We start from the raw sequence: 114199 nt of genomic DNA, 5'->3' as shown, positions 1-114199 counted from the left end.
GACGAGATTTTATGCGCGGTGGAAAGATTGCTGGATGTGATGGAGCGCCCGCTGGATGCGCGGATTCTGGGAAAACAAATTATTCGCGAAATTCTTTATCATGTGCTGATGGGGCCGCGCGGCGGGGCGCTGCTTGCACTGGTTAGTCGCCAGACGCACTTTAGCCTGATCAGTCGCGTACTTAAACAGATCGAAATGAAATACACCGAGAACCTGAATGTTGAGCAACTGGCGGCAGAAGCGAACATGAGCGTGTCGGCGTTTCACCATAATTTTAAGGCGGTCACCAGCACCTCGCCGTTGCAGTATTTAAAAAGCTACCGACTGCATAAAGCGCGGATGATGATGATTCACGACGGTATGAAGGCCAGCGCCGCGGCGATGCGGGTCGGCTATGAGAGCGCATCGCAGTTTAGCCGGGAGTTTAAACGTTATTTTGGCGTTACGCCGGGCGAAGATGCGGCAAGAATGCGGACAATGCAAGGGAGCTAAGTGGGGCATCCCGCCACGGGGCAACGAAGCGTAACCGGGCCATCCTGGCCGATTATGGATACGTCAGGCGTTACAGTATTTCTTTTTAATCACCACGACCAGCGTACCTAACAGCCCGGCGACCAGTAGCGCGACGGGAAGGATCATTAAAAATGTCATTACCTGGTCTTCATGGCGCTTAACAAACGGGATCATACTGAGCGCGTAGCCGAAGCTGGTCACGACAGTCACCCACAGCAGGCCGCTTAACCAGTTAAAAAACTGAAACCGGCGGTTGGACAGGCCGGAAATACCCGCCATTGTTGGCAGCAGAGTGCGGACAAACGCCAGAAAGCGCCCGGCAAGCAACGCTAACAAACCGTGACGGTCAAACATGCAGGTGGCGCGCTGATGATATTTTGCCGGAAGCTGCGCCAGCCAGCCTTTGACGGTACGCGTATTACCGAGCCAGCGTCCCTGGATATAACTTAGCCAGCAGCCGAGACTGGCCGCGGCGGTGAGAATGCCAATCGTCGGCAAAAAATGCATCACATCCTGGGCGATCAACGCGCCTGCCAGTAGTAGCAGACTATCGCCGGGTAAGAATGACGCTGGCAGCAGACCGTTTTCTAAAAATAGCGTGGCGAACATGACAAAGTAGACGACGCTAACAACGTGTGGATTCGCCAGCGCGGCAAAATCATGTTGCCAGAGCGCAGCGATAATATCTTGAATGACAGCCATGAACTTTCCTGTGGAACAGCATTTACGCTTTTATCTGCCTATTGTACTCCTGAATCGTCCGGGATGCCTTGATCCCGGACGCAACAAACGCAGACTTTTCCACGGAAATTGTCTGCATATATGTCCATCCCCGGCAACTTTACACAATTCTGGCGAAGCCGGCGGCTAAATCAGCGATCAAATCATCAACACTCTCTAAACCAATATGCACCCGAACCAGCGTACCGGTAAAATCTACGCCGCCTGCGGGACGAATCGCGGCGATCTGTTCCGGCTGATTAGCAATAATCAGCGATTCGTAGCCTCCCCAGGAGTAGGCCATACTGAACAGCGAAAAGTTATCCAGATAGGCTGATAATTCAGCCTCGGTCAGCTTTTTATTGAGCACAAAGGAGAACAGGCCGCTGCTGCCTGTAAAGTCTCGTTTCCAGAAGGCATGACCTTTGCTACCCGGCAGGGCCGGATGATTAACGCGCGCGACCTGAGGATGGTTCGCCAGCCATGCGGCGATTTTGAGGCTGCTTTCTTGATGCTGGCGCAGTCGGACACCGAGCGTGCGCAGACCGCGGCTGGTCATATAAGCCGTGTCGGCGTCGAGCATTTGCCCCATCAGATAGGCGTTTTCCCGCAATTGTTCCCAGCAGCGCGCATTTGCAACGGCAGTCCCGACCATCGCATCAGAATGACCAATCAGATATTTAGTGCCCGCCTGGATAGAGATATCAATATCGAATTCCAGAGCTTTGAACAGAACGCCAGCCGCCCAGGTATTATCAATCATGATGACGGCTTCTGGCGCGACGCGTCTGACCGCACTGACAATGGTCGGAATATCATGTACCTCCATGGTAATAGAACCGGGGGATTCCAGAAATACGACTTTCGTGTTCGGCTGAATATGTTGCGTGATATCAGCGCCGATGAGCGGGTCGAACCAGCTTGTCGTCACGCCCAGTTTGCCGAGAATTTTGCTGCAGAAATCCTGGCTGGGTTCATAGGCTGTGTTGGTCATCAGGATGTGGTCGCCCTGCTCAACGAACGCCAGAATGGTGTTGGCGACCGCCGCCGCGCCGCACGGGAAGAGCGCGCATCCGGCGCCGCCTTCCAGTTCACACATGGCTTCCTGGAGCGAAAAGTGGGTCAGCGTTCCCCGGCGTCCGTAAAATAATTCGCCGTTGGCGCGATTGCGGGTAGCGTGTTTTTTGGCCTCGACGGTGTCAAACACCAGTGAAGAAGCGCGTTGAATCACACTATTCACTGAGCCAAGCGTGTATTTTCTGCTGCGTCCTGCATTTACCAGTTTGGTATCCAACTGTTTATCCGTCATGTTGCGTTTCCTGATTTTAACCGTCTGGATGTCTAAACTAGCATGAATATAACCATCTGCACCCTGGCGACGTGTGATACAGATGAAAATTTTGCCAAAATAAAAACAGGTGGCTTTTTTAATGCGTAAGCGCAAAGAAAAAGCAGTAAAGGTGCGGCAGTATGTAAATAGTAATGAGAACGACTATCAATTCGACGTCGTTTTGATATTATTATGCTCAGATTTTGTGATTTGCGTCCTGGAGATACAGAGTGGGTAATAATTTGATGCAGACGGATCTCTCCGTCTGGGGTATGTATCAGCACGCCGATATTGTCGTGAAGTGCGTGATGATTGGTCTGATTCTGGCGTCAGTCGTCACCTGGGCTATCTTCTTCAGTAAAAGTGTTGAATTTTTCACTCAAAAGCGCCGCTTAAAGCGCGAACAACTGCAATTAGCCGATGCGCGCTCTTTAGATCAGGCTTCTGACATTGCGGCAGGTTTCAGCGCAAAAAGCCTCAGCGCACAGCTCATCAATGAAGCGCAGAATGAACTGGAACTCTCTCAGGGCAGCGAAGATAACGAAGGGATTAAAGAACGTACCGGCTTCCGTCTGGAACGTCGCGTCGCTGCGGTTGGCCGCTACATGGGACGAGGCAACGGTTATCTGGCGACGATCGGCGCCATTTCCCCCTTCGTCGGGTTGTTTGGCACCGTATGGGGCATTATGAATAGCTTCATCGGTATTGCGCAAACGCAGACCACCAACCTGGCGGTGGTTGCTCCTGGTATTGCGGAAGCGCTGCTGGCGACGGCGATTGGGCTGGTAGCCGCGATCCCGGCGGTCGTCATTTACAACATCTTCGCACGTCAGATAGGCAGTTACAAAGCAACGCTGGGCGACGTGGCGGCGCAGGTATTGCTGCTGCAAAGCCGCGATCTCGATCTGAATGCGAGCGCCAGTGCGCAGCCGGTACGCGCCGCGCAGAAATTACGGGTAGGGTAATGCGTCATGGCAATGCGTCTTAACGAGAACCTGGATGACAACGGCGAAATGCATGAAATCAACGTGACGCCGTTTATCGATGTCATGTTGGTTCTGCTGATTATCTTTATGGTGGCTGCGCCGCTGGCGACGGTGGACGTCAAGGTGAATCTGCCCGCTTCTACCAGTACGCCACAGCCGCGCCCGGAAAAACCGGTTTATCTGTCGGTGAAAGCGGATAACACCATGTTTATCGGTAACGAGCCGGTGACGGATGATACGATGATTGCCGAGCTAACGGCCCTGACGGAAGGGAAAAAGGATACTACGATTTTCTTCCGTGCGGATAAAACCGTAGAGTATGAAACCCTGATGAAAGTGATGGATATGCTGCATCAGGCGGGCTATCTCAAGATTGGTCTGGTCGGCGAAGAGACCGCGAAAGCGAAATAAGAATTCTGCTGACGCTGTAGGCCGGGTAAGGCGAAGTCGCCACCCGGCTTTTTTATTGCCTAAGATGGCGCCTTGCTTAACAGAAGTGCGCCATCTTAATCGACTTCATGCGTTAGCCTAAATGTTCCCCGCCGCACACGCCGTGCACTTCTGCGGTAACGTAACTGGATTCCTGGCTTGCCAGATAGACATACACCGGCGCCAGCTCTGCCGGTTGGCCGGCCCGCTTCATTGGCGTCTGCTGACCAAACTGCGGAATTTTATCCTGTGTTTGACCGCCGGAAATTTGCAGCGCTGTCCAGATAGGACCAGGCGCGACAATATTCACACGGATTCCTTTTTCCGCCACCTGTTTCGCCAGGCCACGGCTGTAATTGAGGATTGCCGCCTTGGTTGCCGCATAATCCAGCAGGTGCGGACTGGGCTGATACGCCTGGATAGACGACGTTGTGATAATACTGGCGCCTTTTGGCAGCAGCGGAATTGCTTCCTGGGTTATCCAGAACAGGGCAAAAACGTTAACGGCGAAGGTTTGCTGAAATTGCTCGCTGGTCAGATCTTTTATCTCCGGGATTGCCGTCTGTTTACCGGCCACCAGCGCCAGAATGTCCAGCCCGCCCAGCGCTTCACGCGCCTTATGGACCAGCGAACGGGCGAAAGATTCGTCGCTAAGATCGCCTGGCAATAACACCGCTTTACGGCCGCACTCCTCAATCAGCGCTTTAACCTGCTGGGCGTCCTCTTCTTCCGCTGGCAGATAGTTGATCGCGACATCCGCGCCTTCACGCGCGTAAGCGATAGCTGCAGCGCGCCCAATCCCGGAGTCGCCCCCTGTCACCAGCGCCTTACGATCTGTAAGCCGACCACTGCCGACATAACTTTTTTCGCCACAGTCAGGAACAGGCGTCATTTTCGCCTGGACGCCGGGCGCCGGCTGTTTTTGCTTAGGATATTCGCCGGTGTAATACTGCGTGGTAGGGTCGTATAGATGAGACATTGAGCTTCTCCCTTCAGGTTGAACACCCTTTAAGCGTAGACACTTTTACTACCGTAAGAGGGAGAATCAGAACGATCCTTATGCTTCGCCCGTATTCACAACAGAGTTAACTAGCCATGAAGGTTATTTTTCTTGCCGTGCGACGGTGGTGACGTTGCGCGTCCGGTAGTCGCCATCGGAAAGCTTACGCGTCAGACGTAGGGTTGCCGTCTCGCGAGCCAGCAGATGCTGCCAGTCACTTTCAAGACGAGACATAATTTTGTCTCGTAATTCAGGATGCTGCTCGATAATGGCATTGATGGTCGCGCCATAAATCTCCTCTTTGACCTGTAACGCATACATCTCCCGTCGGTTTTGCCACTTCAGGCGTACTAACGCCGCCGGTATGGATACCACCTCCTGCGTTACCTTTTCCAGGGTGGCATTTTTACTGGCGATTAGCGCTGCAAGATTTTGCTTTAAGATAAATTCATCACTTTTATGGTTGTCTAAAGCCAAATAAACGTTATTGTCTTCAACTTCTTTCATCTTTATCTTCCAGTGAATAAAATAGCGGCATATTGGTTTCGCGAGTGATTAAATTAAGCCAAATGGCATTGCCTTTTTCATTTATCATTGCGGTTTTATCCGCCAGTATTTTACTTAGCGTTTGGGCATCAATATCGCCTTCTGCCTGTAGTGCGTTTATCAGGCGGGCAAATGTTTCAATTTTAGCCACACAATACAGACGTTCTTTAATATGACGGTCGCGTTCTTCAAATAATACGTTTCTGTGTTGCCCGGCAGCGTTAGCGCTAATTAAAATATCGGGCTCGTAATCGCTGAGTTTTGTCTTTCCCTTAGGCAAATTTTTACTGTTTTCTGTGGCTTCAGGGGGCGGCGATGACAGGCGAAAATGAGAGGAAACCAGATGCTCAGGAAGCATGACTAAATATCCTTTACGATCAGTGGTATACTATTTTTAATAGTGTAGGTTTCGTTGACAATAACATGGTGTAATTTTAAAATCAAAAAAAATGGAGCCTGCTATGAACAGTATTTTTTATTCTGTTATTATATTGCTATTACTGACCGGCGCGATACTCTTCCTGATGTGGGAGGTTAATAAAAAACGTCCTGGTGGAAAAATCGTAAATTTAAATCAAACTGAACCCATGACAAAGGAAGAGGGCGAAGATCATTTCTCAGTATTAATGAATTCGATAACGCCGGTATGGTACTGGCGCGTTAACCATGAATATATCGATTTCCTTCATGCAACGATAAAACGAATGACAATGACTGAGTTGAATGAAACGCCTGGATTATTTGACGCACAGCGTCGTTGCAGCGACCTTAACTCTGCCGTTTATAAGTATTACGACAATATTAAGAAGCGTTGTCTGAACGGAGAAAAGGTGCCGTATTCGGATTTGGACGTCCTTAATTTACGCCAGTGTTTTCGTGAGTTCAGTCTTGAAGCCTACCCGGCGTTGGTCGCGCTGGTATGGCCGGAATATCAGCGTCCACAGGTTAAAGCGGATGAGATTTAGAGCCTATCCCATTAGGGCTATTTTACTTGCCATTTTGGACCTGGGCAGTGCTCAAAATCCTCACGTACTACGTGTACGCTCCGGTTTTTGCGCGCTGTCCGTGTCCAAACTGGCTGCGCCAATAACGCCTGGTGGGATAGGCTCTTAACTGCATGTTGATCTGATGTTGCATGGTTGAGATATACTGTTGCTGATTTTAGTTACCTGACAGGTCCCTATGGAACGCTTTCTTGAAAATGTAATGTATGCGTCTCGCTGGCTGCTCGCGCCAGTGTATTTTGGCCTCTCTTTGGCGCTGATCGCTTTAGCGCTAAAATTTTTCCAGGAAATTCTACACGTTCTGCCGAACGTTTTTGCCCTGGCGGAGGCCGATCTGATCCTGGTGCTGTTATCGCTGGTTGATATGACTCTGGTTGGCGGATTGCTGGTAATGGTCATGTTCTCCGGGTATGAAAACTTTGTCTCTCAGCTGGATATCTCTGCGGGCAAGGAGAAGCTGAACTGGCTGGGGAAAATGGATGCGACTTCGCTAAAAAATAAGGTGGCGGCATCGATAGTCGCTATCTCTTCCATTCACCTGTTACGCGTGTTTATGGACGCGAAAAACGTCCCGGATAACAAATTAATGTGGTATGTCATCATCCATCTGACCTTTGTCCTGTCGGCGTTCGTGATGGGCTATCTGGACAGATTGACGCGGCATAACCATTGAGCCGCCGTCAACGGCGGGGCAGTCGGGCAAAGGACACTGAGCCCGGCTGTAAAACAGCACTTCTTTAACGGCGGATAACCGCCTCCCTGCAGCCTTACGCAATATTTTTACTACATCTATTCATTTACCCAGTAATAAGACTAAAAGATTTTCTCTGCGTTCACAGATATATAACATCTGCGGGTACGTGAACGGCGATAACTGTAAAAAAATGGAGAATGCATTATATATTCTCCGCGCCTTGCCGATAACGAGAGTGCGTCATCGTCTGATGACTAATCTCTTATATTCAGCAAGGAAATTCATATGCGTTTGCTGCAAAACTTTACTATTCGTATGGTCATGCTGACGATACTGGGACTTTTTTGTCTACTCTGGTCGGGGGTGGGGTTATACAGCGTCCATGCTTTATCCGAAGTTTCGGAAGGAAATGATATTGACCGGCATCTTGTGCGGCAAATGACGGTGCTAAGCCAGGGTAACGATCAATATTTCCGCTTTGTTACCCGCCTTAGCCGCGCGATGGATGTAAAAATCGGCGGCGGCACGCCCGATTTTGCGCCCGCCCGGCAGTCGCTCGAGAATATGCGTCAGAAGCTGGAGGAGATGAAAGCGCTATCGCCAGGGCCGATGAACCCTGATATCTCAAGGGAGGTCTTGTCCAACTGGCAGGCCTTGCTGGAGAAAGGCGTCGTTCCTCAAATGCAACTGGCGCAGCAAGGATCGCTGGCCGCCTGGAGCGAACATGCCAGTACGGTCACGCCCGCACTCAGTCGCGCGTTCGGCGCCAGCGCGGAACGGTTTAGTCATGAAGCTGGCGCCATGCTGGATAACACCCGCGTAATGGTCGATGGTAAAACCTATACCATCCGCATCCTGCTTATCACGGCGGTGATTCTGGGCATTGCCATCCTGATTTTTACCGATCGCTATCTGGTTGCAATGATGGTGAAACCGCTGGAGCGCATCCGCCAGCAATTTCAGCGCATCGCGCAAGGCGATCTTAGCCAGCCGATTGAAGCGTTGGGGCGTAACTGCGTAGGCCGGTTGGTGCCGCTACTGCGCGCGATGCAGGACAGTTTACGCGAAGCCGTGAGTACGATCCGCGCCGGAAGTGACAATATCTGGCGCGGCGCGACGGAAATTTCTACCGGTAATAACGATCTCTCTTCCCGAACGGAAGAACAGGCCGCCGCGCTGGAAGAAACTGCCGCCAGCATGGAACAGCTTACCGCAACGGTGAAAATGAACGCCGAACACGCCCGCCAGGCGAGTCAGCTTGCGGATGCCGCCTCGCTAACGGCAGGAAAAGGCGGTGAACTGGTTTCCGATGTGGTAGAAACAATGGACGGCATTTCCGCCAGTTCGCAGCAGATCGCCGAAATTACTACCGTGATTAATAGTATTGCTTTCCAGACCAATATTCTGGCCTTGAACGCAGCGGTAGAAGCGGCCAGAGCGGGCGAGCAGGGACGCGGCTTCGCGGTGGTCGCCGGTGAGGTACGTAACCTGGCCAGCCGCAGCGCGGGGGCGGCGAAAGAAATTGAAGCCTTAATTGGCGAATCGGTACGTCGCGTAGCGCAGGGCGCGCAGTTGGTCCAGGAGACCGGCGCGACGATGGACGCCATCCTGCGCGGCGTCACGGAAGTGACGACGATTATGAAACAGATCGCGTCCGCCTCCGAAGAGCAGAGTAAAGGTATCTCTCAGGTTGGCGTGGCGATCACGCAAATGGATAGCGTTACGCAACAAAACGCCGCGCTGGTTGAGCAGGTTTCCGCGGCGGCGGCGGCGCTGGAACGGCAGACGGAGGATTTGCAACGCTCCGTACAGCAGTTCCGGCTTTCCGCTAGTGAGCCGCAACAATGCGTAACGGCGAAAGCGGCGCCTGGCGTTCAGAGAATGGCGTCGGCTCCCGCACAGTCTACTGATGAATGGGTTTCCTTCTGATGTGAAGCAAAAAAGCGCGTAATGCGCTGGCCTTCATTTAATCAGTCGCTATATAATTTATTATATAGCGACTAAGGAGGTCAGATGAATAATCATTTTGGGAAAGGGTTAATGGCCGGGTTGCACGCGCCATATGCATATAGCGCGCATCATGCGGTGAATTTCTGTTCTGAGTATAAACGTGGCTTTGTATTGGGTTTTACACACCGTATGTTCGAAAAGACCGGCGATCGTCAACTTAGCGCGTGGGAGGCCGGAATTCTGACGCGTCGCTATGGTCTGGATAAAGAAATGGTGATGGATTTCTTTAAAGAGAATCATTCCGGGATGGCGGTTCGCTTCTTTATGGCCGGTTATCGACTCGAAGGTTGATCCAACAGGGGTATTATCTTGCTTTAATTAATTACACTATCGCCTCTTCCCTTCGTTTTACTGTTCCGTCGAAGTATTATGGCGCACATAACCATAAAAAAAGTGTGGTAAATGGCGTACCGATCGCAATAACTTCTTCGCGAACAGTGCAAAATAAAAGCCAGGTCTTCGTAACGGAATAACTATAAAATGACTGGAGATAATACTCTCATCACTTCTCACGGCATTAACCGTCGTGATTTCATGAAGCTTTGTGCAGCACTGGCCGCTACTATGGGGCTCAGTAGCAAAGCCGCCGCAGAAATGGCAGAATCGGTATCCAATCCACAGCGTCCGCCCGTTATCTGGATTGGCGCTCAGGAGTGTACCGGTTGTACCGAATCACTGCTTCGTGCTACACACCCAACCGTTGAAAACCTCGTTCTGGAGACCATCTCTCTGGAATACCACGAGGTACTTTCCGCCGCATTCGGTCACCAGGTCGAAGAAAACAAACATAACGCTCTGGAGAAGTATAAAGGGCAATATGTTCTGGTGGTGGATGGTTCTATCCCACTAAAAGATAACGGTATCTACTGCATGGTTGCCGGCGAGCCGATCGTGGATCACATCCGCAAAGCCGCCGACGGCGCAGCTGCGATTATCGCTATCGGTTCCTGCTCGGCATGGGGCGGCGTTGCTGCGGCTGGCGTAAACCCAACCGGCGCTGTCAGTCTGCAGGAAGTCTTACCGGGCAAAACGGTTATCAATATTCCAGGTTGTCCGCCAAACCCGCATAACTTCCTGGCGACCGTCGCGCATATCATCACTTACGGCACGCCGCCGAAGCTGGATGCGAAAAATCGTCCAACCTTTGCCTATGGCCGTCTGATTCATGAGCATTGCGAACGTCGTCCACACTTCGACGCAGGCCGTTTTGCCAAAGAATTTGGCGACGAAGGCCACCGTCAGGGCTGGTGTCTCTACCATCTTGGCTGTAAAGGGCCGGAAACCTGGGGCAACTGTTCTACGTTACAGTTCTGTGACGTTGGCGGCGTCTGGCCAGTGGCGATCGGTCATCCTTGCTATGGCTGTAACGAAGAAGGTATCGGCTTCCATAAGGGCATTCACCAGCTTGCTCATGTCGAAAACCAAACTCCGCGTTCAGAGAAACCTGACGTCAATATGAAAGAAGGCGGCAATATCTCTGCGGGCGCTGTCGGTCTGCTTGGCGGCGTAGTCGGTCTGGTTGCCGGCGTCAGCGTGATGGCGGTACGTGAACTGGGGCGTCAGCAAAAGAAAGATAACGCTGACTCACGGGGAGAATAACCGTGAACAGACGTGACTTTATTAAAGCAGCCTCCGGTGGAGCATTGCTGTTGGGCGCCGCGCCGTCTGTCAGCCATGCGGCTGCAGAAAACCGTCCGCCGATTCCAGGTTCGCTGGGCATGCTGTATGACTCCACTCTGTGCGTGGGCTGTCAGGCCTGCGTCACAAAGTGTCAGGATATCAACTTCCCGGCGCGTAACCCGGAAGGGGAGCAGACCTGGTCGAACAACGACAAGCTGTCGCCGTATACCAATAACATTATCCAGGTATGGCGTAGCGGCACGGGCGTGAACAAAGATCAGGAAGAGAACGGCTATGCCTACATCAAGAAACAGTGTATGCACTGCGTTGATCCTAACTGCGTTTCCGTTTGCCCGGTGTCGGCGCTGAAAAAAGATCCGAAAACCGGCATCGTCCACTATGACAAAGATGTCTGCACCGGCTGCCGTTACTGTATGGTTGCCTGCCCGTACAACGTACCTAAGTACGACTACAACAACCCGTTTGGCGCGCTTCACAAGTGTGAGTTGTGTAACCAGAAAGGCGTTGAGCGTCTGGATAAAGGCGGTTTGCCTGGGTGTGTGGAAGTTTGTCCGGCAGGGGCCGTCATTTTCGGTACTCGTGAAGAGCTGATGGCGGAAGCGAAAAAACGTCTGGCCCTCAAACCAGGCAGTGAATATAACTATCCGCGCCAGACGTTGAAAACGGACGACACCTATCTGCATACGGTGCCTAAATACTACCCACACCTCTACGGTGAAAAAGAGGGCGGTGGTACTCAGGTGCTGGTGCTGACAGGCGTTCCTTATGAAGATCTGGATCTGCCGAAGCTGGATGACCTTTCAACCGGAGCGCGCTCCGAGCATGTTCAACACACGCTTTATAAAGGCATGATACTACCCCTGGCTGCGCTGGCGGGCTTAACCGTGCTGGTTCGTCGTAATAGCAAAAACGACCATCACGATGGAGGAGACGATCATGAGTCATGATCCAAAACCGCTGGGCGGAAAAATCATCAGTAAACCGGTCATTATTTTTGGACCGTTAATCGTCCTGTGTATGCTCCTTATCGTGAAGCGTCTGGTCTTCGGGTTGGGCTCCGTTTCCGACCTGAACGGCGGTTTCCCGTGGGGCGTCTGGATTGCCTTTGACCTGTTGATCGGCACCGGCTTTGCCTGCGGTGGTTGGGCGTTGGCATGGGCGGTGTATGTCTTTAACCGTGGGCAATACCATCCGTTGGTGCGCCCGGCGTTGCTGGCAAGCTTGTTTGGTTACTCGCTGGGCGGCCTGTCGATCACTATCGACGTCGGTCGTTACTGGAACCTGCCGTACTTCTACATTCCAGGTCACTTCAACGTGAACTCGGTACTGTTTGAGACGGCGGTCTGTATGACCATCTACATCGGCGTGATGGCGCTGGAGTTTGCGCCTGCCCTGTTTGAACGTCTGGGCTGGAAAGTGTCGCTCAAGCGTCTGAATAAGGTGATGTTCTTTATTATCGCGCTGGGCGCGCTGCTGCCGACGATGCACCAGTCCTCAATGGGGTCATTGATGATCTCGGCGGGCTATAAAGTGCATCCGCTATGGCAAAGCTATGAAATGCTGCCGCTGTTCTCGGTTCTGACCGCGTTTATCATGGGCTTCTCTATTGTCATATTTGAGGGTTCGCTGGTTCAGGCAGGCCTGAAAGGAAACGGTCCGGATGAGAAAAATTTGTTTGTTAAGCTGACGAATACCATCAGCGTGCTGCTGGCGATTTTCGTCGTCCTGCGCTTTGGCGAACTGATTTATCGCGACAAGCTGTCCTATGCGTTTGCCGGCGATTTTTACTCCGTCATGTTCTGGATTGAAGTCGTCCTGATGGTCTTCCCGTTAGTGGTGCTGCGTGTGGCGAAACTGCGTAATGACTCTCGTATGCTGTACCTGTCGGCGCTGAGCGCGCTGTTGGGCTGCGCGACGTGGCGTCTGACCTATTCGCTGGTGGCATTCAACCCGGGTGGCGGCTACCACTACTTCCCAACCTGGGAAGAATTGTTGATTTCTATTGGTTTTGTGGCTATTGAGATTTGTGCATACATCGTACTCATTCGTCTACTGCCGATACTTCCTCCTTTAAAACAAAACGATCATAATCGTCATGAGGCGAGCAAAGCATGAGCCAGAGAATTACTATTGATCCGGTAACCCGTATTGAGGGTCATTTACGCATTGACTGCGAAATTGAGAACGGCGTCGTATCCAAAGCATGGGCGTCCGGCACCATGTGGCGCGGTATGGAAGAGATCGTGAAGAACCGCGATCCGCGCGATGCGTGGATGATTGTGCAGCGTATTTGCGGCGTTTGTACGACAACTCACGCGATCTCCTCCGTTCGTGCGGCAGAAAGCGCGCTGAATATTGATGTTCCCGTCAACGCGCAGTATATCCGTAATATTATTCTGGCGGCGCATACCACCCATGACCACATTGTCCATTTCTACCAGCTCTCTGCGCTGGACTGGGTGGACATTACCTCTGCGCTGAAAGCCGATCCGGAAAAAGCTTCTGCGATGCTGGATGGCGTGTCGAGCTGGCACCTGAACAGCGCGCAAGAGTTCACGAAAGTTCAGAACAAGATCAAGGATCTTGTCGCCAGCGGTCAATTAGGTATTTTCGCCAATGGCTACTGGGGGCACCCGGCAATGCAGTTACCGCCGGAGGTCAACCTGATTGCGGTCGCCCACTATCTGCAGGCGCTGGAATGTCAGCGTGACGCTAACCGCGTGGTGGCGTTGCTGGGCGGTAAATCGCCGCATATCCAGAACCTGGCGGTCGGTGGGGTGGCGAACCCGATCAATCTCGACAGCATCGGTACGTTGAACCTTGAACGCCTGATGTACATCAAATCGTTTATCGATAAGCTGAGCGATTTTGTCGAGCAGGTGTATAAAGTGGATACCGCAGTCATCGCGGCCTACTATCCGGAATGGCTGGAGCGCGGCAAAGGCGCGGTGAACTACCTGAGCGCGCCGGAATTCCCGACCGACGGTAAAAACGGCAGTTTCCTGTTCCCGGGCGGTTACATTACCAATGCCGATCTGTCGACATACCGTCCGATCACCTCTCACTCCGACGAGTTCCTGATTAAAGGTATTCAGGAGAGCGCGAAGCACGCCTGGTACAAAGATGAAGCGCCGCAGGCGCCGTGGGAAGGCACCACGATCCCGGCTTACGACGGTTGGTCGGATGACGGTAAATACTCGTGGGTCAAGTCGCCGACATTCTACGGCAAAACCGTTGAAGTCGGGCCGCTGGCGAACATGCTGTGTAAACTGGCTGCAGGCCGTGAATCCACGCAGACCAAGCTCAATGAAATCATTGCGCTTTATCAGAAGCTGACCGGCAAAACGCTGGAAATGGCGCAACTTCACTCTACGCTGGGTCGTATCATCGGGCGTACCGTTCACTGTTGTGAACTGCAAAACGTATTGCAGGATCAATACAACGCGCTGATTGTAAATATCGGCAAAGGCGATTACACCACGTTTGTGAAGCCGAACATTCCGGCGACGGGCGAGTTCAAAGGCGTGGGCTTCCTGGAGGCGCCGCGCGGTATGCTGTCTCACTGGATGGTGATTAAAGACGGCATTATCAGTAACTATCAGGCGGTGGTGCCATCGACCTGGAACTCAGGTCCGCGTAACTTCAACGATGACGTGGGGCCGTACGAACAGTCGCTGGTCGGTACGCCGATCGCCGATCCGGCGAAGCCGCTGGAAGTGGTACGTACCATCCACTCCTTCGACCCTTGCATGGCGTGCGCGGTACACGTGGTGGACGCCGATGGCAATGAAGTGGTCTCGGTGAAGGTTTTGTAATGCGGATATTAGTCTTAGGGGTCGGCAATATTTTGCTGACCGATGAAGCCATCGGGGTGCGTATTGTTGAAGCGTTAGAGCAACGATACACCCTGCCGGATTTCGTTGAGATTCTGGATGGCGGTACGGCGGGAATGGAACTTCTTGGCGATATGGCGAGTCGGGATCATTTGATCATTGCCGACGCCATCGTGTCGAAAAAGAACGCGCCGGGAACCATTATGGTACTGCGCGACGATGAAGTTCCGGCGCTGTTCACCAACAAAATCTCCCCCCATCAGCTTGGACTGGCCGACGTATTGTCGGCCCTCCGCTTTACCGGCGAGTTTCCGAAGAAACTGACCCTGGTCGGCGTTATTCCACAGTCGCTGGAACCGCACATCGGCTTAACGCCAACCGTCGAGGCGATGATTGAACCTGCGCTTGAGCAGGTTCTTGCTGCGCTGCGTGAATCCGGCGTCGAAGCAATTCCTAAGGAGACGGCGCATGTCTGAAACGTTTTCCGGATTCGACACGGCGCCCGTCGCCCGGGTTCAGGCGGCGTTTGAAGAGATAGCCCATCGTTCGATGCACGATCTTTCGTTTCTGCATCCGACTATGCCTGTGCATGTCTCTGATTTTACGTTGTTTGAAGGACAATGGACGGGCACGGTAATTACGCCGTGGATGTTAAGCGCATTAATCTTCCCTGGCCCGGACCAGATCTGGCCCGGGCGTACCGTCGGTGAAAAACTCGGTCTGCAACTGCCTTATGGCACGATGACCTTTACCGTTGGCGAACTGGAAGGCGTTTCGCAATATCTTGCCTGCTCGTTGATGTCACCGCTTTCCCGTAGCCTGTCGCCGGAAGAGGGCGTCCGGCTGGCGGATGACTGCGCGCGGATGCTGTTATCCCTGCCGGTAAGCAATCCTGATGCGCCGCAGACAAGCCGGCGCGCGTTGCTGTTTGGCCGTTCGGAGCTGTGAGAATGCATGAGCTGTCTCTTTGCCAAAGCGCCGTTGAAATTATTCAGCAGCAGGCAGAACAGCACGGCGTGGCGCGCGTCACCGGCGTATGGCTGGAGATAGGCGCGCTTTCGTGCGTTGAAGAGCGCGCGGTTCGTTTCAGCTTTGACATCGCCTGCCAGGGGACTTTAGCGCAAGGGTGCGAATTGCACATCGACTACAGACCGGCCCAGGCCTGGTGCTGGGATTGCAGTCAGGTGGTGGAAATTCTCAGGCATGACGCGCAATGTCCGCATTGTCATGGCGATCGCCTGCGGGTGGATACCGGCGATTCGTTGAAAGTAAAAAGTATTGAGGTCGAATAACCCGCATTTTATTTCAGGTGGTTAATTATGTGTATTGGCGTCCCCGGTCAGGTGCTGGCCGTCGGAGATGATATTCACCAGCTTGCGCAGGTGGAAGTGTGTGGCATCAAACGTGATGTCAATATTGCTCTGATTTGTGAAGGTAAGCCAGCCGAGCTAATAGGGCAATGGGTATTGGTACACGTTGGCTTTGCGATGAGCATCATTGACGAAGACGAAGCGAAAGCCACGTTAGATGCGCTGCGCCGCATGGAGTACGACATCACCAGCGCGTGATCCCTTAATCACCTCTGTTATATCGCTCTATAATCGTTGTATAATTATTTATATATCGATTATGGGGCGAAACCTATGAATAAATTTTTGCGCCAGCTCTCTCTGCTGGCGTTGCTTTTTTGCTGGCCGTTAATGTCACAGGCGGCACGTACTTTTACCGATCAACTTGGCCGCCAGGTCACGGTTCCCGACACCGTCGACAGAGTGGTGGTGCTCCAGCATCAAACGCTCAATCTCCTTGTACAGATGAATGCCACTGACAAAATCGTTGGGGTCATGGCGAACTGGAAACAGCAATTAGGCGACGGCTATGCGCGTCTGGCACCGGAACTGGCGCAAAAAGCCTCGCTGGGCGATCTAACGCACGTTGATCCTGAAAAACTGGTGGCGCTGCGCCCGCAGGTGGTGTTTGTCACGAATTACGCTCCACAGGAGATGATCGACAAGATCAGCCGTCTTGGCATTCCGGTGGTGGCGATTTCGCTGCGCCATGATGTTGCTGGCGAGCAGGCTAAAATGAACCCGACCCTGGCCGATGAAGAGCAGGCTTACAACCGCGGGCTGCGTGAAGGAATAACGCTGATTGGCGATATCGTCAATAAACCGCAGGAGGCGAAAGCGCTGATTGAGGCGATGGATAAAGGTCGCAAAATGGTCAGCGACCGTTTGCAGTCGGTTCCTGAAAATGAGCGGGTTCGCGCCTATATGGCGAATCCGGAGCTGACCACCTACGGTTCCGGTAAATATACCGGTCTGATGATGGCCCATGCGGGGGCGCTGAATGTAGCGGCATCCTCGGTGAAAGGCTTTAAGCAGGTGACAATGGAGCAGGTGATCGCCTGGGATCCACAGGTGATCTTTGTCCAGAATCGCTATCCGAAGGTCGTCAATGAGATCCTGCACAATCCCCAGTGGCAGGTCATTGACGCGGTGAAGCATCATCGGGTTTACCTGATGCCGGATTATGCCAAAGCCTGGGGATATCCGATGCCGGAGGCGGTGGGAATCGGCGAACTGTGGATGGCGAAAAAACTCTATCCGGAAAAATTCCACGATATTGACATGCAAAAGGCCGCTAACGACTGGTATCAACGTTTTTACCGTACTGACTATCAGGGCGTACAGTGATGCGAATACTGGCTGCGGGGAGCTTGCGTGTCGTTTGGCCGCAGCTAATGGCGGCGTTTCAGGCGGATGCGGTATGTGATTTCGGTCCGGCGGGGTTGTTACGTGAACGCATCGAAGCGGGCGAAGCGTGCGACTTTTTTGCTTCGGCGAACCTGGCGCATCCGCAGGCGCTGCTGGAAAGCGGGCGGGCGCTGCGGGTCGCGCCTTTTACGACGAACCGTTTGTGTCTGAGCGTGCGGGCACAGGCGATGCGTGAAGGCGAGGACTGGCTGTCGCTGTTAACCCGGCGGGATCTGCGGATCGGCACCTCAACAGCAGGTTGCGATCCTTCCGGCGATTATACGCAGCAGCTTTTTTCGCGGATGGGCAAGGAGGGCGAAGCGGTCCGAAAACGCGCGGTAGCGCTGGTTGGCGGCAGGCAGACTTTGCCGTTACCGGCGGGTCGGCTGGCGGCGGAATGGCTCATCAATCATGATTACACCGATATCTTTATTGGCTATGCCAGCTATGCTCCAAGGCTACGGTTGGTTAATTCGCTGCGAGTGGTTGATATCCCGGAACCTTATAATCCCGTGGCTGAATATGGCTTTGCCTGCCTGAGCGAGCAGGGAAAAACGCTTGCCGACTTTTTACTATCAGCACGGGCGAGGTTGATTCTCATGCAACATGGGTTTAGTGAAGCGCCGCATATGACACACTCGCAGAACTGATAAGCGAAGCGTCAGCAGGGAATACCATGCCGGATGACGACATTACTACCTCATCCGGCATTATGGTTTAACTTTGACGTTTATCTTCGGTATGGTTTTCGAAGTCGCTGGCGTCATGGCGTTCGTGAAGCTGTTCGTTCAATGGGCCGTTGGTCCGGTTGACAATGCGCCCCCGCTTTACCGCCGGACGTTCGGCTACCTGTTTCGCCCAGCGTTGTACGTTTTGATAACTTCCGGCATCCAGAAACTCCGCTGCATCATAGACATTCCCCAGCACCACGTTGCCGAACCACGGCCAGATGGCCATATCGGCAATAGTGTACTCTTCTCCCGCGACATACGGGTGATGAGCTAACTGCTTATCCAGCACGTCCAGCAGACGCTTGGCTTCCATGGTGAAGCGATTAATGGCGTACTCAATTTTTACCGGCGCATAATGATAGAAATGACCGAAACCGCCACCGAGGAACGGCGCCGCGCCCTGTAGCCAGAACAACCAGTTAAGGGTTTCTGTGCGCTTAGCCAGATCCTGCGGCAGGAAATGGCCAAACTTATCCGCCAGATAAACAAGAATTGCGCCCGACTCAAAAACTCGAATCGGCGGGTTGTGTGAGTTATCGCGCAGCGCCGGGATTTTTGAGTTCGGATTGATGTCAACAAAGCCGCTGGAGAACTGATCGCCCTCGCCGATGCGAATCAACCAGGCGTCATATTCGGCGCCGGTCACGCCCAGCGCCAGGAGCTCTTCCAGCATAATGGTCACTTTCTGGCCGTTAGGCGTCCCCAGCGAATAAAGCTGTAACGGATGTTTGCCGACGGGCAGCGTTTTGTCGTGCGTCGGGCCGGAAACCGGGCGATTAATGTTAGCGAACGCGCCGCCGCCGGATTTATCCCACGTCCAGACTTTTGCGGGTTGATAAGTATTATCTGCCATATTGACCTGCCTTCACAGTGGTGGTGTTGAAGCAGTGTAGCAGCTTGCTAACCGGACATTTAACCGATTGGGACATTCCGGCGAGTGAAATTTTAACCTTCTGGCCTCAGTGTGCCTTATTGAGGTGTATGATTATGTCGACCTCTGTCCGGTTAGTGTCACAGAGCAGACAATCAGAGCGAAATTACGCCAGGCTGCTCAGGCGGTCTTGTTTTGAGGTAAGTGCATGAGCAAAGGAACCACCAGTCAGGATGCCCCCTTCGGGACATTATTGGGTTACGCCCCCGGCGGCGTAGCGATCTACTCTTCAGATTACAATTCCCTCGATCCGTGGGACGACGACGACGCAGCTTTTCGTAGCTACATCGACGATGAATACATGGGGCATAAATGGCAGTGCGTGGAATTTGCCCGCCGTTTTCTCTTTCTGAATTATGGCGTTGTTTTTACTGACGTCGGCATGGCCTGGGAAATCTTCTCGCTGCGTTTTCTGCGCGAGGTCGTGAATGACAATATTTTGCCTTTGCAGGCCTTCCCGAACGGTTCGCCGCGCGCGCCGGAGGCCGGGGCGCTGCTCATCTGGCAAAAGGGCGGCGAGTTTAACGAAACCGGGCACGTCGCGATTATCACCCAACTCCTGGATAACAAAATTCGTATTGCTGAGCAAAACGTTATCCACACGCCATTGCCGCCAGGGCAGCAGTGGACTCGCGAACTGGAAATGGTCGTAGAAAACGGGTGTTACACCCTGCGCGACACCTTTGATGACACGACGATTTTAGGCTGGATGATCCAGACCGACGACACGCAATACAGTTTGTCACAGCCTGACATCGCGAATCAGTCGCTGGCGATTCGCGGCGCAAGACTGCCAGAGAAAGGTCAGTTTGACGGTCAGTGGCTGGATGAGCGCGATCCGTTACAAAAAGCCTATGTACAGGCGAACGGACACGTTATCAATCAGGACCCGTACCAGTATTATACCATCACCGAGAGCGCTGAACAGGAGCTTATCAAAGCGACCAATGAGTTGCATTTGATGTACCTGCACGCTACGGACAAAGTTTTAAAAGACGATAATCTGCTGGCGCTATTCGATATCCCCAAAATTCTTTGGCCGCGTCTGCGCCTCTCCTGGCAGCGCCGTCGTCACCATATGATCACCGGTCGTATGGATTTCTGCATGGATGAACGCGGGCTGAAAGTCTATGAATACAATGCCGATTCCGCATCATGCCATACCGAAGCGGGATTAATTCTCGAAAAATGGGCTGAGCAGGGCTATACCGGTAAAGGGCATAACCCGGCAGAGGGCTTAATTAACGAGCTGGCAGGCGCCTGGAAACACAGTAAAGCGCGTCCTTTCGTCCATATCATGCAGGATGATGATATCGAGGAGGACTATCACGCGCAGTTTATGCAGCAGGCGCTGCATCAGGCCGGCTTCGCGAGCAAAATTCTCCGCGGGCTGGGCGAGTTGCGCTGGGATGACGCCGGGCAGTTGATCGATGGCGACGGACGGCTGGTGAATTGTGTCTGGAAAACCTGGGCGTGGGAAACGGCGATGGAGCAGATACGCGAAGTCAGCGAGACGGAGTACGCCGCAGTGCCTATTCGTACCGGGCACCCGGAAAATGAAGTCCGGCTGATTGATGTATTACTGCGCCCGGAAGTGTTGGTGTTTGAACCGCTGTGGACGGTGATCCCGGGTAACAAAGCGATCCTGCCCATCCTGTGGTCGCTCTTCCCACATCATCGCTATTTGCTCGACACGGATTTTACCGTTAACGATGAGCTGGTGCAGACCGGCTATGCGGTAAAACCGATTGCCGGACGTTGCGGTAGTAATATTGATTTGGTGAGTCATCAGGAAGAACTCCTGGATAAAACCAGTGGCAAGTTCGCCACGCAGAAAAATATCTATCAGCAGTTGTGGTGCCTGCCGAAGGTCGCCGGGAAGTATATTCAGGTCTGTACGTTTACCGTGGGCGGTAACTACGGCGGTACGTGCCTGCGCGGCGATGATTCATTAGTCATTAAAAAAGAGAGCGATATTGAACCGTTAATCGTCATCAAAGCGTAACGGGGTCATTCTCGTCGGGATATCGGCGTTGGTGCCGATATCCCGCCTGTTGTGTTTACCAGCGAACGGCTGTCAGCCTGACATTTACTGGTAACATATGAGAAATAATATCACAAATTATTCTTAACTTTTCTGACGCAGGCGGTGACGCTCGCCGCGTTGGCGCATCCGTTTCCTGATTTTCGACTACTCGATACTTTTTGCGGCTGGTTACGCCGCCCCTATCCCTTTGGATTTAGGTCATGCCTGTTTGGTTGGTAAACGGACAGCATAATATATTGATGAGTCCAAATGATATTATTGGTCATATAAAAAGTTTACGTTAGGTTATTTTTCTATTGCAAAAGTTTGCGTTTAAACCCTGTCTGCAATCTTCGGGCTGAGATATAGATACACCTAAGTAAATGCAGTTAATTATTATTCAACTATTATTGTCAGCCTTGTAAATAATATTTCCGTATAAAGTGAAGCGACTTCCATTATGACTATTAATAGTATTGTTGAATAGTTTACTCTGTAATTATTTAAGTTTAGTGGACGTTTTGTCTTATTCTGGTGAGTGGATGGTTATGGCAGATGACAGCCGATTTTTCATTATGTTAGCATGAGTTGATAATACTTTATCCAGGCATAGATCAGGATGTCCACATATAATAAGGAGAATGGTATATGTTTAAAAAAGTATTAGGCTTGCGCCACTGGAATAATAATGTTGTAAAAATACCGCCGCCAGCAGAATCCGGCGCTAATGCGTCTGACGTGGTGGTGGATACTCCTGAGCCTTATGAGCGGATATTGTGTCAAAAAATTCTGATGGGGATCTCGACGATCGATATCATTCGTAATGCCATCATTAAGTCCTGTGAGCAGCTCAACATTGAAAAAGAACGCATTAATGAACTTAACGAACAGAATGATAAAGCCAGAAGTTCATTAAAATCGCTCGTGGAATTTATCACCGAAATTGGCACGACTTCATCGGATATTGGCTGTCGTATGGGCGACTTAAATACCTCCTTAACGCAAATTAATGCGTGTATTAAAGAGATACAGAAGATCGCTAACCAGACCAATTTGATAGCGATTAACTCCGCGATCGAGGCCGCGCGCGTAGGGGATGCCGGGCGTGGTTTTAGCGTTATTTCGAAAGAGGTGAAAAACCTGTCCGAAGATGTTAAACACAGTTCGAAAAGCGTCAGTACGTTAACCTCTGTAATCAAAGATAATACGGCCAGAGTGAGTGAGGTGCTGGATAACCAACAGCCGGTTATTGATAATATTACGACTAACATAAATCAAATTGTGGAGTCTATTGGCATCGTCATCGATAAATCGCTGAGCATGAAATCGGTCATGCAGTACATCTCTACGGTGCAGTTTTTGAATATTGTCAAAGTTGACCATGTTATCTGGAAAATGGAAGTCTACAAATTACTCTTAAATAAAGACATAAACAGTAAAATAACGATGCACGATCAGTGTCGGCTGGGGAAATGGTACTATGGTTTCGAAGGGCAGCAGTTTAGCAATTACTACAGTTTCCGTAGTCTGGAAGCGCCGCATAAAGAGGTGCATACCGCTGGTCACTCTGCGCTGAACTATTTTGCCGCAGGCGATATGAATGCGATGTCGCAAGAACTTGACAGAATGGAGCGATCCAGTAATGAGGTGGTTAACCAGCTGGAAATGCTGGCTGTCGATTTGTTAAAAGAAACCACACTGTGAAGTCATGAGTTATTACCGTATAACCAACTGGAGCCATCATCAACAGGACTGATGTATCACACTTTCTGCACTGGAGTTATTCCGGACAGAGAAAAAAAAGCATGACGCAGAAGATGGCTGTGTTTGTTCACCCGAATCACTTACCTTAGTAAGTGATTCGGGATTAATCAGCAACCTCTTTGCTTTTTATCGGCGGCCAGACTTTGGCTGGAAAAGTGCGTTACTGCTAAATTTCTCACTCTCTTACCGCCTTCCTGCCCCTCGGAATACCTGAAACCTGTGCTCACAGATTAATAGCGATTATTTAATCGTGAAATAACGTTGGGCATTATTGAAGCAGATATCCTGAACCATACGGCTTAGCATCGCTTCATCATCAGGAATCTCTCCGTCCTGCGCCCACTGTCCCAGCAGGTTACAGAGAATACGACGGAAATATTCATGTCGCGTATAAGAAAGGAAACTGCGGGAGTCGGTCAGCATCCCGACAAACTGACTTAACAGTCCCATTTGCGACAGTTGCTCCAGTTGGCGCAGCATCCCGTCTTTCTGATCGTTAAACCACCAGCCGGAACCAAACTGCACTTTTCCGGCAATTCCCGGCCCCTGGAAGTTACCGATCATGGTCGCCAGGACTTCGTTATCACGTGGGTTCAGGCAATAGAGGATAGTCTTGGGCAGTTCATTGGTCACATCCATACTGTCGAGCAAACGGGAGAGCGCCCAGCTAATGTTATTATCGCCAATGGAGTCAAAGCCGGTATCCGGCCCCAGCAGGCGGAACATACGGGTATTATTGTTACGGATCGCGCCAATATGTAGCTGCATCACCCAGCCGCGCGCAGCGTACTGACGGCCCAGCCAGACCAGCACCGCCGTGGTAAACTGGGCGATCTCAAGTTCGCTCAGCGTTTCGCCAGCCAGACGTTTGCCCAGAATGGCGTCAAGCTGCACGTCGTCGGGCACCGGCGCAAATCGCAGCGTTTCAATGCCATGATCGGACGCGCGGCAGCCGCAGGCGGCGAAATGGTCGAGACGGCGAGTGAGCGCCTGACGTAAATCGTCGAAACGGGTAATGCTGACATCTGCCGCCGCTTCCAGTTTCCTCAGGTAATCGACAAAGCCGTCCAGTTCAATTTTGAAAACTTTGTCGGGGCGCCAGCTTGGCGCGACTTCAATATCAATGCTGTCGTCGGCGGCTATCTGGCGGTGATATTCCAGAGAATCTATCGGGTCGTCGGTGGTTCCGACCATCCGCACATTCATCTGCTGCATAATACCGCGCGCGGAAAAGGCCGGCGTCGCCAGTTTCTCATTACACTGCGTCCAGATACTTTCCGCGGTATCCGGTCCGAACAGCGTACCTGTAATGCCAAATGGACGGCGTAGTTCAAGGTGCGTCCAGTGATACAGCGGATTGCCCAGCGTTTTTGGTACGGTATTGGCCCAGGCCATATATTTTTCATAATCGCTGGTCTCTTTGCCGGTGATCAGCGACTCATCCACGCCTGCGCTTCGTAGCGCTCGCCATTTATAGTGGTCGCCTTCCAGCCAGATCTGACCGAGGTTATCGAAACGGCGATCGTCGGCGATTTCCTGCGGACTTAAATGGCAGTGGAAGTCATAAATCGGCATGGGCGCGGCGTATTTATGGTACAGCGTGCGGGCAATGTCGTTTTTAAGTAGAAAATCTTCAGTCATAAACGTAGCCATGATTTATCTCCTTACTTAGCCAGCGCTTCTACCGTGGCTTTCGCGCCGTTCTGCAATAGCTGTTGGTAAGCGTCGGTAACGGCTTGCACAAATTCGTGGTTCTTCGGCAGGTCGTTGCCAAAGATAGACTCGATGGCCAGTAGCCCGCGAACGCGTTCTTCCGGCGTCTGATATTGCTGATGAATCGCCTGATACTGTGCAAGCAGCGGATCGACGACATCAATGGTTTTACCTTGTTCATCGACACCGCCGACGTAACGCATCCATCCGGCGACGCCCAGCGTCAGGCGGCGATAGTCATCGCCCTGTTGCAAGTGCAGACGTACCGGGTCCAACAAACGCTGCGGCAGTTTCTGACTGCCATCCATCGCGATCTGCCAGGTGCGGTGTTTCAACGAGGGGTTAGTGAAACGCGCGATCAACAAATTCGCATACCCTTCCAGATCGGTGCCTTCCGGCATTGACAACGTCGGCGCTTGTTCATCAAGCATCAGCGCTAGCGCCGCGCGACGGTAAGCCGGGTTGGTCATGGTATCGGCGATAGTGTCATACCCGCCGAGATAACCCAGATAGGCGAGGAAAGAGTGACTGCCGTTAAGCATACGCAGCTTCATCATTTCAAACGGTACGACGTCTGCAACGAATTGCGCGCCGACGGTGTCCCAGTCCGGGCGACCATTCACAAAGTTATCTTCGATGACCCACTGGCGGAAGGGTTCGCAGGCGATAGCGCAGGGATCATAAACCCCTAACTGGTCGGCAACCAGTTGTAGCGTCTCTTCGGTCGCTGCCGGAACAATGCGGTCAACCATGGTGCAGGGGAAGGTCACATTGTCGGCAATCCATGCGGCGAGGGCGGCATCGCGAGCTTTTGCCAGACCGAGGACGGCAGCCTTCGCGACGTGACCATTCTCGCGCACGTTATCACACGACAGCACAGTAAAAGCTTTCAGTCCTTGCTCCCGGCGCATGTTTAGCGCTTCGACAATATAGCCAATGGCGGATTTAGGCTGCTGTGGATGGGCAAGATCGTTTTGGATCAGCGGGTTATTAACATCAAGCTCGCCGCTGGCGGGGTCGGTGCAGTAGCCTTTTTCGGTCACGGTTAAGGAGACGATGGCGGTTTCCGGGCGCGCCATTGCCGCCAGAATCCCTGCATGACCGTCGAATTCAGGGTGTAGCGCTTCTTTCATTGAACCGATAATTTTCAGTTCGGTGCTTTCTGCGCCGCGTTCTGCAACGGTGTACAGCAGATTTTGCGCTTTCAGGTTCGCGATCAGCCGCGCGTCGTTACCCGGCATCAGGTTCACTTCACAAATGCCCCAGTCGCTGTCGCTCTTTTCCAGTAGATGATGAGTAAAGAGCGCCTGGTGCGCGCGGTGAAACGCCCCGCAGCCCAGATGCACAATACGGGATACCAGACGTGATTTGTCCCAGTTTGGGCGGGCGACGGAAACCTGGGCGGTGGCGATATTCTGTTCCATTGCAAACTCCTGTCATTCGACGTCTTCGCCCGCGATCTCCGGGGCGAGGCATGTTGCTATTGCATTGAGTAGGGGAAATCGCATGACGCGTCGCGCCATGCGAAAGAAGGTTATTTGCTAAAGAAAGCGCGCTGGATAGCCAGTTCGACGCCGCGGACTTCCGCAAGCCCTTTCAGACGGCCAATGGCGGAATAACCCGGATTCGTTTTCTTCTTCAGATCGTCCAGCATCTGATGACCGTGGTCCGGGCGCATCGGGATCAGATCGTCGCTACCTTCGGCTTTACGACGGTGCTCTTCTTCCACAATCGCTTTAACGACTTCATACATATCCACATCGCCGTGCAAATGGGCGGCCTCGTGGAAGGTCTTCGGATTCTCTTCGCGCAGCGTAGAACGCAGATGCGTAAAGTAGATGCGCGGACCAAATTGCTTGATCATATCAACCAGATCGTTGTCGGCGCGCACGCCGTAAGATCCGGTACACATGGTGAAGCCGTTCGCCATGCTATTAACGGTTTCCACCATCCATTGCATATCTTCAATGGTAGAGACAATGCGCGGCAGGCCGAGAATAGGGCGCGGCGGATCGTCAGGGTGAACGGCCATACGCACGCCAACCTCGTCGGCAACCGGAATAATGGCTTTCAGGAAATAGGCAAAATGTTCACGCAGTTTTGCTTTATCAATATCTTTATACGTCGCCAGGTGTTGACGGAACTGCTCCAGCGTATAGCCTTCTTCCGCGCCAGGTAAACCGGCAATAATGTTGCGGGTCAGACGTGCTTTGTCTTCCTCGCTCATGGTGGCGAAACGCCGCTCTGCCTGAGCAATCTCTTCTGCCGTATAGTCGGCTTCTGCTCCCGGACGCTTCAGGATGTGCAGTTCGAACGCGGCGAATTCAATCTGGTCAAAACGCAACGCTTTGGAACCATCCGGTAATACGTATTCCAGATCCGTACGTGTCCAGTCCAGCACCGGCATAAAGTTATAACAAACCGTATAGATACCGCATTGCGCCAGGTTACGTAGCGTTTGCTGGTAGTTTTTGATCCATAAATCGTACTGACCGGTGTGGGTTTTGATGTCTTCGTGGATAGGTACGCTCTCTACCACAGACCACTCCAGACCCGCCTCTTCAACGATTGCTTTACGTTTCTGGATCTCGTCTACCGACCAAATTTCTCCATTCGGGATATGGTGTAACGCCGTTACCACGCCGGTTGCGCCAGCCTGGCGTACATCTGACAGCGTTACCGGGTCGTTAGGTCCGTACCAGCGCCAGGTTTGTTTCATATCTCGTTTCCTCTTCTTGCGATAACGTCTTCGTGGTTGACCCATTGCCAGCCAACATCGAAACGTGCTTTGTAAACCCGTTCTGGCTCCTAAATTCAACCAAAAATTTTCTCATGTCAACCTTATTGTCTAAATTGGCTAACCAAATCACAAATATCATCATTCACGGTCTGCCAATTTTATTTATTTGATCTGTGTCAATTTTTGCTGGGTGAAAAGCATTCACCATTCAACTTGAAATGAGTTGATGTATTTATTTCAAGAATACTAAGTGCGGGAGTTGCCGCCAGATTTTGACCGGTCCGGATGAGAAAATATTGATTGGTCAACCAATTTTTGTGATTTCAGTTTTCCCGCTACAGGTCAGACGGCGCGGAGCTAATGTTTTTTAACGAGGCTTTATCATGAAGATGACAAAATTAAGATGGTGGATTATCGGCCTGGTCTGCGTAGGGACCATCGTAAACTACCTGTCCCGTAGCTCGCTTAGCGTTGCGGCGCCAGCGATGATGAAAGAACTCCATTTTGATGAGCAACAATATTCCTGGGTGGTGAGCGCCTTCCAGCTTTGTTACACCATTGCGCAGCCGATCACCGGCTATTTGATGGATGTCATCGGACTGAAAATCGGCTTCTTTATCTTTGCCTTGTTGTGGTCGCTGATCAACATGGCGCACGCGCTGGCCGGCGGCTGGATAAGCCTGGCATTTCTGCGTGGTCTGATGGGGCTAACCGAAGCGTCGGCGATTCCGGCCGGGATTAAAGCCAGCGCCGAATGGTTCCCGACGAAAGAACGCGGTATTGCGGGGGGGCTGTTTAATATCGGTACTTCGATTGGCGCGATGCTGGCGCCGCCGCTGGTGGTCTGGGCGATGCTGACCTTTGCTGATAGCGGCATCGGTACTGAAATGGCGTTTGTGATTACCGGTGGGATCGGCGTGCTGTTCGCCATCACCTGGTTCCTGATTTATAACTCGCCAAATAAACACCCGTGGATCACCCACAAAGAGCTGCGTTATATCGAAGACGGCCAGGAAAGCTATCTCCAGGACGATAACAAAAAACCGGCCGTTAAAGAGATCGTTAAAAAGCGTAACTTCTGGGCGTTGGCGATTACCCGTTTTCTGGCTGACCCGGCATGGGGAACGCTGAGTTTCTGGATGCCGCTGTATCTGATTAACGTGATGCATCTGCCGTTAAAAGAGATCGCCATGTTTGCCTGGTTGCCGTTCCTGGCGGCGGACTTTGGCTGCGTTGCAGGCGGTTTCCTGGCGAAGTTCTTCATGGAAAAGATGCACATGACCACGATCAATGCGCGTCGTTGTAGCTTTACCATCGGCGCTGTTTTGATGATTTCGATCGGTTTTGTCAGCATTACGACTAACCCGTATGTCGCCATTGCATTGATGAGTATTGGCGGTTTTGCGCACCAGACGCTGTCTACCGTCGTGATTACCATGAGCGCTGACCTGTTCAAGAAAAATGAGGTCGCGACGGTTGCCGGTCTGGCAGGATCTGCGGCGTGGATGGGACAGTTAAGCTTCAACCTGTTTATGGGGGCGTTGGTCGCTATTATCGGTTACGGCCCGTTCTTCATTGCACTCAGTCTGTTCGATATTATCGGCGCCATCATCCTGTGGGTACTGATTAAAGATCCGGAAAAGCACCACCCGCCAATGACGGAACAGCCGCTGGCGTCTCACCGCTAAAGCTGTCTCGGTTTCACAGGCCTGATAAGCGAAGCGCTACCGGGTTCTAACGGCCACCTTCGGGTGGCCGTCTTCATCTTACCTGAGCATAAAATCATACTGGATGCTCATCTTCACATCCCAGTAATTCAAGCGATCGCCCAGCGCGCTACCGTCGCGTTTTTCGCGCCCTTTGTCAGCGGCAAGAAAAATGTTCATGCCCTCTAGCGGCCCCTCTTCAATACGATAATTTATGGCTCCCAGCAGACCCAACCCCTTAATTTGAACAGCGCGCTGGCTGGACTCATAACCGCGCGTGACGACAGGCGCGAATGTCATGGTGAGCTGTGGCGTAACACGGTAATTAACGCCCGCCTGCCAGGACTGCATGCCTTCCCGGTTGCGATCGAGGCTTAAAGAGAAGGGATAACCAATATCGGTATCGACCACTGCGCCGTTCATGGCGTGTTGCAGATAGCCGCCGCTGGCAAACAGGCTGCCCCAGGGGGCGCTCCAGGTAAACTGAGCGCTAACCAACCCGGTCTCATTAGGCTGGGTGGATGAACGACTTAGCCCCTCCAGCCGGGCGTAAAAACCGAGCAGCTCGCCTTTCAGGGCATACCCATCGTCTAGTGGTATCCGTTTTTCAAAGATACCCTGTACCTGACGGGAGACATCGTTTTGCTGCGAGCCGCCTATGGAATAGCGGCTGCTCTCGTCGTGCCAGCTGGCGGCGAAAAATGCGCGTGGACGATGATGATCATATTGACCCGTTTTACTGTTGTAGACGCCTTCATTGCGAATACCGGTCGTTGAGTCTGTCCACTGAAAAACGCGGGTACGCCACATTGCCCAGAACTCTACATTTGGCGTCAGCGCCAGGTAGCCCAGCGCGCCTTCGGAAGCGGTCGGTAGCGTGCGTTGTGAGCTGCTGGCGATGAGTGGAATTCGCCAGGGGAGGCTGCCATAACTATAATCGGTGCCAAAACGACCTATTTTTAAGCGGCTATTTTCTGTTGGCTTTATTTTTATTGCGCCAAGCACATAGCCGAAACTCTCGTGTCCGTCTAAGTACCAGCGCGTACTCATATTATCGCGAGCACCGAGTTTATAAACATAATACGCGCTACCCTCGACGCCGATCCGTTGTGAATAATAGCTGCTATTAAAATCAATTAACCCACCCTGAACCCAGGCATAAATATCTCTGCCTGCGCCCGCGCTGGGCTTATCAGCTCTTCGTAACTCATTTTTCAGTCTAAAACGTAAGGCGGACTCATCATCAGAAATTTGTAGGGCCAGGGCAGAAGGACAGGCCGCGACTACTGCTATTGGAATAGCCGCTATCTTCACGAATTTTTTCATTGTTTAACCTGTTGTATATTATTGTTATCGAAAAGCTATTTATTAAAATCTTTAATAAGTTGTTGCTGTGACTGTTTTCGTTTATCTATCTCCTGAACAATCTCCTTAAATTTATTATCCGTTAATGGGTAAAACCAAATAATAATAAAAGCCAGTAACATAAAGCCGCACGGTATGAGCGATATAGACATCCGGATACCGGTAATGACTTCCGGCGTCTGCGTCTGATTGGCGATATAGCCACTTAACCCAAGAATAAAGGCCGGAATAGAACCGCCGATAGCCTGGCCGCATTTACGGGTAAAAGAAAATAGCGAGTAAGTCAGACCTTCTATGCGCACGCCCGTGAGATATTCGCCGTACTCCACGGTATCCGCCTCCAGCGCCCACATTACCGTCATGGTGATCCCCTGGCCAATAGCGGCAATCGCCAGAGCGGTTAAGGCCACGGGCACTGAATGGTCAGACATATAAAAGAAAAGCAAATACCCAAGGGTGCCCATTAAGGCGCCCGCCAGGAAGGTATTCTTCTTACCTATCTTCGCCACCAGACGGGGAACCAGAGGTGCTGACGCCACAGAACCTACCAGCATTTGTACCAGCACGATAACCGAGAAAAGGGCGGTATCATTCAAAACATAGCGTACATAGAACAGTGACGATGCGCTGACGGCGAAGGTCGAGATCAGAATGCATAGCGCGCCGGTACAAAGCATCATTAGCGGGCGGTTCTGTTTAAGCGTTTGCAGACTGATTTTTAACGACGGCTGCGCGACGATACGCACCACGTTTTCGCGGGTAGATTTAAAACAGATGAAATACAGCGCCATACCGGCAATGGCCAGGATAATGGTCCAGAAGAGGTAGACCGACGCCATTTCTGTCGGGCCGGAATGAGTAATACGCGGCCCGATCAGGAAGGCCAGACAGACAAACGTTAGCGAGGCCGCAATACTGCGCGCCGCGCCGAGACGGGCGCGCGAACGCGGTTCCTGAGTCATTGCCGTCGCCAGCGATCCATAGGGAATATTGACCATGCTATAGCAGAACCCAAGTCCCATATAGGTGAGATATGCGTAAATAACTTTGTTGCTATGACTCCACTCTGCCGGGACGCAGAATACCAGTACGCTAAACAGCATTAACGGCGCCGATCCGAACAGCAGGAACGGGCGAAATTTCCCCCAGCGGGTATTTACACTATCTACTATGCGTCCCGCCACCACATCGGCGAAGGCGTCAAATATTCGTACCAGTAAGAGCATCGTACCGGCAGCGGCGGCACCGACGCCTGCGACGTCGGTGTAATAACTTAGCAGGAACAGCGCCCCCATGGCGAAGGCGAAATTATTGGCAACATCACCCAGGCTGTAGCCTACGATAACGCGCCAGGAAAGCGGCTGGTTCATAATTTCTCTCCCTGCTGTGGCTTTTCGCCGAAGGTCATACCGGTCCAGCGTTTTTGCAGTATAAAGGCCGCCGATTTTGGTCTTCTGTCGCGGGTAAAAATCCCTTTTCGATTACCGCCGACGCGCATAATGCCCTGTGAAGTCGCGAAATCGGCAAAGTTCCAGACCTGCTCGCCGACAACGGCGCTAACGCGATCGAATACTCGGTGATACATCTCCAGCCAGGCGCACTGGTACTCTTCGCTCCACATGTCGCTGTACATCGAATGCAGCCCTGCCAGCGTATCGACGCCATATTCCGTCATGATGATGGGGCGGTGGAGTTTCTCCTGCCAGGCCAGTAACTCTTTCTCCAGCACTTTTTCTGCTTTCGCAAGATCGCCGCTTTGTACATACCAACCGTAATAGCGGTTCAGGCACACCACATCGAAGAGGTCGGTGATGGTGTCGGTTTCCACATCGCAAAACATGACGTTCACGCAGGTTATAGGGCGGGTCGGGTCCAGTTCGCGCGTGGCCTGCGCCAGTGGCGCAAAATAGTCTCTGGCGCCTTCTGGACGGGTATCCGGCTCATTCGCGATACTCCACATCACCACGCTGGGATGGTTTTTATCGCGGGCGATCAATTCCTGAATAGCCTTGAGATGCGCCCGCTGTGTTTCATCATTGACGCCTTCCTCGCTGTATAGCGCCTTCGGTTTTTCGCAGGAATCAAAGCCGATACCTAAAGAGAGATTGAAACCAACAGCTGCTGTTTCATCAATGACGACAATGCCATGCTCGTCCGCCCAGTCGAGCATCTCTTCGGCGTAAGGATAGTGCGACGTGCGATAAGAGTTGGCACCAATCCACGACATTAGCGCGTGATCGTGTACCATCAGCACGTTATCAAATCCTTTCCCTCGTAGATCGGCATCTTCATGGCGACCGAAGCCGGTAAAATAAAAAGGTTTATGATTTATCAGAAACTGTTCGCCTTTTACCGCTACGCTACGGATTCCTACCCGAAGCGGATAGTCATCACGTTCGTCCTGATGCTGTGCGATAACCCGCAGCTCGTACAGATATCCTTCGCCCGGTTGCCATAATCGTGGCGCTGCTATCTGTAATTCGCCCTTTGCCCCTTCGCCGTAGGCGACAATATGCTGCCCGGCATCCCGCAGTTCTACGCGTACTTCACCGTTGGCCTCCACCCGCCAGCTCAGTGTGGCCCGGGAGAGATCGTTCGCGACCTCCGTCGTCACCGTAATATCCTGAACAAACGTTTTTGGTGTGGTGTAGAGCATGACGCTACGGTGGATACCGGCGTAATTAAAGAAATCATGGAAGTATGATTGCTGCCTTTTCCCCGTTTCATCACGGGTCACCACCCCCGGAGGGATAGTCTGCCAGCTCAGCTCGTTATTGACGCATACTGTGATACGTATGCTCTCTCCGGCTGCCGCCAGGTGGCTGATATCCGCTTCGAAAGGTGTATAGCCTCCCTGGTGTTCCATCACGGCGTGGTCATTTACCCATACCTTTCCATAATGCGTGACGGCATCAAAACGTAGAACGATGCGTTGATGCTCCCAGCCTTTGGGGATGCGGACGTTGAGCTGATACCAGACATTGCCGACATAGTTGCGGATCTCTGCATCGGCAAACTGATCGTTATAACTACCCGGTACGGCGATAGCGCGGCTTTGGGGGAGCGGTTGTCGCCACCATTGTTGCGCGATACCGCAATCGTCTGCATCCGTGCAAAACGACCACAGTCCATCAAGTTTTTTGATTTCGCGGCTCTGGGTTTCTACGGGACGTAACATTGTTCACTCCTTAATCCTGATGAATTTTCATTGGTCAACCAGCAATAAAACAAGTTAACCAGTTGTCTGAGGCAATAGTTATCACGCAGCGATCGAGAGGGAAAATGCAGAAAGGAAGGATCTTAAGGCGGATCAAAAAAAACAGGATTGCAACCTGATTTTTGTTTCTTTTGTCACATAAAACCATTTTCATCCGTTGACATATGGCAAAAAATGTTCAATCGAACGTTCGTTCTACTGTTTTTTATACAGGAAGTGAGGGGGAGGGGGCGGGAGGGATATCATGAGGATCAAAGAAAATAGGATGAAGAGTAGGCGCCTGAAGTGCGCCCGGGTACACTGCCACCACGCAGAGTGAAAAATGGGTCAACGTAATGGAGAATAAACTTACCGAATCACTACCGACGCGGATGCGAATTTTACGCGCCGCCAGGCAGTGTTTTGCTGAAAACGGTTTTCACAGTACATCAATGAAAACGATCTGTAAGGCCAGCGACATGAGCCCCGGCACACTCTATCATCACTTCCCCTCTAAAGAGGCCCTGATTGAAGCCATTATTTTAGAAGATCAGGAAAGAGCACTAACCCATTTTCGTGAGCCGCTGGAGGGCGTTGGGCTGGTGGATTATCTGGTGGAGTCAACTATTGCCGTCACGCGTGAAGACTGCGCGCAGCGGGCGTTGGTCGTAGAGATTATGGCTGAAGGGATGCGTAATCCTCAGGTCGCGGAAATGCTAACCAATAAATACCACACTATTATCGCCTCGCTGGTTGCACGTTTTAACGATGCGCAGGCGAAGGGGGAAATTGGCGCCGATGTGGATAAAGAAATGGCGGCAAGGCTATTATTAGCTACCACGTATGGTGTTTTATCGGATAGCAGCTCTGCTGAGAATGCCCGGCACGTCAGTTTTGCGACGACGTTAAGAACTATGTTAACCGGGCTACTAAAATGCAACTCTGCAAGCTAGTGTCGGTAAAAATACGCGTTCGTTTTATACGAGCGCGTTATCATTTAGTTTGCCTGATTATTTTTAGATGATGAAAATAATATTGTGGTAAGGGTTATTGTTTTTCGCCTGGATTTTTATCGACTCTCTGTCTCGCTGCGATCATCGATAAAGTCCCCTTTATGTAAATAAAGCTTCAATGCTTCTACTCTTTTCTCCATATATTTTGCGTAGCTTCACAAAAAATAACCTGATGTCGTAATGCCCACTCCCTAATATTCTCCATGCGCTATACGTTAATTTAAGTTTAAATTTCATGCCGGGGATATCACGATGTCACGTAATTTTACTGTTTCAGCCTGTCAGTATATTGTTACTGAAATAAACACTTTTGAAGATTTCATAACAAAGGTAAGGATACTTCTTAATAAAAGTCAGGGAGCTGATGTCGTTATCTTCCCGGAGCTATTTACCATTGAGCTATTTACACTATTGAAAAAATGGCAAGAAAGACCCATTTCACACCTTACTTTAATTGATCAGTTCACGGATGCCTATAAGCAGCTTTTTCAACAGGAAGCGAAAGAAAGAGGACAGTTCATTATTGCTGGCTCTCATCTGGAGCAGACCGGAGTAGATCGCTATGAGAATGTTGCGCATATATGGGGACCCGATGGCGAACATTATGCCCACAGTAAGACGCATATCTTCCCGGCTGAACGGGGTTGGTATACTCAGGAAGGCGATAAAATGGCTGTTTTTCAACTGCCATTTGCAAAGGTGGGTTTTAATATTTGTTATGAAGCAGAAATACCGGAGTGTGCCGCGACGCTGGCGGAACAGGGTGTGGAGTTAATTTTAACGCCTTCCGCTACGTTTACTGAACAGGGATTTTGGCGAGTCAGGCATTGTTGCCACGCACGTTGTATTGAAAATCAAATTTATCTTGTTCACTGTTGCCTGGGCGGAAACCCGGGTGGGCCACTGCCAGGCTGCTGGGCCCGAAGTTCAATTTTAAGCCCCTGTGATGTCGTGTGGAAAAATCCACAAGGTATTATCGCAGAGGCGCACGTCAATCAAGAGGATGTCATTTCAGGAGAAATTAACCTCGATGTTCTATATGAAAATAGACTCGGTGGGGCAGCAACAACGTTCAAGGACAGACGCAGAAAAGCAGGCATATATAATATCTGGCCATCACACATTAAATAACAGAATGTGTCCCTTCTATGTATTAGCTGGAGGTCGTTATGGGATATTTAAAATTACCTGAGGGTAAAAGGATTGCGGTCAATCTTGGTGTCGATGTAGATGCTCAGTCTTTATGGCTGGGCGGATTTAATCGACCGTCGCCATCCTTTATGTCACGAGGAGAGTTTGGTGCACAAGTTGGCGTACCAAGGCTTCTGAAATTGTTCAAAGAAAATAATATCAAAACCACCTTTTTTATTCCCGGACACACTGTAGACACCTTCCCGGAAATCAGTAAAGCGATTTTTGATGCCGGGCATGAAATCGCTCACCATGGCTACTATCATGAAAATCCGACGCTGGTGAATCGTGATACAGAGCGCCGACTTATGGATCTGGCGTTCGCCTGTTATAAAAGACATTTCGGCATACGTCCTGTGGGATACCGTTCTCCCTATTGGGATTATAGCGAGAATACGCTGGATCTTCTGGAGGAAGCCGGTTTTCTCTATGACAGTAGCCTGATGGCGAGAGATCTTGTGCCTTACCATCCTCAACGTTGGCAGGTGAATTGGGAGACGGGAAATATCGCAGGCCCGGCCAGCGCGATTCTGGAAATTCCTGTTAGCTGGTATCTGGATGATTTTCCCGCACTGGCGTATACCGGCAACCAGGAGGGGATGAGCGATACTGACGGTGTTCTGCGACGCTGGAAGGATATTTTTACCTATGCTTATAACCATCAGGAAAACGGTTTATATGCGATGGCCCTTCATCCGCAGATAATCGGTCATGGGCATCATATGATGATGTTGTCACGCTTGATTGAACATATTAAAGGGCATGATGGCGTATGGTTTGCAACCTGTGAAGAGATAGCCAGTGTCTGGGTGGATGACGAAGAGGATCGACAAAAAATGCTCCGTCCTGATGTTCGTGGCGTAGCGCCGGTTCCGGATGATTATGGCTGGCCAGGCAAATGATATCACCTCATGACAATGTTAATATCAGTCGGGTAACGGATTACCCGGGCAGAAGTTACCTGTTTGCCCGCTCGGTAATGCATATTGTCCATCAGAAAGGGAGACTATCCTGGGACATATAAAATCTTTTTTTATTTCGGTCAAAACGTTAATCAACGAAAATAGTTTGTTTTTTGATTTAAATCATTTTTTAGTGTTCACAGGAAAATAAGCAAATAACATTTATAATGTGAGTATTAAGAAAAATAAAATTTCCATAGTGATTAATTTTTATTTAACGCTTTGATTTTTAGTGTTTTTGTATGTGTTAATTGATGTAAATCAATTTGGGGTTTTTTATTAAATAAGTAAAAATTAAGTTGATATTTGCTTTTTGATGTGTTTTTTATATATAGCTGATTATTATTCTGAAATGTCAATTTTTGAATAATGACGCTGTGATACCGGCACCAGGGATACTTTGCGATAAAAGGGATTGAATATGGCAGAGAGCGTTCAGTATAACCTCAATTGTATTTGGCCACAGCGGGCCAAAACCCTCTATTGCATTGCAACCAGCGGAATAACGTTTATCAGACGTGGGTAAACGTTGGCAAAATCCCTGCAAACCTGGCGCTTTTCACGCTGTGTTTTTTGGTAGTTGCGCTTTTAATAAGAGTCACAAGCGTTGGCCGCGGGTATTCGTCTGGCTGCTGAACTGCCACCTGATCAACAAGGAGATAAATCATGGATGCGATTTTTTTAAAGCTCGACAATATCAAAGGCGAAAGCCAGGTTGAAGGCTTTGAAGATCAGATAGAGATCATGTCTTATAGCCACAATGTGGCAATGCAGGTAAATAACGATGTTAGCCTCACTGAGCGGACTTCCGGGCGTGCGCATGTTGGTGAAATGTCGCTCACCAAATTTGTCGACCTCGCCACGCCTGTGCTCAATGAGTACTGCTGTAGCGGGAGGCTAATTAGAACCGCGGTGCTGACGTTGTGCCGCAATGACGACGGCAAAATGCGGTCGCTTATCGTTTATACCCTGACAAACGTGCTGATATCACAACTCAGTGTTAGCGGCGGCGCCGGCGGTAAGCCGGTGGAAACGATGTCGCTGAACTTCACGAAAATCGAATGGCAAATCACTGCCGAGAAATCAGACGGCGCTCAACAGGAGTCCAGAACGTCAGTATGGGATCTGGCGATGGACCAGATAGGGAAATGATGATGACGCCAACCATTCCGGTCGCGCTATTCGACAGGCTCTTGGTTGAGGGGATAAGCCCACATGAATTGGTACGCCGCAAGTTAATGTGTTTATTCAACTCTTGCGCTGTGGCAGGTGGCGAGACATTACCGCCGCTGCTCACTCGGGGTATGCCGGAATGGCACGAGGTGAATGTGGGTGACAAACGGGTTCTCAACTGGTTTTGCCGTGAGCTTCGCGCTGCTATTTTACGTTATGAACCGAGCATCAACATGCTGAAAGTCAGTGTAAAAGATGCCCATCATCAGACGCTGGCGTTGTCTTTGGAAGCGATGTTACAGGATGAGTCTGAACCGTTAAGACTGGAGATAGCCTACTCTAACGGTAGATGGCGCTAGTAATGCAGAAAAGAACGCCGGGCCGGGCGTTTTACATTACCCCAAAAGCAATAAAACGCAGCGAGCGAACCTGATAATCAGGCAGGCAGTCCACCTTTCGGTATGGTTGATCTGCCTGCATCATTTTCAGGATGGTTAATAACGGACCATGACAGATTTAAGTTCGGTATAGTCATCAATAAACGCGCTGCCAAATTCACGACCAATGCCCGATCCTTTCATCCCTCCAAAGGGTACCGCAGGATCGAGGAAGGTATGCATATTGACCCACACCATGCCAGCATCAATATCTTCAGCGTAGCGTAATGCCTTAGACATATTTTCCGACCACACACTTGCTGCAAGGCCAAATGGCGAAGCGTTGATATGCGAAAGCGCCTCTTTTTCATTCTGATAACCGATAAAGCTACAGACAGGGCCAAAGGTCTCCTCGTGCATCAGCGTACTGTTTTTACTACGCACTTTTACCGCCGTCGGCTGTAAAAAGTACCCTTCGCCGGGTAAAGTTTCACCGCCGTAAACAATGGTATCCCCTTCTTCCCGTGCGATTTGAATCAGACGCAGCACTTTTTCAAGCTGAACCTGATTCGCCAGCGGGCCCATCACCGTTTTTTCATCTAAAGGCGACCCGGGCACGATCTCCGATAACCGTTGCCTGAGGAGCGTCATGACTGTATCCAGTTTTTCCTGGGGCAGATAAAAACGCTCTGCGGCAGCACAAATCTGTCCTTGATTCAGATAACCGGCTTCAAGAATACCGTTGACCATGGCTTGTGCCGAGAGATCATTGAGAAACAGCGCCGCATTTTTCCCTCCCAGTTCGAGGGTAACGCGTTTTCCTGACGATGTTGCCGAACGCCGGACTTTCTCACCTGTCGCGACTGACCCGGTGAAACTCACTTTGGCGCAATCTGGATGCGCGATCAGCTGTTGCGCTATCTCACCGCCAGCACCGTTTACCACGTTAATTACGCCATCAGGGAAACCTGCCTCTTTAGCCAGTTCAGCGACTCGCAGCAGTGTCAGCGGGGTATATTCACTTGGTTTAATGACGATGGTGCAGCCACATACCAGCGCTGCGGCCAGCTTCCAGATAGCAATCATAATTGAGAAATTCCACGGCACAATACCGACGACCACGCCAATGGGTTGGCGTTGGGTAAACGCTGTGTATCTCTCTTCTCCCATTGATGGCAGGGAGACATTCAGCGTTTCACCGGTTATTTTTCCTGCCCAACCGGCAAAGTAACGCAGGAAGGCCACTGACTGATCGAGTTCAAGACCGCGCGACAGCAGAATCGTTTTACCTGAACAGACGCTTTCCAGCTGAGCTAACTCTTCACGATGAGCGGCAAGAGTATCAGCCAGTTTCAGCAGTAATGCGCCGCGTTGTAACGTTGGCATTTTACGCCAGACATCAAACGCCCGTCTGGCGCTCTGCATGGCCTCTTCTGCCTGCGCAGGGGTTGCCGACACAACGTCGGCGATGATTTTGCCGGTGGCTGGGTTAGTGACCGAAAAGTTCGTGCCGTTTCCGGCCTGACGTTCACCTGCAATAAATTGTCCGTGTCGTTGGCGTAAAAAAGTCGTTACTTCGGCAAGTAATGTCACATCGCTCATCAGAAGTGCCTGTAGGTCAGGAATGTACGTTTTTCCATCCCAACATACTTTTTCGGAGCTGAATATCGTTCCAAAGAACGTCATTCTTCCGGACGATATTTTGTAAAACGTTACCGTGCTGTGATAGCGGTCTTAGTCAAGCGTGATGACAAGGTAACGCGATGAATACAAAAATCGATGCGTTGAATTACTACGGCGCGACGAAAAAATACCCGTTGCATTTTCCTGCTCTGCAAGAGGATATTGATGCCGATGTGGTGATCATTGGCGGTGGCTTTTCAGGCATCAATACCGCGCTGGAACTGGCGGAGCAGGGGATCACTAATGTTGTCGTTCTGGAAGCCCGTCATCTTGGGTATGGCGGCACCGGACGAAACGGCGGTCAGGTGATGGCCGGTATAGGTCACGACATCGAAGCCGTTAAAAAATATGTAGGCGCAGCGGGAATGGAGATGCTGTTTAAAATCTCGAACCTCGGCGCAGGTATTATTCGGGAGCGAATTCGTAAATACCATATTGATGCTGATTTTGTCCCCGGATATGGTTATCTGGCCTACAACCAGCGGCAGTTAAAAACGCTGCAACAATGGGAAAAAGAATTCAAAGCCGCCACGCCGGAAGACGATATTGAACTCTATACCGGTAAAGACGTGCAGCAGGTTATCGGTTCCGACGTCTACTGCGGTGTTCTCAAGCATATGGGGGGAGGGCATGTCCACTCGCTGAATTTATTGCTGGGCTCCGCTCAGGCTGCGAATTCGCTGGGGGTGAAGATATTCGAATATTCACCTGTGGTTGAGGTCAGTTACGGTAAAACTGTGCGGGTACGTACTGCGATGGGCAGCGTAAAAGCAGCCAAATTGCTGTGGGCCTGTGATAGTTTTCTCAATAATCTGGAACCAGAAATTTATAAGAAAACGCTGGTTACTTATTCTTATCAGGTCTCTACAGAACCTCTCTCCAGCGAGCTTGTTGAGCGGATCAGTCCCTTGCGCGGGGCTTTTAGTGATATCCGCCCGGTGATAAATTACTACCGTCTCACAAAAGAAAACCGTCTGCTGTTTGGCAGCGCCACAAGGTTTCTTGAATATACCCCGCACGATTTTGCTGCCTGGAACCGCACTCTGTTGACGGAGGTCTTCCCTTATTTGAAAGACGTTAAAATCGATTTTGCCTGGGGCGGACCGATGGCCTGTAGCGCGAATCTGTTTCCGCAGATTGGCACGCTTCGTGAACACAATAATGTTTTTTATGTTCAGGGTTATTCCGGATTTGGCGTCACGCCTTCCCATATTGTATGCAAAATCCTGGCCGAAGGAATAAATGGCGGTTCCGAGCGGTATCGTCTGATGAGTAGCATTCCCCACGCGACAATTTATGGTCGCGACAGTTTACGTCTATTGCTGGTCAGTGCGGGAAAACTGATACATCAAACAGCCGGTTTCTGGAAAGGCCGGAATTAACCAGGAGAACATTAATGCACGCTTTTAAACTCAATCAACCTGTTCCTGAATTACAGCCAGTCGGGAGTGTCAGCCTGTTAGGGGCGTTGCCAACAGAAGGCGATCCCCAGGTCGCCGTCGCGATGATTTATGGTAAACCTGAGGATGTATTTACCTGTGGACTGTTTTCATCGACCCGCGGCGGTTTCACGATGATTTATCCCTTTACCGAGCACGCAACCGTGCTGGAAGGGGAAGTGGAACTCACTGTCGCTGGTCAGGAACCGATACGTTTTTCACCGGGCGATAGTTGGTTTGTTGAACAGGGAACCGAAGTGGCATGGAAAGTTTTAACGCCCCGTTTTGTAAAACATTATCTGGCAAACGTTGAAAGCCATAAACAGGGTTGAATCCTTTAATTGTTCGTCAGTAGCGTTGGCATCACTGGGGAGAATAACGCGCTCCCCACTTGCTATTAGCGCATGCGGGGACGGCGTCACAACGTTATTTACCGTTATCCCTCTTCAGGACGATACCTGTTAGATGCGCTGCCTGCCATAAATAAGCGTTATTCCGGAGCGGTAATTTATTGTTGTAATAATAGTGAAGAGGTTGACCATGTTTAAAAACAGACTTGCCAGCCATCTTGAACGTGGCGTTATCGGTTTCCCCACGACGCTTGCCAGCTCCGTCGGGCTGATTATGGCAAGCCCGGTGATCCTGACCGTGACCAGTGGTTTTGGCTCAGGGGGAGATACCTTTGCCCTTGCGGTATTACTGGCATTTATTATGATGCAAGCGCAGATTACCACCTTTGCCGAAGCGGCAACGCTTATTCCCACAACTGGCTCCGTCTACGACTATATTTCCTGCGGAATGGGGCGTTTTTTCGCTATCACCGGTGCGCTTTGCGCTTACCTGATCGTACACATTTTTGCCGGCACGGCAGAAACGATTCTCGCTGGCGTCATGGCGCTGGTGAACTTTGAGTCTGTTAGCGAACACGTGGCCATGCAGCACAATACCTGGATGGTTGGCGTCGGCATGGTAGTGGTTTTCGGGTTACTGAATGCCATTGGTGTTGAAGTATTTGGCAAGGTGGAAGTATTTCTTACTTTCGGTATGTGGACTACCCTGACCATCTTCGGTTTATGCGGGATCCTGTTATCCCCGGTCACTCATCATTCTGGGTGGTTTGGCGCACCGCTTGATGTCAGTAATCTTTCTGGCCTGTTTGGTTATATTGGCATGGCGATGTTTATGTTCGTCGGTTGTGAACTGGTAACGCCAATGGCGCCGGAAATTAAAAAAGCGCATCGTACGATCCCCAGAGCGATGGCGCTTGGCCTTTTAGCGGTGGCAGGTTGTATGTTCCTCTATGGCGCTGCGATTAACCGGCAGGTAAATAATGTGGTTGTCGATGCGGCAAACCATATCTTTTTACTGGATACGCCGATGGCTATTCCCGCCTTTGCCAATCGTGTCATGGGACATGTCGGGCAATACTGGCTGGGCGTGGGGTTGTTGTTAGCGGGATGTGCGACAATTAATACGCTGATGGCGGCAGTACCGCGTATTATATACGGCATGGCGCTGGACGGCGCTTTGCCGCGGTTTCTAACCTGGTTGCACCCCCGCTTTAAAACACCGGTCATCGCCATCGCATTCGGTGTTGCGATTCCCTGTTTACATGCCTGGTATCTGAATGGTGATATCGACCACATTGTTCCGCTGATCCTCGCTGCGGTCTGCGCCTGGGGAGTAGCTTATCTGCTGGTAACGTTATCGGTCGTTATCTTACGTATTCGGCGCCCCGATTTGCCACGCGCTTACCGGGCCCCCTGGTTTCCCTTACCTCAGATTATTTCGAGCGTGGGTATTATTATCGCCATTATTAATATCGCGCCTCCAGGAATGAACAGTCGGGATGTACTTATACCATTCGGTATTATGCTTGGATTGACTGCCGCCTATGCCTTATTCTGGACATTATGTGTGCAACGGGTTAATCCTTTCCTCCCACTTCCGGTAGAAGAGGTCGTGGAACGGGCGATGGGCAATTATGAAAAGCGAAACAATGAAGAGATGACGCCAGATGTCCTCCGTCCCCTGGTTTAAGAGCACATTAATGAACATGGTGTTACGTGATTTGAGCGGCTGGCGTTGTGAAAAATTGACCGAACATAGCGCCGTGCTGCATCTGAATGCATTTACCCAGGTTATCTGCCATGTTCAGCAAAAACGATTATTCATGGCCAGTATTCACAGTTGTGAATTCAGGGTGAAAGGCACAATCAATTATCCTTTGCAGGGCAAAATTCGCGTTCATCAGCCCGGATGGCTGAAACGTTATCCCGTCATTTTTACTGGCAGCAAAAGTACCGCCGGGCTGATTAACTATCTTAATCGTTTCCCCAATTTACAACAGGCACTGAGTGAACTGGATTATCGTCGGTTCACGCTGGTTTTACATCATAAGGAATGGTATTGCAGCATTGAGCTATGGGCTGCGAGCGAAGTGGTTTGTAAAATGCCGCCGCTGCGCCGTTATCTGCGGCTTGAGCGGCACCAGCGTGTTCTTCTGCTTAGTGTGATAAATATGATCAATCAGGCCATGAATCAATGGCTGCAACAGGATACCGACGCCAGATAATATGACATTTTATTGCGGCATCAGCTCAGAGGGTGGTATTAATTCAGGCATATATGACATATGGGGAAAAGACCCGCAATTGACGCGGGTTAAAAAGAACGCTTTCACATATTCAGTGAATGTTGTACCGAGGACATTCTGGTTCGGGAAACCAGTTCCGTGCGATTTATCACTTCTGTTTTAGCAAAAATATTACGTAAATGCGTTTTCACTGTTGAGAGAGATATATTCAACTGACGGGCAATCAATTTGTTGCTGGCCCCTTCGCAGACCATTCCCACAATTTCACGCTCTTTGGCGGTCAATATTGACGCCAGATCGTTGTCTTCCTGAAGAGAATCATGAATTGCCAGTCCCAGTAATGGTTGTACTGCCTGGGCTCGCAAACGCTCTTCGCTGGAAAAAGGTATATCGCGCATTAATGAAATGCCCGCGATAATACGATGGCCCCGACGAATAAAGATCTCAATCATGTCGCACACATGATTAGGTAGCATAAATTCATGATAATAATGGCGATGACGGGCACAGATACCGGGCGTCATCGTCGCTACGGTAATAACCTGCTGGCCGAACCGGGAAGGCGATAGCGGGTCTAATGGTTGAAAATGCTCCAGATATTGTTGGTGTGTGCTATTAGAAATGTTATGTAAAACATAGGCCTCTGGCTTTAAATAAGCATTAACACGATAAAAAACCGCCGACGACAGAGGAATGAGTTGCGCAATGCTCTGTAAGCAATGGAGAGTGATCCCGTCATTATGGCCAGTAGTTGATAAGGCTGACATGTTATCTCCTTCCATCCGGATGAGCGTGCCGGGACGCAGTAAAATAGTGGTATGTTGAAACATACAATTTACATTCGGTTAACACAATCATTCACATGTTAATAATGTGACGCGTGTTACGGTATTTTTTATAACTATTTGAAATAAAACAGTTTTAATTTAAATCCTGTTTGGTTTTCTAAAAAATAATTAAAAATTATTAATATAATTTTTTTCTGTCGCGGTTGACTCATCTCCTGAAAATGCCGTGGGTTCTCGTCCTTCAGGACGATATTCTTTTGAGATGCCTGTTCTATGATTTTCTGTAATAGCGCAGGTTAACAGAGACTTAATTTCTGGTTCAGACAGGATTTGCTAAATAACGTTTCAATAGCGTCATGCGCTATGCAGAAAACCGGTGTATCAATAGATACAGCCCGCTTTCGGCATTCTGCCCGCAGCACCAGACGGACGCTATTGCGAAATGTGAGTCATGTCTCCGCATCAGAAATGATAATTACAGGACAGAATAATGTTGAATCTCAACACATTACGGCAACAACAAATCCCCGTAATGACTGAATATCGCGCGCAGATACCCTTCCATATTCTGGCAAAACCCATAGGCCCTGCGTGTAATCTGGCCTGCCGCTATTGTTATTACCCACAGGGCGAAACGCCCGTAGAAAAAATGAATGAATCAACGCTGGAGGTTTTTATTTGTCGCTATATTGCGGCGCAACCTGCCAGTGCGCGTGAAATTAATTTTGTCTGGCAAGGCGGTGAACCGCTTTTAGCCGGAATCGGTTTTTATAAAAAGGTAATAGCGCTTCAACAACGATATGCGCCTGACGGCGTGACGATCAGTAATAGTCTGCAAACGAACGCGACGTTGTTAAACGATGCCTGGTGTCGTCTGTTTCGCGACAATAATTTTACTATTGGCATCAGTCTTGAGGGCAGTGAAGACTTGCAAAATTACCATCGTCCGGGCAAACGCGGCGAGTCCAGTTATCCGGCGGTGTTGCGGGGAATCACATTGTTACAACACTATCGAGTCGATTTTAACGTACTGATTGTCGTGCATGATGACATGGCTCGCCATGCGGCAGCCATCTACGATCATGTTGTTAGCCTTGGCGCTCGTTATCTGCAATTTCAGCCACTGATGAACGAAGGCAACGCCCTACAGCAACGTTACCAATTGAGTGCGGATAACTGGGGACGTTTCATGATTGATATCTGGCGTCAATGGCGCAAACGCGGCGATATGGGACGGGTTTTTGTGATCAACATTGAACAGGCATGGGCACAATATTTTACGCATATCAGCGCCACCTGTGTCCACTCCGCCCGCTGCGGCACGAATCTGGTCATGGAGCCGGACGGCAAACTCTATGCCTGCGATCATCTGATTAATAGCCAGCATTACCTGGGACAGCTTGCTAATAATACGTTAGCGCCAGCCGTAGATTCCGCAACCCGGCTTCCCTTTGGTATTAAGAAAAGCCAGCGCCGGGAGTGTCAACGGTGTTCTGTGAAAATAGTCTGCCAGGGAGGCTGCCCCGCACATATCAACAGTGCCGGCTACAACCGACTTTGTAGCGGCTATTACTCTTTTTTCACGGAGATTCTGGCTCCGCTACGCGCCTGGCCCCGGAATCTGAATGGACTGAAAGCCTGGCGTGCTGACGTTATGGGTAGATTTTCGGGCTGATGGTCCCTCTTGCCGCATTTGCTCGCCGCTCTTGTACAACATCCGTAGTCTGAAATGGGGAATAAGCCGTGAAAAAACAAGTAACACTTGCCACACTCAGCATTATCTTCTCCGGTACGGCGCACAGTACGCAAAACGAACGTCCTGATATTATTGTGATTATCGCTGATGATATGGGATATTCTGATATCACTCCCTTCGGTGGGGAAATCCCAACGCCTAATTTGCAGGCGATGGCTGAGAACGGCGTGCGGATGAGTCAATATTACACGTCTCCCATGTCTGCTCCCGCCCGTGCGATGCTATTAACCGGGAACACCAGTCAGCAAGCGGGTATAGGCGGTATGTGGTGGTATGAAAATACCATAGGTAAGGAAGGCTATGAATTGCGCCTGACTGATCGGGTGACGACCATGGCTGAACGCTTTAAAGATGCTGGTTACAATACGCTGATGGCGGGTAAATGGCATCTTGGTTTTACGCCAGGCTCGACGCCAAAAGATCGGGGCTTTCGTCATTCTTTCGCCTTGATGGGGGGAGGCGCCAGTCACTTTGATGATGCCGTGCCGCTGGGAACCGTGGAGATATTTCATACCTATTATACCCGTGACAATCAGCGCATTTCACTGCCCTCCAGTTTTTACTCCAGCGAAGCCTATGCCAGCCAGATTAATCGCTGGATCAGCGAGACGCCACGGGAACAACCTATCTTCGCGTGGTTGGCCTTTACTGCGCCACATGATCCTCTGCAGGCGCCGGATGAATGGATTAGTCGTTTTAAAAATCAGTATGAACAGGGCTATGCAGACGTCTATCGTCAGCGTATTGCTCGTTTGAAGAAACTGGGTTTCCTGCGTGATGACATACCTCTGCCAGGACTGGAACTTGATAAAGAATGGCAGGCGATGACCCCGGAACAGCAGAAATATACGGCGAAGGTGATGCAGGTTTACGCTGCTATGATCGCCAATATGGATGCACAGATTGGTACCGTTATTGAGACGTTAAAAAAGACCGGGCGCGATAAAAACACGATTCTGGTCTTCTTAAGTGATAATGGGGTGAATCCGGCAGAGGGCTTTCACTATGAATCTGAACCGGATTTTTGGAAGCAATTCGATAATCGTTACGAAAATATTGGTCGTAAAAATTCATTTATCTCTTATGGTCCCCACTGGGCTGATGTCAGCAATGCGCCTTATGGTCGCTATCACAAAACGACCAGCGGTCAGGGGGGAATTAATACCAGTTTTATGATTTCCGGTCCTGGTATCATCCATAATGGCGCCATAGATAACGCCACAATGGCGGCGTATGATGTCGCGCCCACGCTCTATGAATTTGCAGGTATTGATGTCAGTAAATCATTATCTGAAAGACCGACACTGCCAATGATCGGCGTGAGTTTTAAACGCTATCTGACCGGTGAAAGTCTGCACGCGCCTCGCACACAATATGGTGTTGAACTCCATAATCAGGCGGCCTGGATAGATGGGGAATGGAAATTGCGTCGTCTTGTCACAGTATTCCCACAGGCGGGTAATGCGCCATGGGAATTATTCAACCTGCAACGTGACCCCCTGGAAACGCATAATCTCGCAGCAGATTATGTGGATAAAGTGAAAATAATGAGCAGTGCATATGAGGCATTTGCAAAACAGACAATGGTGCTTTATGCCAAAGGCAAGCTTATCGATTATGTGGGTATCGACAGTAAAACCGGGCGTTATCTGGCTGTCGATCCACAGACATTGCAGCCAGTTCCTGCTCCGTTAGCGATTCCTTTAGACACAAAATCGGACCAATAATTATTGGTTACGTTTCAAATGATTATTCAACGCTCACGTAACTGCATTCAGCCAGTGACTTTCAGGATGAAGTTTCTCAGCGTTGGCGATGTATCGCCGCGCCGGTATGCCAGAGCCAACTTTGCGACGGGCATCTGGTCTGCAACGGGGCGGTATACTACTCCCTTGACATTAACCTGTCTCATTGAATCTGGAACCATCGACACACCCATCTCTGCCGACACAAGGTTAATGACTGACGAAATTTGCGGCACGAGTTGACCAATTTTCGGTTCAAAGCCCGCTTTACCGCAGGCCTCGATCACTGCGTCATAAAGCGACAGGCCGATTTCACGTGGGAAGAGTAAAAAAAACTCATCTTTGAGAATCGAGAGTGCAATCTGTTTACACGCCGCAGCAGGATGCGTTTCTGCCAGCACAATAACCATTGGCTCTTCAGACAGTAACCTGAGCTGGAACCGTTCATTGCCTGTAAAACCGGGTCTCAGAAAGGCAACATCCAGCGATCCTTCATTCAATTCATCAGCCAGTTGAGTTGTATTTCCTTCCTCAAGCTGCAAACGAACGTCAGGATAAGCCCGCTTGAAAGTACGGATTGCGCCGGGCACCACACTGTTAAATGCCGCAGAGGCAGTAAAACCCACCCTTAACACGCCCGATTCCCCCCTGGCAACACGCTGCGCTGCCAGCACGGCTCTTGTCGCGGTAGCAGGCATCCCTTTAACAACATCATAAAATGCTTTTCCAGCCTCGGTTAATTCCGCGCCATGAGGCACTCTCCGGAATAGCTGCGCTCCCAGCTCTCTTTCCAGATCCTTAATCTGTTGGCTTAGCGGCGGCTGACCTATGCCTAATTTTGTCGCAGCCCGCGTGAAATGCCGCTCTTCAGCGACGGCGAGAAAATAGCGAATATGGCGCAGTTCCATCCTCATCTCCAAAAGCAATTAAGAATGGCACCATCATATATTGGAAGAATGAAACCAGCGAGCGCATAGTGAGGTTAACAGGAGGTGCAATATGCCCGATATTTCTCATACACCGACACGTAGCTGGCTTTTTACCCCAGCAATTCGACCAGAACGTTTCATAAAAGCAGTTGAAAGTGCGGCGGACATTTCTATTATCGATCTTGAAGATTCCGTCACCCCGAATGACAAGGCGCAGGCCCGGAAAATTGCGATGCAGTTCCTTTCATCCCGACCAAACTCATCGCTGAAAATAGCATTAAGAATTAATGGAATGAATACTCATGCTGGCATTGAAGACCTGCATATGTTACTGGAATGCCGTTTTTTTCCTGATTACATTATTCTTCCGAAAACAGAGTCAGCCGCGCACCTGCAAATCGTGGATAGTCTTATCATGATGGCTGGTTCTGATACTCGCCTTATTGGCATTATTGAGTCAGTTGTTGGGCTTAATGCCGTAGAGTCTATTGCGGACGCCACCCCCAGACTCTGCGGGTTGATGTTTGGCGCCGCAGATATGGCGGCTGACATTGGCGCCACACCCGCCTGGGAGCCTCTTGCGCTGGCGCGGGCCAGAATAGTGGCTGCCTGCGCTATGAAAGGGCTTCTTGCAATAGATGCTCCCTTCTTTGATATAGGCGATTTTTCAGGTCTGAAAGAGGAAACGCTGCAGGCGCTCAGTTTTGGTTTTTCTGCAAAATCGGCTATTCACCCCGCTCAGATTAGTGTAATCAACGCCGCATTTACTCCTACAACGGCAGAAATTAATCATGCTCGTGCAGTACTGACAGAGAATGCCAAAGGCGTCGGGATCGTTAGCGGCATGATGATAGATGCAGCCGTTGCCCGTCAGGCCCGGAGATTACTCGCCCGGGCAGGGATCTTTTCCTGATTTTATTAACAGAGGAATTGATTATGAACACGTTATTACCCGCTTATAAAACCATTAGCGAGGGGCGCTACCGAGAAATTTCGGGTCTTTACTGGGAGGATTTTCATCCCGGTGATGTTTTTGAACATCGTCCCGGCCGGACGGTTCTGGACGCCGATAATGTGTGGTTTACCCTGCTCACTCTCAATGTGCAGCCGGTCCATTTCGATGCGGCTTACGCCAGCAAAACGGAATGGAAAAAGTTACTGGTTGATTCAACGTTCACTCTGGCGCTTTTAACCGGTATGAGCGTGCGTACTGTCAGCGCCAAGGTCGTGGCCAATCTTGGCTGGGATAAGGTACAAGCCGTCCATCCGGTTTTCGCAGGGGATACACTTTATGCTGAAAGCACTGTACTCAGCAAACGCCTGTCAAATAGTCGCCCGGGACAAGGCATCGTTACCGTTCGGACATGTGGTATTAACCAGAATGGTGTAGAGGTCATGCGCTTCGAACGAACAATGTTAGTTTATTGCTGTGGATGTTCGCCTGAAGAAGACGCCGCTTATTGAGAAATCGCCCTGAGGTTTAGAGTCATGATGAATGTTAATGCAGTGTATGCCGAAAAATGCGTGACGCCTGACGAGGCGGTTACTTTAATTACCTCCGGCAGTCACCTCTCTATGGGAATGTTTGCAGCAGAGCCTCCAGCTTTGCTGAATGCGCTGGCAAAGCGAGCGAAAAGGGGAGAAATCAACGATCTGCGGGTTTACTGTTATGAAACAGCCAGCATTGCCGGGAACACTATTTTCCGTTATGAGCTAAGTGACTATATTCATCTCTACAGTATGTTTATTACCGGTATTGAACGGGCTTTAATACGTCAGGGGATTGAGAGTTCCGGGCGAAAAATAGTTAACTATGTACCTTCAAATTTTCATCAGGCGACGCGATTACTGGCTGATGATATTGGTATTGATACCTTTATTCACACCGTGTCCCCTATGGATAAGTATGGCTATTTTAATTTTGGAACTGGAAACGATTATTCCACCCGGATTGCGAGGACAGCTAAAAAGCTTATTGTCGAAGTTAACAAATATATGCCGCGCGTTCATGGAGAAGGTGCTGCAATCCATATTTCAGAAATTGACGCCATTGTTGAAAACCATGTCCCTTTAATTGAACTACCAATACGTACTGCCGTAGCCGAAGATATTGCTATCAGTCAGATTATCGCCTCTCTTGTGCCAGATGGCGCTTGTCTCCAGATGGGGGTCGGCGCATTACCGGAGCTCATCTGTAATGCGCTCAAGGAACATAATGATCTGGGGGTCCATACAGAGGCGCTGAATCCGGGGTTGGTAAGTTTGATTCAACAAGGCGTCGTTACCAACCAGCGTAAAAATATCGACCGGGGAATGTCTGTATTTACTTTTGCTATGGGACAAAAGGATATGTATGACTATCTCAACGACAACCCCTCTTTTTTTAGTCGGCCTGTCGATTATGTTAACGATCCGGGGATCATTGCGCAAAATGAGAATGTTGTCTCCATTAACGCTACCTTACAAATCGATCTCACTGGTGCCTGTAACTCTGAATATTTGCTTGGACACCAGTACAGTGCTTCAGGAGGGCAATTGGATTTTGTCAGAGGCGCATATGCATCTAAAGGAGGTCGTTCCATTATTACGACCCGCTCAACGGCCGCGAATGATACGATTTCTCGTATTGTTCCCCGCCTTGAGGGGCCTGTAACAACCCCACGAACGGATACGCACTGGATAGTCACTGAATTTGGCTCCGTAAACCTGAAGGGGCTCTCTTCAACCGAGCGTGCGCTCAGGATCATTGAATTGGCGCATCCCAATTTTCGGCAGCAACTTAGAGTAGATGCAAAAAAAATGCATCTGATTTAAAAGTAGGTTAATGCTATTTTTAATGTAGCATCCCCAAAATATAAACATCATGAGTCTATTCAAATGATAATTGACAGAATTGATCACCTTGTATTAACGGTATCTGATATATCAACCACAATAAGATTCTACGAAGAGGTACTTGGTTTTTCTGCGGTAACATTTAAACAAAACAGAAAAGCGTTAATATTTGGAGCGCAAAAAATTAACCTCCATCAGCAAGAAATGGAGTTCGAACCAAAAGCGAGTAGACCAACGCCGGGATCTGCCGATTTATGTTTTATTACATCGACACCGATAAATGATGTTGTGTCTGAGATCTTACAGGCAGGCATTCCCATTGTTGAAGGCCCGGTTGAGAGAACTGGAGCTACAGGCGAGATAATGTCTATCTACATCAGGGACCCTGATGGAAACTTAATTGAAATTTCGCAGTATGTTTAATGTTAAAACTTACTATTGCTGCCTTTATTATGATCACGCATCCGTTTATATTGGTCTAATGGAGATCATATGGCAATAATTTCTGGAAAGAGTCTATGTTCAAACTTATTGACTTGAAGACATCGAGGAATTCATAAGGAAGCATAAAAAAGGAAAGGTGGTGCCCGGACTCGGAATCGAACCAAGGACACGGGGATTTTCAATCCCCTGCTCTACCGACTGAGCTATCCGGGCAACGAGGCGCATTAAACCGTAATCGCCTCGCTTCGTCAACGAAATTTCTTCAAATCAACGTAGACTGCACAATCTATCACCACTTTGTTGTTATTGCACGCAGAGTCAGGCAAAAAACATCGCCCATGCGGCGGAGATCGGCATCGCCAGCAACAGCGCCGGGAGCATATTCACTACCGGAAACATTTTGATTCCACATACACGCAAGCCGGTTGCCACCAGCAGCAGTCCGCCCACAGCGCTAAAGTCGCCCATCATTGCCGGCGTGGTCAGCGGAAGAATGAGAGTGGCGCAGGCGGCAAGCGTTAACTGGATAATCAACATCGGTGCGCAAATCGCCGAAACGGCGATGCCAAGCGAACAGGCGAAAATAATGGCAGTGAAAAAATCCAGAAAAGATTTAGCGATCAAAATGTTTGGATCGCCGGTCATCCCTTCATGCATCGCGCCGAAAATACCGGTGCCACTGGCGCAAAAAAGTACAATGATAGCGACGTAACTTTGAATAAATGAGTCGTGCGTTGGCTTATTACCCGATGCCATAAATAATTGTTGGATTTTCGCGACTGCGCCATTAATGCCTTTTTCCAGCAAAAAAAACTCGCCGATAAGCGCGCCGACCAGCGTCGCCAGCACCATCACCGGAAGATTAGCGCACTTCATCACCAGCAGAATGCCAATACCCAGAGAGCACAGACCAAAAATAGACGTCATTGAGACGCGAATCCGTTCTGGCAGACGCTGACTTAACAGCGCGCCAATAACGCCGCCGAATAAAATTGCGCCAGCGTTAATAAAAGGTCCAATTACCACAATGACTCCTGTTATTTGTCTTTCAAATTGCCTTATTATCACGCGATTAAGCTGTTAATAGCTTGATTATCTGTGACGTATAGAGCGCTGATTTTACCTTGCGCCGTCTGGTGAAAGGTGCCATGATTGCGCGAAATTTCTCCTGCCAGCATGGGGCTCGCCGGGATGAACATAGCGCCTTTATATTGTCTTCACTGTCGCCTGACTGCGCGAGGTTTGCCCCTTTCTTTCCTTTTTTTTGTCGTCCCCGCTATGCGGTGAGGGCAGCGCACGCTCACTGCAGGACAACAGTAAAATCAGAAACAGTCTGTTTTTACTGATGTCTGGCGGTCGGAGCTGGTATCCAGTTTGACCCGGCATCTCGTTGGGCAAGGCATCGGGCTTTGTCCGGGGTTACTCTACTCCCGAAACGGGTATTTGCGCTTATGAAATCAATGAATATTGCCGCCAGCGGTGAACTCATCCCCCGTCTCTCCACCCACCGAAACGTAGTGGCGCTGGACAGTACCGACTTTACCGATGTGGCCGCAGTCGTCATTACCACTGCCGACAGCCGTAGCGGTATTCTGGCGTTGCTTAAACGCACCGGTTTTCACCTGCCGGTGTTTATGCTTGTGGATGAACCCGTCAGCGCGCCTGCCGGCGTTACGGCGGTAATAGGTGGGAACGCGCAGGAATGGCTGGAGCTGGAAAACGCAGCCTGTCGCTACGAAGCGGAACTTCTGCCGCCCTTTTATGGCACCCTGACCCAGTATGTCGACATGGGGAATAGTACCTTTGCTTGCCCGGGGCACCAGCATGGCGAGTTTTTTAGAAAACATCCCGCAGGCCGTCATTTTTATGACTTTTTTGGTGAAAATCTGTTTCGTGCGGATATGTGTAACGCCGATGTGAAACTTGGCGATCTGCTCATACATGAAGGTTCTGCCAAACACGCGCAGAAATTTGCGGCAAAAGTGTTTAATGCGGATAAAACCTACTTTGTGCTGAATGGGACTTCGGCGGCGAATAAAGTGGTCACTAACGCCCTGCTGACGCGCGGCGATCTGGTGCTGTTTGATCGTAATAATCACAAATCCAACCACCACGGCGCCCTGATTCAGGCCGGGGCGACGCCAGTCTATCTTGAAGCAGCGCGTAACCCGTTTGGTTTTATCGGTGGTATTGATGCGCACTGTTTTGATGAAACGTACCTGCGCGACCAGATTCGTGACGTGATGCCGGAAAGCGCCGATGCATCGCGTCCGTTCCGCCTGGCGATCATTCAGCTGGGTACCTATGACGGCACTATTTACAACGCCCGTCAGGTGGTGGATAAAATCGGGCATCTCTGCGATTACATTCTGTTTGACTCCGCGTGGGTAGGCTATGAGCAGTTTATCAATATGATGGCGGATACCTCGCCGTTGCGGCTGGAGCTTAATGAAAACGACCCTGGGATCTTTGTGACCCAATCGGTACATAAGCAACAGGCGGGGTTCTCACAAACCTCGCAGATCCACAAAAAAGATAACCATATTCGCGGCCAGGCGCGTTTTTGCCCGCACAAACGCCTGAACAACGCCTTCATGTTGCACGCCTCGACCAGTCCGTTCTACCCGCTGTTTGCGGCGCTGGATATCAATGCCAAAATCCACGAAGGGGAGAGCGGTCGCCGCCTGTGGGCGGAGTGCGTTGCGCTGGGCATTGATGCGCGTAAAGCCATTCTCGCCCGTTGCAAACTGCTTCAGCCCTTTATCCCACTGGTTGTTGACGGCAAGCCGTGGCAGGCATATCCGACGGAGACCATTGCCAGCAATCGTCGTTTCTTCAGTTTTGAGCCCGGGGCGAAATGGCATGGCTTTGAGGGTTATGCGGATGACCAGTATTTTGTCGACCCCTGTAAACTGTTACTGACCACGCCAGGTATTGATGCCGATAGTGGGCAGTACATCGAATTCGGCATCCCGGCGACCATTCTCGCCCACTATCTGCGTGAGAACGGTATTGTGCCTGAGAAGTGCGATCTCAACTCGATTCTGTTCTTGCTGACACCCGCTGAGAGCGAAGAGAAACTGGCGCGGCTGGTCGCGATGCTGGCGCAATTTGAACGGCACATTGAAGACGATACGCCGCTTGCGGATGTATTGCCGACGGTTTTTCAGAAATACCCGGTTCGCTACCGCGATTACACCCTGCGTGAGCTATGTCAGGAGATGCACAACCTGTACGTTAGCTTTGACGTTAAGGATCTGCAAAAAGCGATGTTCCGCAAAGAAAGCCTGCCGCATGTGGCGATGAACCCACAGGACGCCAACAGCGCCTTTATTCGCGGCGATGTAGAGCTGGTGCGTATCAGCGAGGCGGACGGGCGTATTGCTGCCGAGGGGGCATTGCCATACCCGCCGGGCGTACTGTGCGTGGTGCCGGGGGAGATTTGGGGCGGCGCGGCGCAGCGTTATTTTTTGGCGCTGGAAGAGGGCATCAATCTGTTGCCCGGTTTTTCGCCGGAATTGCAGGGAGTGTATAGCGAGACCGATGCCGATGGAATTCAACGCTTGTACGGATATGTTTTAAAGTAACGTTGCCTGCAGGCCGGATAAGGCATTTACGCCTTATCCGGCCTGCGAAACAGGGCAAGAATTAATGTGCGACGGGTTGCGAACTTGCCGGAACGCGAACGTGTTTGTATTTGAACAAGGCTACGAACGCAAAGGCCAGCACCAGCGAGTAGCCTGCGAAGATGAGCCACACGGTCTGCCAGTCGGTAATGCCGTTTTGAGTGTAATACTCCACCACTTTACCGCTCACAATGCCGCCCAGGATACAGCCGAAGCCGTTGGTCATCATCAGGAACATCCCCTGCGCGCTGGCGCGGATTTCCGGGCGTACTTCTTTTTCGACAAACACCGAGCCAGAAATGTTGAAGAAATCGAAGGCGCAGCCGTACACAATCATCGACAGTACCAGCAGAACGGTACCGAACGGCGTCGGGTCGCCATAAGCGAACAGGCCGAAACGCAGCATCCACGCCACAATACTGATAAGCATAACGTTCTTAATACCATAACGGCTCAGGAAGAACGGAATGGTCAGGATGAATAACGTTTCAGAAATCTGCGAAATCGACATCATCACCGAGGCGTGCTGCACGATAAAGCTACTGGCGAATAGCGGATCTTTATCAAAGCTATGCAGGAAGGTGTTGCCAAACATGTTGGTGATCTGCAGTTCCGCGCCCAGCATCATGGAGAAGATGAAGAAAATCGCCATCCGCTTATTTTTAAACAGCGCAAAAGCGTCAAGGCCCAGCATTGATGTCCAGCTCTGGTTTTTCTGTTGGTTCGCCACCGGAATGTGCGGCAGGGTAAAGGTAAACAGTACCAGCAGAACAGAAAGCGTCGCGCCGATATAAAGCTGCATATGGCTCAGCTCGAAACCGGAGAAACTCACGCCCCACATCGCCAGAATAAAGCCAATGGTGCCCCAGATACGGATAGGCGGGAAGTCAGTCACAATATCCATGCCGGCAGACTGCAGGCGGTAATACGATATTGTATTGATCAAGCCCAACGTCGGCATATAGGCCAGCGAGTTAAGCAGGATCACAAAGAACATCGCCCCAGGCGTAGTGACTTCCGCGGCCATGAATAGCGTGATGGCGCCGACGACATGACACAGGGCATAGACCCATTTCGCGCTCAGCCATTTGTCAGCCACAATGCCTAGCAAGGTCGGCATAAAGACGGCGGCAATCCCCAGTGAACTATAAACTGCGCCAATAGATGCGCCGTCAAATTTTAAGGTGACGAACATATACGAGCCCAGGGTAGTGAGCCAGCTTCCCCACAGACAGAACTGCAGAAAAGAGAGTATTTTAAGCTGCAGCTTAAGATTCATGTTAATTTCCTCACACCTGAGAGCGGATGAATGTTTTAAAAGGCACATTTGCCGTTGTGATTTGGTGTGATTCTATCAATGAGAGGCGGGCTTTTTTTGTTACCTGTGACAAATATTTGCAAACAATTTCTGATTGCAAAGCAAAAGGGTGACGGAGTTAACACTTTTTCCTTTCCCGCCTCTGTCATTTGCTGGCCAGAGGCGGGATGCGATGGTTTATCGGCGGCGATACGATCGCTGGGCGGAATTCACCTTGTACAGATAGCGGCGCGACTCCGCAGATGGATGTCGGGTGGTTAATATCTGGTACACATCCCCCGGCGACATGCGGTTAATCATATTCGCGGCCTGAATCTTATCGTTCGAGAATACGCGTAATACGCTGCCTGCGCCGCCATTGTAGGCGGTAATGACCGCATAGCGCCGCGACGTCGGATTCTCAATACCGCTCAGATAGACATTATTCAACATTGCCAGATACGCTGTGCCGGTATCGATATTGCTGGCGGGGTCGAACAGGAAGTTACGGCTTGGCGTGCCGGACTTACCCTGAGAACGGAAAACATCTTTCCCGGCGCTGTGTTGCACCACCTGCATCAGGCCCAGCGCATCCGCGTGGCTGACCGCATACGGGTTAAACGAGGACTCCGTTTGCATAATCGCCAGAATCAGCGACTCGTCAACGCCGTATTTACGGGAGGCCTGGCGTACCATGCCAATATATTTATGCGCGCGTTTATCAAGGTGGTTCGGCACCAGATTAATGGTGACGCTGTAAATAATACGCAGGCCGTTACTGCGGCTTTTGAGCCGCGTTTTCAGCAAGTAATCCGCGAATGTCGTGGCGCGGCCTTCCCAGCGAATAGGCTGGCCGGTATTGTCGAGGACCTGACCATACAGGAAGGGTTCTTTAGAAATTTTTATGTCATCGACATCGGAGTAAAGATCGACGGAGGTTGGGTCGTCACCCATGAGCAACGTTTTAATAATGGCCCGGCGCAGATGTGCGGTAGGTTCCGTCCCGGCGATGGTTTCAACGGTAATGGTCCCATCATCAAAGTTGATGTGGCTGCGGGTCTGGAACTGATCGGTATATTTGACGTAGTCTTTCGGCCCGGCGATCAGGACTTCCTTATATCCCCACAGATTTTCAATATTGTTGGCAAATTGCCCCATCAAAATATCAAAGCCGTTGGTATCCTTGACCCAGGCTTCATTATACGTCTCGCCTTTTTTGGTCGAACTGGAGCAGGAGATGAGCAACGGCGCAATAACAGCAAGCGCGAGTAATTTTTTCATCATTCCGGGAGTGCATGTTGTGTTGTCGTTATGCCATGTTGCCGGGCAGCGGCGCTAAGGGCTTATCCGGCATAACTCACAGGCCGAATAAGCGCAGCGTCATTCAGCAACGGGCCTATTTTTTATCTTCCGGCGTATAACCTTCGATATGAACGTCTTTGCCTTCGAACAGGAAGCTCACCATCTCCTGTTCCAGCAGCTTACGGTGCTCGGCGTTCATCATGTTGAGCTTTTTCTCGTTAATCAACATGGTCTGCTTATGCTGCCACTGCGCCCACGCGTCCTTAGAGATCTCGTTATAGATACGTTTTCCCAGTTCGCCAGGGTAGAGCTGAAAATCTTGCCCTTCAGCGTCGCGTTGCAGGTAAGTACAAAAAATCGTTCTACTCATAAGTGATCCTCTTCATCGACCGGGGCGTTAAACTGGCGCTCCGGTACGTAACTGCTGTAACAAGCGCTCCACGGGGGCCGCCAGTCCGACTGACGGCGGTTGCGCTAAGTTATACCAGAGCGCGCTGCCTTCATCCATGCAGGCGTCCAGTGACGACACGGGAAGCCACATAGGCACAATATCCAGGTGGAAATGGCTAAATGTGTGGCGAAACGCGTTAAGCTGGGTCAAATTATCAGCGTTAACATGCCGTTGCGCCAGCCATTCACGTAATTCATCTTCGCTGGCGAACTGCGGGAAGCAGTAGAGTCCGCCCCATAAACCGCTGGGAGGGCGCTGCGCCAGGAAAATCTCCTGATTATGCTGTAACAATAAAAAGTAACCCGTCCGCTCCGGTAACGTCTGTTTCGGTTTCTTGCCCGGATAGCGTGACCAGCTTTCATGCGCAGCGGCGATACAACTGTTTTGCAGCGGACACAGGGTGCACTTTGGCTTTGAACGCGTACAAACCATCGCGCCCAGATCCATCATCGCCTGATTAAAACGCTCCACGCCGCGTGCGGGCGTCACTTGCTCGCTCAACGTCCACAGCGTATTCTCCACCTCTTTTTTTCCAGGCCAGCCGCTAACAGCATAACAGCGAGCCAGCACACGTTTAACGTTTCCATCAAGAATCGGATAATGTTTACCTAACGCGAGGGAGAGAATTGCGCCGGCGGTTGAACGTCCGACGCCGGGGAGCGCGGCGATTTCGGCAAAAGTTTGCGGGAATTCTCCACCGTGAAGCGTCGCTACCTGTTGCGCCGCTTTATGCAAATTACGCGCGCGGGCGTAATAGCCGAGCCCGGTCCATAAATGGAGCACTTCATCCAGCGGCGCATTCGCTAAATCCGTCACCGTGGGAAAGCGCGCCATAAATCGCTCAAAGTAAGGAATCACCGTCGTCACCTGCGTTTGTTGCAACATGACTTCCGAGAGCCATACTTTGTAAGGCGTCTTGTTAATTTGCCAGGGCAGCGTTTTCCGCCCGTATTTGTCGTACCAGTCCAGAACCTGGGCTGAAAATTGAGACGCTTGCATGGAAACTCATTCATTATTGCCGGGGGCAAGATTGCAGCACAGAGGCCGCAGGGTGTAAACCGGAACTTTCCGCAGTGCGCTTCATGCTTGCATCCGGCAACTAACTTTGGATAATGCCCGTTTTCAGAACTCAAACACAGCAGACTACACTTTTATGAAAAACGACGTCATTTCACCGGAATTTGATGAAAACGGTCGCCCGCTGCGCCGTATTCGTAGTTTTGTTCGTCGCCAGGGGCGACTGACAAAGGGGCAAGAGCACGCGCTGGAAAACTACTGGCCGGTGATGGGCGTCGAGTTCAGCGAAGCGCCGGTAGATTTCGCCACGTTGTTTGGTCGCGAAGCGCCGGTGACGCTGGAGATTGGTTTTGGCATGGGGGCGTCTCTCGTGGCGATGGCGAAAGCTCGCCCGGAGCAGAATTTCCTCGGCATTGAAGTGCATTCGCCCGGCGTCGGCGCGTGCCTGGCGTCCGCTCATGAAGAGGGCGTTGAAAACCTGCGCGTCATGTGCCACGACGCGGTAGAAGTGTTGCATAAAATGATTCCTGACAATTCTTTATCGATGGTTCAGCTCTTTTTCCCTGACCCGTGGCATAAAGCGCGTCATAATAAACGCCGTATCGTTCAGGTGCCGTTTGCTGAACTGGTATTGAGCAAGCTGAAATTGGGCGGCGTTTTCCATATGGCGACCGACTGGGAAGCGTATGCGGAACACATGCTTGAAGTCATGTCTTCTATCGACGGGTACAAAAATCTGTCAGAGAGCAATGATTATGTACCGCGCCCGGAATCGCGCCCGGTAACGAAATTTGAACAACGTGGCCATCGTCTTGGTCATGGCGTATGGGACTTAATGTTCGAGAGGGTGAAATAATGGCAAAGAACCGTAGTCGTCGTCTGCGTAAAAAAATGCACATTGACGAATTCCAGGAATTAGGATTTTCGGTGGCATGGCGTTTTCCGGAAGGTACATCTGAAGAGCAGGTCGATAAGACTGTCGATGACTTTATTAATGACGTTATTGAGCCCAATAAACTGGCGTTTGACGGCAGCGGCTACCTGGCCTGGGAAGGGCTGATTTGTATGCAGGAAATCGGTAAATGTACCGAAGAACATCAGGCGATTGTGCGTAAGTGGCTGGAAGCGCGCAACCTTGAAGAAGTCCGAACCAGCGAACTTTTCGACGTTTGGTGGGACTAATGAGTACAGGGTCGGCAAATGCCGGCCCGCTTTGTCTTGAGGGAAAGTTATGATGCGCAAAACGCTGCTGGCGGCAGTGCTAACGTTGACGGCGATGGCCGCTCATGCAGATTACAAATGCAGTGTCACGCCGCGTGACGATGTGATCCTGAGTCCACAAACGGTGCAGGTGAAAGGTGAAAACGGCAACCTGGTGATCACGCCGGACGGCAATGTGATGTACAACGGTAAGCAGTACACCCTTAGCGCCGCGCAACGCGAGCAAGCGAAAGATTACCAGGCGGAACTGCGAAGCGCGCTGCCGTGGATTGATGAGGGCGCCCGATCGCGCGTCGAAAAAGGCCGCGTGGCGCTGGATAAAATCATCGCTAAAGAGGTGGGCGAAAGCAGCAACATGCGTAGCCGTCTGACGAAGCTTGATGCGCAATTAAAAGCGCAAATGAACCGTATTATCGAACATCGTACGGACGGCCTGACGTTCCACTATAAGGCTATCGACCAGGTGCGTGCCGACGGTCAGCAGTTGGTGAATCAGGCGATGGGCGGTATTTTGCAGGACAGCATTAACGAAATGGGCGCCAAAGCGGTGCTTAAAGGCGGCGGCAATCCTTTACAGGGCGTGATGGGCAGTCTCGGTGGTTTGCAAACCGCTATCCAGAATGAATGGAAAAACCAGGAGAAAGATTTCCAGCAGTTTGGCAAAGATGTCTGTAGCCGCGTAGTAACCTTAGAAGATAGCCGCAAAACGCTGGTTGGTAGCCTGAAGTAATCTTTCCTTTTTAAACAATGGCGTAGATCGTATCTGCGCCTTTTTATTCTGTTTTTTCCTGCATTTTGTTATCCATCTCTAAAAAATACTCTCTGTTGGATATATATCGCTGGTTAATCGTATGACATCACATTATTCGTCTGCAATATAGGGATAATGCGACCAGTTGACATAACTGGAGATATAACATGGAGTTTTTCAGGAAAACGGCATTAGCTGCTCTGGTAATGGGTTTCAGCGGCGCAGCGTTCGCTTTACCGAATATCACCATCTTAGCGACCGGCGGAACGATCGCTGGCGGCGGTGATTCAGCAACAAAATCAAATTATACGGCAGGTAAAGTCGGTGTCGAAAATCTGGTGGATGCCATTCCTCAATTGAAGGACATTGCGGTAGTGAAAGGCGAGCAGGTCGTTAACATTGGCTCGCAGGATATGAACGATGAAGTCTGGCTCACGCTGGCGAAAAAAATCAACACCGAGTGCGACAGCACCGACGGTTTCGTGATCACCCACGGTACTGATACGATGGAAGAGACCGCTTATTTCCTCGATCTGACCGTGAAATGCAATAAACCGGTGGTACTGGTCGGCGCGATGCGTCCCTCCACGTCAATGAGCGCAGATGGCCCGTTCAACCTCTATAATGCGGTAGTAACAGCGGCTGATAAACAGTCTGCCAACCGCGGCGTGCTGGTGGTAATGAATGATACCGTCATGGACGGACGCGACGTCACTAAGACCAATACGACTGACGTGGCGACGTTTAAAGCGGTTAACTACGGCCCACTGGGTTATATCCACAACGGTAAAATTGACTACCAGCGTACGCCAGAGCGTAAACATACCACCTCCACCCCGTTCGACGTGTCGAAGCTGACCGCGTTGCCGAAAGTCGGTATCGTTTATAACTATGCGAATGCGTCCGATCTGCCGGCAAAAGCGCTGGTAGACGCGGGTTATGACGGGATCGTGAGCGCAGGTGTGGGTAACGGCAACCTGTATAAAACGGTCTTTGATACCCTGGCGACCGCTGCGCACAACGGTACGGTAGTGGTGCGTTCTTCACGTGTGCCGACTGGCGCAACCACGCAGGATGCGGAAGTTGACGATGCAAAATACGGCTTTGTCGCCTCCGGCACGCTGAACCCGCAAAAAGCGCGTGTTTTACTGCAACTGGCGTTAACCCAGACTAAAGATCCAAAACAGATCCAGACGATGTTCAATCAGTATTAAAGATAATGCCCCGGTCGGAAGGCCGGGGCTATCTTTGGAAGACCTCTCGCACAATCAACACTATTATCTTGCTAATTATCATCCTGGTTATGATAATCGTGGGCGTCATGTCTCTGGACGGGAGGTCCACAAGTGGTTCGACAATGGATTGCTGGCGCAGCGCTGTTTGCCCTGATTTCAGGCTATAGTTGGGCAGAGGTTGCTCAACCCTCCGATAACATCTTAAAAGAACAGTTTAGTAAGCAGTACCACGGCATACTTAAACTGGATTCCATTACCTTAAAAAATCTTGATTCGAGGGGCAATCAGGCCACCTGGTCTGCCGAAGGGGATATTTCTTCCCGTGAAGATATGTATACCGGCGTTGGTATGGCGGCGGATTATTATTTTGTTGAAAAAACCTGGACCAAAGATCGTCCCGTTAAATTTTCTGCCATGTTGACCAGCAAAGGGACGCCAGCCTCTGGCTGGACGGTGAGCTATTACTCATTACAAATGGCAGCCAGCGATCAGGGCCGGGCTATTGACGACATTAAAACGAATGATAAATACCTGATCGTCAACAGCGATGACTTTAACTATCGGTTTGGCAACATTGAAGCTTCCTGGCGTGCGCAGAAAGCGTCGATCCCCGGTCTTGAAGAACAACTCTTTGCCCTGGATAAGAAAATAGCGGTAGCTAAAAAAGAAGCGGACGCATATTGGGGAAAAGGTGCTGATGGGAAACCGTTGACCCGCGCCGAGGCGTTTAAAAAGACGTTAAAAGAGCGCGATGATTATGTAAAAGCCAACGATAGCAGCGTATATGCCGAGAAATACGAAAAAGAGGTCTATCAACCGGCATTAGACGCGTGCCGTAAGCAGAGTGAGCCGTGCAATGAAGCGGCTATTCAGCAGAAAAGAGATTTAGACATACACGAGCAGCGGCGGCAGGTATTTTTGAAATCAGAAGAACTGCGTCGAAAAGCGCAGAATGACTGGATAACGTTAGAGAAAGGACAATATCCGCTGAATATAGCGGTACAGAAACTTCAGATGCAACAGAGTGATATCCGCATGAAAATCATGGATATTAATGACGGTTACGAGCGCTGGAAAAAAGATACGGACGATTTACGTCGTAAAGGGGTTATTAAATAATGCGCTTGCCGGCGGCGCATTAACCGCCACAGGTCGGTAAGCGTCGCGCCATCAGGTATTTTACCCGCTGGCGCGACAGGCTTATCCTTGTTATTCCGCGAGAAACAACTCAAGAAGAGAGTTTAAAAACAGTTTACCGTGCCGGGTAATCTGCCAGTATTGCTCGCATTCGGTCAGATAGCCCTGGGCAATAGCCTCGTCGATTGGCTGACGAATAACCGCTTCCGTAAGCCCGGTATAGTCGATAAATTCGGCGCGAGGCGCGCGCTCCAGCAACCGAAAACGGTTCATAAAGAACTCAAAGGGTTTATCGTCATCACTCACGTCACGCTGGCTTTCCAGGTAACGTCCCTGCATATAACCGCGTGGGTGACGGGTTTTGGTGGTGCGCAGGATCCTGCCGCCCGGGAAGGTGACTTTACCGTGGGCGCCGCAGCCAATACCCAGATAGTCGCCAAAGCGCCAGTAGTTCAGATTATGCTGGCACTGATAACCGGGTTTGGCATAGGCCGACGTTTCGTATTGCTGATAGCCCGCGGCGGTTAATAACTGGTGGCCCTGCTCAAAGATATCCCACAGAGCGTCATCGTCCGGTAAAACCGGCGGACGCGAACCGAACAGAGTGTTGGGTTCAATCGTCAATTGATACCATGAGAGATGCGGCGGATTAAGCGCAATCGCCTGTCGCAAATCATTCAGCGCCTCTTCCAGCGTTTGGTCCGGCAATCCATGCATCAAGTCGAGGTTAAAGCTGCGTAGCCCAAGCCCATTTGCCAGTCTTGCTGCCCGCATCGCCTCTTGTGGACCGTGAATACGGCCAAGACGTTTCAGCTTAGGCTCACTAAAGCTCTGCACGCCAATGGAGATCCGGTTTACGCCGGCGCGCTGATAGTCGATGAAGCGGTCGGCTTCGACCGTGCCGGGGTTCGCTTCCATGGTAATTTCCGCATCCGCCGCCAGATTCAGGCGCGCACGCACGCCGTCCAGCAGCGTTTGCATCGCCGGCCCGGAAAGCAGGCTTGGCGTACCGCCGCCAATAAAAATGGTCTTTACTTCACGCCCTTGCGCCCAGGCGACGTCGGCATCCAGATCGCTTAACAGATGCTGGACGTAGTCGTCATGCGGCACCTCGCCCTTCAACGCATGGGAATTGAAGTCGCAATATGGACATTTTTGTACACACCAGGGAATATGAATATAAAGACTGAGCGGCGGTAGTTTAGCCATTGCGTAACGCATCCAGCAGCAGCTTGAGCGCTTGTCCACGGTGGGAAATCGCGCTTTTTTCTTCCCGGGTCAGTTCTGCGGCGGTTTTGCCTTCAGACGGTACGAAGAAAATGGGATCATAGCCAAATCCGCCATTTCCGGCCGCCTGGCGAGTAATAACGCCAGGCCAGCTACCGTGACAGACTATCGGTGTGGGATCTTCGGCATGACGCAAATAAACCAGTACACAATGGAATCGCGCCTGGCGTTTGTCGTCCGGAACATCCCGTAGAGTATGCAGCAGTTTTTCCAGGTTTTGCTGATCTGTCGCGTTTTCGCCAGAATAGCGCGCGGAATAGATACCCGGCGCGCCGCCTAAAACGTCAACGGCCAGACCGGAGTCATCGGCAATGGCGGGCAGACCGGTCATTTTAGCGGCATGGCGCGCTTTGAGAATCGCGTTTTCAATAAACGTCAGGCCGGTTTCTTCCGCGGAATCGACGCCCAGTTCCGTTTGCGCTACCACATCAAGCCCAAAATCGCTTAACAGCGACGCGAGCTCGCGCACTTTACCGGCGTTGCCGGTTGCGAGAACAACTTTTTGCATGGAATACCTACTCAGTTAACGCCGCAATTTCCGGCGGGATCTGTTGCGGGTGAATAATTTTTACCTGTTTGTGACGGCCCAGCTCGCCTTTTTCGATGACGATCTGACTTTTCGCCACGCGAAACTGTTTACCGAGAAACTTGGTCAGATGGCTGTTTGCCTGACCGTCAACCGGCGGGGCGGTAATGGCGACTTTCACCTCGTCGCCATGTAAGCCCACAATACTGTCGCGGCTGGCTTTCGGCTGAATATAAAGCCGTAACACCAGACCGTCTTCGCAGCGAGTCACAGCACTCATAACGCCATCCACAGCCCCGGCAGCAACATGTTGCCTGTCGCTTGTAAGACTTCAGCGATCCCCATATTAACGACATACAGCAGCAGCACCAGAACCATCGGCGAGAAGTCGATGCCGCCCATCGCAGGCAGTATACGGCGAATCGGGCTGAGCAGCGGCTCGGCAAGCTGAATCAATACATATTCAATTGGGCTACGACCCTGGCTCACCCAGCTCATGATAGCCATGACCAGCAGCACCCAGAAGATCAGCAGGCCGATTGTTTTAAGCAAGATAAGCACCGCGGCAATCCAGATAATCGCCTGAAACGTAATTACCTTAAACAGCACTATCGCCTTAATAACGCTAAGAATAAACGCCACCAGCAGGGAAGCGCTGTCAATCGGCCCCATTGGCGGGATAATACGACGCAGCGGTCCGATGATGGGCTGCGTAATTTTCACCACGAACTGGGAGAAAGGGTTGTAAAAGTCACAGCGGGCCCACTGCATCCACACGCGCAATAATAGCACCATGGTATACAGCTCAATTACCGTTGAGAGCAGGAAGGTCAACGTATTCATGGCGTTCCTCAGTTTTCCTTAATTTTTTGTGTAATCACGAGCACCAAAGATAGCGGTGCCGATGCGCACCATTGTGCTACCTGCCGCAATCGCGGCTTCCATATCGTCGCTCATACCCAGAGATAGGGTATCAACGTCAGGGTAGCGCGCTTTCAGCCCGGCAAATGCTACAGCCATTTGACGTGCGACTTCAAACTGCCTTACATAATCTGACTCTGGCGCCGGGATCGCCATCAGTCCGCGAAGCCGCAGACGCGGCAGTGTAGCCACCGCAGCGGCCAGCTCATCCAGTTCCGCCAGCGGAATGCCTGATTTGCTGTTTTCATCGCTGATATTAATTTGGATCAGAACATTTAGTGCCGGCAGATTATCCGGACGCTGTTCGCTCAGCCGCGAGGCGATACGCAGGCGATCGATGGTATGACACCAGTCAAAATGCTCGGCCACCAGCCGACTTTTGTTGGACTGTAAAGGGCCTATAAAGTGCCAGTGCAGGCCTTCCACTTTCGCTTCCTGAAAGTGGCGGATTTTTTCCACCCCCTCTTGTACATAATTTTCACCAAATGCCCGTTGTCCGGCGGCAATGGCTTCTGCGATGTCGCTCGCAGGTTTGGTTTTACTCACTGCAAGCAACGTAACTTCTTCTGAAGAGCGGCCGCAACGCGTCGCCGCGGCGGAGATTTTGTCCCGGATGTATGCCAGGTTATGCGCGATATCGTTCATTTTCCGAGGATGTTTATATGAATATGGAAGAAATTGTGACGCTTAGTGTAAAGCATAACGTCTCGGATCTACACCTGTGTAACGCCTGGCCTGCGCGATGGCGCAAACAAGGACGCATGGAGATCGCGCCTTTTACCGCGCCAGATGTCGACAGGCTTCTGCTTGATTGGCTTAATGACGCGCAACAATATCAGTGGCGAACGCACGGCCAGCTTGATTTCGCCGTCTCGCTGGCCGGCACGCGGCGCCTGCGCGCCAGTGCGTTCACACATCAACAGGGAACGTCGCTGGCGCTACGGCTATTGCCCGAGCGTTGTCCTGATCTGGCGGAAATCCAGACGCCGCCGATAGTACCCGCACTGCTTGCCAGCGAGAACGGACTGATTCTGGTCACTGGCGCTACTGGCTGCGGGAAGTCCACCACGCTGGCGGCGATGGTGGGATATCTTAATCAACATGCCGATAAACACATCCTGACGCTGGAAGATCCTATTGAGTACCGTTACACCAGCAAGCGTTGCCTGATACAGCAGCGGGAAATCGGCCAGCATTGCGCCACTTTTGCCGCCGGGCTGCGCGCGGCGTTGCGTGAAGATCCCGATGTCATTTTGCTGGGAGAGCTGCGTGACAGCGAGACCATTCGCCTGGCGCTGACGGCGGCGGAAACGGGGCATCTGGTACTGGCAACCCTGCATACTCGCGGTGCGGCGCAGGCGGTGGAAAGATTAGTGGATAGTTTTCCGGCGCAGGAAAAAGAACCGATACGCAGTCAACTGGCGGGTAGTCTGCGCGCCGTACTATCACAAAAACTGGAGGTCGACAGACAGGATGGGCGCGTGGCGTTGTTTGAATTACTGATTAATACGCCAGCCACAGGGAATTTGATCCGTGAAGGCAAACTCCATCAGTTGGCCCACGTGATACAAACCGGGCAGCAGCAGGGGATGATGACATTCGCCCAGAGCGCGCAATGGCGTCAGGCGCAGGGACGGCTGTAGCGAAGATGGCGGCGTAGGGGGGGAGGAAAGTGTTGACTGGCGCGGTGGATTGAACGGTATACAGGCTTGTATCCTGGCGAACCGGCGTTAAAATCGCAGCTTTGTTAAAACCACAGCGAAGCCATTTAACGATGTCATCACAACCGAATCAAAGCCTGATAGATGGCATTCGCTGTCTGCAATATCTGGTTTCCAGCGACCGTGCTATCGGATGTCGCGAGCTTGCCCGGCTGATGGATATTAATACCACGCGCGTTAATCGCCTGTTAATGACGATGGCCTCTATTGGACTCACGATGCAGGATGAGCACCGACGCTATTTACCCGGGCCAGGCATTCATGCTTTGGCGGTGCAGGCGATTCGCGGTTCAGCGCTGTTCTCCCATGCGTTGCCTATCCTTGAGCGCCATGCGCCCAAAGACATCGTGGTGGCATTAGGCGTGCTATGGGAAGACCAGATTATCTATATTTATCACTCTACGCCGGGTTCGCAGGGAAGTCAGGCGTTGGCGGGGTTTCGCATGTGCCCGGCCTGGCAGTCGGTAACAGGAGTGGCGTTACTGGCGGCAGAAAGCGATGAGGCGCTAATGCAGCGTTTTACTCCGGAGCAGTGGCGTAATCTGGCGCCGCATGTGGCGCAGCAGCGCCAGCGGGGATACGTGCTGTGGCATCACGCTGATGGTGAAGTTTCTATGGCGCAACCGCTAGACAAGCACGCCGCAGCGCTGGCCTTTGCGGGAATGTGGCGGATTGATGAGGCGGAGGCGGCTGCGCGTTTACAGGCGTTGAAGGCATTAAACCAGCGTATTGCCCAGTAAGCCTGGCAACCGTGACCGCGTTATCCGCCTGCTGACAAAAACGGCTTTAATACCCCTGTTCAAAATAGCTTTCGAGGATAATCACGGCGGAGGCCGAGTCCACTTTGCCTTTGTTCAGCGCGCGATACCCACCTCGTTCAAACAGACCGGAGCGTGCTTCAACGGTGCTGAGTCGTTCATCGTGCAGCGTGACAGTTACCCCGAAACGCCCATGAATACGGTTAGCGAATTTACGTGCGCGCGCCGTCAGCGGTTGTTCAGTGCCATCCATATTAAGCGGTAGCCCGACAATAATTTCGTCTGGCTGCCACTCTTTCAGCAAACGTTCAATGAGCGTCCAGTCGGGCGTGCCGTCCTGTGCTTTGATTGCCGGAAGCGGACGGGCGGTGCCGGTAATGCGTTGTCCTATTGCAACGCCGATGCTTTTTGTGCCGAAGTCAAAGGCCAGTAAGGTACCGCTCATCAGGCGTGCCCCGCAACGCCAGGCATGGTCAGAATATCAATGCCAATAAGTTTTGCCGCTTCGCGCCAGCGCTCGGCAATGGGCGTTTTGAACAAAATATTGAGATCGGCGGGCGCGGTAAGCCAGGCGTTATCAAGCAACTCTTGTTCAAGCTGGCCTTTATCCCAGGAGGCGTAGCCCAGCGCGACCAGCACATCGGAAGGCTGTTGTTGGGTACCTAACGTTTCCAGCACATCGCGGGAGGTGGTAATCACGGTATTGTCTGAGATACGAATGCTGGAGGCGAAACGTGACGGCGGAGTATGGAGAATAAATCCGCGATCTTCCGCCAGCGGGCCGCCGAGCATCACGGCTTTATCAAGACGAATTGCCGAATCGCGCGGTTCCGGCGTAATTTTTAGTTTTTCCAGAATCCCTTCAATTTGCAGATTTTCCAAAGGCTTATTAATAATAATCCCCATAGCGCCGTCCTGGTTGTGCTCGCAAATATACACCACGGAACGGCGGAAAATCGGGTCCTGGAGCGCAGGCATGGCAATAAGAAAGTGATGCTGTAAATTCATTGTCAGAGGTTCTGTTTCCTGGTTCAAAAAAACGACAGCGTTCAGTATGTGGGGAAAGCGGACGGTTGTCACTCATATAAGCCGTCTTTTGCCAAAGGACAGCTGCCTTATCGGGCAATTGATTGCCGGATGGCGATGCTGATGCGCCGCCTTATCCGACCGGGGCGGCGTGATTGCTCAGGCCCGGTAAGCGCACGCCACCGGGCAATAAACGTTTACTTCGCCAGACGCGCTTCGATGGCGTCCATCAACATCCCGGTGATAGAGATCGGATATTCCGCTTCAATTTCACGCACGCAGGTTGGGCTGGTCACGTTAATTTCCGTTAAGCGGTCGCCGATAATATCCAGACCGACGAAAATAAGCCCTTTGGCTTTAAGCGTTGGTCCAACGCGGCGGGCGATTTCCCAGTCGCTTTCGCTCAACGGACGGGGTTCGCCGCGACCACCAGCCGCCAGGTTGCCGCGGGTTTCGCCGCCCTGCGGAATACGCGCCAGGCAGTAAGGCACCGGCTCGCCGTCGACGACCAGTACGCGCTTATCGCCATCTTTGATAGCGGGCAAATAGTTCTGCGCCATGCAGTAGCGGTTGCCCAGCTCGGTCAGCGTTTCGGCAATAACGCCTATGTTAGGATCGCCTTCCTTAACGCGGAAAATGGACGCGCCGCCCATACCGTCCAGCGGTTTCATAATGATATCGCCGTGCTTTTCCCAAAACGCTTTGAGCTGCGCTTTATTGCGCGTTACCAGCGTTTCCGGCGTCAGATCGGCAAACCAGGCAGTATACAGTTTTTCATTACAGTCGCGCAGGCTTTGCGGTTTGTTGACGATCAGCGTCCCTTCCTCTTCAGCGCGTTCCAGAATATAGGTCGCATAAATAAACTCGGTATCAAACGGCGGATCTTTACGCATCAGGATAACGTCGAGGTCGGCAAGTTTAATCTCCTGCTCGCTGCCGAACTCGTACCATTTATCGTAATTTTGCTCCACGCTCAACGTTCGCGTGCGGGCGCGGGCTTCGCCGTTAATCAGATAAAGGTCGGCCATCTCCATATAATGAAGTTCATAACCACGACGTTGGGCTTCCAGCAGCATAGCGAAACTGGTGTCTTTCTTGATGTTGATGTGTGCGATGGGGTCCATCACGATGCCGAGCTTGATCATTATTTTCTCCGTTAACGCTTCATCCTAAGTCGCCAAAACGCACCTGTAGCGCAGTAATGGCGGTGAGCGCGGTTGTCTCAGTACGCAGAACGCGAGGTCCTAACAGAATATCAGTAAACTGATAGCGCGCGGTCATCGCGATTTCGTCCGCCGACAGCCCGCCTTCCGGGCCGATCAGCAGTCGGACGCGTTCAACCGGCAGCGGCAGAGTGTTGATGCTGGCATGGGCGCGCGGATGAAGATTGAGCTTCAGCCCGGAATCTTGCTCGGCGCACCAGGCCTCCAGCGCCATCGGCGGGCGAATTTCCGGCACCCGGTTACGCCCGCATTGTTCGCAGGCGGCGATGGCGATCTTTTGCCACTGCTGGCGCTTTTTGTTCAGACGTTCATTATCCAGTTTAACGCCGCAGCGCTCAGAGAACAGTGGCGTAATGAGGCTTACACCCAGTTCGATCGATTTCTGGATAGTAAATTCCATTTTTTCACCGCGCGACATCACCTGGCCCAGATGGATATGCAGCGGCGATTCACGATCGTCGATTTCGCCTTTCATCACTTGCACTTCAACGCTTTTCTTACTGGCGCTAATGATTTCAGCATCGAATACCTGATTACTGCCGTCAAACAGCTGTAACGCTTGTCCCGGTCCCATGCGCAGTACACGACCAATATGGTTGGCCGCATCTTCGCATAACGAAATCTGCGTACCGGACGTCAACAATTCAGGGTGATAAATGCGGGGAATACGCATAATAAAAAAATCCGCGTCATGGCCCCGGCGTTTGGCTATCCAGGGCATGGGTTAACAAGAATCCCGCTAGTGTAGGTTAGCTCTTTCGCGCCTGGCAAGCGCGTTGCACATAGGGATTATGATTACCCTGGACCTTCGCGATACGCGCATCGCGCTCGCACTCCCAGGCGGTAACGGGGTACTGCTTATCCCAGACGTTAAAAAGCTGCGTTTGTTGGCGGGAAAGTTTCAGTTGGTATTGGTCGCGCATATAAAAATAAGTGCGGGCGATTGCGCCACGGGCGCGGGCGGGCGGCTCGGCGATTTTCGCTTTAAAATCCACTTTCATGGCGCACTGCCCGTACTGACCTTCGCCGCCGTTCCACTGGCTATACATAAAGTTGCCGCGATCGCCATTCACTTCGCCAATGGCGGGCTGCAGGTTATGCATATCGCTTTCCATTTTGCGGTAGACCGGATCTTTAGCGCAGTTTTTTCGCCCGCCGTCCTGCCAGCACTGGCGCTGATGACCGAATTGCCAGGCGGGGACAACGTGCTCCCACTCAATGCGTCTGGCGCGATTCTCGTTTTTACGCACCTTATAGCCGCAGGACTCCAGGTCTACGACGCCTTTTTTACCCTGCCAGCGGATTTGGCACCCGCAGTAAAAGCTGCCGGGCGCGTCAGCATTGACTTTGACGCTCGCCGCTTTGGCCTGAGAAAAATTGTTAATGCCATCGGCCAATGCCTGGCCTGAAAACGCTGCGGCCAGCAACGCAGCGGCAAAAGAAAAATTACGGTACATTGCACACTCCATAGCAAAACGAGCCCGCAACGTAACGAAAGTTGTGTCTGTATGCAATCAGTCCGCTCAGGAAAGTTCCCGGACGTTTCGGGAAACTACCCGGCGACCAGTGGTTCGCCGCAGTGAACGCAACGATAAACCGCTTCGCCGCGTACTACCCGATTATGACGGCGGACGGTGAGTTGATGTTGCTGGCATTGGCAATGGTAGGGAAAGGTATTGCGCCGTACGGATTGCAGCGCAAATTGATGAGTACGTCTGGCCGGAACGCCCAGCACGCTTTCCATCATCCACTTCCATTCCTTGCCATGCGGAGCCTTGCGTCCGAAGTGCTTCCACACCAACAGATGCGCCAGTTCATGCGGCACGACCTCTGCAATAAAGGTGTCGATGTTTTCCAGCAGTAACACCGGGTTGAGGCGGATTTCGTAGCTCTCCAGCCAGGCGGTGCCCGCCGAGGTGCCGCGTTGCGTATACACCAGTTTCGGCTCCGGATAATGTCTATCGAGCTTGAGGTTCGCCTGGGCGAGATTTTCCCGCAGACGGCGCATCACGGCCTGCTGGATAGCGATAGGGAGACGAGGGGTTTTCATAGCGGCAGAGAATAGTGCGACGGAAGAGGGACTGCAAGAAAAACGCTTCCTCCTGTGGCAGGAGGAAGCGTGGAGGGATTAGTCGTGGGCGCCGATTTCGCGCAGTTTACGACCTTTCATCAGGTTACGTTCAATGTGTTCCAGCGAAACGTGTTTGGTTTCCGGCACCAGCCACAGGGTCAGCAGGATAAACAGTACGTTCAGGCCAGCGTAGACCCAGAAGGTGTTGGCGTTACCCAGATTGTTCAGCATGGTCAGGAACGTTGCGCCGACGATCATATTGGCGATCCAGTTGGTCGCGGTGGAGCAGGTAATGCCGAAATCGCGGCCTTTCAGCGGTTGGATTTCGGAGCACAGTACCCAAATCAGCGGACCAGCGCTCATCGCAAATCCAATGATGAACATCAGCAGCATAGCGATAGCGAAGTATTGCGCAGACGGCGAATGGATGCCGATGTGCATCATCGTACCCAGAATCCCCATACCAATCGCCATGACCAGGAAGCCCAGCGTCAGGGTAGGTTTGCGGCCCCAGCGGTCAACCAGGCCGATAGCGATGAAGGTTGCCAGCACGTTAGTCAGACCAACAATAACGGTACCCCACATCTGCTCCGTGGTATTCGTGTACCCCGCCAGTTCGAAGATTTTCGGCGCGTAATACATGATGACGTTCATCCCGGTAAATTGCTGCATGACCTGCAACAAAATGCCAAGAAACACGGCGCGGCGGAAGTTGCTGTTCTCTTTGAACAGCGCCCAACCGCTCTGTTTAACCTGCAAACTTTCGCGAATTTCATCAAGCTCACGTTTTGCTTCCGCACTGGTGTCACGCAGGCGCAACAGGACGCGTTCAGCATCATGGAAGCGGCGTTTCGCCGCAAACCAGCGCGGGCTGTCCGGCAGGAAGAAGACGCCGATCAGCAGCAGAATGGCTGGGATGATGATCACGCCGAGCATCCAGCGCCATGCGCCGCTGTAGCTGAACGCGGTATCGGACAGATAAGCGCCCAGAATCCCGATGGTGATCATGAGTTGGTACATTGAGATCATACTGCCGCGAATTTTTTCCGGCGCGATCTCGGACAGGTACAACGGTGCGGTGTAGGAAGCGACGCCGACGGCCAGACCCAGCAGCACGCGAGAAATAATCAGGACTTCAACGTTAGGCGCCGCAGCGGAGAACAGCGAACCGGCGACGAACAGGATAGCGCCGATCATCAGGCTTTTTTTACGACCCAGCTTAAAGGAGAGCCAGCCGCTGCCGACAGCGCCGACGGCCGCGCCAAACATCATGGAGCTGACCACCCATTCCTGAGTGTGTGCGGTAATTTGAAACTCGTCGGTAATGAAGGGTAAAGCACCGGCGATAACGCCGATATCCAGGCCAAAAAGTAATCCTGCCAGGGCTGCAAGAAAGCAGACAAAAAATGTCATGGCCTTGTTGGAACGCCCTTGTTTTTTATTGTCAGGCATTATGCCCTCCGGTTGGGTTAGCAATTTTATCGATGTTAAGAGTAGGTGAGTACGCCGTAAAAAGATGTGAGGCTAATCACAATGGTGTAATCGTTTACACTACTATTTATCTCGGTGATTATTTAATTATCTGAAAAATAATAGTTTTAATAATCTTATAACCATATCAATCGCCTGGTATTCAGACAAAGTTGAAAAATTATGTAATATTTTCATCGCAGAATTAGCATACCGATAGTGATGCGGTCAGTTCTTAATGAAAATGAATGTAACCGCTTTCATGATGACTGAAACTGAATGATAAAAAGTGTAGTCGAAGAAACGAAAGGGGAGAGTGGATTGTGTTGCGCATCACAAAAAGGTCAGTATAAATACACGCTGGAACATCTGATAACGTTGTGTGTATCAGCAATGATAAAGGCCAGCAGGGCGCTGGCCTTGATAAGTACGGTATGGTTTACCTGACTGAAAAACAGCGTCAGGCGCGGGCGATTATTTCAGACCGGCAGCGTCGCGCAGCAGTTGCGCTTTGTCGGTTTTTTCCCATGGGAAGTTTTCGCGACCGAAGTGGCCGTAAGCCGCAGTTTCTTTGTAGATCGGGTGTAGCAGATCCAGCATCTGAATCAAGCCGTACGGGCGCAGGTCAAAGAATTCGCGTACCAGCAGAATCAACTGTTCAGCAGGCACTTTTTCAGTACCGAACGTTTCCACCATGATGGACGTCGGCTCCGCTACGCCGATAGCGTAGGAGACCTGGATTTCACAGCGATCCGCCAGACCTGCCGCCACGATGTTTTTCGCGACATAACGCGCAGCGTAAGCTGCAGAACGGTCAACTTTAGACGGATCTTTACCGGAGAAGGCGCCGCCGCCGTGACGCGCCATACCGCCGTATGTATCAACGATGATCTTACGACCGGTCAGACCACAATCGCCCATCGGGCCGCCGATAACAAAACGCCCGGTTGGGTTGATAAAAAACTTAGTGGACGTATTTAACCATTCAGACGGCAGAATGGGTTTGATGATCTCTTCCATCACCGCTTCTTGCAGCGATTTTTGGTCGATATCTTCTGCGTGCTGCGTAGAGAGAACCACGGCGTCGATACCGACGATTTTGCCGTCGTCATACTGGAAAGTGACCTGGCTTTTTGCATCCGGACGCAACCATGGCAGGGTGCCATTTTTACGCACTTCAGCCTGACGCTGTACCAGACGGTGCGCGTAGGTGATTGGCGCAGGCATCAGTACGTCGGTCTCATTTGTCGCGTAGCCAAACATCAGGCCCTGGTCGCCCGCGCCTTGTTCCAGCGGGTCTGCGCGGTCAACGCCCTGGTTGATATCCGGAGACTGTTTGCCAATTGCGCTCAGTACCGCGCAAGAGTTGGCGTCAAAGCCCATGTCGGAATGCACATAGCCAATTTCGCGCACCGTATTACGGGTAATCTCTTCGATATCGACCCAGGCGCTGGTGGTGATCTCACCGCCAACTAAAACCATGCCGGTTTTAACGTAGGTTTCACAGGCGACGCGTGCTTTCGGATCCTGTTGCAGGATAGCATCCAACACGGCATCAGAGATTTGGTCTGCGATTTTGTCAGGATGCCCTTCTGATACGGACTCAGACGTAAAAAGGTGTTTTGCCATATTTAATTTCACCTAAGGAGAATTTAGTTAGCTCAAACTGTTGTGCGGAATAGTCATGACAGAAGATTCTACCATGAGTCTGAAGGTTACTGACACTGGCAGTCTGAGTGTTAATCAGTATGGATGGATTAACATCTGGACGGCTATTTTAGGTCACTTCTTCGCCCAATTTCCAGCTTTTTTTGAAGGCCGTCGCAATGTCAGTCAAAATCAGGCGGTAAACGTTTCTGATAATGCTGACATTATGCGCATTTATGCTTTGCTTTTTTTCTGCGTTCTGGGTATAAAACGCGACGCGCGGCTCATACAAAAGCACACGACGTTTTCTTCGTGTCGCCACTTCCAGCCGGGTTAAAACGTTGCTTTGGCTTGTGGGTTCGTCTTACGAGGCGGCCGTGGAGGTGATACGAGATAATGAACCGTTGTATTCTGCTGAATCTGTCGCATCGTTCTGGTGCGCGCATGTCCCCCGCAATCTGCATCTCTGCTTTGCATACCTGCCGATGTTATACCCATCTCGGCGCTTCTCAGGATTCCAGAGCCGGCAATGGCGCTGAAGACTGAACAAGGGCGCTCTTGTTAACGCAAGAGTTTTCTCGTGGTTTCGCCGAACCGTTATCTGTGAGTTCGGTTACGTGTTTACAATGATATGAAAAAGAAACCGGTCGCGCAGGCGGAGCATCAGCGCTATCTGCTGGAAAATCCGCTTGTCTATGGGTTGTTATCGCGTCTTCGGATTGCGATAGTAGTCAACTGTTTTACACTTGCTAATAAAAATTGAGGTTCGCTATGTCTGACGACATGTCTATGGGTTCGCCTTCGTCAGCAGGCGAACAGGGTGTACTACGCTCCATGCAGGAGGTTGCAATGAGCTCCCAGGAAGCCAGCAAGATGCTGCGCACTTACAATATTGCCTGGTGGGGCAATAACTACTACGACGTCAACGAGCTGGGCCATATTAGCGTATGCCCCGATCCCGACGTACCGGAAGCGCGTGTCGATCTTGCCAAACTGGTGAAAGCGCGCGAAGCGCAAGGCCAGCGTCTGCCGGCGCTGTTCTGCTTCCCGCAGATCCTGCAACACCGTTTGCGTTCAATTAACGCGGCGTTTAAGCGTGCGCGTGAATCTTACGGTTATAACGGCGACTACTTCCTCGTTTACCCGATTAAGGTCAATCAGCATCGCCGCGTGATCGAGTCCCTTATCCATTCCGGTGAACCGTTGGGGCTGGAAGCGGGGTCGAAAGCGGAATTGATGGCGGTGCTGGCACATGCCGGCATGACCCGTAGCGTGATCGTCTGTAATGGTTATAAAGACCGTGAATACATTCGGCTGGCGCTGATTGGCGAGAAGATGGGCCATAAGGTTTATCTGGTCATCGAAAAGATGTCTGAAATCGCGATTGTGCTGGAAGAGGCCGAGCGCCTGAACGTGATTCCTCGCTTGGGCGTACGTGCGCGTCTGGCCTCTCAGGGATCCGGTAAGTGGCAATCCTCCGGCGGCGAAAAATCAAAATTCGGCCTGGCGGCGACCCAGGTGCTGCAACTGGTGGAGACCCTGCGTGACGCCGGGCGCCTGGACAGTCTGCAATTGTTGCACTTCCACCTGGGATCGCAGATGGCGAACATTCGCGATATCGCGACCGGCGTGCGCGAGTCCGCGCGTTTCTATGTTGAGCTGCATAAGCTGGGCGTTAATATTCAGTGCTTCGACGTGGGCGGCGGTCTGGGCGTGGATTATGAAGGTACCCGCTCGCAGTCCGACTGTTCGGTGAACTATGGCCTGAACGAATATGCCAATAACATCATCTGGGCGATTGGCGATGCCTGCGAAGAGCATGGTTTACCGCATCCGACGGTGATTACCGAGTCTGGCCGCGCCGTCACTGCGCACCATACGGTACTGGTCTCTAACATTATCGGCGTGGAGCGTAACGAATACACGGATCCGACTGCCCCTGCTGAAGATGCGCCGCGCGCGCTACAAAATCTGTGGGAAACCTGGCAGGAGATGCATAAACCTGGCACCCGCCGCTCGCTGCGTGAGTGGCTGCATGATAGCCAAATGGATCTGCACGATATTCATATCGGCTACTCTTCCGGCGCGTTTAGTTTGCAGGAGCGCGCCTGGGCGGAACAACTTTATCTCAGCATGTGCCATGAAGTGCAGAAGCAACTGGACCCGCAAAACCGTGCGCATCGTCCGATTATCGACGAACTGCAAGAGCGAATGGCGGACAAAATGTACGTCAACTTCTCGCTGTTCCAGTCAATGCCGGACGCGTGGGGAATCGATCAGCTCTTCCCGGTGCTGCCGCTGGAAGGGTTAGATCAGGTACCGGAACGTCGTGCCGTGCTGCTGGATATTACCTGTGATTCCGATGGCGCTATCGACCACTATATCGATGGCGACGGTATCGCCACGACGATGCCGATGCCGGAATACGATCCAGAGAATCCGCCGATGCTCGGCTTCTTTATGGTCGGCGCCTATCAGGAGATCCTCGGTAACATGCACAACCTGTTTGGCGATACTGAAGCGGTTGACGTGTTTGTCTTCCCGGATGGTAGCGTCGAGGTTGAGCTGTCGGACGAAGGCGATACCGTTGCGGATATGCTGCAATATGTGCAACTGGATCCGAAAACGCTGTTAACGCATTTCCGCGACCAGGTAAAACAGACGGATCTGGACGATGCGTTGCAGCAGCAGTTCCTTGAGGAATTTGAAGCGGGACTGTACGGTTATACTTATCTTGAAGATGAGTAGCCGTTGATGCCCGGTGGCGCTGCGCTTACCGGGCCTACGAATGCAGGCTGGATAAGGTAAAGCCACCACCCGGCAGAATGCTATACTCACTTGAACCCGTATGAATTAACGGCGATAATTCGCCGCAATAGCGATTTACAAATCAATCCCTTCCTCGTCGGGTTTAACGACGCGGAGGGGATTTTTTTTCATCTGTTTTAATGCAACGACTCTAAAAGAGGTCAGGACATGAGCACCTTAGGTCATCAGTACGATAACTCACTGGTTTCTAATGCGTTTGGTTTTTTACGTCTGCCAATGAACTTCCAGCCGTATGACAGCGATGCCGACTGGGTGATCACTGGCGTACCGTTTGATATGGCAACGTCCGGTCGCGCTGGCGGACGTCATGGTCCGGCGGCGATCCGTCAGGTGTCGACCAACCTCGCCTGGGAACATCACCGTTTCCCGTGGAATTTTGACATGCGCGAGCGCCTGAACGTCGTAGACTGCGGCGATTTAGTGTATGCGTTTGGCGATGCCCGTGAAATGAGCGAAAAATTACAGGCGCACGCTGAAAAACTGCTGTCTGCAGGCAAGCGTATGCTCTCTTTCGGCGGCGACCACTTCGTCACGCTGCCGCTGCTGCGCGCCCACGCGAAACATTTTGGCAAAATGGCGCTGGTACATTTTGATGCGCATACCGATACCTACGCTAACGGCTGCGAATTCGATCACGGCACGATGTTCTACACCGCGCCGAAAGAAGGCCTGATCGATCCGCATCATTCGGTACAGATCGGTATTCGCACTGAGTTTGACAAAGACAATGGCTTTACCGTGCTGGATGCCTGCCAGGTCAACGATCGCGGCGTGGATGATATTCTCGCTCAGGTGAAACAGATCGTCGGCGATATGCCGGTCTATCTGACCTTTGATATCGACTGTTTGGACCCGGCGTTTGCGCCTGGCACCGGTACGCCGGTGATCGGCGGTTTGACCTCCGATCGCGCCATTAAACTGGTACGCGGTCTGAAAGATCTGAACATTGTCGGTATGGATGTAGTGGAAGTCGCGCCGGCTTACGATCAGTCAGAGATCACCGCTCTGGCGGCCGCGACGCTGGCATTAGAAATGCTCTATATCCAGGCGGCGAAGAAGGGCGAGTAAGTTGTTTTGCCGGATGGCACTGCGCTTATCCGGCCTACAGCTGATTGATGCTTGTAGGCCGGATAAGGCGTTCACGCCGCCATCCGGCACTGTTCGGGGGTTATTTGATCCCGTCCGCGCTCATACGATCGCGCACATGCTGTGCGCGTGCGGCGGACGCCGGGTGATCGTCGAACATTGAGCTTTGACGACCCGCTTCCAGTTTTGCCAGTTTCTCAAAGCTGGTAGCGAGTCCTGCCGGACTGATACCGCGTTTGCGCAACAGGTCGTAAGAATAATCATCCGCTTCGGACTCCTGACGCTGAGAGAACTGCGAGTTCACCAGTTTTTCGCCAAGATCGCCAAGCTGTGATTGCGACAGGCTGCCGACAACGCCTCCTGCCGATGCCGCCGCGACGCGCACGGCGTTAGTGCCCAGCGCGACCTGCATCCCTTTCTTTACATGACCCAGCGCGACATGGCCCATTTCATGGCCGATCACGGCTTCAACTTCGTTGTCGGTCATCATATCCATCAGTCCGCTGTAGACGCGGATACAACCGTTCGCCATGGCAAACGCGTTGACGTCTTTCGTCTCGTAAACCTTATAGTTCACCGGCTGGCCGTTAATGTTATCCCCCAGCGCGGCGGCAATTTTTGTCAGTCGTTTAGCGTATTCGCTGCTCGCCGGCGCGATTTTCGCTTTGCTGTCGAGCTCTTGACAGGATTGATCGCTCAGCGCTTTTACCTGCGCATCGCTTAACGTATAGGCCTGAAAAGCTTCAGCGCCCGAAGAAAGCAGTCCATTAGAGTCCATATTCTGGCAACCGGTCAGCACCGTCGCCATGCCCAAAGCAAGCAGTAAAGCGCGAATTTTCATTTTTCTCTTCCATACGAATTAATATTATTTTGAAATGCGCCCGTTGCAGATGAATTAGCGCCTGGGTTAAGTATAAAGAAAAGCATGGCAGGCAAGTTAGCTAATTGCGCAACATGCGAGCACGATCCGGAGATTTCTGAAGCGGTAAAAGGATGTTCCATGTACATGACGCGCGGCTTGGGGTAAATTGTTGGCAAATTTTCCGGCGTAGCCCAAAACGCGCTGTCGTCAAGTCGTTACGGGCATGGCCTTTCAACATCCGATCTGGAGTCAAAATGTCCTCACGTAAAGAGCTTGCCAATGCTATTCGTGCGCTGAGCATGGACGCAGTACAGAAAGCCAAATCCGGTCACCCGGGTGCCCCGATGGGTATGGCTGACATTGCCGAAGTCCTGTGGCGTGATTTCCTGAACCACAACCCGACCAACCCGTCCTGGGCCGACCGCGACCGCTTTGTGCTGTCCAATGGCCACGGCTCAATGCTGATTTACAGCCTGCTGCACCTCACCGGCTATGACCTGCCGATGTCCGAACTGCAGAATTTCCGTCAGCTACATTCAAAAACCCCTGGTCACCCGGAAGTGGGCTACACCGCTGGTGTTGAAACCACTACTGGCCCGCTGGGTCAGGGTATTGCCAACGCCGTCGGGATGGCGATTGCCGAGAAAACTCTGGCGGCGCAGTTTAACCGTCCTGGCCACGACATCGTTGACCACTTCACCTACGTCTTTATGGGCGACGGCTGCATGATGGAAGGCATTTCTCACGAAGTGTGCTCTCTGGCTGGTACTCTGAAACTGGGCAAACTGATCGCGTTCTATGATGACAACGGTATCTCTATCGATGGTCACGTTGAAGGCTGGTTCACCGATGACACCGCGAAACGTTTTGAAGCCTACGGTTGGCATGTTATCCGTGGCATTGACGGTCATGATGCCGACGCCATTAAACGCGCCACGGAAGAAGCTCGCGCCGTGACTGACAAACCGTCCCTGCTGATGTGCAAAACCATCATCGGTTTCGGTTCGCCGAACAAACAGGGTACCCACGATTCCCACGGCGCGCCGCTGGGCGACGCGGAAATCGCGCTGACCCGCGAACAGTTGGGCTGGAAATACGCGCCGTTCGAAATCCCGTCTGAAATCTACGCCCAGTGGGATGCGAAAGAAGCCGGCCAGGCGAAAGAATCCGCATGGAACGAGAAATTCGCGGCTTATGAGAAAGCCTTCCCGCAGGAAGCTGCTGAATTCACCCGTCGTATGAAAGGCGACATGCCGGCTGACTTCGATGCGAAAGCGAATGAATTCATCGCTAAACTGCAGGCTAACCCGGCGAAAATCGCCAGCCGCAAAGCGTCCCAGAATGCCATCGAAGCCTTCGGTCCGCTGTTGCCGGAATTCCTCGGCGGCTCTGCAGACCTGGCACCGTCTAACCTGACCCTGTGGTCCGGTTCTAAGGCTATCAACGAAGACGCAGCGGGTAACTACATTCACTACGGTGTGCGTGAATTCGGTATGACCGCTATCGCCAACGGTATCGCCCTGCACGGCGGTTTCCTGCCGTACACCTCCACCTTCCTGATGTTCGTCGAATATGCCCGTAACGCAGTGCGTATGGCAGCGTTGATGAAACAGCGTCAGGTGATGGTGTACACCCACGACTCCATCGGTCTGGGCGAAGATGGCCCGACGCACCAGCCGGTCGAGCAGGTGGCAAGCCTGCGCGTAACGCCGAACATGTCCACATGGCGTCCGTGTGACCAGGTGGAATCCGCAGTGGCGTGGAAATATGGCGTAGAGCGTCAGGATGGCCCAACCGCGCTGATCCTCTCCCGTCAGAACCTGGCGCAGCAGGAACGTACTGAAGAGCAACTGGCGAATATCGCCCGCGGTGGTTACGTACTGAAAGATTGTGCGGGCCAGCCGCAGATTATCTTCATTGCGACCGGTTCTGAGGTTGAGCTGGCGGTTGCCGCTTACGAAAAACTGACTGCCGAAGGCGTGAAGGCGCGCGTGGTTTCCATGCCGTCCACCGACGCGTTCGACAAACAGGATGCGGCTTACCGTGAATCCGTGCTGCCGAAGGCGGTCTCTGCGCGTGTGGCGATTGAAGCGGGTATCGCTGACTACTGGTTCAAATACGTCGGCCTGAACGGCGCTATTGTCGGGATGACCACCTTCGGTGAATCCGCCCCGGCAGAGCTGCTGTTTGAAGAGTTTGGCTTCACGGTGGACAACGTGATCGCCAAAGCGAAAGCGCTGCTGTAATCCTTAATACGGCATGAAACGGGTCGCTTCGGCGACCCGTTTTTTTAGATACATTTATTTTATCGCTAACAAGGCTTTATTTGTGATTTTTATCACAATTTTGATATTTTATTATTTATTGAATTTGCAATTAACATCACAAAATGAAGCTTGCTTTTTATTTTTATAATTATAACAGGTTGTTTTATAGATAAATTATAATCATGTCATTTTAAGCGCTCGCTTTTTCGCCTGGATTGATTTCATTTTGCCGCCCGCGTATTTTATTTTTAACGACAAGTTGTACCCTAAAAATAAAATAAGGATAGTTTATGCGGTTAATAGATTATTTTCCTGAAGCATCTATTACAATAAGGCCATTGGCACAAAATTGGCAGGAAGCTGTTGATTTTTCCATGTCATCTCTTTTGGCTAATCGTTATATAAATGAAAATTATATTCAGGCTATCAAAGATTCAACAATCAGTAATGGTCCTTACTATATTCTGGCACCTGGTGTCGCGATGCCTCATGCTCGCCCCGAATGCGGCGCGTTAAAAACCGGGATGTCATTAACATTGCTCAGGCAGGATGTGCAGTTTACCGACGAGGATGACGGCATAAAATTATTAATCGGCCTGTCATCAGCAGATTCAGATTCACATATTGGCGCTATTCAGGCGTTAAGCGAACTATTATGTGAAGAGGATGTTTTAGCGGCGTTATTAGCTGCGAAATCAGAAAAAGAGCTGGCGGATATTATAGCTCGCGCATAATTATTCTCTCCTTTACAGGATATTAATATGGAACACAAGTCTGCTCGTGCAAAGGTCCAGGCTTTTGGGGGATTTTTGACCGCGATGGTCATTCCCAATATCGGCGCTTTTATTGCCTGGGGTTTTATCACTGCATTATTTATTCCAACCGGATGGATGCCAAATGAGCATTTCGCCAAAATTGTCGGCCCGATGATTACTTATTTACTGCCGGTGATGATTGGTTCTACCGGTGGACATCTGGTCGGTGGAAAGCGTGGCGCCGTGATGGGGGGAATTGGCACCATTGGCGTTATCATCGGCGCTGATATCCCCATGTTTCTTGGCTCAATGATTATGGGGCCTCTCGGCGGTCTGGTCATTAAATATATTGATCGGTTGCTGGAAAAGCGGATTCCCGCCGGTTTTGAGATGGTGATTAATAACTTCTCGCTGGGTATCGCCGGGATGATTTTGTGCCTGCTGGGTTTTGAAGTGATTGGTCCGGCGGTACTTATTGCCAATAACTTTGTGAAGGAGTGTATTGAATCATTGGTACATGCGGGCTATCTGCCGCTGCTGTCTTTAATCAATGAACCGGCAAAAATCCTCTTTTTGAACAATGCCATCGATCAGGGCGTTTATTATCCGTTGGGAATGCAACAGGCGTCGGAAACCGGAAAGTCCATTTTCTTTATGGTGGCCTCTAACCCGGGGCCTGGCTTAGGTTTGCTGCTTGCCTTTACGCTATTCGGCAAAGGAATGGCAAAGAAATCTGCGCCTGGCGCCATGATTATCCATTTCCTCGGGGGGATTCATGAGCTCTATTTCCCCTATGTGCTGATGAAGCCATTAACACTCATCGCCATGATTGCCGGCGGGATGAGCGGAACATGGGTGTTTAACCTGCTGGATGGCGGCCTGGTTGCAGGGCCAAGCCCGGGGTCAATTTTCGCTTACCTGGCGCTGACGCCGAAAGGTTCTTTCCTTGCTACGATTGCTGGCGTAACGGCGGGAACGGCAGTGACCTTTATTATCACCGCTTTCATTTTGAAAATGGAAAAAAGTAGCGAAGCCGACAGCGAAGATACTTTTAGTGATTCCGCTAAAGCGGTGAAAGCCATGAAGCAAGAAGGCAAATTTTCATATCGCGACGTGAAACGTATCGCCTTTGTCTGCGATGCGGGGATGGGCTCCAGCGCAATGGGCGCCACAACGTTCCGCCGACGTCTGGAAAAGGCGGGCCTGACTATCGACGTTAAACATTACGCTATCGAAAATGTACCGGATGATGCCGATATTATCGTTACCCACGCCAGCCTTGAAGGACGTGTTAAGCGAGTCAGCGATAAGCCCTTAATACTTATTAAAAACTATATTGGCGATCCGTGCCTTGATGATTTATTTAACCATTTGACATCGAATTAATATTTCAGGTTTCTGGAGTAAATATGAAAACGAAAGTAGCTGCTATATATGGCAAGCGGGATGTCCGTATCCGTGAGTTTGAATTACCCGACATTACGGAGAATGAACTGCTCGTAAGCGTAATTTCCGACAGCGTATGTCTCTCTACCTGGAAAGCCGCTTTATTAGGCAGTGAACATAAACGAGTGCCAGATGATCTGGAAAATCATCCAGTCATTACGGGGCATGAATGTGCTGGAATTATCGTCGAAGTAGGAAAAAATCTGACTGATAAATATAAAAAAGGACAGCGTTTTGTTTTACAACCGGCGATGGGCCTGCCGAGCGGTTATTCTGCTGGCTACAGTTACGAATATTTTGGCGGTAACGCCACGTACATGATAATCCCGGAAGTAGCGATTAATTTGGGCTGTGTTTTACCGTATCACGGCTCATATTTTGCCGCGGCATCGCTGGCGGAACCGATGTGCTGCATTATTGGCGCTTATAACGCCAATTACCATACAACACCTTATGTTTATGAACATCGGATGGGAGTCAAACCCGGCGGTAATATCGCGCTCCTGGCCTGTGCCGGACCGATGGGCATTGGCGCGATTGATTATGCCATTAACGGCGGGATCCAGCCGGCGCGAGTTGTGGTGGTAGATATCGATGAAGCCCGCCTGGCGCAGGCGAAAAAACTGCTGCCGGTCAAACAGGCCGCCGAGAAAGGCATTGAGCTTATCTATGTGAATACCGCGGGCATGGCTGATCCTGCTGCGCAACTTCGGACATTAACCGATGGCGCAGGATTTGATGATGTCTTTGTTTATGCCGCCGTTCCGTCCGTCGTTGAAATGGCTGACGATCTTCTCGCCGAAGACGGTTGCCTGAATTTCTTTGCCGGGCCGACAGATAGCCAGTTCAAGGTACCGTTTAATTTCTACAATGTGCATTACAACAGTACCCATGTCGTAGGGACATCCGGCGGCTCCACGGAGGATATGAAAGAGGCTATTACGTTAAGCGCAACAGGACAGCTTCAGCCTTCATTCATGGTGACGCATATTGGTGGGCTGGATGCAGTACCGGACACCGTACTCAACCTGCCGGATATTCCCGGCGGTAAGAAGCTTATCTATAACGGCGTCACCATGCCGCTGACGGCGATTACTGATTTCGCCGAAAAAGGAAAAACGGATCCGTTGTTCAGGGAGCTGGCGCGTCTGGTTGAAGAGACGCACGGCATCTGGAACGAAAAAGCGGAAAGATACCTGCTGGCGCAATTTGGCGTGGATATCGGGGAGGCGGCATGATGTCTCTGGCATGGCCGCTATTTCGCATTACGGAGCAGGCAGCACTGGCTGCCTGGCCGCAAACGGGATGCGGCGATAAGAACAGAATTGATGGGCTGGCTGTTACCGCGATGCGACAGGCATTGAATGATATCGCCATCCGTGGGCGGATCGTCATCGGCGAGGGGGAGATCGATCATGCGCCCATGTTATGGATTGGCGAGGAGGTGGGTAACGGCGAGGGGCCGGAGGTGGATATCGCCGTCGATCCTATAGAAGGCACCCGAATGGTCGCCATGGGACAAAGTAATGCGCTGGCCGTCATGGCGTTTGCGCCCCGGGGCAGCTTGTTACATGCGCCCGATATGTATATGAAAAAGCTGGTTGTAAATCGGCAGGCGAAAGGCGTGATCAATCTGGCGTTATCGTTAACCGATAATCTGCGAAATGTCGCCAGGGCGCTAAATAAGCCGCTGGAGGATCTGCGTATGGTCACGTTAGATAAACCGCGGCTGAAACCGGCCATTACACAGGCGACGCAACTTGGGGTTAAGGTATTCGCTCTCCCCGATGGTGATGTAGCGGCCAGCGTCCTGACCTGTTTGCAGGATAACCCTTATGATCTGATGTATACCATTGGCGGCGCGCCTGAAGGCGTAATTTCCGCCTGTGCGGTAAAAGCGCTGGGCGGTGATATGCAGGCGGAGCTACTCGACTTTTGTGAAGCGAAAGGGGACAACGCTGACAACCGCCTGGTGGCGCAACAGGAGCGTCAACGCTGCGAAGAAATGGGCGTTGCGGTTAACCGTGTCTACTCCCTTGATGAGCTGGCTGCCGGTAACGACATTCTCTTTAGCGCGACGGGCGTTACGGGCGGCGATCTGGTTAACGGGATCCAACGGGTTGCGAACGGTGTGCGCACGCAAACTTTACTGATTGGTAGCGCAGATCGAACGTGTAATATTATAGACTCTCTGCATTCATGGTGACTTATCCCCGTCATTCTTCACGTTGCAAGTACGTTGGCGACGCGCGTTCACACCAGTCACTTACTCATGTAAGCTCCTGGTGGTTCTCTCTCTTGCCGCTTGTCTGCAACTCGAATTATTTAGGGTATATACTCTGGGCTTTTCAGGATAAAGGACGGTGGCAAGTCCACGCCCACCTGTAGCTTGAAAGACGATGAGTATATCGGGACACAAATGACGACGCTGACAGAAGACGATGTGCTTGAGCAACTGGATGCTCAAAATAATTTACTTTCGTTTATGACGACGGCACATAACATTTTGCTCCAGGGCATTAAGCGCTTTCTGCCGTCGCTATTTGTCGATAATGATGAAGAAATTGTGGAATATGCAGTGAAGCCGTTACTCGCCCAAAGCGGGCCGCTTGACGATATCGACGTTGCATTACGTCTGATTTATGCGCTGGGGAAAATGGATAAATGGCTCTACGCTGACATCACCCATTTTTCTCAGTTTTATCAGTACCTGCATGAACAGGACGCGATTCCCGGTTTTGCCGACGACATTACCTGGGACTTCATCAGTAACGTTAACTGTATTACCCGTAATGCGCCCTTATATGGCGCGCTGGAGTCGATGAAGTTTGCCGACTTCGCCGCGTGGTCTGAGGTGCGTTTTACCGGTATGGTCAAAACGGCGATGGCGCTGGCGGTAACGACAATTTTAAAGGAATTAACGCCGTGAAAATCGCATTAACGGTTAATGGGCTGCACGTTGAAGCACATTATCATGATGATGAAATAGAGAAGGTTCACAAGCCCTTACTGCAACAACTGGCTAAAATACATGCCGCTAAACCTGAGCGCCGTACCATCGTTTTTCTTAGCGCGCCGCCCGGCACAGGCAAATCCACGCTGACCACCTTCTGGGAATATCTCTCTCGTCAGGATGCTGGCCTGCCGGAAATTCAAACGCTTCCCATGGATGGCTTTCATTACTATAACCGCTGGCTGGAGGCGCATCATTTACGTGCCTGTAAAGGCGCGCCGGAAACCTTTGACGTTGATAAGCTGGCGGAAAATCTGCGTCTGGTGCGGGCTGGCGAAGCGACCTGGCCGCAGTACGACCGACAGCGGCACGACCCGGTGGAACACGCTGTTATGGTCACGGCGCCGATCGTGATTGTGGAAGGAAACTGGCTCCTGCGGGATGACGACAGATGGCGCGCGTTAGCGGAGTTTTGCGATTTCTCATTATTTATTCGCGCCCCGGCGGAAACCTTACGCGCCCGGTTGATTGGACGTAAACTGGCGGGAGGATTATCACAGGCGGAGGCGGAAACCTTTTATGAACGCACCGACGGCCCAAATGTGCGCCGGGTGCTGGAAAGTAGCCTGCCAGCCGATCTCATGCTGGAAATGACCTCTACGGGCGAATATCGGATGGCGTGTCCTTAATGATGTTACGCGGCGTTATCGCGCCATTATGCAGCCGTACCACCCGTGAAAAATGACGCCGGGTAAACGCAGCGTCATGGCTAATCGCCACGACGCTGGTTCCCCGTGCCCGGCATGTCGCCAGCCAGTGTTCAAATACGGTTAGCCAGTGGGCGTCAAAATCCCGGCTGGGTTCATCCAGCAATAGCACAGGCGGCGCCATCGCCTCCAGACTGGCGACCGCCACCATCCGGCGCTGCGCGGCGTGCAGATCGAGCGGGTGCGCCTCGGCGACGTCCGTTAGCTGACATAACCGCAGCGCGGCCTGCGTGCGCCGTGAAATTTCCTCCGCCGATAAGCGTTGTAGTTTCAGCCCAAAAGCGACCTCTTGCGCGACATTGCTGTGGAAAATCTGGTTTTCCGCTTCCTGAAAGAGTACGCCGATAGCGGCGGCGCGTTGACGATTTTTAAGCTGCGAAATCGGCTCTCCATTAAGCGTTACCGAGCCGGAAGTGGGGGAAAGCAGGCCGGACATAATCCGTAACAGCGTTGATTTTCCCGCGCCGTTATCGCCGGTCAACGCCAGCCATTCGCCGTCCTGAAGTTCAAGCGAGATAGCGTGCAGACAGTCAGCTGCGGCATTCGGCCAGCGATAAGCGACCTGATTTAACGTCAACATAATGGGGTTAGCGCTCCGTCGCGCAATTGCCATACCCGCTGGCATCGCGTCAGAAAAGGAAAATGATTACGCTCAAAAAGCATAATGAGAGAATGACGTTCCAGCGCCCACTGTTGTAACCGTTCCAGCAGCGTCCCGGTGGCCGCTGACGTCAGCCGACTGAAGGCTTCATCAAGAACTAATAGCCTGGGCTGCATGGCAAGCGCGCTGGCAATCACTACCCGCTGCGTTTCGCCGCCGGAGAGCGTGCCGGGATGGCGATGGCGTAACGACTGGCAGTTTGTCAGGGTCAGCGCCTCGTCAATGCGCCGTAGAATTTCCGCTTCATGGAGGCCGAGATTCTCCGGGCCAAACGCCACCTCTTCCTCTACGCTAAAGGTACAGCCGGAAAGCTGTAAATATGGCGATTGCTGCACCAACTGGATGGTGGGCGACTGTTCTACCAGCGGGAGCCGCCCGATAGGGACGCCAAGCAGTAAGCCTGTGCCGTCAATATCGCCGGGAAGATAATCCGGATACCAGCCAGCCATCAGTTGCGCCAGCGTACTTTTTCCGCTGCCGTTATCGCCGACTATCGCCACTATTCCGGGTGTTGAATAGTGGAAATCAAAACATGCCGGCGGGCGTGTCGCATCGGACGGAAGATAACGAAACTGCTCTAACGTAACCATATCCATACTCCCGCTTCCGCCAGTATTAGCAGTACCATGCCATACCGCGCAACCCGTTGTAACACGCTATCTTTCGGCGCCCACAGCGTGGTTCGGGCTCGATGCAGCCGAAACCCCCGCATATCCAACGCCGCGCCGCGTATTGTCAGATCGTTAAGCGCATTTTGCGTAAGCGGCACGATCAGCGCAGGCATTGCCCGTAGCCGCTGATACCAGCCTTCATCCAGAGGTACGCCGCGCGCGCGCTGGGCTTCATAAACGATCGTCAGTTGCCGTTTGAGCTGTTCGACGACCAGCAGAGGGCCAGCGAACAGGTAAGCGATGCCGGGGGGCAGACGTGAAGCGAACAGGGCGCGAATAAACCGCTGAACCGGCACATACTGCATCCATAGCTGCGACGTCGACACGATCGCCAGCAGGCGTAGCCATAGCGTAACGGCATATATCCAGCTCTGCGGATCGCGAGGCTGCCCGCTTATCCATTCCGTTAGCCAACCGCCATGTACCAGCCATAGCCCAAACCCTAAAGACAGCATCAGCCAGGCGACATACTTCGCCCGCTGCCGCGTTGATTTCAGCGCCAGCAGACAGAGGAAGGCCGCCGCGCTATAAACCGGGAGCACGGTCTGCGCAGGGAGTAGCAGCGTGGTGCAGGCCGCCAGCGCCCATAAGGTTAACGAGGTAAACGGATGCATTTAGCGTACGGCTGACATCGCAGGAAAATGCCGTGTCGTACGTAATGGTAGCTGACGCAGCAGCACCCAAACGATGATCGCCGTCAGAATTTTATCGACCAGATTAGCGCCTATGACGGTAATCGCGACCGACTCTACCAGGTTTTGGCCCATTGAATGCATCCAGGCGACGAATAAATCAGCGCCGCTACCGGTAACGCCGCCAAAAAGCGCGGTACGAAGCGGTACGGCGACCAGCGTCACCGCTAACGTAATGACGACGCCGCTGACGACCACTTTGGGCAGGGTACGAAACCAGCCTGCGCGCGCCAGCCACCCGGCGACCAGACCGATAACCATCGCTACCGGGGCAAACGCGGCAGCGATAGGATCAGTAAGCAGCCCCCACAGCAAGTTGGTCAGAAGCCCCGTCAACATGCCGATGAACGGCCCTAACAGCACCGCACTAATTAAGGTGCCGATCGAGTCGAGAAAAATAGGCAGCTTCAACATGCTAATAAGCTGTCCGCCAATCATATTGATGGCAATAGCGATGACAATCAGCACCAGAGACTGGCTGGAAAACGGGCGACGCGCCATAAAGTACCTCTTAAAGAGTCGTCAATTAACGGGAAGAAATATGCAGTTCGTCATAACCGGAAATGGCGCACGGTTGACGGCTGAACGTCAGCGCTGGTAGCTCGCCGATAACCAGTTCCAGCGTGGTACGCACGGTACACCCTGGCATCATATGGCCGCCGAGCATGGCTCCGTAGGGATCTGATACCGCGAGATGTAGATGCTCGCCGGTCAATTCAAGCGTGCCGTTTAGCGAGATAACTTCAAACGTGCCGGTGAGCGATGTGGTCGCATCTTGCCCGGCATAACGCAGCGCAACATCGGCCAGACTGCCGGTACACCCTGCAATCCAGGCGGCATGTAATTGGTTCTGTTGCACAAAGGCGTGTAATTGGGAAAACACTTCCTGGCCGGGAAGCAGACGAAGCGCGTAAAAGCGCGCTGTAGAGGCATTGTGGTGAGATACAGTCATCGTTACAGGACTCCGAGACTCGGACGTGGCGCTGATAATATAGACGCTGGCGGCAGCGCTTTCTGATATAAATCAGTATTTGTGACGCGGCGATGAAAAGATCTGACGGATGTACTGGTGATTCTTAAATATGGAATAAATTGCAGCGTAAGCGGCCATGAAATGTGATGCAGGTCAGATAACTGTCTTCTTCGACTGGACAAACATTCCTTTTATTCCCCGTTTCGCTTATTCTAGCTGAAGCGTTTCAGTTAATTAAATGTTCGACAATTAACCAATCAGTCGCAGTTTGCGACAGGTGAGGTTTTACTCGACGATGAGCTGCATTACTCTGTCAGCCTCATCTGAATCGGGATAGCCTTGCAGGAGACCTATGACCGTACGCATAGCGATTAATGGCTTTGGTCGCATCGGGCGTAACGTGGTTCGTGCTTTGTATGAATCCGGACGTCGGGCGGAAATTACCGTGGTGGCCATCAACGAGCTGGCGGATGCCGCAGGCATGGCGCATTTGTTGAAATACGATACCAGCCACGGGCGTTTTGCATGGGAGGTTCGCCACGAGCGCGAGCAGCTTTTTGTCGGCGACGATGTCATTCGTATTCTGCATGAACGAACGCTGGCGGATCTGCCGTGGCGCGAACTGGGCGTGGATGTCGTGTTGGATTGTACGGGCGTATATGGCAGCCGGGAGCATGGCGAGGCGCATATTGCCGCTGGCGCGAAGAAAGTGCTCTTTTCTCATCCGGGCAGCAACGATCTTGACGCCACCGTCGTTTTTGGCGTGAACCAGAATCAACTGCGTGCGGAACATCGTATTGTCTCAAACGCGTCCTGTACCACGAATTGCATAATCCCCGTCATTAAATTGTTGGATGATGCTTACGGCATCGAGTCTGGTACCGTCACGACGATCCACTCCGCGATGAACGATCAGCAGGTGATCGACGCGTATCACTCCGATCTACGGCGCACGCGCGCGGCCAGCCAGTCGATTATCCCGGTAGATACGAAACTGGCGGCAGGTATTACGCGTATATTCCCGCAGTTTAACGATCGTTTTGAGGCGATTGCCGTGCGCGTTCCAACCATTAATGTGACGGCGATCGATTTAAGCGTGACGGTGAAAAAACCAGTAAAAGCCAGTGAAGTCAACCAGTTGCTGCAAAAAGCAGCACAAGGTGCATTTCATGGTATAGTTGACTATACGGAATCACCGTTGGTCTCGATAGATTTTAACCACGACCCGCACAGCGCCATTGTTGATGGCACGCAAACCCGGGTCAGTGGCGCCCACCTGATCAAGACGCTGGTCTGGTGCGATAATGAATGGGGCTTTGCTAACAGGATGCTCGACACCACGTTAGCGATGGCCGCAGTTGGTTTCAGGCTCGACGCGTCAGCGTCGACAAAACTTTAAGCATCATTGAGAGGATTCACCATGTCTGTAATTAAGATGACCGATCTGGATCTGGCCGGGAAACGCGTTTTTATCCGTGCGGATCTGAACGTACCTGTTAAAGAAGGGAAAGTGACCAGCGACGCGCGTATCCGCGCCTCTCTGCCGACCATCGAACTGGCTCTGAAACAGGGCGCGAAAGTGATGGTAACTTCCCACCTGGGTCGTCCTACCGAAGGCGAGTACAACGAAGAATTCTCTCTGCTGCCGGTTGTTAACTACCTGAAAGACAAACTGTCTAACCCGGTTCGCCTGGTCAAAGATTACCTGGACGGCGTTGACGTGGCCGAAGGTGAGCTGGTGGTTCTGGAAAACGTTCGCTTTAACAAAGGCGAAAAGAAAGACGACGAAGCGCTGTCTAAAAAATATGCCGCCCTGTGTGACGTATTCGTGATGGACGCCTTTGGTACTGCGCACCGCGCGCAGGCTTCTACCCACGGTATCGGCAAATTTGCTGACGTCGCGTGCGCAGGCCCGCTGCTGGCCGCTGAACTGGATGCGCTGGGTAAAGCGCTGAAAGAGCCGGCTCGTCCGATGGTGGCTATCGTTGGTGGTTCTAAAGTATCTACCAAACTGACCGTTCTGGATTCCCTGTCTAAAATCGCTGACCAGCTGATTGTCGGCGGCGGTATCGCCAATACCTTCGTTGCCGCTCAGGGCCACAGCGTCGGTAAATCCCTGTACGAAGCTGACCTGGTTGACGAAGCAAAACGTCTGCTGACCACTTGCGATATCCCGGTTCCGACCGATGTTCGCGTTGCCACCGAGTTCTCCGAAACCGCACCGGCGACTCTGAAATCCGTTAACGACGTGAAAGAAGACGAGCAGATCCTGGATATCGGCGATGCTTCCGCTCAGCAGCTGGCTGAAATCCTCAAGAATGCCAAAACCATTCTGTGGAACGGCCCGGTTGGTGTGTTTGAGTTCCCGAACTTCCGTAAAGGGACTGAAATCGTGGCAAATGCCATCGCTGATAGCGAAGCGTTTTCCATCGCTGGCGGCGGCGACACCCTGGCGGCAATCGACCTGTTCGGCATTGCTGACAAAATTTCCTACATTTCTACTGGCGGCGGCGCATTCCTCGAATTCGTGGAAGGTAAAGTTCTGCCAGCCGTAGCGATGCTCGAAGAGCGCGCTAAGAAGTAATCGTTACGGGCAGGGATTCCTGCCCGTTGATTTATTGCCGATCTGACATTCAGGGCGGCCCGTGTTTTTTCCCAAAGCCCGACGATACAGGACAACGAAACATGTCTAAAATTTTTGATTTCGTAAAACCAGGCGTGATCACTGGTGATGACGTACAGAAAGTGTTCCAGGTAGCAAAAGAAAACAATTTTGCTCTGCCGGCAGTTAACTGCGTGGGCACTGATTCCATCAACGCTGTTCTGGAAACCGCTGCAAAAGTTAAAGCGCCGGTCATCGTTCAGTTCTCCAACGGCGGCGCTTCCTTCATCGCGGGTAAAGGCGTGAAAACTGACGTACCTCAGGGCGCGGCAATCCTGGGCGCTATCTCTGGCGCGCATCACGTTCACCAGATGGCTGAGCACTACGGTGTTCCGGTTATCCTGCACACTGACCACTGCGCCAAGAAACTGCTGCCGTGGATCGACGGTCTGCTGGACGCGGGTGAAAAACACTTCGCAGCGACCGGTAAACCGCTGTTCTCTTCTCACATGATCGACCTGTCTGAAGAGTCTCTGCACGAAAACATCGAAATCTGCTCCAAATACCTGGCGCGCATGTCCAAAATTGGCATGACTCTGGAAATCGAACTGGGTTGCACCGGTGGCGAAGAAGACGGCGTGGACAACAGCCACATGGACGCTTCTGCCCTGTACACCCAGCCGGAAGATGTTGATTACGCGTACACTGAGCTGAGCAAAATCAGCCCGCGTTTCACCATTGCCGCTTCCTTCGGTAACGTACACGGCGTTTACAAGCCGGGTAACGTGGTTCTGACCCCGACCATTCTGCGTGATTCTCAGGACTATGTTTCTAAGAAACACAACCTGCCGCACAATAGCCTGAATTTCGTTTTCCACGGTGGTTCCGGTTCTACCGCTCAGGAAATCAAAGACTCCGTAAGCTACGGCGTAGTGAAAATGAACATCGATACCGATACCCAATGGGCAACCTGGGAAGGTGTTCTGAACTACTACAAAGAAAACGAAGCGTATCTGCAAGGTCAGCTGGGCAACCCGAAAGGCGAAGATCAGCCGAACAAGAAATACTATGACCCACGCGTATGGCTGCGTGCTGGCCAGACTTCGATGATCGCTCGTCTGGAAAAAGCATTTAAAGAACTGAACGCGATTGACGTTCTGTAATGTAGTCTGTTGATTAAAATGGCTTCCCTCGGGAAGCCATTTTTTTATCGTTATTTCCGGAGAGCGGCGTTAACGCTTTCATCCGGCCAACTCACAGTGTACCTGCCTTTTTTGGGATGATGCCGAAAAATGGCATATTCCTCTGTTTTTGTTTACCTTTAAAAAGTTCTTTTCGTGAGAATGATCTCATTTGCTTGTTTTGCTATGACCAAGGAATATTGAATGGAAGATTTGAATGTTGTCGACAGCATAAATGGTGCGGGCACCTGGCTGGTACGCAACCAGGCGTTATTGCTCAGCTATGCTGTGAATATTGTTGCGGCTATCGCTATTATCATCATCGGCTTGATTGTAGCGCGCGTGATCTCCAATACGGTAAATCGTCTGATGCGTGCGCGTCATATTGATGCGACAGTGGCCGACTTTCTTTCTGCGCTGGTGCGCTATGGGGTTATCGCTTTTACGCTGATTGCGGCTCTGGGTCGCGTGGGGGTTCAAACCGCCTCGGTTATTGCCGTACTGGGCGCCGCCGGTTTAGCCGTTGGCCTGGCATTACAGGGATCGCTTTCTAACCTTGCGGCTGGGGTATTGCTGGTTATGTTCCGTCCGTTCCGCGCCGGTGAGTATGTCGATTTGGGCGGCGTTGCCGGTACGGTACTGAACGTGCAAATCTTTTCCACGACAATGCGCGCGGTAGACGGCAAAATTATTGTGATTCCGAATGGCAAAATTATCGCGGGAAATATCATCAACTATTCTCGTGAGCCGGTTCGCCGTAACGAATTCATTATTGGGGTGGCCTACGATTCGGATATCGATCAGGTGAAACAGCTGCTAACCACGATTATCGAGTCCGACGATCGTATTTTAAAAGATCGCGAAATGACGGTACGTTTGAATGAGCTGGGCGCCTCATCAATTAATTTTGTGGTGCGTGTCTGGAGTAAAAGCAGCGACCTGCAAAATGTCTACTGGGACGTGCTGGAACGTATTAAACGTGAATTCGACGCCGCTGGTATTAGCTTCCCGTACCCGCAGATGGACGTCAATTTTAAACGTGTGAAAGATAACGCCGCGGAGTAATTTTTCTCCCGCGCTGCCTGCCGGCGCTGCGCTTATCCGCCTCCAGTATTCTCTGGTTATTGAGCGGATAAGCGTAGCCGCCATCCGTTATTCAGTCTCTTCATTAGCTTTTCTTATTAGTGATTAAAATTATCAATTTCCGCTAATAATATTCCCGCGCTATAGTCTGCCTTTAAGAAAAACAGCTCAGGGTAGTTAACGTGATATCTTATTATTTTCAAGGGTTTGCCCTTGGCGCCGCCATGATCCTTCCGCTTGGCCCGCAAAATGCGTTTGTGATGAATCAGGGAATCCGTCGCCAGTACCACCTCATGATAGCGCTGCTTTGCGCGTTAAGTGATTTAGTCCTGATTAGCGCCGGTATTTTTGGCGGTAGCGCGTTGCTGATGCAGTCGCCATGGCTGCTGGCGCTGGTCACATGGGGCGGGGTCGCGTTCTTGTTATGGTACGGTTTTGGCGCGCTGAAAACGGCAATGAGCAGTAATCTGGAGCTGGCCAGCGCCGAGGTTATGAAGCAGGGGCGCTGGAAAATTATTGCTACGATGCTGGCGGTAACGTGGCTGAATCCGCACGTTTATCTGGATACGTTTGTCGTGTTGGGCAGTCTCGGCGGGCAACTGGCTATGGAGCCAAAGCGCTGGTTTGCTCTCGGCACGATTAGCGCGTCGTTCTTATGGTTTTTTGGGTTAGCGCTACTGGCGGCCTGGCTTGCGCCTCGACTGCGTACGGCGAAAGCTCAACGCATTATCAACATTCTGGTTGGGGTGGTGATGTGGCTTATCGCCTTCCAACTGGCGCGGGAAGGCGTCGCGCATATGCACGCGCTTTTCAACTAAGCGTTGTCTGATGGACAACAGGCCGATATCCGCTAAGCTTGCCTGCATGCGCCCTGTATATCAGGGCAATGACTGCAATATGGAGGAGAGACTGTGAAGTTCAAAGTGATGGCCCTGGCGGCATTAGTGGGTTTAAGTGCAATGTCGGCGCAGGCAAGCGAATTGCCGGAAGGCCCGCACATCGTGACTTCCGGTACGGCAAGCGTCGATGCTGTGCCTGATATCGCCACCTTAGCGATTGAAGTGAACGTCGCGGCGAAGGATGCGGCGACGGCGAAGAAGCAGGCCGATGAGCGCGTGGCGCAATATCTTTCCTTCCTTGAGCAAAATCAGATTGCGAAAAAAGACATTAGCGCGGCGAATCTGCGCACGCAGCCGGATTATGATTACCAAAACGGTAAAAGCATTCTGAAAGGGTATCGCGCGGTGCGAACCGTTGAAGTGACGCTGCGTCAGTTAGATAAACTCAATTCGCTGCTGGACGGCGCGCTGAAGGCGGGTCTGAACGAGATTCGTTCGGTATCGCTGGGCGTGGCGCAACCGGACGCCTATAAAGACAAGGCCCGCAAAGCCGCCATTGATGACGCGATTCATCAGGCGCAAGCGCTGGCAGCCGGTTTTAACAGCAAATTGGGGCCGGTTTACAGCGTTCGTTACCATGTCTCTAATTATCAGCCGAGTCCGGTGGTGCGAATGATGAAAGCCGCAGATGCTGCGCCGGTATCCGCGCAGGAAACTTACGAGCAGCCGACCATTCAGTTCGACGATCAGGTCGATGTGGTATTCCAGCTTGAACCTGGAACAGGGCAGACGTCGACAACGGCCGCCAGCACGCAGTAATCTCGCCCGGCCTGGGCGCTTCCAGGCCGCGTTTTCTCCCGGTGTTCTCGTTTTTTGCCGCCTGAACGCAATGATTTTGTGATGAATTTCAAAGAAGCGACGGGGGAATAATGGGTCATGCAGGCCGGATAAGACGTTCACGCCGCCATCCGGCATTCATTGAGAGGCTAATCCTGACGCAGCACCTTGTGCCCGTACTCCAGCAGCGCGTCGGTCACTTTGCGCATCATTCGGCTTTCCGGGGCAAAGCGGTGCCAGTAAAGCATCCGGCGCTGTAGCAAACCAGGCGTTAAGTTGATCAACTCGCCGCTTTCCAGCTCTTTCTCAATCTGCAGGTGAGGGATCATGCAGCAGGTCGTGCCCTGACGCGCAAGCTGTACAAACGCTTCGGATGAATTAACGATATGGCACGGCACGCTGCCGGGCGGTAGATCGAAATTCTGTTGCAAAAAGGCCTGATGCATATCATCCAGATGGTCGAACGCGACGGCGGGCGCTTTCAGCAGCGACGACCGGGTAACGCCATTGGGGAAATAGCGCTCGGCAAACGGCTTTGACGCGACAAACAGATAGTCGAGTGCGCCCAGTTTGTCTACCAGGCAGCTGGGCAGCGCCTGATGCTGAATACTCACCGCGCCCACCACCTCGCCGCGCCGCAGACGTTCTTGCGTGCGCGTTTCATCTTCCACCTGTAAATTGAGACGGATAGGGGAGTCCGCCAGCACCGGCGCCAGCGCCGGAAGCAGCCAGGTCGCCAGACTATCGGCGTTAACCGCCAGCGACAGCAGCAGCGGTGTAGAGCCGGTTTGTTCATCGCCCAGCCACTCTTCTTCCAGCAGTTCAACCTGACGCAGCAGAGCCAGTAATTTTTGCCCTTGCTCCGTGGGGCGAGGAGGAACGGTACGCACCAACAACGGTTGTCCGAACATATTCTCAAGCTGTTTTATGCGCTGTGAGACGGCGGATTGTGTGATGCACAGCTTCTGGGCGGCGCGCTCGAATCCTCGTTCACGTATAACGGCATCCAGCGCCTGTAGTGTTCTGTAGTCCGGACGTTTCATTGTTGTGTCATGCTCCTGTTATTTTTTTCCGCACTATGACATAAATTTGCCGTCGGTACAGATGAAATCCGTAGCCTGTGTACGGACACGGAGATTTTTCCCGACAATGTTCTATAATGCGGCTGTATTTTCACACCACAGGCGAAACGATCTATGACGCAGGATGAACTGAAAAAAGCGGTAGGATGGGCGGCACTTCAGTATGTACAGCCCGGCACCATTGTGGGCGTTGGTACAGGCTCAACGGCCGCACACTTTATTGATGCGCTGGGCACAATGAAAGGCCAGATTGAAGGCGCGGTCTCCAGCTCGGACGCCTCGACTGAAAAACTCAAAGGCCTCGGTATTCATGTGTTTGATCTCAACGAAGTGGATAGCCTGGGTATCTATGTCGATGGCGCGGACGAAATCAACGGTCATATGCAGATGATCAAAGGCGGCGGCGCGGCATTAACCCGTGAGAAAATTATTGCTTCCGTGGCGGAGAAATTTATCTGTATTGCGGATGCCTCTAAACAGGTGGATATTCTTGGCAAATTCCCGTTGCCGGTCGAAGTGATTCCGATGGCGCGCAGCGCGGTCGCTCGTCAACTGGTGAAGCTGGGCGGGCGTCCGGAGTACCGTCAGAACGTGGTCACGGATAACGGCAACGTGATTCTGGATGTTTATGGGATGGAAATCCTTGATCCCATCGCGCTGGAAAACGCCATTAACGCGATTCCAGGCGTCGTGACCGTAGGGTTGTTCGCCAACCGTGGCGCCGATGTCGCACTGATCGGCACGCCGGACGGGGTGAAAACCATCGTAAAATGATCCCGCCAGGCGTATTTCCTGCCGCGTAAAAAATTCGGTCAGGGCAAATTTGGTGACATGTATCACGTTTAATCGTTTGCCCTGCCGATCCCTCCAAAGAAAAAGTTATTCCCGGTATTTTCATCTGCTATTTCCCGCTGTATGCGATTCCTTCACGACGCTGGCGCAAACGTTCATATTGCCGTGATAATTTTTTTTGATATGTTGAAGGACGGATGCAAATCCACACACAACATCAGATGGCAAAAAAAGACAGGATCGGGGAAATGGCAAAGGTATCGCTGGAGAAAGATAAAATTAAATTTCTGCTGGTTGAAGGGGTGCATCAAAAGGCGCTGGAAAGCCTTCGTGCGGCAGGTTACACCAACATTGAATATCACAAGGGCGCGCTGGACGCTGAACAGTTGAAAGCGTCCATCCGCGATGCCCACTTCATCGGTCTGCGATCCCGTACTCATCTGACAGAAGAAGTGATTAACGCCGCAGAGAAGCTGGTGGCGATTGGCTGTTTTTGCATCGGCACCAACCAGGTGGATTTAAATGCGGCGGCAAAGCGCGGTATTCCGGTCTTTAACGCGCCATTCTCGAATACCCGTTCCGTGGCGGAGCTGGTGATTGGCGAGCTATTGCTGCTGCTGCGCGGCGTGCCGGAAGCGAACGCCAAAGCGCACCGCGGCGTATGGAATAAACTGGCGGCGGGATCGTTCGAAGCGCGCGGTAAAAAGCTTGGCATTATCGGTTACGGCCATATCGGAACGCAGTTGGGCATTCTGGCGGAATCGCTGGGGATGCATGTCTATTTCTATGATATTGAAAATAAACTGCCGCTTGGTAACGCAACTCAGGTGCAGCACCTGTCTGAATTGCTGAATATGAGCGATGTGGTCAGTCTGCACGTACCTGAAAACGCCTCCACCAAAAACATGATGGGCGCAAAAGAGATTGCCCTGATGAAGCCGGGTTCGCTGCTGATTAACGCCGCGCGCGGTACGGTAGTGGATATCCCGGCTTTGTGCGACGCGCTGGCGACGAAACATCTGGCGGGGGCGGCTATCGACGTCTTCCCGACGGAACCGGCCACTAATAGCGATCCGTTTACCTCTCCGCTGTGCGAATTCGATAACGTGATCCTGACGCCGCATATCGGCGGCTCGACGCAGGAGGCGCAAGAAAACATCGGTCTGGAAGTCGCAGGAAAACTGATTAAGTATTCGGATAACGGCTCGACGCTTTCCGCCGTGAACTTCCCGGAAGTGTCGCTGCCGCTGCACGGTGGTCGTCGCCTGATGCACATCCACGAAAACCGCCCAGGTGTATTGACCGCGCTTAACCAGATCTTTGCCGAGCAGGGCGTTAACATTGCCGCGCAGTATCTGCAAACCTCCGCCCGAATGGGGTATGTGGTAATTGATATAGAAGCCGATGGCGATGTGGCGGAGAAAGCGCTGCTGGCGATGAAGGCGATTCCGGGCACCATTCGCGCCCGTCTGCTGTACTAATTTCCTCTAAATGGGCAGGAGATGACCTGCCCATCCTTTCTCTGGTTTCCCTGCCTCAACATCTCTTCGTGTAACGCATACATTCTGTTTTCGAGCCTTGCCGCAATTGGTAATTAAAGGCAGCGTTGCGTGTTGTACAGCAATAAAAGGAATTTACGATAAGGGCTCAGCATAGCGCTGAAACGGGAAAGCCCCTACCGAGGCAGGGGCTCTAAAAAGGAAAGGGACGATGATGAGATACGTCATCATGCTGCTGATCCTGTTAATCATCGCTTGCCCAGCATATTAACAGTGAGTACGCAGGAGGGAGGTTCGCCTCCCTCACCCTTCACCGAGAAATTTAGGTCAAAAAAGCGACGCTGTCAATCGAAAAAACACGGCTACCACTCCCAAATTTTGGACGGCGTCACCACCGCAGGCAGCGGGATATCCCACTCTTCAACCGGCAGTTTTTCTACTAACTGGCAATCATGCGCGTAGCCCACAGGTAGAATCTTATGCTGCTGCCAGTTTTGCAACGTACGGTCATAAAATCCGCCGCCCATCCCCAGGCGCTGCCCGCCTTCGTCAAACGCCACTAACGGCGTTACCAGCACATCCAGCTTTGCCAGCGGCAATACGTCGCGGACATCAAGCCGTGGCTCCCGGATCTTTAAGCGGTTGGTCACCAGCGCACTCTGCGGATGATAGTGCAGGAACAGGAGGTTGCCAGGGCTGAAGGGATGAAGAACCGGAAGGTAGACGCGCTTGCCCGATTGCCATAGCTGTTCTATCAGCGGCTGGGTGTCGAGTTCGCCATCAAAGGAGAGAAACACGGCGACAGTGTGCGCCATCACGACGGGAGGAAAGCTGAGCATTCGGGCGGCGGCCTGTTGACCAAAGCGGCGTTGCTGCTCTGGCGTTAGCGCACGGCGACGTTGCCGAATCATTCGGCGGATTTCTTGTCGTGATAAAGAGAGTTCGGGAAGTTGCGTCATGGCTGTCGCCAGTCAGAAGGGGAATCTCCGAGATGCCGCCGCAGGCTGTAACCCTTGAACCCTTGGTTCAAGGTGAATGTGTCGTCACAGTTTTAAGGCTTCTCGGACGAACCGAGCATGCTCACCAACCGCGGAGCGCCACATTCTTGTGGTATGAAATATCGGCTCAGGGGACTGGCCCGCTTGCAAACATCTCAGAGAAATTCTGTTTTCACAATCACTTTACCATAGTAAAGCGAAAAGTGTTATTCAAAGTTTTGGCCCGTTTTTTCGGTTATGCGACCTTGATCAAGCAACGCCTGTTCGATGGTCTGTTGTAGCATCCGAATACGTTGTTCCATGCTCGCCGCGTAATCGCGGGTCTTCGCTTTTTCCTGAGTTAACTCATAGCTGATATTCAATGCGGCAATGAAAACCAACTGCTCAGTATTTGTGACTCTAGTGCGAACTTTCAGATCTTGCAACCGCTGATTCAGATCGTCCGCAGCCTGATTCAACGCATCCCTTTGGTCAGGCGGGCAATTCACTCGCAGTGAACGGCCAAATATTTGGATATCGACGGGTTGTGCAGACATGCCACCTTCCTGCTGATTGACTGCGCTGCCTTCGTCTCCAGACCCAGGGTCCGCGAAGGGGCGACACTATAGCTACCCTGGTGTGAAGATACAAGCCCTTTTCTGGTTCACCAGGGTCCAAAGTGGTAGCATATCATGAATATCCTCCCTTTGATGACGAATGCTTATGTCTATACAGAACGAAATGCCTGGTTACAACGAAATGAACCGGTTTTTGAATCAACAAGGGGCCGGTCTGACCCCGGCTGAAATGCATGGTTTAATCAGCGGGATGATTTGCGGCGGCAACAACGACAGCTCATGGCAGCCGCTGTTGCACGACCTGACGAACGAAGGTCTGGCCTTCGGGCATGAGCTTGCTCAGGCGCTGCGCAAAATGCACGCGGCGACCAGCGACGCGCTGGAAGACGACGGCTTTCTTTTTCAGCTTTATCTGCCTGAAGGCGACGATGTCAGCGTATTCGATCGCGCTGATGCATTAGCCGGGTGGGTTAACCACTTTTTGCTTGGCCTCGGCGTAACGCAGCCTAAACTTGATAAAGTCACCGGCGAAACGGGTGAAGCGATTGACGACCTGCGTAATATTGCGCAGCTTGGTTATGATGAGAGCGAAGATCAGGAAGAGCTGGAGATGTCGCTCGAAGAGATCATCGAATATGTCCGTGTTGCGGCGCTGTTATGTCATGACACTTTCACTCGCCAACAGCCGACCGCGCCGGAAGTGCGTAAACCGACGCTACACTAAGAAAAAACGAAATGGAGGCCATGTCATGACTCAGCAGGAATACCAACGCCGTCGCCAGGCATTACTGGCGCAAATGCAGCCCGGCAGCGCCGCGCTGATCTTTGCCGCGCCGGAGGCGACGCGCAGCGCAGACAGTGAATATCCGTATCGCCAGAGTAGCGACTTCTGGTATTTCACCGGTTTTAACGAACCGGAAGCCGTGCTGGTACTGATTAAGAGTGATGACACCCACAACCACAGCGTTTTGTTCAACCGCGTTCGCGACCTGACGGCGGAAATCTGGTTTGGTCGCCGTTTAGGACAGGATGCCGCGCCGGAAAAACTGGGCGTTGACCGGGCGCTGGCGTTTAGCGAAATCAACCAGCAACTCTTTCAGTTGCTTAATGGTCTGGATGTGGTGTACCACGCGCAGGGCGAATATGCGTATGCCGACGAGATTGTTCTGGCTGCGCTGGAGAAGCTGCGTAAAGGCTCTCGCCAGAATCTGACCGCGCCGGCCACCATGACTGACTGGCGACCGATTGTCCATGAGATGCGCCTGTTCAAATCGCCGGACGAGATTGCTGTCCTGCGCCGCGCCGGGGAAATTAGCGCGCTGGCGCATATCCGCGCGATGGAAAAATGTCGTCCGGGGATGTTTGAGTATCAGTTGGAGGGTGAAATTCACCACGAATTTAACCGCCACGGCGCGCGCTATCCCTCCTATAACACCATTGTCGGCAGCGGCGAAAATGGCTGTATCCTGCATTACACTGAAAACGAAAGTGAAATGCGCGACGGTGATTTAGTGCTTATCGACGCGGGCTGTGAATATAAAGGTTACGCGGGCGACATCACGCGTACTTTCCCGGTGAACGGGAAATTTACGCCAGCTCAGCGTGAAATTTATGACATCGTTCTGGAATCGCTGGAGACCAGCCTGCGACTGTTCCGTCCTGGCACCTCTATTCAGGAGGTGACCGGCGAAGTCGTGCGCATCATGATAACCGGGCTGGTGAAGCTGGGGATTTTGCAAGGAGAGGTTGATCAACTGATTGCCGAAAATGCGCATCGTCCTTTCTTTATGCATGGCTTGAGCCACTGGCTGGGGCTGGATGTTCATGATGTCGGCGTTTATGGGCCGGATCGCTCCCGCATCCTGGAGCCGGGCATGGTGCTGACCGTAGAGCCAGGCCTCTATATCGCGCCGGATGCCGACGTGCCGGAAGCGTATCGCGGCATTGGCGTTCGAATTGAAGATGACATTGTCATTACCGAAACCGGTAATGAAAACCTGACCGCTGGCGTTGTGAAGAAGGCGGATGACATTGAGGCATTAATGGCGGCGGCGCGGCAGCAATGAGCGTCATTATCGTTGGCGGCGGCATGGCAGGCGCGACGCTGGCGCTGGCCATCTCTCAGTTCAGTCATGGGACGTTGCCGGTACACCTGATTGAAGCGAAAGCGCCTGAAGCCGACGGTCATCCCGGCTTTGACGCCAGAGCGATTGCGCTGGCGGCGGGCACTTGCCAGCAACTGGCGCGAATTGGCGTCTGGCAGGCGATTTCCGATTGCGCAACGGCAATCAACACCGTACACGTCAGCGATCGCGGTCATGCCGGATTTGTGACTCTCGACGCGCAGGATTACAGTCTGGCAGCGTTGGGTCACGTTGCGGAGCTGCATGATATCGGGCTGCGTCTGTTTGCGCTCTTGCGTAAAGCGCCAGGCGTTACGCTGCACTGCCCGGAGCGCGTAGCCAGCGTGTCGCGTACCCAACAGCAGGTTAACGTCACACTGGAAAATGGCAATGTGATAGCTGGCAGCGTGCTGGTGGCGGCTAACGGTACCCACTCCGCGCTGGCGTCAGCCTGCGGCGTTGACTGGCGTCAGGAGCCTTACGAACAGTTAGCGGTGATAGCGAATGTCGCGACCGCTATCCCGCACCAGGGACGCGCCTTTGAACGTTTTACCCCCAATGGCCCGCTGGCGATGTTGCCGATGTCGCATGGCCGATGTTCGCTGGTTTGGTGTCACCCGCTCGACCAGCGCGATGAGGTGCTGAGCTGGTCCGACGCGCAGTTCTGTCATGCGTTGCAGGCCGCGTTCGGCTGGCGGCTGGGGCGAATTACTCAGGCGGGTAAGCGCAGCGCGTATCCGCTTGCCCTTACTACGGCGGCGAAAGTGTTTACTCACCGGACTGTCGTGGTCGGCAATGCGGCGCAGACGTTGCATCCTATCGCCGGACAAGGGTTTAATCTCGGTCTGCGCGATGTCATGAGCCTGGCGGAAACGCTGGTCGCGGCACAGGACGCGGGCGAGGATATTGGCGCCTGGCACGTGTTATCGCGCTATCAGCAGCGTCGTCAGGTTGACCGGGATACGACGATTGGCGTAACGAACGGTCTGGTCCATTTGTTTGCAAATCGTTGGGCGCCGCTGGTTATTGGGCGCAATATCGGTTTAATGGCGATGGAATTATTACCGCCTGCGCGTGATGCGCTGGCACAGCGGACCTTAGGTTGGGTTGCGCGTTAAGCCGATCTGTAGGCCGGATAAGGCATTTACGCCGCCATCCGGCATCGTGTTCGTAAAAATACCGGATGGCAGCTTCGCCTTATCCGGCCTACGGTTTTGATTGTTCCGGTTTCCAGGAGTAAATAGTGCAAAGTGTTGATGTAGCAATAGTTGGCGGAGGCATGGTGGGACTGGCTGTCGCCTGCGGCTTGCAGGGGAGCGGTTTGCGCGTTGCGGTACTGGATCACGTTGTCCCCCAGCCGTTGGCGAACGATGCGCCGCCTCAGCTTCGGGTGTCGGCGATTAATGCCGCCAGCGAAAAACTGCTTACCCGTCTTGGCGTATGGTCAAACATTGTGGCGCGACGGGCAAGTTGCTACCACGGTATGGAAGTCTGGGATAAAGACAGCTTTGGCCGTATTACGTTTGATGACGCAAGCATGGGATATAGCCATCTGGGGCATATTGTTGAAAACAGCGTCATTCACTACGCACTGTGGCAAAAAGCGCAGCAAGCGGCGGATATCACCTTAATGGCGCCAGCAGAGTTACAGCAAGTCGCCTGGGGGGAGAACGACGCCTTCCTGACTTTAAAAGACGGCGCGATGTTAACCGCGCGTCTGGTGATTGCCGCGGATGGCGCCAACTCCTGGCTGCGTAACAAAGCGGATATTCCCTTAACTTTCTGGGACTACCGTCACCATGCGCTGGTAGCGACTATCCGCACCGAAGAGCCGCACGGCGCGGTTGCTCGCCAGGTGTTTCATGGTAAAGGTATTCTGGCGTTTTTGCCGTTAAGCGATCCGCATCTGTGTTCCATTGTCTGGTCGCTTTCTCCGCAGGATGCGGAGCGTATGCAACAGAGCGGCGACGAGGCGTTTAACCAGGCGTTGACTATCGCCTTCGATAATCGGCTGGGCTTATGCCGCCTGGAAAGCGAACGGCAGGTTTTTCCGCTGACGGGCCGCTATGCTCGCCAGTTTGCCGCGCATCGTCTGGCGTTGGTCGGCGATGCCGCGCACACCATCCATCCGCTGGCAGGGCAAGGCGTCAACCTCGGCTTTATGGACGCGGCTGAACTGGTGGACGATCTGCGCCGGCTTCAGCGTCAGGGCAAAGACATTGGTCAACATCTTTATCTTCGTCGTTATGAGCGTAGCCGTAAACATAGCGCGGCGATGATGCTTGCCGGGATGCAAGGTTTTCGTGACCTGTTTGCCGGCGAAAACCCGGCAAAAAAATTGTTGCGCGACATCGGACTGAAACTGGCGGATACGCTCCCCGGCGTCAAACCCCAACTGCTTCGCCAGGCGATGGGGCTAAACGACCTTCCGCAATGGCTTCGTTAAGCGTCTGACTGCACGCCAGCAAGAGTTTGAAACCCGTCACACTTTGCTTTCCCGGCTATCGCGCCGGGGGGCTTTCCTCGTTTGAAATAATCTAATTTCACCGCTTATTTCGCATTATATTTTCTAATGCCACTATTTTTGGCGAACGCGATTTTCGACATTTTTTCCGCATTTAATATTAATTTATGTTGTGGTAAATCGTATCAGCTTCCTTTTTATGACGAGTATTTAGCGTAATAGTGGTTTTTTGTGCTGATGGGATTTTAGCGTTTTTTAGTCATAAGCTAATGTGATGGTAAATTCAGCCTTATGGTTTAGCGCCTGGTTCGGTGGTAAGTTCAGGAGCAAGAGAACGTTTGCGTCGGCGCAGGAAAAAGGGCGTCGATGCCAGGTTTCGTGGCGAAGATTTCCCATGAAAATGGTTGTTAGCCCCCGCTAATTCAACGAGGAAAAGATGGCCCAACAGACGCCTTTGTACGAACAACACACGCTATGCGGCGCCCGCATGGTCGATTTTCATGGCTGGATGATGCCCCTGCATTACGGCTCTCAGCTTGATGAACACCACGCTGTGCGCACCGATGCCGGGATGTTTGATGTATCGCATATGACCATTGTCGATCTTCATGGTAGCCGTACACGAGAGTTTCTACGTTATCTGCTGGCAAACGACGTCGCGAAGCTAACGAAGACGGGTAAAGCCCTCTACTCCGGTATGCTTAACGCATCGGGCGGCGTGATTGATGACCTTATCGTCTACTACTTCACTGAAGATTTCTTCCGTCTCGTTGTTAACTCCGCCACCCGCGAAAAAGACCTCTCCTGGATTACCCAACATGCTGAACCTTATGCCATCGACATCACCGTTCGTGACGATCTGTCGCTGATTGCGGTACAGGGGCCGAATGCGCAGGAAAAAGCGGCGACTCTGTTTACTGACCAACAGCGCCATGCAGTAGAAGGTATGAAGCCGTTCTTCGGCGTACAGGCGGGTGATTTGTTTATCGCCACCACCGGTTATACCGGCGAAGCGGGCTATGAAATCGCCATGCCGAATGAAAAAGCGGCGGATTTCTGGCGTGCGCTGGTGGAGGCGGGCGTGAAGCCGTGCGGTCTTGGCGCGCGCGACACGCTGCGTCTGGAAGCAGGCATGAACCTGTACGGTCAGGAGATGGATGAAGGTATCTCTCCGCTGGCGGCTAATATGGGATGGACTATCGCCTGGGAACCTGCTGACCGCGACTTTATTGGCCGTGAGGCGCTGGAGATGCAGCGTGAAAAAGGCCATGAGCAGCTTGTCGGTCTGGTGATGACCGAGAAAGGCGTATTGCGTAATGAACTGCCGGTGCGTTTTACCGATGCGCAGGGCAATCAGCAAGAAGGCATTATCACCAGCGGGACGTTTTCCCCAACGTTGGGCTACAGCATTGCGCTGGCGCGCGTTCCGGCGGGCATCGGCGAGACGGCGATTGTACAAATTCGTAACCGTGAAATGCCGGTAAAAGTGACTAAACCTGTTTTTGTGCGTAACGGCAAAGCCGTCGCGTGATTCATCCTTTTTTGGAGATTAATTGATGAGCAACGTACCCGCAGAACTGAAATACAGCAAAGAACACGAATGGCTGCGTAAAGAAGCGGATGGCACTTACACCGTTGGCATTACTGAACACGCTCAGGAGCTGTTGGGCGATATGGTTTTTGTTGATCTGCCGGAAGTCGGCGCGACCGTAAGCGCGGGCGACGACTGCGCCGTGGCGGAGTCCGTAAAAGCGGCGTCCGACATTTATGCGCCGGTAAGCGGCGAGATCGTGGCGGTAAACGATGCGCTGAGCGACTCCCCGGAGCTGGTGAACAGCGAACCGTATGCCGGTGGCTGGATCTTTAAAATCAAAGCCAGCGATGAAAGCGAATTTGAATCGCTGCTGGATGCCACCGCGTATGAGGCATTGTTAGAAGACGAATAATGTTGTGCCGGATGGCGCTAATGCTTATCCGGCCTACTCACTGCAACGCGAATGATTTTGCGTATTCGTTTTCGCACGCGTAGGCCCGGTAAGCGTCAGCGCCACCGGGCAATTGAGTTAGAGACACCTACGATTCACTGCACGTTTCAGGAACCATCGCCCATGACACAGACGTTAAGCCAGCTTGAAAACCGCGGCGCTTTCATTGAACGCCACATCGGACCGGACGCCGCGCAGCAGCAAGAGATGCTGAATGCGGTTGGCGCCGAGTCGTTAAACGCGCTGACAGGTCAGATTGTGCCGAAAGACATTCAGCTCGCGACTCCGCCGCAGGTTGGCGAGGCGGCAACCGAATATGCCGCACTGGCGGAATTAAAAGCCATCGCCGGGCGTAACAAGCGCTTCACGTCCTACATTGGCATGGGCTACACCGCAGTGCAGCTACCGCCGGTTATCCTGCGCAACATGCTGGAAAATCCAGGCTGGTATACCGCCTACACCCCTTATCAGCCGGAAGTCTCTCAGGGGCGTCTGGAAGCGCTGCTCAACTTCCAACAGGTGACGCTGGATCTGACCGGACTGGACATGGCTTCCGCCTCGCTGCTGGATGAAGCGACCGCCGCCGCTGAAGCGATGGCGATGGCAAAGCGCGTCAGCAAATTGAAAAATGCCAACCGGTTCTTTGTCGCCTCTGATGTCCATCCGCAAACTCTGGACGTCGTGCGTACTCGCGCCGAAACCTTTGGCTTTGACGTCATTGTGGATGACGCGGCGAAAGCACTGGATCACCAGGATGTGTTTGGCGTGCTGTTGCAGCAGGTTGGCTCCACGGGCGAAATTCACGATTACAGCGCGCTGATTAGCGAACTCAAAGCCCGTAAAGTGATTGTCAGCGTCGCCGCCGACTTTATGGCGCTGGTGCTGCTTACCGCGCCGGGTAAACAGGGCGCGGACATTGTTTTCGGCTCTGCGCAACGCTTCGGCGTACCGATGGGGTACGGTGGCCCGCATGCGGCGTTCTTTGCCGCCAAAGACGAATTTAAACGCTCCATGCCAGGCCGTATTATCGGCGTCTCAAAAGATGCTGCGGGCAATACCGCACTGCGCATGGCGATGCAGACTCGCGAGCAGCATATCCGTCGTGAGAAAGCGAACTCCAATATTTGTACCTCGCAGGTACTGCTGGCTAACATCGCCAGCCTGTATGCCGTTTATCATGGTCCGGTTGGCCTGAAATGTATCGCTAATCGCATCCACCGCCTGACTGATATTCTGGCGGCCGGTCTGCAGCAGAAAGGGCTGAAGCTGCGCCATGCGCACTACTTTGACACGCTGTGTGTGGAAGTGGCTGATAAAGCTGCGGTACTGGCGCGTGCGGAAGCGGCGGAGATCAATCTGCGCAGCGATATTCATAACGCGGTTGGTATTACGCTCGATGAAACCACCACCCGTGAGAATGTGGCGCAGTTGTTCAATGTTTTGCTGGGCGACAGCCACGGTCTGAACATTGAAACACTGGATAAAGACGTGGCGCTTGATAGCCGTTCCATTCAGCAAAGTATGCTGCGTGACGATGCGATTCTGACGCATCCGGTATTTAACCGTTACCACAGCGAAACCGAGATGATGCGCTACATGCACTCGCTGGAGCGTAAAGATCTGGCGCTGAATCAGGCGATGATCCCGCTGGGTTCCTGCACCATGAAGCTGAACGCCGCCGCCGAGATGATTCCTATCACCTGGCCGGAATTCGCTGAACTGCACCCGTTCTGCCCGCCGGAACAGGCCGAAGGATATCATCAGATGATTAGCCAGCTTTCTGACTGGCTGGTGAAACTCACCGGGTACGACGCCGTCTGTATGCAGCCTAACTCCGGCGCACAGGGGGAATACGCGGGGCTGCTGGCGATTCGTCACTATCACGAAAGCCGCAACGAAGGGCATCGCGATATCTGCCTGATCCCGGCTTCTGCTCACGGCACTAACCCTGCTTCTGCACATATGGCAGGAATGCAGGTGGTGGTAGTCGCCTGTGATAAGAACGGCAACATCGACCTGGACGATCTGCGGGCAAAAGCAGAACAACATGCTGCGAACCTTTCTTGCATCATGGTGACCTATCCGTCCACCCACGGCGTCTATGAAGAAACGATCCGTGAAGTGTGTGAAGTTGTGCACCAGTTCGGCGGCCAGGTTTACCTTGACGGCGCGAACATGAACGCTCAGGTCGGCATCACCTCACCGGGTTTTATTGGCGCGGACGTTTCGCATCTTAACCTGCATAAAACTTTCTGCATTCCGCACGGCGGCGGTGGCCCAGGCATGGGACCGATTGGCGTGAAAGCGCATCTGGCACCGTTCGTACCGGGTCATAGCGTGGTGCAAATCGAAGGCATGTTAACCCGTCAGGGCGCGGTGTCTGCGGCGCCGTTCGGCAGTGCCTCCATTCTGCCGATTAGTTGGATGTACATCCGCATGATGGGCGCAGAAGGCCTGAAGCAGGCAAGTCAGGTCGCGATTCTTAACGCTAACTACATTGCCAGCCGTCTGAAAGACGCGTACCCGGTACTGTATACCGGTCGCGATGGCCGAGTGGCGCACGAATGTATTCTTGATATTCGCCCATTGAAAGAAGAAACCGGCATCAGCGAGCTGGATATTGCCAAGCGTCTGATCGACTACGGTTTCCATGCGCCAACCATGTCGTTCCCGGTGGCGGGCACGCTGATGGTAGAGCCGACGGAATCTGAAGGTAAGGCCGAGCTGGATCGCTTTATCGATGCGATGCTGGCTATTCGCGCAGAGATTGACCAGGTGAAAGCGGGTGTCTGGCCGCTGGAAGATAACCCGCTGGTGAACGCGCCGCACATTCAGAGCGAACTGGTCGCCGAGTGGGCGCATCCGTACAGCCGTGAAGTTGCCGTATTCCCGGCAGGCGTGGCAGACAAATACTGGCCGACGGTGAAACGTCTGGATGATGTT

General features: G+C 52.1%; 111 protein-coding genes, 1 tRNA gene, 1 other RNA gene and 1 pseudogene (2 of these 114 cut by a window edge). 70 read left to right on the top strand and 44 right to left on the bottom strand.

Features of this window, described 5'->3' with window-relative positions; translation table 11 throughout:
* A protein-coding gene (locus ACLJRE_RS02285; RefSeq protein WP_001078198.1) for an AraC family transcriptional regulator crosses the window boundary here: on the top strand, positions 1-492 show its 3' portion. The gene continues 408 nt to the left of window position 1, outside the view; the window shows 492 of its 900 coding nt (coding positions 409-900); its start codon lies off the left edge, out of view; it ends in the stop codon at positions 490-492.
* Positions 493-555: 63 nt separating this feature from the next.
* Here ACLJRE_RS02285 and yghB read toward each other — a convergent pair whose 3' ends face one another.
* Both yghB and metC read right to left on the bottom strand, forming a co-directional pair.
* Entirely contained in the window at positions 556-1215 is a 660-nt protein-coding gene (gene yghB, locus ACLJRE_RS02280) for a DedA family general envelope maintenance protein YghB (RefSeq protein WP_000268441.1), read from the bottom strand.
* Between the two features lie 139 nt (positions 1216-1354).
* Positions 1355-2542 carry a cystathionine beta-lyase gene (metC, locus tag ACLJRE_RS02275; protein WP_000130276.1) on the bottom strand — a complete coding sequence of 396 codons (1188 nt, stop codon included), beginning with the start codon at positions 2540-2542 and terminating at the stop codon, positions 1355-1357.
* Between the two features lie 251 nt (positions 2543-2793).
* Between metC and exbB the strand changes: the two genes are divergently transcribed.
* Complete coding sequence (gene exbB, locus ACLJRE_RS02270; RefSeq protein ID WP_000527859.1) at positions 2794-3528, top strand: tol-pal system-associated acyl-CoA thioesterase; 735 nt, start codon at positions 2794-2796, stop codon at positions 3526-3528.
* Positions 3529-3534: 6 nt separating this feature from the next.
* On the top strand, positions 3535-3960 hold the full coding sequence (gene exbD / locus ACLJRE_RS02265; RefSeq protein ID WP_001251478.1) for a TonB system transport protein ExbD: 426 nt from the start codon (positions 3535-3537) through the stop codon (positions 3958-3960).
* 112 nt (positions 3961-4072) lie between these two features.
* Here exbD and ACLJRE_RS02260 read toward each other — a convergent pair whose 3' ends face one another.
* The 3 genes from ACLJRE_RS02260 to ACLJRE_RS02250 all read right to left on the bottom strand — a co-directional run bounded on the left by ACLJRE_RS02260 (position 4073) and on the right by ACLJRE_RS02250 (position 5882).
* Positions 4073-4957 (bottom strand): SDR family oxidoreductase, encoded by an 885-nt coding sequence (locus ACLJRE_RS02260; RefSeq protein WP_000019041.1) that lies wholly within the window; start codon positions 4955-4957, stop codon positions 4073-4075.
* A gap of 123 nt (positions 4958-5080) precedes the next feature.
* Positions 5081-5485 carry a hypothetical protein gene (locus tag ACLJRE_RS02255; RefSeq protein ID WP_000665657.1) on the bottom strand — a complete coding sequence of 135 codons (405 nt, stop codon included), beginning with the start codon at positions 5483-5485 and terminating at the stop codon, positions 5081-5083.
* On the bottom strand, positions 5472-5882 hold the full coding sequence (locus ACLJRE_RS02250) for a hypothetical protein (RefSeq protein WP_000936446.1): 411 nt from the start codon (positions 5880-5882) through the stop codon (positions 5472-5474). The genes ACLJRE_RS02255 and ACLJRE_RS02250 overlap by 14 nt, the downstream gene beginning before the upstream one ends.
* 103 nt (positions 5883-5985) lie before the next feature.
* Here ACLJRE_RS02250 and ACLJRE_RS02245 point away from each other — a divergent pair, with 103 nt between their 5' ends.
* The 14 genes and pseudogenes from ACLJRE_RS02245 to ACLJRE_RS02180 all read left to right on the top strand — a co-directional run bounded on the left by ACLJRE_RS02245 (position 5986) and on the right by ACLJRE_RS02180 (position 18112).
* On the top strand, positions 5986-6489 hold the full coding sequence (locus ACLJRE_RS02245; RefSeq protein ID WP_023212696.1) for an ESA_00282 family adhesion-associated protein: 504 nt from the start codon (positions 5986-5988) through the stop codon (positions 6487-6489).
* 217 nt (positions 6490-6706) lie between these two features.
* A complete protein-coding gene (locus ACLJRE_RS02240) occupies positions 6707-7201 on the top strand; it encodes a TIGR00645 family protein (RefSeq protein WP_000439335.1) in 495 nt (164 codons plus the stop codon).
* Positions 7202-7507: 306 nt separating this feature from the next.
* Positions 7508-9151: a methyl-accepting chemotaxis protein gene (locus tag ACLJRE_RS02235; protein WP_001238425.1), complete on the top strand. Its 1644-nt coding sequence runs from the start codon at positions 7508-7510 to the stop codon at positions 9149-9151.
* Between the two features lie 84 nt (positions 9152-9235).
* The gene (locus tag ACLJRE_RS02230; protein WP_001059119.1) at positions 9236-9523 is read left to right on the top strand and encodes a DUF2623 family protein; all 288 of its coding nucleotides are present in this window, start codon (positions 9236-9238) and stop codon (positions 9521-9523) included.
* A gap of 189 nt (positions 9524-9712) precedes the next feature.
* Positions 9713-10831, top strand: a complete 1119-nt coding sequence (gene hybO / locus ACLJRE_RS02225; RefSeq protein WP_000145429.1) for a hydrogenase 2 small subunit — start codon at positions 9713-9715, stop codon at positions 10829-10831.
* Positions 10832-10833: 2 nt separating this feature from the next.
* On the top strand, positions 10834-11820 hold the full coding sequence (gene hybA / locus ACLJRE_RS02220; RefSeq protein ID WP_023196833.1) for a hydrogenase 2 operon protein HybA: 987 nt from the start codon (positions 10834-10836) through the stop codon (positions 11818-11820).
* Positions 11810-12988, top strand: coding sequence for a Ni/Fe-hydrogenase cytochrome b subunit (gene hybB, locus ACLJRE_RS02215; protein WP_000017679.1), 1179 nt, complete (start codon positions 11810-11812; stop codon positions 12986-12988). The genes hybA and hybB overlap by 11 nt, the downstream gene beginning before the upstream one ends.
* Positions 12985-14688, top strand: coding sequence for a hydrogenase 2 large subunit (hybC, locus tag ACLJRE_RS02210; protein WP_000083045.1), 1704 nt, complete (start codon positions 12985-12987; stop codon positions 14686-14688). Before hybB ends, hybC begins: the two co-directional genes overlap by 4 nt.
* Positions 14688-15182, top strand: coding sequence for a HyaD/HybD family hydrogenase maturation endopeptidase (locus ACLJRE_RS02205; RefSeq protein WP_001221962.1), 495 nt, complete (start codon positions 14688-14690; stop codon positions 15180-15182). Before hybC ends, ACLJRE_RS02205 begins: the two co-directional genes overlap by 1 nt.
* Positions 15175-15664: pseudogene (gene hybE, locus ACLJRE_RS02200) on the top strand (hydrogenase-2 assembly chaperone). Before ACLJRE_RS02205 ends, hybE begins: the two are co-directional and overlap by 8 nt.
* Positions 15657-15998 (top strand): hydrogenase maturation nickel metallochaperone HypA, encoded by a 342-nt coding sequence (gene hypA, locus ACLJRE_RS02195; RefSeq protein WP_000544945.1) that lies wholly within the window; start codon positions 15657-15659, stop codon positions 15996-15998. The pseudogene hybE and the gene hypA overlap by 8 nt, the downstream one beginning before the upstream one ends.
* A 27-nt stretch (positions 15999-16025) precedes the next feature.
* On the top strand, positions 16026-16274 hold the full coding sequence (gene hybG / locus ACLJRE_RS02190) for a hydrogenase maturation factor HybG (RefSeq protein ID WP_000334890.1): 249 nt from the start codon (positions 16026-16028) through the stop codon (positions 16272-16274).
* A gap of 75 nt (positions 16275-16349) precedes the next feature.
* Complete coding sequence (locus tag ACLJRE_RS02185; protein ID WP_001032017.1) at positions 16350-17402, top strand: ABC transporter substrate-binding protein; 1053 nt, start codon at positions 16350-16352, stop codon at positions 17400-17402.
* Positions 17402-18112: a molybdate ABC transporter substrate-binding protein gene (locus tag ACLJRE_RS02180; protein WP_023212697.1), complete on the top strand. Its 711-nt coding sequence runs from the start codon at positions 17402-17404 to the stop codon at positions 18110-18112. The genes ACLJRE_RS02185 and ACLJRE_RS02180 overlap by 1 nt, the downstream gene beginning before the upstream one ends.
* A gap of 67 nt (positions 18113-18179) precedes the next feature.
* Here ACLJRE_RS02180 and yghU read toward each other — a convergent pair whose 3' ends face one another.
* Positions 18180-19046, bottom strand: a complete 867-nt coding sequence (gene yghU, locus ACLJRE_RS02175; RefSeq protein ID WP_000774852.1) for a glutathione-dependent disulfide-bond oxidoreductase — start codon at positions 19044-19046, stop codon at positions 18180-18182.
* Between the two features lie 226 nt (positions 19047-19272).
* Here yghU and gss point away from each other — a divergent pair, with 226 nt between their 5' ends.
* Entirely contained in the window at positions 19273-21129 is a 1857-nt protein-coding gene (gss, locus tag ACLJRE_RS02170) for a bifunctional glutathionylspermidine amidase/synthase (protein ID WP_023212698.1), read from the top strand.
* A 669-nt stretch (positions 21130-21798) separates the two neighbouring features.
* Positions 21799-22854: a methyl-accepting chemotaxis protein gene (locus tag ACLJRE_RS02165; protein WP_000475253.1), complete on the top strand. Its 1056-nt coding sequence runs from the start codon at positions 21799-21801 to the stop codon at positions 22852-22854.
* Positions 22855-23154: 300 nt separating this feature from the next.
* On the opposite strand, the gene uxaC is transcribed toward ACLJRE_RS02165, so the two are convergent.
* From uxaC to uxuA, 3 genes are all read right to left on the bottom strand, one after another.
* A complete protein-coding gene (gene uxaC / locus ACLJRE_RS02160; RefSeq protein ID WP_023212699.1) occupies positions 23155-24567 on the bottom strand; it encodes a glucuronate isomerase in 1413 nt (470 codons plus the stop codon).
* 11 nt (positions 24568-24578) lie between these two features.
* Positions 24579-26051: a fructuronate reductase gene (locus ACLJRE_RS02155; protein ID WP_000437132.1), complete on the bottom strand. Its 1473-nt coding sequence runs from the start codon at positions 26049-26051 to the stop codon at positions 24579-24581.
* A gap of 110 nt (positions 26052-26161) precedes the next feature.
* Positions 26162-27346 carry a mannonate dehydratase gene (gene uxuA, locus ACLJRE_RS02150; protein ID WP_000815491.1) on the bottom strand — a complete coding sequence of 395 codons (1185 nt, stop codon included), beginning with the start codon at positions 27344-27346 and terminating at the stop codon, positions 26162-26164.
* A 404-nt stretch (positions 27347-27750) separates the two neighbouring features.
* On the opposite strand from uxuA, the gene ACLJRE_RS02145 reads away from it, so the two are divergent.
* On the top strand, positions 27751-29055 hold the full coding sequence (locus ACLJRE_RS02145; RefSeq protein ID WP_000784371.1) for an MFS transporter: 1305 nt from the start codon (positions 27751-27753) through the stop codon (positions 29053-29055).
* A gap of 78 nt (positions 29056-29133) precedes the next feature.
* On the opposite strand, the gene uidC is transcribed toward ACLJRE_RS02145, so the two are convergent.
* The 3 genes from uidC to uidA are packed head-to-tail and all read right to left on the bottom strand — an operon-like array spanning position 29134 to position 33616.
* Positions 29134-30399: a glucuronide uptake porin UidC gene (gene uidC, locus ACLJRE_RS02140; RefSeq protein WP_023212700.1), complete on the bottom strand. Its 1266-nt coding sequence runs from the start codon at positions 30397-30399 to the stop codon at positions 29134-29136.
* 35 nt (positions 30400-30434) lie between these two features.
* The gene (uidB, locus tag ACLJRE_RS02135; protein WP_001075548.1) at positions 30435-31808 is read right to left on the bottom strand and encodes a glucuronide transporter; all 1374 of its coding nucleotides are present in this window, start codon (positions 31806-31808) and stop codon (positions 30435-30437) included.
* Complete coding sequence (uidA, locus tag ACLJRE_RS02130; RefSeq protein ID WP_023207656.1) at positions 31805-33616, bottom strand: beta-glucuronidase; 1812 nt, start codon at positions 33614-33616, stop codon at positions 31805-31807. Before uidA ends, uidB begins: the two co-directional genes overlap by 4 nt.
* Positions 33617-33990: 374 nt before the next feature.
* Between uidA and ACLJRE_RS02125 the strand changes: the two genes are divergently transcribed.
* From ACLJRE_RS02125 to iraD, 5 genes are all read left to right on the top strand, one after another.
* Positions 33991-34587: a TetR/AcrR family transcriptional regulator gene (locus ACLJRE_RS02125; protein ID WP_000428463.1), complete on the top strand. Its 597-nt coding sequence runs from the start codon at positions 33991-33993 to the stop codon at positions 34585-34587.
* Between the two features lie 312 nt (positions 34588-34899).
* Entirely contained in the window at positions 34900-35778 is an 879-nt protein-coding gene (locus ACLJRE_RS02120) for a carbon-nitrogen hydrolase family protein (RefSeq protein WP_000089258.1), read from the top strand.
* Positions 35779-35816: 38 nt separating this feature from the next.
* Entirely contained in the window at positions 35817-36740 is a 924-nt protein-coding gene (locus ACLJRE_RS02115) for a polysaccharide deacetylase family protein (RefSeq protein WP_000540892.1), read from the top strand.
* 726 nt (positions 36741-37466) lie between these two features.
* The gene (locus ACLJRE_RS02110; RefSeq protein ID WP_000338753.1) at positions 37467-37952 is read left to right on the top strand and encodes an Hcp family type VI secretion system effector; all 486 of its coding nucleotides are present in this window, start codon (positions 37467-37469) and stop codon (positions 37950-37952) included.
* A complete protein-coding gene (gene iraD, locus ACLJRE_RS02105) occupies positions 37952-38332 on the top strand; it encodes an anti-adapter protein IraD (RefSeq protein ID WP_001543513.1) in 381 nt (126 codons plus the stop codon). Before ACLJRE_RS02110 ends, iraD begins: the two co-directional genes overlap by 1 nt.
* A 135-nt stretch (positions 38333-38467) precedes the next feature.
* On the opposite strand, the gene ACLJRE_RS02100 is transcribed toward iraD, so the two are convergent.
* A complete protein-coding gene (locus ACLJRE_RS02100; RefSeq protein WP_001286382.1) occupies positions 38468-39952 on the bottom strand; it encodes an NAD-dependent phenylacetaldehyde dehydrogenase in 1485 nt (494 codons plus the stop codon).
* 161 nt (positions 39953-40113) lie between these two features.
* Here ACLJRE_RS02100 and ACLJRE_RS02095 point away from each other — a divergent pair, with 161 nt between their 5' ends.
* From ACLJRE_RS02095 to ACLJRE_RS02080, 4 genes are all read left to right on the top strand, one after another.
* A complete protein-coding gene (locus tag ACLJRE_RS02095; RefSeq protein ID WP_023212701.1) occupies positions 40114-41415 on the top strand; it encodes an NAD(P)/FAD-dependent oxidoreductase in 1302 nt (433 codons plus the stop codon).
* A 14-nt stretch (positions 41416-41429) separates the two neighbouring features.
* Entirely contained in the window at positions 41430-41804 is a 375-nt protein-coding gene (locus ACLJRE_RS02090; protein WP_000542984.1) for a cupin domain-containing protein, read from the top strand.
* 208 nt (positions 41805-42012) lie between these two features.
* Positions 42013-43512: an APC family permease gene (locus ACLJRE_RS02085; RefSeq protein ID WP_000475960.1), complete on the top strand. Its 1500-nt coding sequence runs from the start codon at positions 42013-42015 to the stop codon at positions 43510-43512.
* On the top strand, positions 43490-44047 hold the full coding sequence (locus ACLJRE_RS02080; protein WP_000100109.1) for a DUF3156 family protein: 558 nt from the start codon (positions 43490-43492) through the stop codon (positions 44045-44047). Before ACLJRE_RS02085 ends, ACLJRE_RS02080 begins: the two co-directional genes overlap by 23 nt.
* A 104-nt stretch (positions 44048-44151) precedes the next feature.
* On the opposite strand, the gene ACLJRE_RS02075 is transcribed toward ACLJRE_RS02080, so the two are convergent.
* Positions 44152-44835: a helix-turn-helix transcriptional regulator gene (locus tag ACLJRE_RS02075; RefSeq protein WP_001275354.1), complete on the bottom strand. Its 684-nt coding sequence runs from the start codon at positions 44833-44835 to the stop codon at positions 44152-44154.
* A 511-nt stretch (positions 44836-45346) separates the two neighbouring features.
* On the opposite strand from ACLJRE_RS02075, the gene ACLJRE_RS02070 reads away from it, so the two are divergent.
* Positions 45347-46531 (top strand): anaerobic sulfatase maturase, encoded by a 1185-nt coding sequence (locus ACLJRE_RS02070; RefSeq protein ID WP_000933445.1) that lies wholly within the window; start codon positions 45347-45349, stop codon positions 46529-46531.
* Between the two features lie 68 nt (positions 46532-46599).
* On the top strand, positions 46600-48339 hold the full coding sequence (locus ACLJRE_RS02065; RefSeq protein WP_023196831.1) for an arylsulfatase: 1740 nt from the start codon (positions 46600-46602) through the stop codon (positions 48337-48339).
* Between the two features lie 47 nt (positions 48340-48386).
* On the opposite strand, the gene ripR is transcribed toward ACLJRE_RS02065, so the two are convergent.
* Positions 48387-49265 carry an itaconate degradation transcriptional regulator RipR gene (ripR, locus tag ACLJRE_RS02060; protein ID WP_000423168.1) on the bottom strand — a complete coding sequence of 293 codons (879 nt, stop codon included), beginning with the start codon at positions 49263-49265 and terminating at the stop codon, positions 48387-48389.
* Between the two features lie 91 nt (positions 49266-49356).
* On the opposite strand from ripR, the gene ripC reads away from it, so the two are divergent.
* The 4 genes from ripC (at position 49357) to ACLJRE_RS02040 (ending at position 52544) form a co-directional block, all read left to right on the top strand.
* Entirely contained in the window at positions 49357-50199 is an 843-nt protein-coding gene (ripC, locus tag ACLJRE_RS02055) for an itaconate degradation C-C-lyase RipC (RefSeq protein ID WP_001112897.1), read from the top strand.
* A 23-nt stretch (positions 50200-50222) separates the two neighbouring features.
* Complete coding sequence (gene ripB, locus ACLJRE_RS02050) at positions 50223-50750, top strand: (R)-specific enoyl-CoA hydratase RipB/Ich (protein WP_001094307.1); 528 nt, start codon at positions 50223-50225, stop codon at positions 50748-50750.
* Between the two features lie 24 nt (positions 50751-50774).
* A complete protein-coding gene (gene ripA / locus ACLJRE_RS02045; RefSeq protein ID WP_023229064.1) occupies positions 50775-52100 on the top strand; it encodes an itaconate CoA-transferase RipA/Ict in 1326 nt (441 codons plus the stop codon).
* 63 nt (positions 52101-52163) lie between these two features.
* Positions 52164-52544: a VOC family protein gene (locus tag ACLJRE_RS02040; RefSeq protein ID WP_000582672.1), complete on the top strand. Its 381-nt coding sequence runs from the start codon at positions 52164-52166 to the stop codon at positions 52542-52544.
* Between the two features lie 158 nt (positions 52545-52702).
* Here ACLJRE_RS02040 and ACLJRE_RS02035 read toward each other — a convergent pair.
* Both ACLJRE_RS02035 and ACLJRE_RS02030 read right to left on the bottom strand, forming a co-directional pair.
* Positions 52703-52778: transfer RNA gene (locus ACLJRE_RS02035), tRNA-Phe, on the bottom strand.
* Positions 52779-52883: 105 nt separating this feature from the next.
* On the bottom strand, positions 52884-53591 hold the full coding sequence (locus tag ACLJRE_RS02030; protein ID WP_410957299.1) for a DUF554 domain-containing protein: 708 nt from the start codon (positions 53589-53591) through the stop codon (positions 52884-52886).
* A gap of 425 nt (positions 53592-54016) precedes the next feature.
* Here ACLJRE_RS02030 and ACLJRE_RS02025 point away from each other — a divergent pair, with 425 nt between their 5' ends.
* On the top strand, positions 54017-56152 hold the full coding sequence (locus tag ACLJRE_RS02025; protein ID WP_023212702.1) for an ornithine decarboxylase: 2136 nt from the start codon (positions 54017-54019) through the stop codon (positions 56150-56152).
* Positions 56153-56213: 61 nt separating this feature from the next.
* On the opposite strand, the gene ACLJRE_RS02020 is transcribed toward ACLJRE_RS02025, so the two are convergent.
* The 4 genes from ACLJRE_RS02020 to mutY all read right to left on the bottom strand — a co-directional run bounded on the left by ACLJRE_RS02020 (position 56214) and on the right by mutY (position 60240).
* On the bottom strand, positions 56214-57470 hold the full coding sequence (locus tag ACLJRE_RS02020; protein WP_001049804.1) for a nucleoside permease: 1257 nt from the start codon (positions 57468-57470) through the stop codon (positions 56214-56216).
* 216 nt (positions 57471-57686) lie between these two features.
* Complete coding sequence (gene mltC, locus ACLJRE_RS02015) at positions 57687-58772, bottom strand: membrane-bound lytic murein transglycosylase MltC (protein ID WP_000976289.1); 1086 nt, start codon at positions 58770-58772, stop codon at positions 57687-57689.
* A gap of 112 nt (positions 58773-58884) precedes the next feature.
* A complete protein-coding gene (locus ACLJRE_RS02010; RefSeq protein ID WP_000091706.1) occupies positions 58885-59160 on the bottom strand; it encodes an oxidative damage protection protein in 276 nt (91 codons plus the stop codon).
* Between the two features lie 27 nt (positions 59161-59187).
* On the bottom strand, positions 59188-60240 hold the full coding sequence (gene mutY, locus ACLJRE_RS02005; RefSeq protein ID WP_001148961.1) for an A/G-specific adenine glycosylase: 1053 nt from the start codon (positions 60238-60240) through the stop codon (positions 59188-59190).
* 154 nt (positions 60241-60394) lie between these two features.
* Here mutY and trmB point away from each other — a divergent pair, with 154 nt between their 5' ends.
* The 5 genes from trmB to ACLJRE_RS01980 all read left to right on the top strand — a co-directional run bounded on the left by trmB (position 60395) and on the right by ACLJRE_RS01980 (position 64584).
* The gene (gene trmB, locus ACLJRE_RS02000) at positions 60395-61114 is read left to right on the top strand and encodes a tRNA (guanosine(46)-N7)-methyltransferase TrmB (RefSeq protein ID WP_000786890.1); all 720 of its coding nucleotides are present in this window, start codon (positions 60395-60397) and stop codon (positions 61112-61114) included.
* The gene (locus tag ACLJRE_RS01995) at positions 61114-61440 is read left to right on the top strand and encodes a YggL family protein (RefSeq protein WP_001107574.1); all 327 of its coding nucleotides are present in this window, start codon (positions 61114-61116) and stop codon (positions 61438-61440) included. Before trmB ends, ACLJRE_RS01995 begins: the two co-directional genes overlap by 1 nt.
* Positions 61441-61489: 49 nt before the next feature.
* Positions 61490-62209 (top strand): DUF2884 domain-containing protein, encoded by a 720-nt coding sequence (locus ACLJRE_RS01990; protein ID WP_023212703.1) that lies wholly within the window; start codon positions 61490-61492, stop codon positions 62207-62209.
* Between the two features lie 188 nt (positions 62210-62397).
* Positions 62398-63444, top strand: coding sequence for an L-asparaginase 2 (gene ansB / locus ACLJRE_RS01985; protein WP_023212704.1), 1047 nt, complete (start codon positions 62398-62400; stop codon positions 63442-63444).
* Positions 63445-63576: 132 nt separating this feature from the next.
* Complete coding sequence (locus ACLJRE_RS01980; RefSeq protein ID WP_000252190.1) at positions 63577-64584, top strand: DUF1202 domain-containing protein; 1008 nt, start codon at positions 63577-63579, stop codon at positions 64582-64584.
* A gap of 90 nt (positions 64585-64674) precedes the next feature.
* Here ACLJRE_RS01980 and hemW read toward each other — a convergent pair whose 3' ends face one another.
* From hemW to ACLJRE_RS01955, 5 genes are read right to left on the bottom strand one after another with little or no spacing between them, the layout of a single operon-like run.
* On the bottom strand, positions 64675-65811 hold the full coding sequence (hemW, locus tag ACLJRE_RS01975) for a radical SAM family heme chaperone HemW (protein WP_023195147.1): 1137 nt from the start codon (positions 65809-65811) through the stop codon (positions 64675-64677).
* Positions 65804-66397 carry an XTP/dITP diphosphatase gene (locus ACLJRE_RS01970; RefSeq protein WP_001174769.1) on the bottom strand — a complete coding sequence of 198 codons (594 nt, stop codon included), beginning with the start codon at positions 66395-66397 and terminating at the stop codon, positions 65804-65806. The genes hemW and ACLJRE_RS01970 overlap by 8 nt, the downstream gene beginning before the upstream one ends.
* 7 nt (positions 66398-66404) lie before the next feature.
* Complete coding sequence (gene yggU, locus ACLJRE_RS01965) at positions 66405-66695, bottom strand: DUF167 family protein YggU (protein ID WP_001277205.1); 291 nt, start codon at positions 66693-66695, stop codon at positions 66405-66407.
* The gene (locus ACLJRE_RS01960; protein WP_001094848.1) at positions 66692-67258 is read right to left on the bottom strand and encodes a YggT family protein; all 567 of its coding nucleotides are present in this window, start codon (positions 67256-67258) and stop codon (positions 66692-66694) included. The genes yggU and ACLJRE_RS01960 overlap by 4 nt, the downstream gene beginning before the upstream one ends.
* Positions 67259-67276: 18 nt before the next feature.
* Entirely contained in the window at positions 67277-67981 is a 705-nt protein-coding gene (locus ACLJRE_RS01955; protein ID WP_000997812.1) for a YggS family pyridoxal phosphate-dependent enzyme, read from the bottom strand.
* A 17-nt stretch (positions 67982-67998) separates the two neighbouring features.
* On the opposite strand from ACLJRE_RS01955, the gene ACLJRE_RS01950 reads away from it, so the two are divergent.
* Together ACLJRE_RS01950 and ACLJRE_RS01945 are read left to right on the top strand one after the other, a co-directional pair.
* Positions 67999-68979, top strand: a complete 981-nt coding sequence (locus ACLJRE_RS01950) for a type IV pilus twitching motility protein PilT (RefSeq protein WP_023212705.1) — start codon at positions 67999-68001, stop codon at positions 68977-68979.
* Between the two features lie 131 nt (positions 68980-69110).
* Positions 69111-69797 (top strand): IclR family transcriptional regulator, encoded by a 687-nt coding sequence (locus ACLJRE_RS01945; protein WP_000098339.1) that lies wholly within the window; start codon positions 69111-69113, stop codon positions 69795-69797.
* Positions 69798-69843: 46 nt separating this feature from the next.
* Here ACLJRE_RS01945 and ruvX read toward each other — a convergent pair whose 3' ends face one another.
* The 8 genes from ruvX to metK all read right to left on the bottom strand — a co-directional run bounded on the left by ruvX (position 69844) and on the right by metK (position 77234).
* Complete coding sequence (ruvX, locus tag ACLJRE_RS01940) at positions 69844-70260, bottom strand: Holliday junction resolvase RuvX (RefSeq protein WP_000017096.1); 417 nt, start codon at positions 70258-70260, stop codon at positions 69844-69846.
* Complete coding sequence (locus ACLJRE_RS01935) at positions 70260-70823, bottom strand: YqgE/AlgH family protein (RefSeq protein WP_001053167.1); 564 nt, start codon at positions 70821-70823, stop codon at positions 70260-70262. Before ACLJRE_RS01935 ends, ruvX begins: the two co-directional genes overlap by 1 nt.
* 215 nt (positions 70824-71038) lie before the next feature.
* Positions 71039-71986 carry a glutathione synthase gene (gene gshB / locus ACLJRE_RS01930; protein ID WP_000593248.1) on the bottom strand — a complete coding sequence of 316 codons (948 nt, stop codon included), beginning with the start codon at positions 71984-71986 and terminating at the stop codon, positions 71039-71041.
* A 19-nt stretch (positions 71987-72005) separates the two neighbouring features.
* A complete protein-coding gene (gene rsmE, locus ACLJRE_RS01925; protein ID WP_001222488.1) occupies positions 72006-72737 on the bottom strand; it encodes a 16S rRNA (uracil(1498)-N(3))-methyltransferase in 732 nt (243 codons plus the stop codon).
* Between the two features lie 76 nt (positions 72738-72813).
* Positions 72814-73521 carry a deoxyribonuclease I gene (endA, locus tag ACLJRE_RS01920; protein WP_000286123.1) on the bottom strand — a complete coding sequence of 236 codons (708 nt, stop codon included), beginning with the start codon at positions 73519-73521 and terminating at the stop codon, positions 72814-72816.
* Between the two features lie 95 nt (positions 73522-73616).
* Positions 73617-74114 (bottom strand): SprT family zinc-dependent metalloprotease, encoded by a 498-nt coding sequence (locus ACLJRE_RS01915; protein ID WP_000856775.1) that lies wholly within the window; start codon positions 74112-74114, stop codon positions 73617-73619.
* Positions 74115-74192: 78 nt separating this feature from the next.
* The gene (gene galP / locus ACLJRE_RS01910) at positions 74193-75587 is read right to left on the bottom strand and encodes a galactose/proton symporter (RefSeq protein WP_001113171.1); all 1395 of its coding nucleotides are present in this window, start codon (positions 75585-75587) and stop codon (positions 74193-74195) included.
* Between the two features lie 492 nt (positions 75588-76079).
* Entirely contained in the window at positions 76080-77234 is a 1155-nt protein-coding gene (gene metK / locus ACLJRE_RS01905; RefSeq protein WP_001062140.1) for a methionine adenosyltransferase, read from the bottom strand.
* A 55-nt stretch (positions 77235-77289) separates the two neighbouring features.
* On the opposite strand from metK, the gene ACLJRE_RS01900 reads away from it, so the two are divergent.
* The 5 genes from ACLJRE_RS01900 to speB all read left to right on the top strand — a co-directional run bounded on the left by ACLJRE_RS01900 (position 77290) and on the right by speB (position 81149).
* Positions 77290-77589, top strand: a complete 300-nt coding sequence (locus ACLJRE_RS01900; RefSeq protein WP_023212706.1) for a hypothetical protein — start codon at positions 77290-77292, stop codon at positions 77587-77589.
* A 59-nt stretch (positions 77590-77648) separates the two neighbouring features.
* Entirely contained in the window at positions 77649-77798 is a 150-nt protein-coding gene (locus ACLJRE_RS01895; RefSeq protein ID WP_001751809.1) for a hypothetical protein, read from the top strand.
* Between the two features lie 85 nt (positions 77799-77883).
* Entirely contained in the window at positions 77884-78015 is a 132-nt protein-coding gene (gene yqgB, locus ACLJRE_RS01890) for an acid stress response protein YqgB (RefSeq protein ID WP_000729109.1), read from the top strand.
* A gap of 8 nt (positions 78016-78023) precedes the next feature.
* Positions 78024-80000, top strand: a complete 1977-nt coding sequence (speA, locus tag ACLJRE_RS01885; RefSeq protein WP_023212707.1) for a biosynthetic arginine decarboxylase — start codon at positions 78024-78026, stop codon at positions 79998-80000.
* 228 nt (positions 80001-80228) lie between these two features.
* A complete protein-coding gene (gene speB, locus ACLJRE_RS01880; RefSeq protein WP_000105550.1) occupies positions 80229-81149 on the top strand; it encodes an agmatinase in 921 nt (306 codons plus the stop codon).
* Between the two features lie 100 nt (positions 81150-81249).
* Here the strand turns inward: speB and ACLJRE_RS01875 are convergent, their stop codons facing one another.
* Positions 81250-82008 (bottom strand): M48 family metallopeptidase, encoded by a 759-nt coding sequence (locus ACLJRE_RS01875; protein WP_000701825.1) that lies wholly within the window; start codon positions 82006-82008, stop codon positions 81250-81252.
* Positions 82009-82283: 275 nt separating this feature from the next.
* Here ACLJRE_RS01875 and tkt point away from each other — a divergent pair, with 275 nt between their 5' ends.
* From tkt to ACLJRE_RS01840, 7 genes are all read left to right on the top strand, one after another.
* Positions 82284-84275 (top strand): transketolase, encoded by a 1992-nt coding sequence (gene tkt / locus ACLJRE_RS01870; protein WP_000098648.1) that lies wholly within the window; start codon positions 82284-82286, stop codon positions 84273-84275.
* Between the two features lie 311 nt (positions 84276-84586).
* On the top strand, positions 84587-85030 hold the full coding sequence (gene cmtB, locus ACLJRE_RS01865) for a PTS mannitol transporter subunit IIA (protein ID WP_023212708.1): 444 nt from the start codon (positions 84587-84589) through the stop codon (positions 85028-85030).
* 27 nt (positions 85031-85057) lie between these two features.
* Positions 85058-86437 carry a PTS mannitol transporter subunit IICB gene (locus tag ACLJRE_RS01860; RefSeq protein WP_000400411.1) on the top strand — a complete coding sequence of 460 codons (1380 nt, stop codon included), beginning with the start codon at positions 85058-85060 and terminating at the stop codon, positions 86435-86437.
* Between the two features lie 23 nt (positions 86438-86460).
* A complete protein-coding gene (locus ACLJRE_RS01855; RefSeq protein ID WP_000853171.1) occupies positions 86461-87735 on the top strand; it encodes a zinc-binding dehydrogenase in 1275 nt (424 codons plus the stop codon).
* Positions 87732-88703: a class II fructose-bisphosphatase gene (gene glpX / locus ACLJRE_RS01850; RefSeq protein WP_001519647.1), complete on the top strand. Its 972-nt coding sequence runs from the start codon at positions 87732-87734 to the stop codon at positions 88701-88703. The genes ACLJRE_RS01855 and glpX overlap by 4 nt, the downstream gene beginning before the upstream one ends.
* Positions 88704-88916: 213 nt before the next feature.
* Positions 88917-89426: an MltR family transcriptional regulator gene (locus tag ACLJRE_RS01845; RefSeq protein ID WP_000209974.1), complete on the top strand. Its 510-nt coding sequence runs from the start codon at positions 88917-88919 to the stop codon at positions 89424-89426.
* Complete coding sequence (locus ACLJRE_RS01840; protein WP_000684837.1) at positions 89423-90139, top strand: nucleoside/nucleotide kinase family protein; 717 nt, start codon at positions 89423-89425, stop codon at positions 90137-90139. The genes ACLJRE_RS01845 and ACLJRE_RS01840 overlap by 4 nt, the downstream gene beginning before the upstream one ends.
* Here the strand turns inward: ACLJRE_RS01840 and ACLJRE_RS01835 are convergent.
* The 5 genes from ACLJRE_RS01835 to ACLJRE_RS01815 are packed head-to-tail and all read right to left on the bottom strand — an operon-like array spanning position 90108 to position 93193.
* Entirely contained in the window at positions 90108-90797 is a 690-nt protein-coding gene (locus ACLJRE_RS01835; protein WP_000956933.1) for an energy-coupling factor ABC transporter ATP-binding protein, read from the bottom strand. The two genes, ACLJRE_RS01840 and ACLJRE_RS01835, sit on opposite strands and share 32 nt — an antisense overlap.
* Positions 90791-91468 carry an ABC transporter ATP-binding protein gene (locus tag ACLJRE_RS01830; RefSeq protein ID WP_001543493.1) on the bottom strand — a complete coding sequence of 226 codons (678 nt, stop codon included), beginning with the start codon at positions 91466-91468 and terminating at the stop codon, positions 90791-90793. The genes ACLJRE_RS01835 and ACLJRE_RS01830 overlap by 7 nt, the downstream gene beginning before the upstream one ends.
* The gene (locus ACLJRE_RS01825) at positions 91456-92163 is read right to left on the bottom strand and encodes an energy-coupling factor transporter transmembrane component T (RefSeq protein ID WP_000553257.1); all 708 of its coding nucleotides are present in this window, start codon (positions 92161-92163) and stop codon (positions 91456-91458) included. The genes ACLJRE_RS01830 and ACLJRE_RS01825 overlap by 13 nt, the downstream gene beginning before the upstream one ends.
* On the bottom strand, positions 92164-92742 hold the full coding sequence (locus ACLJRE_RS01820) for an ECF transporter S component (RefSeq protein ID WP_000124004.1): 579 nt from the start codon (positions 92740-92742) through the stop codon (positions 92164-92166).
* 25 nt (positions 92743-92767) lie between these two features.
* The gene (locus tag ACLJRE_RS01815) at positions 92768-93193 is read right to left on the bottom strand and encodes a PPC domain-containing DNA-binding protein (protein WP_000218561.1); all 426 of its coding nucleotides are present in this window, start codon (positions 93191-93193) and stop codon (positions 92768-92770) included.
* 373 nt (positions 93194-93566) lie between these two features.
* Here ACLJRE_RS01815 and epd point away from each other — a divergent pair, with 373 nt between their 5' ends.
* The 6 genes from epd (at position 93567) to ACLJRE_RS01785 (ending at position 99738) form a co-directional block, all read left to right on the top strand.
* The gene (gene epd / locus ACLJRE_RS01810; RefSeq protein WP_000218344.1) at positions 93567-94613 is read left to right on the top strand and encodes an erythrose-4-phosphate dehydrogenase; all 1047 of its coding nucleotides are present in this window, start codon (positions 93567-93569) and stop codon (positions 94611-94613) included.
* Between the two features lie 21 nt (positions 94614-94634).
* Entirely contained in the window at positions 94635-95798 is a 1164-nt protein-coding gene (gene pgk / locus ACLJRE_RS01805) for a phosphoglycerate kinase (RefSeq protein WP_000111274.1), read from the top strand.
* A 101-nt stretch (positions 95799-95899) separates the two neighbouring features.
* Positions 95900-96979, top strand: a complete 1080-nt coding sequence (fbaA, locus tag ACLJRE_RS01800) for a class II fructose-bisphosphate aldolase (RefSeq protein WP_000034386.1) — start codon at positions 95900-95902, stop codon at positions 96977-96979.
* 222 nt (positions 96980-97201) lie between these two features.
* Positions 97202-98062, top strand: a complete 861-nt coding sequence (locus ACLJRE_RS01795; protein ID WP_000389833.1) for a small-conductance mechanosensitive channel MscS — start codon at positions 97202-97204, stop codon at positions 98060-98062.
* A gap of 200 nt (positions 98063-98262) precedes the next feature.
* The gene (argO, locus tag ACLJRE_RS01790) at positions 98263-98898 is read left to right on the top strand and encodes an arginine exporter ArgO (protein ID WP_000626863.1); all 636 of its coding nucleotides are present in this window, start codon (positions 98263-98265) and stop codon (positions 98896-98898) included.
* 93 nt (positions 98899-98991) lie between these two features.
* Complete coding sequence (locus ACLJRE_RS01785; RefSeq protein WP_000669854.1) at positions 98992-99738, top strand: oxidative stress defense protein; 747 nt, start codon at positions 98992-98994, stop codon at positions 99736-99738.
* A 167-nt stretch (positions 99739-99905) separates the two neighbouring features.
* Here the strand turns inward: ACLJRE_RS01785 and argP are convergent, their stop codons facing one another.
* Complete coding sequence (argP, locus tag ACLJRE_RS01780; protein ID WP_000828345.1) at positions 99906-100799, bottom strand: DNA-binding transcriptional regulator ArgP; 894 nt, start codon at positions 100797-100799, stop codon at positions 99906-99908.
* Positions 100800-100952: 153 nt separating this feature from the next.
* Between argP and rpiA the strand changes: the two genes are divergently transcribed.
* Positions 100953-101612 (top strand): ribose-5-phosphate isomerase RpiA, encoded by a 660-nt coding sequence (rpiA, locus tag ACLJRE_RS01775; protein ID WP_000189741.1) that lies wholly within the window; start codon positions 100953-100955, stop codon positions 101610-101612.
* Between the two features lie 266 nt (positions 101613-101878).
* Positions 101879-103111 (top strand): phosphoglycerate dehydrogenase, encoded by a 1233-nt coding sequence (gene serA, locus ACLJRE_RS01770; protein WP_001151627.1) that lies wholly within the window; start codon positions 101879-101881, stop codon positions 103109-103111.
* A 380-nt stretch (positions 103112-103491) separates the two neighbouring features.
* Here serA and ACLJRE_RS01765 read toward each other — a convergent pair whose 3' ends face one another.
* The 3 genes from ACLJRE_RS01765 to zapA all read right to left on the bottom strand — a co-directional run bounded on the left by ACLJRE_RS01765 (position 103492) and on the right by zapA (position 104663).
* Positions 103492-104088, bottom strand: coding sequence for a 5-formyltetrahydrofolate cyclo-ligase (locus ACLJRE_RS01765; protein WP_031610677.1), 597 nt, complete (start codon positions 104086-104088; stop codon positions 103492-103494).
* A 20-nt stretch (positions 104089-104108) separates the two neighbouring features.
* Positions 104109-104292: non-coding RNA, 6S RNA (ssrS, locus tag ACLJRE_RS01760), on the bottom strand.
* 41 nt (positions 104293-104333) lie between these two features.
* Positions 104334-104663: a cell division protein ZapA gene (gene zapA, locus ACLJRE_RS01755; RefSeq protein WP_001276011.1), complete on the bottom strand. Its 330-nt coding sequence runs from the start codon at positions 104661-104663 to the stop codon at positions 104334-104336.
* Positions 104664-104829: 166 nt separating this feature from the next.
* Between zapA and ACLJRE_RS01750 the strand changes: the two genes are divergently transcribed.
* The 7 genes from ACLJRE_RS01750 to gcvP all read left to right on the top strand — a co-directional run.
* Positions 104830-105408: a YecA family protein gene (locus ACLJRE_RS01750; RefSeq protein ID WP_000027236.1), complete on the top strand. Its 579-nt coding sequence runs from the start codon at positions 104830-104832 to the stop codon at positions 105406-105408.
* Positions 105409-105433: 25 nt separating this feature from the next.
* Complete coding sequence (pepP, locus tag ACLJRE_RS01745; RefSeq protein WP_023212709.1) at positions 105434-106750, top strand: Xaa-Pro aminopeptidase; 1317 nt, start codon at positions 105434-105436, stop codon at positions 106748-106750.
* Positions 106747-107925 (top strand): 2-octaprenyl-6-methoxyphenyl hydroxylase, encoded by a 1179-nt coding sequence (ubiH, locus tag ACLJRE_RS01740; protein ID WP_001635505.1) that lies wholly within the window; start codon positions 106747-106749, stop codon positions 107923-107925. Before pepP ends, ubiH begins: the two co-directional genes overlap by 4 nt.
* 125 nt (positions 107926-108050) lie before the next feature.
* A complete protein-coding gene (gene ubiI, locus ACLJRE_RS01735; protein WP_023212710.1) occupies positions 108051-109253 on the top strand; it encodes an FAD-dependent 2-octaprenylphenol hydroxylase in 1203 nt (400 codons plus the stop codon).
* A 454-nt stretch (positions 109254-109707) separates the two neighbouring features.
* Positions 109708-110802, top strand: coding sequence for a glycine cleavage system aminomethyltransferase GcvT (gcvT, locus tag ACLJRE_RS01730; protein WP_000068738.1), 1095 nt, complete (start codon positions 109708-109710; stop codon positions 110800-110802).
* Positions 110803-110827: 25 nt separating this feature from the next.
* Positions 110828-111217 carry a glycine cleavage system protein GcvH gene (gcvH, locus tag ACLJRE_RS01725; protein ID WP_023212711.1) on the top strand — a complete coding sequence of 130 codons (390 nt, stop codon included), beginning with the start codon at positions 110828-110830 and terminating at the stop codon, positions 111215-111217.
* 162 nt (positions 111218-111379) lie between these two features.
* Positions 111380-114199: the 5' portion of an aminomethyl-transferring glycine dehydrogenase gene (gcvP, locus tag ACLJRE_RS01720; protein ID WP_023212712.1), read on the top strand. The gene runs 54 nt beyond the window's last position; the window shows 2820 of its 2874 coding nt (coding positions 1-2820); the start codon lies at positions 111380-111382; its stop codon lies beyond the right edge, outside the window.

Source organism: Salmonella sp. SAL04157, assembly GCF_046551635.1.
Lineage (GTDB): Bacteria > Pseudomonadota > Gammaproteobacteria > Enterobacterales > Enterobacteriaceae > Salmonella > Salmonella enterica.
Note: the sequence above shows the minus strand (reverse complement) of the source record. Positions and strands in the feature narration are given on the sequence as shown.

What these genes read in the sequence shown, in the direction of transcription:
- ACLJRE_RS02090 (WP_000542984.1), top strand. Translation starts at nt 41,430, where the DNA reads ATGCACGCTTTTAAACTCAATCAACCTGTTCCTGAATTACAGCCAGTC.
- ACLJRE_RS02205 (WP_001221962.1), top strand. Translation starts at nt 14,688, where the DNA reads ATGCGGATATTAGTCTTAGGGGTCGGCAATATTTTGCTGACCGATGAA.
- ACLJRE_RS02070 (WP_000933445.1), top strand. Translation starts at nt 45,347, where the DNA reads ATGTTGAATCTCAACACATTACGGCAACAACAAATCCCCGTAATGACT.
- ACLJRE_RS02080 (WP_000100109.1), top strand. Translation starts at nt 43,490, where the DNA reads ATGTCCTCCGTCCCCTGGTTTAAGAGCACATTAATGAACATGGTGTTA.
- ACLJRE_RS01855 (WP_000853171.1), top strand. Translation starts at nt 86,461, where the DNA reads ATGAAAACGAAAGTAGCTGCTATATATGGCAAGCGGGATGTCCGTATC.
- ACLJRE_RS02185 (WP_001032017.1), top strand. Translation starts at nt 16,350, where the DNA reads ATGAATAAATTTTTGCGCCAGCTCTCTCTGCTGGCGTTGCTTTTTTGC.
- zapA (WP_001276011.1), bottom strand. Translation starts at nt 104,663, where the DNA reads ATGTCTGCACAACCCGTCGATATCCAAATATTTGGCCGTTCACTGCGA.
- uxaC (WP_023212699.1), bottom strand. Translation starts at nt 24,567, where the DNA reads ATGGCTACGTTTATGACTGAAGATTTTCTACTTAAAAACGACATTGCC.
- ACLJRE_RS01795 (WP_000389833.1), top strand. Translation starts at nt 97,202, where the DNA reads ATGGAAGATTTGAATGTTGTCGACAGCATAAATGGTGCGGGCACCTGG.
- ACLJRE_RS02075 (WP_001275354.1), bottom strand. Translation starts at nt 44,835, where the DNA reads ATGTCAGCCTTATCAACTACTGGCCATAATGACGGGATCACTCTCCAT.
- ACLJRE_RS02240 (WP_000439335.1), top strand. Translation starts at nt 6,707, where the DNA reads ATGGAACGCTTTCTTGAAAATGTAATGTATGCGTCTCGCTGGCTGCTC.
- ACLJRE_RS01900 (WP_023212706.1), top strand. Translation starts at nt 77,290, where the DNA reads ATGACAGAAGATTCTACCATGAGTCTGAAGGTTACTGACACTGGCAGT.
- rsmE (WP_001222488.1), bottom strand. Translation starts at nt 72,737, where the DNA reads ATGCGTATTCCCCGCATTTATCACCCTGAATTGTTGACGTCCGGTACG.
- ripB (WP_001094307.1), top strand. Translation starts at nt 50,223, where the DNA reads ATGAACACGTTATTACCCGCTTATAAAACCATTAGCGAGGGGCGCTAC.
- ansB (WP_023212704.1), top strand. Translation starts at nt 62,398, where the DNA reads ATGGAGTTTTTCAGGAAAACGGCATTAGCTGCTCTGGTAATGGGTTTC.
- ACLJRE_RS02120 (WP_000089258.1), top strand. Translation starts at nt 34,900, where the DNA reads ATGTCACGTAATTTTACTGTTTCAGCCTGTCAGTATATTGTTACTGAA.
- ubiH (WP_001635505.1), top strand. Translation starts at nt 106,747, where the DNA reads ATGAGCGTCATTATCGTTGGCGGCGGCATGGCAGGCGCGACGCTGGCG.
- ACLJRE_RS02025 (WP_023212702.1), top strand. Translation starts at nt 54,017, where the DNA reads ATGAAATCAATGAATATTGCCGCCAGCGGTGAACTCATCCCCCGTCTC.
- ACLJRE_RS02040 (WP_000582672.1), top strand. Translation starts at nt 52,164, where the DNA reads ATGATAATTGACAGAATTGATCACCTTGTATTAACGGTATCTGATATA.
- ACLJRE_RS02165 (WP_000475253.1), top strand. Translation starts at nt 21,799, where the DNA reads ATGTTTAAAAAAGTATTAGGCTTGCGCCACTGGAATAATAATGTTGTA.
- ACLJRE_RS02180 (WP_023212697.1), top strand. Translation starts at nt 17,402, where the DNA reads ATGCGAATACTGGCTGCGGGGAGCTTGCGTGTCGTTTGGCCGCAGCTA.
- speA (WP_023212707.1), top strand. Translation starts at nt 78,024, where the DNA reads ATGTCTGACGACATGTCTATGGGTTCGCCTTCGTCAGCAGGCGAACAG.
- ACLJRE_RS01830 (WP_001543493.1), bottom strand. Translation starts at nt 91,468, where the DNA reads ATGGTTACGTTAGAGCAGTTTCGTTATCTTCCGTCCGATGCGACACGC.
- iraD (WP_001543513.1), top strand. Translation starts at nt 37,952, where the DNA reads ATGATGACGCCAACCATTCCGGTCGCGCTATTCGACAGGCTCTTGGTT.
- ACLJRE_RS02235 (WP_001238425.1), top strand. Translation starts at nt 7,508, where the DNA reads ATGCGTTTGCTGCAAAACTTTACTATTCGTATGGTCATGCTGACGATA.
- ACLJRE_RS01835 (WP_000956933.1), bottom strand. Translation starts at nt 90,797, where the DNA reads ATGTTGACGTTAAATCAGGTCGCTTATCGCTGGCCGAATGCCGCAGCT.
- ruvX (WP_000017096.1), bottom strand. Translation starts at nt 70,260, where the DNA reads ATGAGCGGTACCTTACTGGCCTTTGACTTCGGCACAAAAAGCATCGGC.
- ACLJRE_RS01995 (WP_001107574.1), top strand. Translation starts at nt 61,114, where the DNA reads ATGGCAAAGAACCGTAGTCGTCGTCTGCGTAAAAAAATGCACATTGAC.
- exbD (WP_001251478.1), top strand. Translation starts at nt 3,535, where the DNA reads ATGGCAATGCGTCTTAACGAGAACCTGGATGACAACGGCGAAATGCAT.
- ACLJRE_RS02100 (WP_001286382.1), bottom strand. Translation starts at nt 39,952, where the DNA reads ATGAGCGATGTGACATTACTTGCCGAAGTAACGACTTTTTTACGCCAA.
- serA (WP_001151627.1), top strand. Translation starts at nt 101,879, where the DNA reads ATGGCAAAGGTATCGCTGGAGAAAGATAAAATTAAATTTCTGCTGGTT.
- ACLJRE_RS01895 (WP_001751809.1), top strand. Translation starts at nt 77,649, where the DNA reads ATGAACCGTTGTATTCTGCTGAATCTGTCGCATCGTTCTGGTGCGCGC.
- ACLJRE_RS01820 (WP_000124004.1), bottom strand. Translation starts at nt 92,742, where the DNA reads ATGGCGCGTCGCCCGTTTTCCAGCCAGTCTCTGGTGCTGATTGTCATC.
- yggU (WP_001277205.1), bottom strand. Translation starts at nt 66,695, where the DNA reads ATGAGTGCTGTGACTCGCTGCGAAGACGGTCTGGTGTTACGGCTTTAT.
- yqgB (WP_000729109.1), top strand. Translation starts at nt 77,884, where the DNA reads ATGAAAAAGAAACCGGTCGCGCAGGCGGAGCATCAGCGCTATCTGCTG.
- ACLJRE_RS01960 (WP_001094848.1), bottom strand. Translation starts at nt 67,258, where the DNA reads ATGAATACGTTGACCTTCCTGCTCTCAACGGTAATTGAGCTGTATACC.
- ACLJRE_RS02260 (WP_000019041.1), bottom strand. Translation starts at nt 4,957, where the DNA reads ATGTCTCATCTATACGACCCTACCACGCAGTATTACACCGGCGAATAT.
- fbaA (WP_000034386.1), top strand. Translation starts at nt 95,900, where the DNA reads ATGTCTAAAATTTTTGATTTCGTAAAACCAGGCGTGATCACTGGTGAT.
- pgk (WP_000111274.1), top strand. Translation starts at nt 94,635, where the DNA reads ATGTCTGTAATTAAGATGACCGATCTGGATCTGGCCGGGAAACGCGTT.
- ACLJRE_RS02110 (WP_000338753.1), top strand. Translation starts at nt 37,467, where the DNA reads ATGGATGCGATTTTTTTAAAGCTCGACAATATCAAAGGCGAAAGCCAG.
- uidA (WP_023207656.1), bottom strand. Translation starts at nt 33,616, where the DNA reads ATGTTACGTCCCGTAGAAACCCAGAGCCGCGAAATCAAAAAACTTGAT.
- uxuA (WP_000815491.1), bottom strand. Translation starts at nt 27,346, where the DNA reads ATGAAACAAACCTGGCGCTGGTACGGACCTAACGACCCGGTAACGCTG.
- ACLJRE_RS02095 (WP_023212701.1), top strand. Translation starts at nt 40,114, where the DNA reads ATGAATACAAAAATCGATGCGTTGAATTACTACGGCGCGACGAAAAAA.
- ACLJRE_RS02250 (WP_000936446.1), bottom strand. Translation starts at nt 5,882, where the DNA reads ATGCTTCCTGAGCATCTGGTTTCCTCTCATTTTCGCCTGTCATCGCCG.
- hypA (WP_000544945.1), top strand. Translation starts at nt 15,657, where the DNA reads ATGCATGAGCTGTCTCTTTGCCAAAGCGCCGTTGAAATTATTCAGCAG.
- epd (WP_000218344.1), top strand. Translation starts at nt 93,567, where the DNA reads ATGACCGTACGCATAGCGATTAATGGCTTTGGTCGCATCGGGCGTAAC.
- ACLJRE_RS01970 (WP_001174769.1), bottom strand. Translation starts at nt 66,397, where the DNA reads ATGCAAAAAGTTGTTCTCGCAACCGGCAACGCCGGTAAAGTGCGCGAG.
- ACLJRE_RS01825 (WP_000553257.1), bottom strand. Translation starts at nt 92,163, where the DNA reads ATGCATCCGTTTACCTCGTTAACCTTATGGGCGCTGGCGGCCTGCACC.
- speB (WP_000105550.1), top strand. Translation starts at nt 80,229, where the DNA reads ATGAGCACCTTAGGTCATCAGTACGATAACTCACTGGTTTCTAATGCG.
- hybG (WP_000334890.1), top strand. Translation starts at nt 16,026, where the DNA reads ATGTGTATTGGCGTCCCCGGTCAGGTGCTGGCCGTCGGAGATGATATT.
- uidB (WP_001075548.1), bottom strand. Translation starts at nt 31,808, where the DNA reads ATGAACCAGCCGCTTTCCTGGCGCGTTATCGTAGGCTACAGCCTGGGT.
- yghU (WP_000774852.1), bottom strand. Translation starts at nt 19,046, where the DNA reads ATGGCAGATAATACTTATCAACCCGCAAAAGTCTGGACGTGGGATAAA.
- ACLJRE_RS01990 (WP_023212703.1), top strand. Translation starts at nt 61,490, where the DNA reads ATGATGCGCAAAACGCTGCTGGCGGCAGTGCTAACGTTGACGGCGATG.
- ACLJRE_RS01765 (WP_031610677.1), bottom strand. Translation starts at nt 104,088, where the DNA reads ATGACGCAACTTCCCGAACTCTCTTTATCACGACAAGAAATCCGCCGA.
- ACLJRE_RS02245 (WP_023212696.1), top strand. Translation starts at nt 5,986, where the DNA reads ATGAACAGTATTTTTTATTCTGTTATTATATTGCTATTACTGACCGGC.
- ACLJRE_RS02155 (WP_000437132.1), bottom strand. Translation starts at nt 26,051, where the DNA reads ATGGAACAGAATATCGCCACCGCCCAGGTTTCCGTCGCCCGCCCAAAC.
- ACLJRE_RS01845 (WP_000209974.1), top strand. Translation starts at nt 88,917, where the DNA reads ATGACGACGCTGACAGAAGACGATGTGCTTGAGCAACTGGATGCTCAA.
- ACLJRE_RS02230 (WP_001059119.1), top strand. Translation starts at nt 9,236, where the DNA reads ATGAATAATCATTTTGGGAAAGGGTTAATGGCCGGGTTGCACGCGCCA.
- glpX (WP_001519647.1), top strand. Translation starts at nt 87,732, where the DNA reads ATGATGTCTCTGGCATGGCCGCTATTTCGCATTACGGAGCAGGCAGCA.
- ACLJRE_RS02020 (WP_001049804.1), bottom strand. Translation starts at nt 57,470, where the DNA reads ATGAATCTTAAGCTGCAGCTTAAAATACTCTCTTTTCTGCAGTTCTGT.
- ACLJRE_RS01950 (WP_023212705.1), top strand. Translation starts at nt 67,999, where the DNA reads ATGAATATGGAAGAAATTGTGACGCTTAGTGTAAAGCATAACGTCTCG.
- metK (WP_001062140.1), bottom strand. Translation starts at nt 77,234, where the DNA reads ATGGCAAAACACCTTTTTACGTCTGAGTCCGTATCAGAAGGGCATCCT.
- ACLJRE_RS02125 (WP_000428463.1), top strand. Translation starts at nt 33,991, where the DNA reads ATGGAGAATAAACTTACCGAATCACTACCGACGCGGATGCGAATTTTA.
- ACLJRE_RS01750 (WP_000027236.1), top strand. Translation starts at nt 104,830, where the DNA reads ATGTCTATACAGAACGAAATGCCTGGTTACAACGAAATGAACCGGTTT.
- uidC (WP_023212700.1), bottom strand. Translation starts at nt 30,399, where the DNA reads ATGAAAAAATTCGTGAAGATAGCGGCTATTCCAATAGCAGTAGTCGCG.
- metC (WP_000130276.1), bottom strand. Translation starts at nt 2,542, where the DNA reads ATGACGGATAAACAGTTGGATACCAAACTGGTAAATGCAGGACGCAGC.
- pepP (WP_023212709.1), top strand. Translation starts at nt 105,434, where the DNA reads ATGACTCAGCAGGAATACCAACGCCGTCGCCAGGCATTACTGGCGCAA.
- cmtB (WP_023212708.1), top strand. Translation starts at nt 84,587, where the DNA reads ATGCGGTTAATAGATTATTTTCCTGAAGCATCTATTACAATAAGGCCA.
- ACLJRE_RS01955 (WP_000997812.1), bottom strand. Translation starts at nt 67,981, where the DNA reads ATGAACGATATCGCGCATAACCTGGCATACATCCGGGACAAAATCTCC.
- rpiA (WP_000189741.1), top strand. Translation starts at nt 100,953, where the DNA reads ATGACGCAGGATGAACTGAAAAAAGCGGTAGGATGGGCGGCACTTCAG.
- mutY (WP_001148961.1), bottom strand. Translation starts at nt 60,240, where the DNA reads ATGCAAGCGTCTCAATTTTCAGCCCAGGTTCTGGACTGGTACGACAAA.
- galP (WP_001113171.1), bottom strand. Translation starts at nt 75,587, where the DNA reads ATGCCTGACAATAAAAAACAAGGGCGTTCCAACAAGGCCATGACATTT.
- gss (WP_023212698.1), top strand. Translation starts at nt 19,273, where the DNA reads ATGAGCAAAGGAACCACCAGTCAGGATGCCCCCTTCGGGACATTATTG.
- hybB (WP_000017679.1), top strand. Translation starts at nt 11,810, where the DNA reads ATGAGTCATGATCCAAAACCGCTGGGCGGAAAAATCATCAGTAAACCG.
- gcvH (WP_023212711.1), top strand. Translation starts at nt 110,828, where the DNA reads ATGAGCAACGTACCCGCAGAACTGAAATACAGCAAAGAACACGAATGG.
- ACLJRE_RS01915 (WP_000856775.1), bottom strand. Translation starts at nt 74,114, where the DNA reads ATGAAAACCCCTCGTCTCCCTATCGCTATCCAGCAGGCCGTGATGCGC.
- yghB (WP_000268441.1), bottom strand. Translation starts at nt 1,215, where the DNA reads ATGGCTGTCATTCAAGATATTATCGCTGCGCTCTGGCAACATGATTTT.
- gcvT (WP_000068738.1), top strand. Translation starts at nt 109,708, where the DNA reads ATGGCCCAACAGACGCCTTTGTACGAACAACACACGCTATGCGGCGCC.
- hybO (WP_000145429.1), top strand. Translation starts at nt 9,713, where the DNA reads ATGACTGGAGATAATACTCTCATCACTTCTCACGGCATTAACCGTCGT.
- endA (WP_000286123.1), bottom strand. Translation starts at nt 73,521, where the DNA reads ATGTACCGTAATTTTTCTTTTGCCGCTGCGTTGCTGGCCGCAGCGTTT.
- ACLJRE_RS02085 (WP_000475960.1), top strand. Translation starts at nt 42,013, where the DNA reads ATGTTTAAAAACAGACTTGCCAGCCATCTTGAACGTGGCGTTATCGGT.
- argP (WP_000828345.1), bottom strand. Translation starts at nt 100,799, where the DNA reads ATGAAACGTCCGGACTACAGAACACTACAGGCGCTGGATGCCGTTATA.
- ACLJRE_RS01815 (WP_000218561.1), bottom strand. Translation starts at nt 93,193, where the DNA reads ATGACTGTATCTCACCACAATGCCTCTACAGCGCGCTTTTACGCGCTT.
- ACLJRE_RS01860 (WP_000400411.1), top strand. Translation starts at nt 85,058, where the DNA reads ATGGAACACAAGTCTGCTCGTGCAAAGGTCCAGGCTTTTGGGGGATTT.
- ACLJRE_RS02255 (WP_000665657.1), bottom strand. Translation starts at nt 5,485, where the DNA reads ATGAAAGAAGTTGAAGACAATAACGTTTATTTGGCTTTAGACAACCAT.
- ripR (WP_000423168.1), bottom strand. Translation starts at nt 49,265, where the DNA reads ATGGAACTGCGCCATATTCGCTATTTTCTCGCCGTCGCTGAAGAGCGG.
- hemW (WP_023195147.1), bottom strand. Translation starts at nt 65,811, where the DNA reads ATGGCTAAACTACCGCCGCTCAGTCTTTATATTCATATTCCCTGGTGT.
- ripA (WP_023229064.1), top strand. Translation starts at nt 50,775, where the DNA reads ATGATGAATGTTAATGCAGTGTATGCCGAAAAATGCGTGACGCCTGAC.
- ACLJRE_RS01875 (WP_000701825.1), bottom strand. Translation starts at nt 82,008, where the DNA reads ATGAAAATTCGCGCTTTACTGCTTGCTTTGGGCATGGCGACGGTGCTG.
- trmB (WP_000786890.1), top strand. Translation starts at nt 60,395, where the DNA reads ATGAAAAACGACGTCATTTCACCGGAATTTGATGAAAACGGTCGCCCG.
- gshB (WP_000593248.1), bottom strand. Translation starts at nt 71,986, where the DNA reads ATGATCAAGCTCGGCATCGTGATGGACCCCATCGCACACATCAACATC.
- ACLJRE_RS01945 (WP_000098339.1), top strand. Translation starts at nt 69,111, where the DNA reads ATGTCATCACAACCGAATCAAAGCCTGATAGATGGCATTCGCTGTCTG.
- ACLJRE_RS01935 (WP_001053167.1), bottom strand. Translation starts at nt 70,823, where the DNA reads ATGAATTTACAGCATCACTTTCTTATTGCCATGCCTGCGCTCCAGGAC.
- ACLJRE_RS02010 (WP_000091706.1), bottom strand. Translation starts at nt 59,160, where the DNA reads ATGAGTAGAACGATTTTTTGTACTTACCTGCAACGCGACGCTGAAGGG.
- mltC (WP_000976289.1), bottom strand. Translation starts at nt 58,772, where the DNA reads ATGATGAAAAAATTACTCGCGCTTGCTGTTATTGCGCCGTTGCTCATC.
- ripC (WP_001112897.1), top strand. Translation starts at nt 49,357, where the DNA reads ATGCCCGATATTTCTCATACACCGACACGTAGCTGGCTTTTTACCCCA.
- ACLJRE_RS02145 (WP_000784371.1), top strand. Translation starts at nt 27,751, where the DNA reads ATGAAGATGACAAAATTAAGATGGTGGATTATCGGCCTGGTCTGCGTA.
- tkt (WP_000098648.1), top strand. Translation starts at nt 82,284, where the DNA reads ATGTCCTCACGTAAAGAGCTTGCCAATGCTATTCGTGCGCTGAGCATG.
- ACLJRE_RS02115 (WP_000540892.1), top strand. Translation starts at nt 35,817, where the DNA reads ATGGGATATTTAAAATTACCTGAGGGTAAAAGGATTGCGGTCAATCTT.
- hybC (WP_000083045.1), top strand. Translation starts at nt 12,985, where the DNA reads ATGAGCCAGAGAATTACTATTGATCCGGTAACCCGTATTGAGGGTCAT.